We start from the raw sequence: 115,343 nt of genomic DNA on the forward strand, positions 1-115,343 counted from the left end.
CGGTGCCACGAAGGTCATGGGGCTGAGTGAACAGGACTACGGGTCCAAGGACTTCAGCGTCACCGACCCCGAAGGGGTGCTGTGGAGCTTCGGGACCTATCGGGGTGCGGGCGCAGATCAGGAGTGATCCCCGAGCACAGCGTCGGCCGCAACGTAGAGAGTCTGCTTCTCCAACTGCGAGAGTGAGTCCTCAGCAGGCAGAGCCCGTTCGAGGGCTATCCCATTGAGGACGGTGCATAGGAAGCGCGCAAGGCGTGGGATGTCGCCTCGGTCGGGGCCCACCCTCAGCAGCGAGCACACGCAGCCAATCCTCTGTTCTCCGTTGCCCATCACGCTGAATAGCGAGGTACGTCTCGCGTACCTGCTCGTTCTGGTCCGCGACGATGAAGGCAGTGCTGACCGCCGTCATCGCCTCGCGTGCTTCAGCTCCGGCTCTGGCCGTTGCCAGTACCTGAAGAAGGCACTCGACGAGCCGATCTCGGGCCGGAATCGTCGAGTTGTGGATGTCGGTGTCCGCCAGCATCCAGTCATAGGCGCGCCGCATGACTTCGTCCCGCAGCGCCTGCTGAGTGGGGAAGTGGTGACGCAGCGACCCTGTACTCACCCCGACTCGCGCAGCGATCGCACGCACACTCAGCTTTGCTGTCATGCCGTCTTCGGCGATGATGTCTGCAGCCGCGGCGAGTATTCGCTCACGGGTGTTCGAGTCCTCACGTTCACTCATTCACATACCGGCTTCTTCTCTGCGAATCCTCCAAACAACACACTGTGTTAGTGTACTGGTATTTCCACCAACACACTGTGTTGGTCCTGAGTATAGGGCCAGGGAGGGCACCCAGATGTTCAAGCAATGGCGCCGACAGCGAGCAGTCCGACGGATAGAGGCCGGAGACGGAAGACCCGTGAAGAGATTCCGTTGGTGGCAACTGCTGGGTCGATCACTGTTCCACCTGGACATCGCCGATTCGACTGGTCGCTGCAGTGAATACACAGTGGACGTGCGGCAGTGGAAGACGGACGAGAACGGCTACGTGAAGGTGTTTCTCTATCGCAATGGCCTGCAGTACGCAGTATCCCGGGCCCCCGCAGTCTTCCCGGTCGAGGGCGGAGCGATTGAAGTTGCCGCCAGCAATTTCGGATTGAAGCGCTGCCACTTCGTGTCCGATTCCGGAGTTGAACGGCAGATGCACCCCGATGTTCATTCCGCAGAAGGCCGCCGAGCCCGTCTCGACGAGCGCCGGCCACACCTGAGCCGGCTGATCGGAATAGTCTCAATTGTTGCGCTGCTGGTGGGCGTCGGCCTGCTGCTGCAGCAGATCGCCGTGCCGATCTTGAGAATTCCGCCGATTGCTGAACAGGTCGGGCCCGTCGAGCCGTTGATCCACCTTCCCCTATGGCTGTCGATCGGTCTGGGTCTCGTTGCCGCGCTCGCCAGCACGGAAAGAGCACTGCGCATGCGCTATCGGTGGTGGCTCGACGCGGCTGGTAACTGATCCTGCACGTGCTTTCTCACCTGCGGGTCATGCTGGACTACGCGCGTCTCGCGCTGACGCCCTCTGCCCAGCGATAAGGCTGAGTCGCAAGAAGCGCGCCGATCGAGCGGCGGAGGCGGGAGACTTCTGCACGCACCGTGACCAGGTGCTCGGCATCACCATAGAGCGTGCGGCTGAGATCGGCAGCGCTGATCCCAGATGGCCCCGCCGAGGTGATCGCGGCGAGGATCTGCGCACGCCGTGGCGTGAGCGGAACCCTGAGCGGATCACCACCGGAGTTGATCTCGAGCACCGCGGGTTGGCTTGTCTGTCGCAGCGTCACCGAGACCTGTGACTCGTCGACGGCCCCTGCCGGTCTCAGCAGCCACCCGCCGGTGATCTTCTCCGGCAGGCACAGGCCAGCGCCGGGGATGAGGATCGTGCGATCAGGTGCCGGCACTTCGATCCGGTCGCGGCTGCGCACACCCTGCTGGTAGGCGACCCAGCCATCGTCATCGACGACCAGCGCAGGACCGTGACTGCCGCTGAGGACTGTCGACATGCGATTGCGCAGGCTGCTCAGCTGCTCCTGCTGGATGAGCGAGAGCCTCGCCTGCGCCAGATGGACGGCAGTTGTGACCAGAGACTGCACGGCAGGATGGAGGGTGAGTGCTGGCCCGCTGATGTCGACGACGCCGAGCAGGCTGCCATCGATGGGATCGTGGATGGGAACCGCACTGCAATACCAGGGATGCTGCGACGTTTCGAAGTGCTCCGCGGAGAACAGCTGGACCGCGGCCTCCTCGGCCAGAGCAGTGCCGATGGCATTCGTGCCCACCCTGGACTCGGACCAGTGGGCGCCCTCGACGAATCCCAGCGAATCCGCCTGACGTCTGGCTGCGGTGGCGCCATCTCGCCACAGGATCACGCCCTCAGCATCGGCGACGACAAGGATGAAGCTGCCTGCATCTGGCATCCTCAGCAACACGGATTTCAGCTCCTCGACGATGAGGCGCAGCTTCGAACGGTGCCTTCGGGATTCCACATCCGCCTCGGCGGCGAAGATTCTGCGATTACTGCCCGCTGGGTCGAGGCCCAAGCGCAGCATTCGATCCCACGAGCGCGCAACGAGCGCTCGCGGCTGCTCCGGCGGCGATGCGCCGGTGATCACGGCATCGTGAATGCGTGTCAGATCTCTGGCGAGATGCGCCAGATCCGGCTGAGGCATATGACGAGTATAGGTGCGGTCGTCGGCACTGACCATGCAACTCGATGCAACTCTTCCGCGGCTGTTCTTGGCGGGATAGCTTGAGGACACACAGCTCAACGAAGAGGAGTGACATGACAACGACAATTGATCGCACGCAGCTCACCGCCGATGACATCGCGACCGAATGGCTCAACGAGTTCGAGTCCGCACTGCGGGCGCGTGACGTCGAAGCCGCAGTGGGACTGTTCGCCACTGCCAGCTACTGGAGGGATCTCGTGTCTTTCACGTGGAACCTCAATACGGTAGAGAACCATGACGGGGTCAGGGACCTGCTGACCGTGAACGCGGACCGGGTCGCACCATCAGATTTCGAGCTCAGCGATCCCGCCACCACCGCCGACGGAGTCACCGAAGCTTGGTTCACCTTCGCCACCTCTGTCGGCCGCGGCAAGGGTCTGGTTCGGCTCATCGACGAGGACGGGGCCAAGGCATGGACCATGCTCACCTCGTTGCAGGAACTGACAGGCTATGAAGAGCCTCGCGGAGACCGACGAGTCAAGGGGGCCGAGCATGGCGTCGATCCTGAGCGGAAGAGCTGGTCGGAGAAACTCGCGGAGGAGGACGCAGCCTGGGGAGACACCGCACAGCCGTACACTCTCGTCGTCGGCGGGGGACAGGGCGGCATTGCGCTCGGCGCTCGCCTGCGTCAGATGGGAGTCCCGGCGCTCGTCATCGACCGGTGGGAGAGGCCGGGAGACCAGTGGCGTTCACGGTACAAGTCACTGTGCCTGCACGACCCGGTCTGGTACGACCACCTGCCCTACCTCAAGTTCCCCGACAACTGGCCGGTTTTCGCACCCAAAGACAAGATCGCCGATTGGTTGGAGTTCTACACCAAGGTGATGGAGATTCCGTACTGGTCTTCGACAGCAGCCACCTCGGCGAGGTACGACGAAGAATCGCAGCAGTGGACGGTCGAGGTCGAGCGCAATGGTGAGAAGGTCACTCTGCACCCGACACAGCTCGTCATGGCCACGGGCATGTCCGGCAAGCCGAATGTCCCAACGTTCCGCGGTGCCGATATCTTCAAGGGCGAGCAACAGCACTCTTCGGAACACCGTGGACCAGACGCCTACACCGGTAAGAACGTCGTCGTCATCGGCAGCAACAACTCCGCCTTCGACATCTGCGGAGCGCTCTACGAACACGGTGCCGATGTCACGATGGTGCAGCGCTCGAGCACGCACATCGTCAAAAGCGACTCCCTCATGGAGATCGGGCTCGGCGACCTCTACTCGGAGAAGGCGCTGGCCAACGGCGTGACGACCGAGAAGGCCGACCTCATCTTCGCCTCCTTGCCGTATCGGATCATGCACGAATTCCAGATTCCGCTCTACGACCAGATGAAGGAACGCGACAAGGACTTCTACCAGCGCATGGAAGACGCCGGTTTCGATCTCGACTTCGGCGACGACGAGTCCGGGCTCTTCCTCAAATACCTGCGCCGCGGCTCGGGCTACTACATCGACGTCGGCTCGGCAGAACTCGTCGCCGACGGCAAGGTGAAGCTAGCCAAGGGAGACGTCGATCATCTGACCGAGGGCTCGGTGGTGCTTGCCGATGGGACCGAGCTGCCTGCCGACCTTGTCGTCTACGCCACCGGATACGGCTCGATGAATGGCTGGGTGGCCGATCTCGTGGATCAGGAGACTGCGGACAAGGTGGGCAAATGCTGGGGCCTCGGCTCCGATACCACCAAGGACCCTGGCCCGTGGGAGGGTGAGGAGCGGAACATGTGGAAACCCACTCAGCAGGAGAACCTCTGGTTCATGGGCGGCAACCTCCACCAGTCACGGCACTACTCGCTGTACTTGGGGCTCCAGCTCAAGGCGCGCTATGAGGGGTTGGATACCCCGGTGTACGGGTTGCAGGATGTGCACCACCTGAGCTGACCTCGTTGTGTGCCTGCCTAAAGTGGTCGAAATGGGCTGATTCCGATTGTCCGAATCAGCCCATTTCGACCACCTAAGAAGTTCTGCCCTGTCGTGACATTTCAACTCGGGGGCTGAGAGCGCTGCTGATGGCTGGCTCGAGATGCGAGATCGCGAGCCGTCTCATTTTGGACTGCCTCAATGCGAATCATGTCAAGCCCAGAAGGCGGCGGATCTTGGCCTGGAGCAGGCGATAATCGGTCCGGCGGGTCACCTTGAGCACTGTCCAACCTGCATCCCTCATCGCTTCATCGCGTTCGATGTCTCGAGCCCACTGGGTTGGAGATGACCTGTGGTGATCGCATTCGTACTCGAGCGCGAGACGTGCATTCTCGTAGCCGAGATCGGGCTCTATGTCGCCTCTGTCCAGGTCACTGCTGATCTTCGGGTGAACAGTCGGTTCGGGAAGTCCGACGGAGACGATCCATAGGCGCAGGTCGGTCTCAGTCGGGGAATCGACACCGGGCCGGATCAGATCAATCGCATCACGCAGGCGACGACGCGCCCTCAGCCTTTTGCGCTGCCCCACTCGATCAGTCAACGTGTCGACAGTCAGCTGAGGCGGCCCGTGCCACCGGCCGACAGCCGCATCCCCGACTTTCACCAGATCTCGGATCGTCAGGTCAGGCGCGATGGAGATGAAGACGTCGGCGGGAGCCAGTACAGGAAGATCGAGCCACCTTGCAGCGGTGATCTGCGCGGATCGACGAAGTGTGACGTTCGGCAGTCGGACCCGCAACGCCAAATCATCTGTGCACAGGCTGAGGCGGGGATCTGTCCTGAAGTTCGCCGGCATCGGCCAGCCGTAGATGCGGGCCGCTGTCGCATGATCGGCGAGCAACTGATCGAACTTCATTCGGGCCGCTCGTAGGCGTAAGGAGTCCCATTCCCAGCGGTCATCGGCCCACCGTGGTGTGCGGCGGCTCTCGAGAGTCTCCCGGTCCATGCGCACGCCTGGAAGTATGATCGGGCAGCGTTGTGTTCTGAACAGGTAGTGGCGGGTGATCCCCAGAGCCTCTGCCTCACTTGCTGCAAACAAGCGTGGATAGTCGCGCATCTCCCATCTGCTGTCGTTGAACATGATTGCTATCGTGCAGCATTCTCGCCCGGAAGGGGAGTGCTGTTTTATGCCCTGTGGACAGAGAATGGCTGTCCACAGGAATCTGCGCGCAAGTGACTGTCAAGAAGGTGGCCCCTGCTGCCGTAGAAATTGCTCAGCGTGGCCCTTAGGTGGTCAGAATGGACACGTTCTGGGCTGCGGAATCTGACCGTTTCGACCACCTAAGGCGCATGGCCACCTAAGGCGCATGGCTGCGTAAGGCGCATGGCCACTTAAGGCGCATGGCTGCGCGTGGAGGCTCCGCATGTGCGGACGAAGTTCGCCGAGGCTATCCCCTGTCCACGGGGTTCAGGGTTGCTGCACCGGTTTGTTGTCTACAGTCCCAACCGTGCCAGCACGTTCTTGACGTGTTTGAGAGCCTCGTCCTGGGAGAGGCTGAAATTCTGATTGAAGTACATGCCATCGCCGATGAGCTGAACCGTCATCGCCAGATCGGGATCACCGAGATGCTCATTAAGTGCGTCGAACCATGCTTCTCTGGTCTTCCGCAGTGAATCCTTCGCTTCGTCATTCTCCTGCGCCAGGCAGCTCGCCGCGATGAGGCTGCGGTCCAGGGGCGTACCGGTCTCGGCTGATGTCTCGAGATAGTACATGTGCAGGCGGTCACCGGCAGCCTTCATCGATGCAACGTCCTCGTCGACAAGTCGGTCGAGTCGTTCGAGGCTTCCCTTGATCAGCTCCGCCTTCGAACCGTAGTGGTAAAGCAGGCCTCCCTTGGACACGCCGGCCTTCGCCGCGACCGCATCCAGGGTTGCGCCGGAGATGCCCTGCTTGTCGAGGAGGATGTCGAAGGCGTCGAGAAGTCTCTCTTTGGTGTCGGAGGGGTTTCGTGCCATAGCGCTGAGCCTAGTCGAAGCCCGCAGGCCAATCATTGCTGCGGCTCTTCTTGCTGACTGTACCGTCCAGACGGTACAGTAGATTTCATGTTCACCACACAGGCACCACAAGTGCGCGCCGGCCGGCGCGAATGGGCTGGTCTGGCTGTGCTGATGATCCCTGTTCTGCTCATCTCGATCGACAACACCGTCTTGGGATTCGCGATACCGGCCATCAGCACCGGCCTCCATCCCACCGGCACCCAGCTCCTCTGGATCGTCGACATCTATGCACTCATGCTCGCGGGACTCCTCGTGGCTATGGGCAGCATCGGCGACCGGGTCGGCCGCCGCAAACTGCTCGTCATCGGCGCTATCGGCTTCGGGCTGGCCTCGTTGCTGGCGGCATTCTCCACCTCGGCGGAGATGCTCATCGCCTCCCGTGCATTGCTGGGAATCTTCGGAGCCACCCTCATGCCCTCGACGCTTTCGCTCATCCGCAACATCTTCCTCAACGCCAAGGACCGCCGAGTCGCTATCGCCACCTGGTCCGCCATGTTCTCAGGCGGCGCCGCACTCGGTCCTATTGTCGGCGGCATCCTGCTCGAGCACTTCCACTGGAGTGCGATCTTCTTCATCAACCTGCCGCTGATCGCGATCTTCATCCCGGCTGCCATCGTGTTGCTGCCGGAATCGCGTGACCCGAACCCGGGTCGAATCGACCCTCTGTCGATCGTGCTGTCCATGCTCATGCTGACCCCGCTCGTCTACGCCATCAAGCACGTCATGGCAGACGGAGCAGACCTGCTGTTCTGGGGCACCATGACTGTGACCGTGCTCGCGGGAACCGGGTTCGTCCTGCGCCAGCTGTATTCCTCGCGCCCGCTGCTCGATGTCAGGCTCTTCACCAACAAGGTCTTCACCTCGGCAGTGGCGTCCAACCTGCTCAGCGTCATGGGTCTGGCCGGGTTCCTCTACTTCGGCACCCAGCTGCTCCAGCTGGTCCTCGGGCTGTCCCCGGTCGAGGCGGCGCTCGTCCTCATCCCCGGCCTCATCGCCGCGATCATCTCCGGGTATGCGGCGGTGCCGATCATGGCGCGCTTGCAGCCGCGCGTGGTCGTTCCCTGCGCGCTTGTGCTCAATGCGTTCGGCCTCGGAATCGTGGCCTTCACTCCCGAGCATTCGGTCGCGGGCATGCTCATCTCCTTCCTCATCCTGGGCATCGGCATAGGTACGGCCGAGGTCATCACGAATGATCTGATCCTGTCCGCAGTGCCTGCGCACAAGGCCGGAGCCGCCTCGGCGATCTCTGAGACGGCCTACGAATTCGGATCGGTCATGGGAACTGCTGTCCTCGGCGGACTCTCGACGATGGTCTTCGGCTCCCACCTGCAATCCACGCTGGGCGCCAAGGCGAGTGGGCCAGAGTTCGAGACTCTCGGATCGTCACTCGAGCACGCGGGTGCTCAAGGCGGTCACCTCGGTGACCAGCTCGCCGAGGCGGCTGTGGCGTCCTTCGACCTCGGCGTCCAATGGGCGGCGGGAGCTGCGGTCGTGCTGGTGCTCATCGCTGCGGTCCTCACGTCCTTCGGCCTTAAGGGTGCGGGCCGGTCTCGAGACCTCAGCCGGAAGGTCGGGCCCCCGGTGGGGCGGAATGCGAACGTCTCTCCACAGTGAATGCGCCGGTGGCCCGGAGCGAAGGGGATTCTCCTTCGGTCCGGGCCACCGAACGCGTCTGGCGTCACATCCGCCACGTCGCCTCACATCATGAGCTGACCGATTCGCTGTCGTGCGATGCCGCGTCGACGGTCTTCTTCTGCCGTCTGCGTGCCAGCACACGACCGATGCCCGTGTAGAGCAGCGCACCGATGAGGATGACGTAGAGGACGATCGTGATCGGTGAGGACACGAGGACGGAGACATCGTTGCCCGACGCCAGCAGGGCATCGCGCAGGCTGGACTCGGCCAGCGGGCCGAGGACCATGCCGATCATCAGCGGCGCCAGCGGCACACCGTAGCGTTTGAGCACGAAGCTGATGATGCCGATTCCCAGCAGGATCATGAGCTCGAACTGCGACGCCGAGGTGGCATAGATGCCCAGCCCGCAGAACACGGCGATGCCGCCGTAGAGGTAGGGATCCGGGATCTTGAGCAGCTTCGCCCACAGGGGAGCGAAGGGCAGGTTGATGATCAGCAGCACGATCATGGCGATGAAGAAGCTCGCCAGCAGACCCCAGACGAGTTCCGGGGACCGGTCGAAGAGCAGCGGTCCCGGCTGCAGACCGTACTGACGGAATGCGGCGAGCATGATCGCAGCCGTCGCGGAAATCGGCAGCCCCAGTGCCAGCAGGGCACCCATGGCGATGCCGGTCGTGGCAGAACCTGCCGACTCGGGCCCGGCCAGGCCGCGGATGGCACCCTTGTCGCCGAACTGCGGATCCTTGCGCTTCGAGTCGAGTTTGCGTTCAAGGCCATAGGACATGAACGTCGGCACATCGGCACCGCCGACGGGGATCACGCCGAATGGGAGGCCGATCGCGGTGCCGCGCAGCCACGCGGGCAGCGCCTCACCGAACTCCTTGCGGGAGAGGAAGGGGCGACCCGATGAGTTGATCGTATTGTCGTTGACCTTGCGGCGGATCCGGGAGGCGATGAAGAAGACCTCGCCCAGGGCCAGCATCGCCACGGTCACCGTGACCAGTGAAACTCCGTCGAAGAGTTCGGGAACGCCCATTGTGAAACGTTCGGTGCCGGAGACCGAATCGATGCCGATGACCGAGAAGCCGATGCCGAGCACCAGAGCCATGAGGCCCTTGAGCACGGAGTCCGCGACGACCGAGGAGGTCGCCACGAAGGCGAAGAGGGCGAGTGCGAAGAACTCGGCGGGACCGAAGTTCGTCGAGAAGTCTGCCAGAGCTGGCGCAACGAAGACGACCAGGCAGCAGGAGATGAACCCGCCGATGAACGCACCGATCGCGGCCGTGGCCAGAGCCTGCGGCGCTCGCCCGTTGCGGGCCATCTTGTGGCCTTCGAACGTCGAGGCGATCGCCGATGCCTGGCCGGGGGTGTTCATGAGGATGGCCATGGTGGAGTCGCCGAAGAGACCGCCGAAGTAGACGCCGGCGAACATGATGAACGCGCCGGTCGGGTCGAGGGCGAAGGTCATCGGCAGCAGCAGAGCCACGGCCATCGATGAGCCCAGGCCCGGCAGGACGCCGACGGCTGTGCCGAGGAAGCAGCCGACGAGGACCCACAGCAGGTTCATCGGCGTCAATGCGTGTGTGAAACCTTCGAAGAGGGACATGAGAGCGTCCATATCAGAAGCCACCTCCCAGGATTCCCGAAGGAAGATTGAGCCCCAGCAGCACCGCGAACGCGATGTAGACCAGAGATGAGAATGTCAGCGCCATAGTGAGGTCGAACAGGGGTCGCTTTGAGCCCATCGACCTGGCCACGCACCAGAACAGGAGTGCCGCGGCGAGGATCCACCCGGCGAACTCGAGGATGAGGGCGAAGGCCGCGAATCCTCCGGCGCCCCAGGCCAGAGACACGAAGTCGCTGTGCGTGCGGTGGCGCGAATCAGCGGCCCGCGCCTCGGCGAGTGCCTTGCGATCCTGGGACGGCTCATCCTCTTCGTGCGGGTCGAGACGTGAGGCCGACACCGCGGACGTCACAGGTGTCGAGAACGCCTTCTGCTCCTCCACCTCGGCGGGGAGATCATCATCGACATCGACGGGTTCGGGATTGCGGATATATGCAATCGTCAGCAGGATCGTGAGCACGTAGCCGACGATCATGATGATCATCGGGAAGAACTGCGGCCCCGGCGGATCGGTGTCCTCGGCGATGTCCATCGTGATGATGCCGATGAGCAGGTAGGTCGAGAACCCTGCCATGATGAGGGGGACCAGGAGACCTGATCGACCCTGCCACCAGGTCCCGGCGCCGAGGTGGGCCGTCCTGGTTCTCTTCTTCGTTGACGTCTGAGCGCTCACAGTCCCAACTCCTTCAGCAGCTTCTCGATCCGGGAGGTGTCCTCTTTGATGAATTCTTTGAACTCATCACCGGTCAGCCACACGTCCGTCCATTTGTTGCGGTCGAGGGCATCTGCCCATTCCGCGCTGTCGCGAGTCTGCTTGAGAATGTCGACAAGCTGTGAGGCCTCGTCCTCGGTGATGTCTGGGGCGCCGAGCCAGCCGCGCCAGTTGGTCAGCGTCACCTTGTAGCCCTGTTCGGTCATCGTGGGGACTTCGTCGAAACCGGCGATGCGCTTCGGTGCGGCCACGCCGATTGCTTTGACGCGGCCGGCCTCGATCTGGTCAGAGACCTCGTTGAAGCCACAGGAGGCGAAGTCCGTGGTGCCCGAGAGCAGAGTCTGGATCGCTTCACCGCCGCCGGATTTGGGAATGTAGGTGATGCTCGAGGCGGGGATGTCGGCCAGCAGTGCCAGCTGGGCGATCGTGAGGTGATCGACTGAACCGGCGGAGCCGCCGGTCCAGACGAACCCTTCCGGGTCCTTCTTCCAGGCGCTGATGACGTCGTCGATCGTGTCGTAGGGGGAATCGGCGGCGGCGATGAGCACGTCGTAGTCCTCCGCGACCCTGGCGAGCAAGGTCGTGTCATCGAACCCGACGGGTGACTTGTTGAGTGCAATGCCGCCGACCATCGCGGTGCCTGTGGCCAGAATGGTGTCGGCCTGCCCGCCCATGGTGGAGAACTTGCCGAGACCGATGGTGCCACCGGCTCCGGGGATGTTGACGACTTGGGCGTTGTTGGCCAGCTTGTTCGCGCGCATGGCCTGCTGGGTCTCCCGAGCGAACCCGTCCCAACCGCCACCGGCACCGGCTGGTGCGATGAGCGTGAGGTTGGAGGAGAGATCACCCTTGGCTGTTGCGGCTCTGACCGAGTAAGTGGTGGCCGTCCCGATGGCTGCCACTGCGATTGCGCCGTAGGCGATTCGGCCGAACATGCGCCGAGTCGGATGGGGCGGCGCGGACCCTGGATCTGCGCCAGGATCTGAGGCGGATTGGTTCGTCATTGACCAAACTTTCATATCTGTTGTGAACTGCATGTGAGGCTCGTCATAGCTTAGATTGATGCAGGTCACATTACGCGCTTGTGCGCACTGATCGCGTTCTGCTCATTCTGCTCACTCGCCGGCCCGGTACTGGAACGTCGCGAGGGCATCCGGTCCCAGCGGTGTTTCAGGTGCTTCGTCATCCTGTACTGCGTCGTCGGCATCGAGGTAGCTAGGCTGGGACCATGAACGACACTGCCCCCAGCGCCCCCGTGGCCAAGAAGATCCCCCATGAGCGCACCCATCACGGCCACACCTTCGTCGACGACTATGAATGGATGCGCGAGAAGGAGTCCCCGGAGGTCATCGCCCACCTCGAGTCCGAGAACGAGTGGACGCAGTCCCAGACCTCCCACCTCGAGTCACTGCGGGAATCGATATTCACCGAGATCAAGACCCGCATCAAGGAAACCGACATGTCGGTGCCGACCAGGCGCGGCAGCTACTGGTACTTCTCCCGAACGAAGGCCGGGCTCGACTACGGGATCAGCGTTCGCGTGCCCATCGCGGATGTCGACGACTGGACTCCGCCCGAGGTCGGCGAGGAGGCGCTTCTCGGCGAAGAGGTCATCTTCGACTCGAACATCGCCGCCGAAGGCCAGGAATTCTTCTCGCTGGGCACCTTCTCGCTGACCGACGACGGCCGGTATCTGCTCTTCGGCGTGGATAATTCCGGCGACGAGCGGTACACACTGAGACTGCGCGACCTGAGCACAGGCGAGGATCTGCCCGACACCGTCGACGGCACATTCGCCGGAGCCTCGATCGACCCCACCGGCCGCTACGTCTTCTACACCACCGTCGACGAGGCTTGGCGACCAGAGAAGGTCTGGCGTCACAGTGTCGGCACCGACAGCAGCGACGATGTCTGCATCTTCCACGAGCCCGACGAGCGCTTCTTCGTCGGCTCGGGATTCTCCCGCTCGGGCAAGTACATGTTCATCGTCACCGGGTCCAAGACCACCACAGGCTTCTGGTCGCTTGAAGCTGATGACCTCGAATCCGCACCGAAGGTCGTCTGGCCCCGCGTCGAAGGGGTCGAATACTCTGTGGAGCACGCGATCATCGCCGGTGAGGATCGCTTCCTCATCACGCACAACCAGGAGCGCGAGGACTTCGACATCGTCGACGTGCCCGTCTCCGATCCAGCCGGTACAGCACGCGAAAGCGTCGATGCCGTCGACGAACCGGACATCGTCGCCGATCCGACCTCCATCGGTCGTGCGCTGCTCGCTGACGTCGACGGGCTGCGCATCGAAGATGTCGATGCCTTCGCGAGTTTCATCGTCGTCAGCTATCGCCGCGGCGGATTCGCTCGAGTCGGCATCATCGAGTTGGCCGCGCATGAACAGCCCACGGCCGGTGACACCGCGTCCCCCTTCGGCCCTTTGCAGGAACTGCCCTTCTCGCGAGAGACCGGAACCTTGGGATTCGCCGGCAATCCCGAGTTCACACAGACGAGCATCCGACTGCTCTTCACCTCCATGTCCACGCCCGCTGTGATCTATCAGCACAGCGTGGCAGACGGTACTGACACGGTCCTCAAGCGCCAGCCCGTCCTCGGCTCGGTCGACCTCGACCGCTACAGCGAATCCCTCGTCTGGGCCAGTGCCGAGGATGGAACGCAGGTTCCGATCTCCCTGGTCTATCGCACCGACCTCATCGCACTTGCCAACGGCACCACCACCTCAGCGACCACCACCTCGGCGAGGGAAACCGACGCCCACGAAGCAGCCCCCGTCGAGCCTGCACCGCTGGTGCTCTACGGGTACGGCTCCTATGAGATGAGCATGGACCCGTACTTCTCTGTGTCTCGGCTCTCCCTGCTCGACCGCGGGGTCGTCTTCGCCGTCGCCCACGTGCGCGGCGGCGGCGAGATGGGCCGCCATTGGTACGACCAGGGCAAAACCACAACGAAGAAGAACACTTTCACTGACTTCATCGCCGCCGGACGCCACCTCGTCGCCGAGGGGTGGACGAGTCCGGACAGGCTCGTTGCCACAGGGGGATCGGCCGGAGGCCTGCTGATGGGAGCGGTGACGAACATGGCACCGGATCTCTTCGCCGGGGTCAGCGCTCATGTGCCCTTCGTCGACGCACTGACCTCGATCCTCATGCCCGAACTTCCGCTGACCGTCATCGAATGGGAGGAATGGGGAGACCCACTCCATGACCAGGACGTCTATGAGTACATGCGCTCCTATTCTCCCTACGAGAACGTCGCCGAGGTGGCCCATCCGAAGATCTTGGCCGTGACCTCGCTCAACGACACCCGAGTCCTCTACGTCGAACCGGCCAAATGGGTCGCCCGACTGCGTGAGGTCGGAGCCGATGCTCTGCTTAAGACCGAAATGGTCGCCGGTCACGGGGGCGCGTCGGGACGTTATGACTCCTGGAAGGAAACCGCTTTCGACTTCGCGTGGATCCTTGATGTGCTGGGTCGATCGGACGTCGACATCGATGCCTGATCCTCTGGCACGGCATCCCCGCGGGAACGCCGTGCCAGGACGCTTGGGTGGCGGATGCGCGACGCCAGGGGACGTTTGTCGCGACAGATAACAATACTGGGACGATTGTCTCCAAAACCTTGTTTTGGTCGGTCGTGTCAGCGGCGCCCAATAGAGTGGTTGTCATCACAGTCGCACCCCTGACCGACTGCGGAATCAGAATGATCTGAGCTGCGTCGGTGCGTGGGGCGTCTGCAGTTCCACGTGCGGCCCACCGATGGGTCCGACCGGGGACAAGTGACAGGGTTCGTTCCGGTTCTGCGCAGGTGGACCGGTTTATTCAAAGGGGAGAAGAATGCGTCTCAGGCATCTGGCCACAGCGATTGTGGCGGTGAGTTCGGTTATTGCGGTGTCAGCATGTTCGGGCGGAGACGGCTCCAGCGGTGGCGGGGAAGGCGGCGATTCCTACTCGATCGGCATCTCCCAGCTGGTTCAGCACCCGGCACTCGACGCGGCCAGCGCAGGATTCAAGAAGTCCTTTGAAGACGCCGACGTCACCGTCGAATGGGACGAACAGAACGCTCAGGGCGAGCAGGCCAACGCGACTTCGATCGCGCAGACATTCGCCAACGAAGACCTCGACCTCGTCCTCGCAGTGGCCACCCCCGCAGCACAGGCAGCCGCACAGGCAATCACCAACGTTCCTGTGCTCTTCACTGCCGTCACCGACGCCCAAGAAGCCGGCCTCGTGAAGTCCGACGATGCACCGGGAGCCAACGTCACCGGCACCTCCGACCTCAACCCGGTCGCCGAACAGCTCCAACTGGTCAAGGATCTCAAGCCTGATGCCAAGAGTGTCGGCATCGTCTACAGCTCCGGCGAGGTCAACTCGGAGGTGCAGGTGGAGCTCGCGAAGAAGGCCGCGAAGGACATGGGCGTCGAGATCAAGGAAGCCACGATCGCCAACTCCAGTGAGCTGGCGCAGGCAGTGGACTCCCTCGGCAAGGTCGACGCCTACTATGTTCCGACCGACAACAACGTCGTCTCCGCCGTCACAACCATGGTCCAGGCAGCTGAGAAGAACAAGGCGCTCCTCGTCGGTTCTGAAGCAGGTCAGGTGGAACAGGGTGCGGCGATCACTCGCGGCATCGACTACACGAAGCTGGGCGAACAGACCGGCAAGATGGCACTGAAGATCCTCCAGGATGGTGAGAAGCCAGCCGACATGCCAGTGGAGACCAGCTCCGACCTTGAGCTCGTCGTCAACCCGAAGGCCGCCAAGGCCCAGGGTGTTGAGATCCCGAAGAAGATCATCGACGAAGCCGACAAGGTCATCGACTGATCGTCCCCCGTCGCCGGCCGAGTCACGGGACCGGTCGGCGACACCTACCCACGCCTCACATCACCACCTGATCGGAAACACATGTTCGGAGCACTGGAACTCGGGCTCATCTACGGAGCGATGGCGCTCGGGGTCTACCTGACCTTCAAGGTTCTCAACTTCCCCGACCTCACCGTCGACGGAAGCTTCACCACGGGTGGTGCCACCGCAGCCTCCTTGATCATCGCCGGGGTCAACCCCTTCCTGGCGACCCTGGCAGCCATCGGCGCAGGACTCATCGCCGGCTACATCACCGGACTCCTCCACACCAAGGGCGGCATCGACGGCCTGCTCGCCGGAATCCTGACGATGATCGGACTGTGGTCGATCAATCTGCGCATCATGGGCAAGGCGAACCTCCCGCTCCTGCGAGAGGACACCGTGTTCACCCCACTGCGGGAGAACATGCTGCTGGGCACCTGGGTCTCCATCGCCGTGCTGCTCGCCTTCACCCTCATCCTCAAGTTCGCCATCGACTGGTTCCTCACCACCGACCTGGGACTGGCGATCCAGGCCAACGGCAACAACCGACAGATGATCCGCAGCCTCGGCGTCAACACCGACAACACGACGATGCTCACGCTGGCGCTGTCCAACGGCTTCGTCGCACTCTGCGGCGCGCTCATCGCCCAATACCAGGGATTCTCCGACATCAGCATGGGCATCGGCCTCATCCTCGTCGGACTCGCCTCGGTCATCCTGGGGCAGGCGGTCTTCGGCAGCCGCAACATCTTCATGGCCAGCCTCGGAGCTCTCATGGGATCGGTCATCTACCGCCTCATCATCTTCCTGGCGCTGCGTGCTGGTCTCGACACCAACGACATGAAGCTGACAACCGCACTGCTCGTTGTGATTGCGCTCCTGCTGCCCAGATGGGGATTCCTCAAACGGATACCCTCGTTGAGATCCCGTGGCAATCGGGCCCCCGAGAAGGGTGTGGCCGCCGACGATCCTGCCAACGAAGCGGGCGCCCAGGTTCCTGCCGGCACGGTCGACATCTGTGAAGACACCACCGGCGTCACCGCGGGGTCGTCTGCGAAGGCCGCAGGCACAGCTGCCGGCTCAGAATCGAAGGAGGACTGAGACACATGCTCAAGATCGACACCATCTCGAAGACCTTCTTCCCCGGCACCGTCAACGAACGCAAGGCCCTGCAGAACCTGTCCCTCGAGCTCGAAGAGTCCGACTTCGTCACCGTCATCGGCTCCAACGGCGCGGGAAAGTCGACCCTGCTCAACACGATCTCGGGCCGACTTCCCATCGACTCCGGATCGATCACGATCGACGGCGCCGAGGTATCCCGGATGCCCGAGTACAAGCGAGCCAAGTATCTGGGTCGAGTATTCCAGGATCCGATGGCCGGCACCGCTCCGGACCTCACGATCGAACAGAACCTGTCTCTGGCGCTCAAGCGCGGCAAGACACGGGGGCTGGGGCGAGGGACCACCTCGGCGAGGCGGGACCTGTTCGGCGTTGAGCTGGCCACGTTGGAACTCGGCCTGGAGAACAGGTTGAAGACCAAGGTGGGTCTGCTCTCCGGCGGACAGCGCCAGGCGCTGAGTCTCCTCATGGCCGGGTTCACCCAGCCGCGCATCCTGCTGCTCGACGAGCACACCGCAGCACTCGACCCGCAGCGTGCGGCACTCGTGACGGATCTGACGCAGAAGATCGTGTCCAATGACGGGCTGACCACGCTCATGGTCACGCACAACATGGAACAGGCGATCGCGCTGGGCAACAGGCTCATCATGATGCACGAGGGCGAGATCATCTATCAGGCCTCGGCTGAAGAGAAGAAGTCGCTGACGGTGAAGACTCTGCTGGGTGAATTCTCCAAGCTCAAGGGCGCGACACTGGGGGACCGGGCACTGCTGAACTGACGGGGCCGCTAGTCAGGGGCGAGTGATGAAGTCCCCGATGTCGGCTGCGATCTCGTCGGGATATTCTCCGGTGAGGGCATGCGAGGCGTCGTCATAGACTTGGACTGCTTCGGTGCCCAGAGCTCGCCGTGCCGTTGCTGTGGCGGTTTCCGGGTCATGCATGACCGAGCGTCCCGCAATGATCGCGAGGACGGGCATCGATAGGTCGGTCAGCTCCGGTTCCGTGATCCGAGTCGGTTGGGGCTTCTTCATCGAGTAGTGGTGCATCCCGGCCTCGATCATGTCTGCCACCGGCACATCCTCGACCTCGATGCCTCCGGCCGTATACGAATTGAAGGCATCGCGTCCGGCCTTGGGAAACCACGGCACGGTGGCGGGGATCGCGCGCAGGATCGTCTCCACTGGTATGCCGTCGAAGGTCTGGACAGGATCGATGAGGGTCAGCGTCTTCACGTGCTGCGGGTGACGGATGGCGAGATTGGCCGCCGTCCAACCGCCCAACGAGAGCCCGATCAGGTTCACCGAGTCCTCTGGAAGCGCAGCGATCGCCTCGGCGAGCCATTCGGCTTCGTCCTCAGCATCGGAAATCGGAGATGCCTGGATGCTGCGGCCTGGTTCGCCGAGGAGATCGAGTGTGTAGACGTCGCCGAGCTTGAGCAGAGACGGCATGTTGTCCGCCCAGACCGGTGTCGACGAAGCGGTTCCCGGCAACAGCAGCATCGGTGAAGCGTCTCCGGTCCCGGCGAACCGGTAGACGCGGACAACGCCGAAGCTGGTGCGAACGTCCATCGTCTCCGCCGGCTCCGGCATACTTTCGAATGCCTGATCGTAGGCGGTGAAGAACTCGGCCTCGCCCTCGGCGTTGTTCCAATGGCCGACAGGCGATGGGGACCGGAGGAAGTATCCGCAGAGGGCCGCGATCGACAGGGCAGCGATCATCGGCACGAGCACCCGAGGACGCAGCAGCCACGGTCGGGTGCGTCGTTCATTGTCAGCGTCCATCAGATCCCCTCTAACGATCGGTCAGTACTTCTACCGTAAGGTAGAATCGCTGCATGACACAAGACTCTGCAGAGGCACGATCACGTGAACCGGCGTTGACCTTCACCCGGCGTGCCCGGCGCGTGCAGATCATCGACGTCACCATCGAGCTCCTCGCTGATCATGGGTATTCAGGTGTGTCGCTGTCACAGATCGCTGACCGCGCAGGAGTGACAAAGCCGACCGTCCTCTACCACTTCACCGACAAGTCCAATCTGGTCAGCAGTGTGTACCGGCATGTGCTCGACGCGGTAGTCGAATCGGTCGGTGGAGCGGTTGAGGCCGCCGAGGTGGAGGAGCGTCCCGCTGCATATGTGCGTTCCCTGGTGGCTCATTTCGTCAGGTATCCCAGCCACGCCCGCGTGAGCATCGAAGCGCTGATCCACGGAGGGGAGCGGGCGGAGAGCTCGGCACGGTGGAAGCCGGTGGCAGACCTTCTGGCAGCGGCGCGAAAGTCGCGCGGAGCAACGGATGAAGTCGAGCTGCGCACCGCCGCGCTCATCATCGGCGGAGCCATCGACGCGGTAGTCGCCGAGGCTGTCGAAGACCCGAAGTTCGATGCTGTGGCTGCCAGCGAAGAGATCGTGGAGCTGATCGAGGCGCGCTACCTGGCCGGCTGAGCCTTGCCCGCTGAGCGTGGCCGCTCAACACCGGGCGGTGACTGGTCTCACCCTGCCCACCCCTCGCGGACTTTACCAACCGGAAGGTAAAGTAAAGGCATGGTCAATGACACACGTGCGCGCATTCTGCAGGCTGCGAGGACGCTGGCTGAGAGCAATGACTCCATCCAAGGAGTCACCATCTCGCTCGAGTCCGTCGCTCAGGCCGCGGGCCTGACGAAGCCGGGACTGATGTATCACTTCCCGAACAAGGAAGCGCTCATGCTCGGCCTCGTCGATCACGCCGCACAGCAGTGGCATCAGCGACTGCACGACCATACCGGCAGCGAGCCCGTCGAGCTGTCTGCGTTCGACCGGCATCGCGCCTACGTTTCGGTCGCGACCACGGCCGAGGTGTCACGAGCCGACTACTGGATCTTCTCCGATGCGCTCTATCACCCCACGCTTGCCGCATCGTGGGATCGCTGCCTCAGCCCGTGGTTCGACATCTCAGGTCTCGGCGCAAGCGCTCGCGGCCTGCTGACGACGGCCCGATTCTGCGCCGACGGTGCCTGGATGTCAGAGGCCACCGGAGTGTTCCTGGCCGATGACCTCGCAGTCGTCCGGGGTCACGCGCTGGCACTCGTCGACAGCGCAGAGGCAGCACAGGAAGAGACAGAGCAGGAAAAGACAGCGCAGGAGGTGGACGCATGAAGAGGAAATGGGCGCTGCTGACCGGCGCTATCATCGCCGAAGTCGCTGGAACGCTGATGCTGCGAGCCACCATCGAGAATCCCCTCTGGATTCCCCTCGTCGTCATCTCCTACGCGCTGGCATTCACTCTCCTTGGGCTCACCCTTCGCTTGGGCCTGCCGATCGGAGTCGTCTACGGGACCTGGGCCGCCTTCGGCGTCGCTCTCGTCGCCGTTCTCGGAATGGTCGTCTTCGGTGACACCTTGAGCATCGGAGCCATGATCGGGATCGCGATCATCATCGTCGGCGTCGTCCTGATCGAAACCTCGACCAAGGAAAAACCGCTTGAAGCAGATGACGAGGTGAACGCATGAGCTGGTTCTGGCTGCTGCTGTCAATCGTCTGCGAAGTCGGTGCCACCCTGAGTCTGCAGGCCAGCGTCGGAATGCACCGGAAGCGCTGGCTCATTCCCGTGGGCGCGGGCTATGCCCTTGCGTTCTTCTTCCTCAGCCTCACCCTCGCCGCGGGGATGCCGCTCGGCGTCGCCTACGGTCTGTGGTCGGCCATCGGCGTCGTCCTGGTCTGCCTGCTCGGGCGCGTGATCTGGAAAGATCCGCTGACCCGACGGATGATGTTGGGGATCGGCTGCATCGTCGTCGGAGTCATCCTCGTCGAGCTCGGCTGAACTTCCTCTTCTGCGCCGGGTAGTGCCAGAATTCCTTTGAGAAGCTCACAGGAAGCTGTTAAGGTCCGAAAGTATGGCACAGGCGGGTATTTTCAGGGCAGACCTCTGTGCCCGGACCCTTTCTGCCACGCGCACAGCACCCCATCCCACCGCTGGTTACGCCAATGATTCATGGGAAGGCGCAGCAATCGGGTGGTGCGGTTCAGAGCCTTAGGCCACGCTGGCAACTTCTGATCTTCCGTTTCCTCGACGATTGAGAAAGGGCCATCGTTCAATGTCCGATGACTCCACGCCAGACACATCCCAACCCGCCGGAACAGATTCCGATACTGGTGCCAACGCACCGACTCTCGGCTCGGACGGTTCCGGGTCGTTGCGTCCCGAACGCCGAGCCTCACGCGATAAGCTCAAGGCCGACGCCAGGCGAGTGAGCCGCGAGACCGGCAAGAACCTGGGCAAGCTCGACTACAGTCGCCCCCGGCATCCGAGCGAAGACGAGCCGGAGAACAACACACAGTACCCGCACAACACCCACCCGATCCTTGTGCCGGGCATCGCGATCGACGAGCAGCGTCGCCGCTACTCCCTCGACAAGGTCATCTTCGCCGTCGCTGGCACACTCACCGTGGCCTTCGTCATCTGGGGCATCACCAGCCCCTCAAGCGTCGCCTCGGTGGCTCAGACCGCCTATGACTGGGCAACGATGAACGTCGGCTGGTTCTTCAACGTCGTCGCGATCATCATCCTCGTCGCCCTCCTCATCCTCGCGTTCTCCTCCTATGGCAAGATCCCGCTGGGCAAGGACGATGAGAAGGCGGAATTCAGCACTTTCTCCTGGGTGGCGATGCTCTTCGCCGCAGGAATCGGCATCGGCGTGCTGTTCTTCGGCCCGTCCGAACCGCTGACGTACTTCATCAGCCCACCACCGCTGACGAATGACCCAGAATCGACAGAGGCCCTGCACGGGGCCATGGCTCAGACCTACTTCCACTGGGGCTTCCACGCTTGGGCGATGTATGCCCTGGTCGGCGGCGCGATCGCCTATGCCGCCTACCGGCGCGGACGTTCGCTGCTGCTGTCTTCGATCTTCCAGACCCTCTTCGGCAAACGCCAGTCCGAGGGCTTCGCCGGCAAGCTCGTCGACATCTTCGCGATCGTGGCAACCCTGTTCGGAACCGCTGCCGCCTTGGGTATTGCCGCGATGCAGATCGGCACGGGCGTGAGCATCGTCAGCGGGGCGGGACCGATGACGAACAACATGCTCGTCGTCATCATCTGCGTCCTCACCGTGGGCTTCATCATCTCCGCGGTCTCCGGTGTCTCGAAGGGCATCCGCTACCTGTCGAGCATCAACATCATCCTCACTGTCGGCATCGTCGCTCTCGTCCTCTTCCTGGGTCCGACGCTGTTCCTGCTCAACCTGCTGCCCTCGGCGCTCATGGAGTACCTGGGCTCACTCTTCGACATGATGGGCAAGTCCCTGTCGTGGGGTGCTGAGACACAGGAATTCCAGTCCGTGTGGACCGTCTACTACTGGGCCTGGTGGATCTCCTGGTCCCCATTCGTCGGAACGTTCATCGCCCGCATCTCACGGGGCCGCAGCATCCGCCAGTTCATCCTCGGCACGATCTTCATCCCTTCGACCCTGCTCTTCGTCGCCTACGGCATCATGGGCGGAACTTCGATCTGGATGTACCGGGAGGGTGCGGCCGGGTTCTCCGACAGCATGGCTGCCCCCGAGGTGTTCTTCACCCTCATCGACAACCTCCCCTTCGTCGAATGGCTGCCCTTCGTCGCAATCGTCGTCCTCGCAATCTTCTTCATCACCTCTGCGGACTCCGCGTCGGTTGTGATGGGTATGCTGACAAGCCGCGGCGACCAGGAACCCAAGAAATGGGTCGTGGTCTTCTGGGGTCTCGTGATGTCGGGCATCGCCGTCGTCATGCTCCTCCTCGGCAATGCCAGTGCCTTGGAAGGATTGCAGCAGCTCGTCATCGTCACAGCGGTGCCGTTCGCCATCATCATGCTCTTCATCATCGTCGCGTGGTTCAAGGAGCTGCGCACCGATCCGCTCGCACTGCGGCGCGAGTACGCACAGAATGCCGTCGACAACGCGGTGGTCGCCGGTGCCGATCGCTACGGCGACGACTTCGCACTCCAGGTTGTGCAGACCGATCCGGGTGATGGCGCCAACGGCGGCATCGACTCCGAACACGAGGACTACACCGGCTGGTACCAACGCACGAATGCCGACGGGGAACCAGTCGGCTATGACTACGAGACCGGCGAATGGGCCGACGGGTGGACGCCTGAGACGACCGACGCCGAGGCGGACGGGGACGACGAACCCGAAGCCACCTCGGCGAGGTCAGAGGTCGATGGCCAACCGGAATCCCGTGTGACCGAGTGATGTGTCCGGTGTCGCGGCCGAGCGTGCCGAGGTTCGATACCTCCGGCAGTACGAGTCATGGCACATGTACGATCCGCCGCGCAGCACCGGTCGCCGGTCGTGGTCGCTGAAATGACTGCTCGTCCATTCCCAGACGTTCCCGGTCGTGTTGTGCAGGCCGAAGCCGTTGGGCGCGAACGCGTCGGCGGGAACGGTGCCCACCGGCATCGTCGGTGCGTCGGGGAAGACACCGGTGAAGGTGTTCATGTTGGCCAGTCCCTGGGGTTCGCGAACCGAACCCCAGGGGTAGGGCTGCTGTTCGAGACCGCCGCGGGAGGCGAACTCCCATTCGGTCTCAGTCGGCAGCCGGGCACCCACCCACTGCGCATACGCCTCGGCGTCGGCGTGGGAGACGTGGGTGACCGGATGCCTGGCCCAGTCGTTGAGACTCGCACCCTCGAGCGTCGATCCCGGAACACCGGGGACGCCGTTCAACCCGGGGCCGGAGGGCTGGAGCCAGGTGGCCCCTGTTACCGGACGCCACCAAGGGGTAGCCTGCACAGAGGGAGTGGTCTCGGCCAGCCCCTCGGCCAGCAGACCGGTGAAGACCAAGGAGTCACCATGAGTTTCGGCATCGGTGCGATGACCTGTCGCTGCGACGAACGCGGCGAATTGGGCGACCGTGACCGTCGTTGCCGCGATCGCGAAGCCGTTGACGCTGACCTCACGGACCGGGCCTTCCCCGTCACCGGGATAGGCCAGCGGGTCCTCGCTGCCCATGAGGAAGCTGCCGCCGGACAGGCCGATCATTGCCAGATCCTGCGGAGCCAGGGCCGCGAGCTCGGCCAGCAGCTGACTTTGGACAGCGGACGCAGCGGTCGATTCCCCGCCCGACATTCGCACCTCGGTGCGGGATTCTTCTCGCTCAACACCCACCTCGGCGGGCGAAGCCTCTTCTTGGCTCGCTCCGATGGGCGAGTTCCGTGCTGGGCCGCAGCATGAGGCCATCGATGCCACCTTCAATCCACATCTGAGAAACAGGTTCGTACGAACCTGATCCATCTTCACACCTGCGCAGTCTTCACCGCAGTTGACTTCGCAGACCATGCTTTCACAGAGAGCAGACCTGACGTTTTTGAGAAAGGACGTGACCAGCATATGCAACCGCCGAACATCGTAGTGATTCAGGCCGACCAGATGGCCGCTCAGGCACTGGGAGCCTACGGAGACACCGCAGCACTCACCCCGAACATGGATGCCCTGGCAGCCGACGGAGCGGTCTTCGATCGCGCCTACTGCAACACTCCGTTGTGCTCACCCTCGCGGGCGTCGATGATGACGGGCCGGATGCCCTCCGACATCGACTGCCTCGACAACGGTGATGACTTCGCCGCCTCGGTGCCGACGTTCGCCCACCGTCTGCGCAAGCTCGGCTACCACACCGCGCTCATCGGGCGGATGCACTTCATCGGCCCCGATCAGCACCACGGTTTCGAAGAGCGCCTGACCACCGACGTCTACCCGGCCGACCTCGACATGGTCCCCGACTGGCAGCGGCCATTGGATCAGAAGCTGCAGTGGTACCACGAGGCCGATCCGGTCTTCACCGCCGGTGCCGCGAAGGCCAACGTCCAGCAGGACTTCGATGACGAGGTGATCTTCCGGACCCTGCGTCACCTCAACGGACGGGTGCGGGCCAACCAGGCCGCCGGCGATGACCAGCCGTTCCTCATGGTCACCTCGTTCATCCACCCGCACGACCCGTACGAGCCGCCGCGCGAGCACTGGGACAGGTTCGCCGAGGTGGAGATCCCCGACCCAGCCCACCCCGAGGTTCCCGACATCGCCGAGGATCCGCACAGCCACCGGCTGCGCACGATGAGCGGACTGGACAAGAAGGAGCCGGGCACCGAGGACATCCGTCGGGCACGTCGGGCCTACTATGCGGCAGTGAGCTACATCGATGATCACATCGGCAAGATCCGTCAGCGCCTGCGTGAACTCGAGCTCGAGGACAACACGGTCATCATCGTCACCAGCGACCACGGAGACATGCTGGGGGAGAAGGGGCTGTGGTACAAAATGTCCCCGTACGAGCAGTCATCTCGTGTCCCGATCATCATCAACGGCCCCGCCGAGGCGGTCACGCCGGGTCGGTATGCCAACCCCGTGAGCCTCGTCGACCTGATGCCGACGTTGTTGGAGCTGGCAGGTACCTCGGACCCTGCTGCGACTGGCGTCTCCCTGTTCGAGTCCGCCCGGCAGGAGGCAGCGGGGGAGACCGGACCCGCTGACCGCGACGTCATCATCGAATACTTCGCCGAAGGCACGTACCGGCCGCAGGTCACACTCATCCGCGGACAGTACAAGCTCACGATCTGCCCGGGCGATCCCGAGCTGCTCTTCGACCTCGAATCCGATCCCGACGAGCTGGTCAATCGGGCCGGCGATGCCGCATATGCCGAACTCGTGGCCACGATGCGCGCAGAGCTCGACTCGCGCTATGACCTCGAGCATCTCGAAGAGCATGTGCTCGGCAGCCAGTCGAGTCGGCAGCTCGTCGCCGATGCGCTCAAGATCGGCACGGTCCGGCACTGGGATTACGATCCGGAACCCGAGAACGGCTACGTGCGCGGAGACTTCTGGACCGCTTTCAGGTTCGGAAAGATCCCCGACACCACCGCCTGAGGGCGCGGGCTGCGCTGGCTAGCCGCGAAGTCGTCGAGAGCCGACCGCATCATCGAAAGGTGAGTCCCTGCGGTCGGCTCTCCGCGCTCCGGTCGGCTCTCGACGGTGAGGCGTGCGCTCGACGACTCCGCGATCATTGCGCCGCTCACACCCGGGTCGTTGTACGGTGGAAGTGCGGTCGACCGAGACAAGCTGAGTTGCTTGTCGGCGCGGACGAACATGGCCGGGAGGACAGGCATGCTCACTGACAAACCCTCGAGACGATACCTGGCGTGGCCTGTCGTGATCGGTGCCGCAGCGGCGATCACCGCATGCAGTATGGGCGAGGCCAGCACGGATGACCGTTCGGCGAAGACAGAGAACACACCGCAGGTGAGTGTCCAAGCGGAGCCAGTCTGCGGTCTTGTCGACGAGGCCGTAGTCGAGGAGGTGCTCGGCACGACCGATGTGAGCACGACCGGTACCGCGGCTCGGGCGCAGGACGAAGGAGTCGGAGTGGACTCGGAGGCAACCGACTGCATCATCACACCCCGAGATGCGAAGCACCCAGCGATCACCGTCGAGGTCGAACAGGTCAGCGACGAAGACGAGACCCGCACGAGAGTGCAGGACGAATCCAGTGGGCCCGACTGCGACTGGCTCGCTGATCCCGACTACGAGGGGTATATCTGCGATGTGGCAACAGCAGGTCATGGGCACGATGTGGGAATCAAAGCGGTCAGGGACGGCACCCTGATCCACGTGAGCATCAGCGGATGGTCGGACTCGAATTCGGATAGACGAACGGCATTGACACAAGTAGCCACCAGCAGTGTGTTCTTCTCCTTTGCACCGGAGGAACGGTGACCCTGACCCGGCCCCCACCTCGGCGGGGATAATTCACTCAGCATTGGGCGAGTTGCAGGTCACACTCTCAGACTCCGGTGGCATCATCTGGAGTAGGAGGGATGTCATGACCAATTTCGAGTGGACATCTGAAGTCCCGCTCGCCGCCGAGACAACCTATCTCTGGCACGCACAGCCCGGAGCACTGACTCGGCTGTCCCCGCACTGGGCCCAGGAGATCGTCGAGGAGAGCTACCCTCCGCTCGCACCCGGGTCGGTGGCCCAGGTCAGAACGAGTGTGCCCGGCAGCTACGGCCTCGTCCGGCGACCATTCAGCTCCATCCATTCCGAGGGACCGTCCCGGTTCTCCTTCGTCGATGAACTCAAGAAGGGCCCACTGAGTCAGTGGAAGCACACCCACGAGTTCACCTCGGTCGCCGGGGGAACCAAGATCGATGACCACATCGACTTCTCGATGGCCCCGGCAGGCTTCGATGCGATCGACCGCAGCCTCATCCACAACTTGGAAGCGACCTTCGAGGCCAGACAGCGGCGCATGCTCATGGACATCGAGTTTCTCGAGCGCATGAACGCACCGCTGCTGACGCACAAGAAGGGCAAACGCATCCTCATCGCCGGTGGCAGCGGACTCGTCGGCCGGCAGGTCGCGGCACTCTTCTCCACCGCAGGACATTTCGTGCGTCTGCTCGTGCGTCGGACTCCGAAGGTCGAATACGAATCGCACTGGAATCCCGAACTGGGAATCATCAACCCGCGCGACCTGGCCTGGGCGGATGCGGTCGTTCACTTGGGCGGGCGTACCATCGCCACCCGGTTCACGAAGAAGGCGAAAGAGGAGATCCGCTCCTCACGCATCGACTCGACGACCCTGTTGGCAGTGACGATGCGCACCCTGCCCGAGGCGAAACGTCCCGAGGTCTTCGTCTGCGCTTCCGCCGTCGGGATCTACGGCTCCCATGCTGAGGTGCCGGTGGACGAGACCGCTCCTGCCGGGGAGGGCTTCCTCGCTGACGTGTGTCAGGAATGGGAAGCCGCAGCCGCCAGCGTCGAGGAGGCGGGCATCCGTCGGGTCTCGATCCGTTCGGGTATTGCACTGACCTCGTTGAGCGGATTCCTCAAGCTCCAGACACCTTTGTACTTGGCCGGTGCCGGAGGCCGATTGGGCAGCGGTGAACAGGGACTGGCCTGGGTCTCCCTTGACGATCTGGCCAGATCATATGTGCACGCGGTGCTCACCGACTATGTGCATGGACCCGTCAATGCCGTGGCCCCGGACATGGTGTCGCAGGGGGAGTTCGCCGAGGCGCTCGCCGCCCATCTGCATCGACCGGCTCGAATCCCAACGCCTGGTTTCGTCACGGAACTGGTGCTCGGCGCCGACGGAGCCAAGGAGCTTGCCCTGGCCGATCAGAAGGTGCGCCCGGAGAGGCTCGAAGAGACCGGATACCAGTTCGCCCACCCCACGCTGTCTGACTGCCTCGAGGAGGAACTCGGCAGTGGAGCGTGAAGTGGGCGAAACGCTCAGAGACGCTTTCCGGCGATCTCGGCACCGGCGGTCAGTGACTGCAGCTTCGCAATGGCGATCTCAGGGTGGACGCGTCCGCCCAGACCGCAGTCCGTTGAGGCCATGACATTGTCGGGACCGACGAGCTTCGCGAAGCGTTCGATGCGATCGGCGACGAGTTCAGGATGCTCGACGACGTTGGTGGAGTGGGAGACGATGCCCGGGATGAGGTACTTGCCCTCGGGCAGCTTCGTGTCTTCCCAGATCCGCCATTCGTGTTCGTGGCGGACGTTGGCTGCTTCGAAGGTGATGCCCGCGGCATTGAGCGTGAGCACCTGATCGACGATCTCCTTGAACGGCAGATCCGTCACGTGCGGTCCGTGCCAGGAGCCCCAGCAGGTGTGGATGCGCACCTGAGCCGGATCGATGCCGCGCAGTGCGTGGTTGAGGGCATCGATGCGGACCTGGATGAACGAGCGGTAGTCGGCGAAGGACGGTTCCGGGTTGATCTGGTCGAAGTTCTCGGCCAGGGAAGGGTCGTCGATCTGAACTGTCAGACCCGCCTCGGTGATGGCGAGGTATTCCTCACGCAGCACATCGGCCCACGCCCAGATGAACTCCTCATCGGTCTTGTAGAACTCATTGGCGATGCGCGACGCCGAGCCGGGGGACAGGGCGTTGATGTAGCCGTCGCGTTCACCGTAGCCGGCGGCCGCGAGACCGGCTTTGAGGTTGGCGATGTCGCTGGCGACCTGGTCCTGGCCCACGTAGCTGATGGCGCTGGTGGCCTTGGGGAACTGCGGCTGGTCACCGGTGTCGGTGCCGGCGTTGGCGTCGCCGTAGACGCCGGGGAAGAGGTTGCGGTCACGGCGGTCACCGAAGCTGGTCAGTACCGGCTTGCCCGGTTCTGAGCGCACGGCCGGTGCATCCCACTTGTCGACATTGTCGAGTTCGAGTCCGCCGGTGCGGGCGAAGGAGTAGTGCCACCAGGCGCCGTAGTCGAAGTCCGCGGCCATCGAATGACCGTACTCCCCGTCGTTGGGGTTCGTGATGCCCAGGTCCTTCTGGCGTTTGACGAGGTCGGCCACGCTGGCGGCGAGGAGCTCGTCGAATTCCTGTGTCGCAGCCTCGGAGACGGTTTCGCCGGCGAGGCGGGCGTGGTTCTGAGCCTGCTTGACCTTGTTGGCTTCGATGAGTTCGGGGGTGCGGGGTAAGGATCCTGCGTGCGAGGTGCGGATCGTGGCCATGTGTGACTCCTCTGGTTGTGAAGCGGCATTTCAGGCGAATCGTTCACCCTTAGGCAATCACATAAGCCGGTCCGCATGCGAGGGCGTTGTCATGATGAGTCACGTGGTGGGGCTGCCTGCTGGGGAAGTGGGTGCGGTCCTCGCTCCACGGACCTACAGTGATGACATGAGTCAGCAGGCTTCCTCCGGAAGGCCCGAACGGGCGGCCGGTCCCGGGTGGACGGCGCGAATCCTGCTTTGGGCGGCCTTGGTCATCGGCTCGCTGCCGGAATTGGTGATGATGCCGATGATGTTCGACGGGGTGGTTCACGAATTCTTTACCCTGTACTCGGCCCTGACCGTCGTCGTGGCGATCCTCCAGATCGTCCTCGGGATCGGCGCACTTCTCGTTGTGAAGGCCAGCCCGATGAGGATGCGACTGTTCGGGATGGGACTGTTCTTGGCCGTCAGCATCTATGCATTCGCCCTGCCGCATCTGATGCCGATCATTGTGAATCGTGTTGTCGGCAGCCTCAACGGCTTCGGGAGCTTCGGCGGCTTCGAACTGGCGATGACCATCCAGAGCATCATCTGGACCTTCCACGGCGGACTAGTGCTGGCCGGAACACTTATCGCCTGGAATCTCGCGCGCAACAGAGTTTGGTGGACTCATCTCGTGGCTGCTGGCTATGCGCTGCTGATGGGACTTGTGATCGCCTTTGTCGAATGGGCTTTGAACTCACTTGGTTCCTCATTCGCAACATCGGTCATGCTCACACAGCTTGTGAGTCTGGGTCTGACCCTCGCCGGTTTCATGCTCCTGCACCTGCTCGGGGCGAGGCCGGACTGGTCAGTGCGTCCGCTGGCCTCCGCACGCTTTCCCGCCGGGTACTGAATGCGCTCAGATTATCGCCGTCGCCTGCTTTGGTCCCGACGTCGTCCGCTTTCTCGACCGGAAGTTCGCCCGACGCTTTTCGGAATCACCCAAGGACGAAGCTACCCAGCCAGCTCAACGATGGGCGCTGAACGATTGGTATCGCTGTCTGCTGGCCTCGTCGATCACCGGCGCACTCTTGGTCGTGGGCATTTTCGTGGCTGGCTGGGCTGACTCGTTCTGGTTGCTGTACTGGCTCATCGTCGTCGTATTCACCGCTGCCGTCTGGGCCGTCCTCGGCCCTGTCCGTGAGAGTCGACGAAAGCGTCGAGCCCACATGTCCGGCAGGAAGAGTGGAGGAAGCGAGCCTGATTCAGGCGACTCGTAGGCAGATCAACAGAGGGGACCGCCTGTCCGTAGACAGACGATCCCCTCGCTGAAGCTAAGCTCAGCCGACAGCTCAGCCGAAGTGCTTCGGCAGCGTCCCCTCGTGGGTCTCGCGCAGCTCGTCAAGACCGATTTCGAAGTGATCGACGACCTCGAGGACCGGTGCCTCGTCGCCGGTGTCGGTCATGCCGATGCGGATGAACGGGAAGTGCCTGGCGGTGCACATGTCCTTGAAACGGACTTCTTCGGAGCGAGGCACGGCCACGATCGCACGCGCGGTGGACTCGGAGAACAGAGCGGTGAACACGTCGATGTCGTCGCGTTCGCACACCTCGTCGAGCCAGATGCGGGCACCGGTGCCATAGCGCAGGCAGGACTCGATGAGCGCCTGCGACAGACCGCCTTCGGACAGGTCGTGCGCGGAATCGATCATGCCATCACGGGAGGAGTTGATGAGGATCTCACCGAGCTCCTTCTCCGTACCCGGCTTGTACTGCGGTGGCACGCCGCCGAGGTGGCCGGCAGTCACGTCGGCCCACGCCGAACCGTCGAGTTCGGCTTCGGTCGTACCGAGCAGGTAGATGGTCTGGCCCGGTTCCTTCCAGCCACTCGGGGTGGCGCGGGTGACATCGTCGAAGACGCCGAGGACACCGACGACCGGGGTCGGGTGGATGGCCACGCCACCGGTCTGGTTGTAGAGGGAGACGTTGCCGCCGGTCACGGGAATTCCCATGTCCTGGCACGCCTCGGCGAGGCCTTCGACGGCGGCCGCGAACTGCCACATGATCTCCGGGTCCTCGGGGGAGCCGAAGTTGAGGCAGTCGGTGACCGCGCGAGGGATAGCCCCGGCGGTGGTGACGTTGCGGTAGGCCTCGGCCAGCGCCAGCGCCGACCCGCGAGCCGGATCGAGGTAGCAGTAGCGGCCGTTGGCGTCGGTGGCGATGGCGACGCCGAGCCCGGACTCCTCGTCGACACGGATGACTCCGGCATCGTCAGGGAAAGCCTGGGCGGTGTTGCCCTGCACGTACTTGTCGTACTGGGAGGTGATCCAGTCCTTCGACGCCAGGTTCGGTGCTCCGGCCAGCTGCAGCACGGTCGAGCGCAGCTCGTCGTTGCTCTCAGGCTTGACCAGGCCAGCGGCCTCCACGGTGTTCGCGGACACCTCGGCGGTCCATGACGGCTCGGCCATCGGACGTTCGTAGACCGGTCCGTCGTGTGCGACTGAGCGTGGGGGAACATCGACGATGACGTCGCCGTGCCATTCGATGACGAGGCGTTCGGAGTCGGTGACCTCGCCGAGGACGGAGGTCTCGACGTCCCATTTGCCCACGATCGCCAGGAAGTCATCAAGTCGTTCGGGGGTGACCACGGCCATCATGCGCTCCTGCGACTCCGACATGAGGATCTCCTCAGGTGTCAGGGTCTCATCGCGCAGCAGCACGTCGTCGAGTGCGATGTGCATGCCGCCGTCACCGTTGGATGCCAGTTCCGAGGTCGCGCAGCTGATGCCGGCGGCTCCGAGGTCCTGGATGCCTTCGACGACTCCGGCGTGGAAGAGTTCGAGGCAGCATTCGATGAGGACCTTCTCGGCGAAGGGGTCGCCGACCTGCACGGCCGGACGCTTCGAGGGCTTCGTGTCGTCGAAGGACTCAGAGGCGAGGATCGAGGCTCCGCCGATGCCGTCGCCACCGGTGCGGGCACCGAAGAGGATGACCTTATTGCCCTTGCCTGAAGCATTGGCCAGGCGAATGTCCTCGTGGCGCATGACACCGACGGCGAGGGCGTTGACCAGGGGGTTTCCCTGGTAGACGGAGTCGAAGACGGTCTCCCCGCCGATGTTGGGCAGGCCCAGGGAGTTGCCGTAGTTGCTGATTCCGGACACGACTCCGTGCAGCACGCGGGAGGTGTCGGGGTGGTCGATGGCACCGAAGCGCAGCTGATCCATCACGGCCACGGGGCGGGCGCCCATCGAGATGATGTCGCGCACGATTCCGCCCACACCGGTGGCGGCACCCTGGTGGGGTTCGACGTAGCTGGGGTGGTTGTGGGACTCGACCTTGAAGGTCACGGCCCAGCCGTCGCCGATGTCGACGACGCCGGCGTTCTCACCGATGCCCACGAGCAGGTGCTTCTTCATGTCCTCGGTGACCTTGTCACCGAACTTCGACAGGTGGACCTTGGAAGACTTGTAGGAGCAGTGCTCGGACCACATGACCGAGTACATCGCCAGCTCCGCCGAGGTGGGGCGACGTCCCAGGATCTCGCGGATCTGCGCGTATTCGTCGGCCTTCAACCCGAGGTCGGCGTAGGGCTGATCCACGTCGGGATTGGCAGCAGCGAACTCGACGGTCTCCTTCACCTTTTTGGAAGTGGCCTGATCGGTTTCGACCTGCTGGGATTCGACCTGCGTGGAATTCGCAGAGTTGAGGTTACTCGACATGTCCTCTTAATGGCCCTTTCATACGACACGGCATCAGAGCCAATCTTAGCCGTGGTGCGGGGGAGGAGGGGAAGCCGGTCTCATCGATGAGCGGATTATGTGATCGAACCGACCAGTAGTCTGCGCCACATGCGGGTATCGCCCAGGGTCTCGCCAATTAGAATATGGGCCATGGCAACTCCCAAGATCGTCCTGTTCTACGTATTCACCCCTCTTGCCGACCCGGAAGCGGTCAAGCTGTGGCAGCACACGCTGGCCGAGAGTCTCGGTCTCAAGGGGCGCGTGATCGTGTCGAAGGACGGCATCAATGCCACCATCGGCGGAGACATCTTCGACGTCAAGAAGTATGTGCGAGCCACACGGTCCTACGAGCCGTTCAAGAAGGCCGACATCAAATGGTCCAACGGCGAAGGCGATGACTTCCCACGGCTGAGCGTCAAGGTGAGGCCCGAGCTCGTGACCTTCGGCACCGATGATGAGATCACGGTGACCGAAGCCGGAGTCGAGGGCGGCGGTGAGCACCTCAAACCCGGTGCGCTGCACAAACTCCTCGACGAACGCGGCGACGAGGTCGTCTTCTTCGACGGACGCAACGCGATGGAGGCCCAGATCGGGAAGTTCCGCGACGCGATCGTGCCGGAGACGGACACCACCAGAGACTTCATCGACGAGATCGAATCAGGCAAGTACGACGATCTCAAGGGCAAACCGGTCGTCACCTACTGCACCGGCGGCATCCGTTGCGAGGTCCTGTCCGTGCTCATGAAGAACCGCGGCTTCGAAGAGGTCTACCAGCTCGATGGCGGAATCGTCCGCTATGGAGAGACCTTCGGCAACACGGGATACTGGGACGGGTCCCTCTACGTCTTCGACAAGCGCATGCATGTGGAATTCGGCGACGGTGCTGAATCGATCGGCCACTGCGTCGCGTGTGAGAAGCCGACCCCGAACTTCGTCAACTGCGCGAATCTGGACTGCCGGCAACAGTACTTGCGCTGCGAGGACTGCACCGAGAAGAACCGTCAGCCCTACTGTTCGGACTGTGTGCAGGCAGGCATCCCAGCCGAGGTGACCGCTGGCTGATCTGCCGGTGCAGTTGCTCGGGTGATCACTGCAGTCGCTCGGAAGATCAGCGCAGCAGGCTCTTCGTCGCGGCCCCGATATCGGTCCACCTGAACTCGAACCCTGCTTCTTCCAACCGCTTCGGGTAGGCCCACCTGCTTTTGAGCACCAGTTCCGATTCCTGGCGCAACACCATCATTCCCAGCTCCAACAGCCAGCGCGGTGCCGGAATGCCGATCGGCATTCGCACGGCACGTCGCAGGGCCGCCATCAGTGTGGTGTTGTCCGAGATGCCTGGGCTCGAGACGTTGAGTGCCCCGGTCATCTCCTCATGGTCGTCGATGAACCGGATGGCACGCACTACATCATCGATATGCACCCAGCTGAACCGCTGCCTGCCATGGCTGAGTTCGTGTCTGCGCCACACACGAGGGCCTGAGGCGTTCGGGCCGATGCCGCGGTATCTCGTGTGCCCGAACCACCGCCCCTCCAGCTGAGGGCCGCCGACACCGAATCTGGCTGCGGTGGCGAGCATATTCAGAGCCGCACCATCGCCGAGCACGATCGCCATGCGCAAGGCCACCCGTCTGGTACCGGGCAGGTCACCGCGGAAGAATTCGTGTTCCCACCCTTTGGCCACATCAACGGAGAAGCCCTCACCGATGTCACCGTCGTCTTCTGTCTGCGGTCGGTCCATGGCGTGGCGGTAGATCGTGGCCGTGCTCGAGTTGATCCACAGCCGAGGTGGCGCCGAGGCGGCCCTGACCGCATCGTTGAGCGTGCGTGTGGTCAGCACCCGGGAGTCCCAGATGTCGCGTCGGTTGGAATCGGTGTACCTGCAGCCCACGCTGCGGCCGGCGAAGTTGATGAGCAGGTCGGCACCATCGATGGCGGCGGCAATCGCCTGCGGATCGTCCCATGAGACATGTGCGCCCGACGTTGGAGCCCGGCCGATGGTCCGAACTTGATAACCCCAGGACTCAAGGGGCGCAAGGAGTGAAGTGCCGATGAAGCCGGAGGCGCCGGCGATGACGGCCGTGGGTCGGAGGGAGGTCTCTTCCGCAGTCATAAAGCGACCGTAACACCGCCGGACGCGAGCAATAGCGCGGGTTCTGCCGGGACCAATCGGGGGTCGTGAGGTGCATGTGGTGGGCGTCACGATCAGATTTCCGGTTTCGAGTTGCACGGGACGCGTGGCCTGGTCTAGAGTTGTATCTCGTTGCCCCGCAGAAAACGAACTCTTCGAGAACAGTTTTCACCGGGTGTGACCAGCACAAACACAGTTTGTCTGGTCCACACGGAAAATGTTGGTGGCAGCCAACAATTGAAACTGACACCCCCAGTGAACACGCCCCAATAATTGGGTCTGTGGTGATGGGTGAGTGTTTGTGGTTTGAGAATCCAATAGCGTGTTTGTTTGAACAAATAGTGATGCCAGAAACATTAAGTATTTCTGGTAAGACAATCACATGTTCACACATTTGTGGCCTCCCCTCGCCGGGTGGTCACGCCAGCATGTGTGGACATGATTAATTGGTCAGCCTCGGTCACCCCGTGATCGTTGGTTGGCTGTCTTGCTGGGATTCATTCGTAACATAATTTTTTTATGGAGAGTTTGATCCTGGCTCAGGACGAACGCTGGCTGCGTGCTTAACACATGCAAGTCGAACGCTGAAGCCCTGGTGCTTGCACCGGGGTGGATGAGTGGCGAACGGGTGAGTAACACGTGAGTAACCTGCCCCCGACTTCGGGATAAGCCCGGGAAACTGGGTCTAATACCGGATATGACCATGACTCGCATGTGTGATGGTGGAAAGTTTTTTCGGTTGGGGATGGGCTCGCGGCCTATCAGTTTGTTGGTGAGGTAATGGCTCACCAAGACGACGACGGGTAGCCGGCCTGAGAGGGCGACCGGCCACACTGGGACTGAGACACGGCCCAGACTCCTACGGGAGGCAGCAGTGGGGAATATTGCACAATGGGGGAAACCCTGATGCAGCGACGCAGCGTGCGGGATGACGGCCTTCGGGTTGTAAACCGCTTTCAGCAGGGAAGAAGCCTTTCGGGGTGACGGTACCTGCAGAAGAAGTACCGGCTAACTACGTGCCAGCAGCCGCGGTAATACGTAGGGTACAAGCGTTGTCCGGAATTATTGGGCGTAAAGAGCTCGTAGGTGGTTGGTCACGTCTGCTGTGGAAACGCAACGCTTAACGTTGCGCGTGCAGTGGGTACGGGCTGACTAGAGTGCAGTAGGGGAGTCTGGAATTCCTGGTGTAGCGGTGAAATGCGCAGATATCAGGAGGAACACCGGTGGCGAAGGCGGGACTCTGGGCTGTAACTGACACTGAGGAGCGAAAGCATGGGGAGCGAACAGGATTAGATACCCTGGTAGTCCATGCCGTAAACGTTGGGCACTAGGTGTGGGGGACATTCCACGTTCTCCGCGCCGTAGCTAACGCATTAAGTGCCCCGCCTGGGGAGTACGGTCGCAAGGCTAAAACTCAAAGGAATTGACGGGGGCCCGCACAAGCGGCGGAGCATGCGGATTAATTCGATGCAACGCGAAGAACCTTACCAAGGCTTGACATACACCAGACCGTTCTGGAAACAGTTCCTCCCCTTTGGGGTTGGTGTACAGGTGGTGCATGGTTGTCGTCAGCTCGTGTCGTGAGATGTTGGGTTAAGTCCCGCAACGAGCGCAACCCTCGTTCTATGTTGCCAGCACGTGATGGTGGGAACTCATAGGAGACTGCCGGGGTCAACTCGGAGGAAGGTGGGGATGACGTCAAATCATCATGCCCTTTATGTCTTGGGCTTCACGCATGCTACAATGGCTGGTACAGAGAGATGCGAGACCGCGAGGTTTTAGCGAATCCCTTAAAGCCAGTCTCAGTTCGGATCGTAGTCTGCAATTCGACTACGTGAAGTCGGAGTCGCTAGTAATCGCAGATCAGCAACGCTGCGGTGAATACGTTCCCGGGCCTTGTACACACCGCCCGTCAAGTCACGAAAGTCGGTAACACCCGAAGCCGGTGGCCCAACCCTTGTGGAGGGGGCCGTCTAAGGTGGGACTGGTGATTGGGACTAAGTCGTAACAAGGTAGCCGTACCGGAAGGTGCGGCTGGATCACCTCCTTTCTAAGGAGCACACATAAGAACCCCAACGTGTCACCCGTACGTGGTGCCGGTTGGGAGCTCAAGGGTGGAACATCATTATTTTCGCTCAACCCGCACAGCGTCGTTAAGGTTCATGCCTTGTCGACGGTGTGATGATGGTGGGCTAGAACGAACACGTTATTGGGTCCTGGAATCACAAACCAACCAGCAATGGTTGGGTGTGGTTTCAACCAACAGGACCAACCCGTCCAGACCAGCAGCCTTCGGTTGTGTGGGTGTGGGTGGTGTTTGGTAGTGGTTTGAGAATCGTATAGTGGACGCGAGCATCAACAGCCCGAACTTTGTTTGGGTTGTTATGTAATGTGATTTTTCTTGTGAAATCTTAGTGTGAAATTTTCGCACACACATTTTGCAACCAAATTTTTTGGGTGTGATGAGTGTGTAAGAGCGCATGGTGGATGCCTTGGCATCAGGAGCCGATGAAGGACGTGGAAATCTGCGATAAGCCTCGGGGAGCCGATAAACGGGCTGTGATCCGAGGGTGTCCGAATGGGGAAACCCCGCCACATGAGAGTGTGGTGACCCGCATCTGAATATATAGGGTGTGTGGAGGGAACGCGGGGAAGTGAAACATCTCAGTACCCGTAGGAAGAGAAAATAAAACATGATTCCGGGAGTAGTGGCGAGCGAAACTGGATCAGCCTAAACCGTGTGCGTGTCAAACGTGCTGGTGTTGCGTATGCGGTGTTGTGGGGAATGCGTGTTCGGTCCAGCATGACCGAGTCGTTGATGTGTGCTGCGTGTAGTCGAAGCTGGTGGGAAACAGTACCGGAGTGGGTGAGAGTCCCGTAGACGAAACATGTGGCCCCGACGATATGTGTTTGCCCGAGTAGCACGATACTCGTGGAATGTCGTGTGAATCTGCCAGGACCACCTGGTAAGGCTAAATACTTCCTGATGACCGATAGCGGATAGTACCGTGAGGGAATGGTGAAAAGTACCCCGGGAGGGGAGTGAAATAGTACCTGAAACCATGTGCTTACAATCCGTCAGAGCCTCCTTGTTGGGGTGATGGCGTGCCTTTTGAAGAATGAGCCTGCGAGTTAGCGGTGCGTGGCGAGGTTAACCCGAGAGGGGTAGTCGTAGCGAAAGCGAGTCCGAATAGGGCGTTTGAGTCGCGTGTCCTAGACCCGAAGCGGAGTGATCTAGCCATGGGCAGGGTGAAGCGTGTGTAAGAGCGCGTGGAGGCCCGCACCCACTTCAGTTGAAAATGGAGGGGATGACCTGTGGTTAGGGGTGAAAGGCCAATCAAACTCTGTGATAGCTGGTTCTCCCCGAAATGCATTTAGGTGCAGCGTTGCGTGGTTCTTGCCGGAGGTAGAGCTACTGGATGGCTGATGGGCCCCACCGGGTTACTGACGTCAACTAAACTCCGAATGCCGGTAAGGTTCAGCGTGGCAGTGAGACAGTGGGGGATAAGCTTCATTGTCGAGAGGGAAACAGCCCAGACCATCAACTAAGGCCCCTAAGCGTGTGCTAAGTGGGAAAGGATGTTCAGTTGCGAAGACAACCAGGAGGTTGGCTTAGAAGCAGCCATCCTTGAAAGAGTGCGTAATAGCTCACTGGTCAAGTGATTGAGCGCCGATAATGTAGCGGGGCTAAGTACACCGCCGAAGTTGTGGCAGCACCCCTTATAGCCGTAATGGTGGGGTGTTGGGTAGGGGAGCGTCGTGCTGGCAGTGAAGTCGCCGTGTGAACGAGTGGTGGAGCCGGTACGAGTGAGAATGCAGGCATGAGTAGCGAAAGACGGGTGAGAAACCCGTCCACCGGATGACCAAGGGTTCCAGGGCTAGGCTAATCCGCCCTGGGTAAGTCGGGACCTAAGGCGAGGCCGACAGGCGTAGTCGATGGACAACCAGTTGATATTCTGGTACCGACGCATAACCGTCAATACCAAAACACACGATACTAACCTCGGTGTTCTTCCGTGATGCCTTCGGGTGTCTGGTTGAAGGATTCTGTGGGACCTGAGTGTGGAGTCGGTAAGCGCGAGGTGTGACGCAGGAAGGTAGCCAGGCCACGCGATGGTAGTCGTGGTCTAAGGTCGTAGCATGTGGGGGTAGGTAAATCCGTCCCCACTCATAGTGTGAGAGCTGATGGGCGCCCCACTTGTGGTGGGGTGATCTGGTGATCCTATGCTGCCGAGAAAAGCATCGGCGTGAGGTTGTGTGTTGCCCGTACCCTATAACCGACACAGGTGGTCAGGTAGAGAATACTAAGGTGATCGAGAGAATCGTGGTTAAGGAACTCGGCAAAATGCCCCCGTAACTTCGGGAGAAGGGGGACCATCCTGGTGAAGCCAACTTGCTTGGTGATGTGCTGGTGGTGGTCGCAGAGGCCAGAGAGAAGCGACTGTTTATTAAAAACACAGGTCCGTGCGAAGATGTAAGTCGATGTATACGGACTGACGCCTGCCCGGTGCTGGAAGGTTAAGAGGACTCGTTAACCCCGTTAGGGGTGAAGCGGAGAATTTAAGCCCCAGTAAACGGCGGTGGTAACTATAACCATCCTAAGGTAGCGAAATTCCTTGTCGGGTAAGTTCCGACCTGCACGAATGGCGTAACGACTTCTCTGCTGTCTCAACCACGAACTCGGCGAAATTGCATTACGAGTAAAGATGCTCGTTACGCGCAGCAGGACGGAAAGACCCCGAGACCTTCACTATAGTTTGGTATTGGGATTCGGTGTGGTTTGTGTAGGATAGGTGGGAGACTGTGAAACTATCACGCTAGTGGTGGTGGAGTCGTCAAGTGAAATACCACTCTGACTATTCTGGATTTCTTAACTTCGGACCCTGATCGGGTTCAGGGACAGTGCCTGATGGGTAGTTTAACTGGGGCGGTTGCCTCCTAAAGAGTAACGGAGGCGCCCAAAGGTTCCCTCAGCCTGGTTGGCAATCAGGTGTCGAGTGTAAGTGCACAAGGGAGCTTGACTGTGAGACGGACGTGTCGAGCAGGAGCGAAAGCTGGGACTAGTGACCCGGCCATGGCTTGTGGAAGCGTGGTCGCTCAACGGATAAAAGGTACCTCGGGGATAACAGGCTGATCTTGCCCAAGAGTCCATATCGACGGCATGGTTTGGCACCTCGATGTCGGCTCGTCGCATCCTGGGGCTGTAGTCGGTCCCAAGGGTTGGGCTGTTCGCCCATTAAAGCGGTACGCGAGCTGGGTTTAGAACGTCGTGAGACAGTTCGGTCCCTATCCGCTGCGTGCGTAGGAAATTTGTGGAGGCCTGTCCTTAGTACGAGAGGACCGGGACGGACGAACCTCTGGTGTGCCAGTTGTACCGCCAGGTGCATGGCTGGTTGGCTACGTTCGGGAAGGATAACCGCTGAAAGCATCTAAGCGGGAAGCCTGCTTCGAGATGAGATTTCCAACCCATTAAGTTGGGGTGAGGTGTCCTATAGATTATGGGTTTGATAGGCCGGGTATGGAAGCACTGTGAGGTGTGGAGTTGACTGGTACTAATACGCCGATCACTCATCAACCCATTTGTTTGGTTGGTGTGTGCGTGTTTCACGCTATGGGTTTTACGAGATATTAACGAGTCACATTGTGTGTGGTGTTCGCGTTCGCTGTACGGTTCTTGGACCGCTACTACACTCTTGAGTCTTTTTGATTCGGGTGGTGGTGGTTTGTTGGTTTTGCGGTGGTGATAGTGGTGGGGAAACGCCCGGTTAACCGTTCCGATCCCGGTAGCTAAGCCCATTCGCGCTGATGGTACTGCAACTTGGTGGTTGTGGGAGAGTAGGTGACTGCCGCAATATTCTTTGAGTGAGGGGTCATTCCACTTCGGTGGGATGGCCCCTTACTTGCATTCACAGACGAATGCATGGACCGAGGGCACGAGCGATCACTGGTCGGATCCTGTGGGCCGGGCCGTCTACGCTGACTCTGCGAACGTGCAGGTCCTCGTAGGCCTTGCCGGAGTCGCCGCCGCTGCCTTCTCCCTGTTGCGACGCAGAGCGTGGCTGTGCACCCTTCTGGCCGCTCTCGACATGACCGTCGTGTTCGTGCTCAACTTGGCCTTCGACCTGCCCGTCAAGCAGCTCTCAGACGTCATGACGTTGGTAGGCAGCATCCTTCTGATCCCCAACGTGCTCTGACTCTTCCGGTCCCTCGTGGGTAAACCGACGAGCTCCTCCTTGGCACGGCGAATATCGACCCACTGCTTATTCAGAGCGGTCACACCATCGACGGGGCCTCTGCTCGTATTCACAATGTTGCCTGGCTCCGGGGGCGCGCTGGGCATGACGAGTGACTGGGGGCGACTCGATGAGCCGAGCGAGATCGCTGGTGTCTACAGGGTGTCTTGCGACTTCAGCTGGGAACCGCGAGTGCCCATCAACCGTTGATGGGCACCCACCGTCCACGAATCAACGTCCGAAGAGCTTCGAGAACAGACCCTTCTTCTTTTTCGGCTCCTCAGCCTTGGTCTCTGCCTCTTGTGGCTGGCGATCGTCTTCCTGCGCCTCGTCTGCAGCGGAGGCGGCAGGCTGTGACTCGGGAGCCGTCGGCTGCGCCGATTCGGTGTCAGGTGTGGGACGAGCGGAAGCCGAGTCGCGCTCGTCACCGGCACCCGCCTCGGCAGGCGATGGGGTTGGGGCAGTCTCACGAGGCGCTTCGGTGGGAGACTCCGCCGGCGCCGGTGCAGAGGCGGCATCCGCCGATGTGGAAGCGGCTGTGCTCGTGTCAGCAGCAGCCGGTTCAGAGACCGGGCTCGACTCTGCAGGAACCGGCTGTGCAGCTGGCTCCCCGACAGGAGTTCCGGCAGCCTCGGAATCTGTCGTGGACTTTCCGGTGGCCTGCGCGTACTGCTGCGCGGCCTCACCTTCGAGAGGTGCGCCCATCTCGCAATTGGAGATGCGGCGTTCCTCGTCGAAGGTCAGATCGGCCGACCCGTCGGCGAAGAGCAGACGCAGACCGCCCTCGGGCAGTTCCGCGGTGGGAATGCCGCGCTTGCTGACATACGCCACGAGCGCGGCGCGATGATCAGTCACCGTTGTCTGCGTCAGGCCCTGCATGAGGGCACGCACAGTGGTCTTGACCTGAGGCTCGGGCAAGGTCAGCTCCGGAGCATCAACGAGGAGCCAGACCGTCGTGCCGGCACCTGCTGCGGCCGGATAGTGCGCCCACTTTCCGGTGGCTTCCTTCGCCGCCAGAGTCAGGCGCAGCGCCAACTCCTCGTCGAGGGGGAGCTCTTCCGTGATCAGCTCGGCCACATCCTCGGCGGCACCGAACTTGCGCACCTCATGGGCGAGACTGACGACGGGCTCGGGGAACTCGTTGACGTTCTCCCAACCCCACAGCCACGTGCTCTGCGCGCTTGACTCCGAGCCGAGCAGATGCGGGCGACCTCGCAGGACGGTTCCCTCAGCGGAGGTGAAGTTCAGATGCGGATTAGAGGTGAAGTCGACCTCCCATTCGGCATCGGCGATGAGGGCGCCGAAGTGCGTCTGCATCTCGGTGGAGAAGAAGACGGCGCGATTGACGAGGTCCTGCAAAGTTGTGCTCATAATTTCAAGACTAGAGGTGTCCGTGCGATTAGCGAGGAGGCACGCCCAGCCACCGGTGAGGTCGGACCTGGTTTCACCCGCTCGTGTCAGTGCCGCATGGTGAACTGTCAGCACAGAAGAAGCAGGCCAGATCTATTGCTCGGGAGGGGAGCGCATGTAAGATGGTCTGTTGCGCTTTTGAAATTCTCAACGCCTTTTCGCGAACCACTCATATCACTGGACTTCCATCGTGGCCCTATTACGCCTGTCCCTGAAATACGCTCGATCCTATTGGCTCTACATCGTCTTCGTCGTCATCCTGCAGCTGGCCGCGACCATCGCAGCCCTGTTCCTGCCGAGCCTGAATGCACAGATCATCGACCAGGGTGTTGCCAAGGGAGATACTGACTTCATCTGGTCGACCGGCATGACGATGATCATCGTCTGCCTCGTCCAGGTCGTCACCGCCGTCACCGCCATCTTCTTCGGTGCCCGCACCGGCATGGGAGTGGGTCGGGATCTGCGCCGGGCCATCTACAGCAAGGTCGATGAACTCTCGACGCTGGAGGTGGGCAAGTTCGGCAGCGCCACCCTCATCACCCGCAACACCAACGACGTCCAGCAGGTCCAGATGCTGGTGCTCATGACCCTGAACTTCATGGTCTCCACTCCGATCATGTGCATCGGCGGAATCATCATGGCCCTTCGCGAGGACGTGGGACTGTCCTGGCTGGTGTGGGTGTCCGTGCCGGCGCTGTTCATCGTCGTCGGCATCCTCGTCTACCTGCTCATGCCGCTGTTCCGGCGGATGCAGGAACAGGTCGATGACATCAACGGAGTCCTCCGTGAACAGATCACCGGCATCAGGGTCGTGCGTGCGTTCGTGCGCGAACCCTTCGAAGCCGACCGCTACGCCGACGCCAACCGGGCACTGACGCTGACCTCGGTCAAGGTCGGCAACCTCTTCGTGCTCATGTTCCCCGCGATCATGATGATCCTCCACTTGGCCACAGCCGCCGTGCTGTGGTTCGGCGGCCACCGCGTCGACGCAGGCCAGATGGAAGTCGGTTCACTCACAGCCTTCCTGCAGTACCTCCTGCAGATCCTCGTGGCCGTGATGATGGGTGTGTTCATGATGATGATGATTCCCCGCGCCGTGGTCTGCGCTGAGCGCATCTCCGAGGTCCTCGATTCCACCTCGTCCATGATCATCCCGAAGGGCGTCGACGAACTCCCTCGCCGAGGTGAGCTCGAGTTCCGCAATGTCACCTTCGGTTATCCCGGGGCTGAGGTTCCCGTTCTCGAGAACCTCAGCTTCACCGCACAGCCGGGAACGACGACTGCGATCATCGGTGCCACAGGTGCCGGCAAGTCCACCATCGTCAACCTCATTCCTCGTCTGCTCGATCCGCAGTCAGGCGAGGTGCTCATCGATGGTGTCCCCGTCAGCGCATTCAACCGTCACCAGCTGGCACAGCTGGTCGGTCTGGTGCCGCAGAAGCCGTATCTGTTCTCCGGCACGATCGCCTCCAACCTCCGGTTCGGAAACGAGTTCGCCGATGATTCGGAACTGTGGGAGGCACTGACCACGGCCCAAGCCGAAGACTTCGTCACCGACAAGACCGATCAGCTTGAGGCGAGCGTCGCCCAGGGCGGCACGAACTTCTCCGGCGGACAGCGGCAGCGGCTCTGCATCGCCAGAGCGCTGGCGGCCAAGCCGAAGATCTTCGTCTTCGACGACTCGTTCTCTGCCCTCGACGTCGCCACCGACGCCCGACTGCGCAGCGCCCTAGACGACACCACCGGTGATTCGACGGTGGTGGTCGTGGCCCAACGCGTCTCAACGATTCGAGACGCCGACCAGATCATCGTCCTCGACGAAGGCAAGATCGTCGGTCGGGGAACGCACGAGGAACTCGTCGACGCGAACGAGACCTACCAGGAGATCGTCGAATCCCAGCTAGCCACCGAAGGGGTGAACTGACATGGCGAACAACGAAACCACCACCTCGGCTACATCATCCACCTCGGCGGCGACAGTCGAACCCGATACGACGCAGAGCAGCGAAGAGGAGTACCTTCCCCAGGGTGATGAAGGGGACATGTTCAGCGACACCCCGGCCCGGAAGGCCAAGCACTTCTGGCCCTCGGTCAAACGACTCTTCGGGCTGATGGCGACGGAGAAGCTCGGCCTCATCAACGTCGTGGCGCTCGTCATCGGCTCGGTCATCCTCACCGTCATCGCCCCGAAGGTGCTGGGCAAGGCCATGGACATCGTCTATTCCGGTGTCATCGGGTCACAGCTGCCGGCGGGAGCCGACATCGACGACATCATCGCCGGTGCCCGCGCCGAAGGCAGAGACGACTTCGCCAATATGCTCGCCACGGCAGAAGTCGTTCCCGGACAGGGCATCGACTTCAACGCCCTGGGCCAGATCATCATCATCGTCCTCCTCATGTACCTCGTGGCCTCGATGCTCATGTGGGCGCAGGGCTACATCCTCAACGCCCTCGTCATGCGGGTCGTCTACCGGCTGCGCGAAGACATCGAACGCACCATCAACAAACTCCCGCTGCGATACTTCGACACCAGGCAGCGCGGCGACGTGATGTCGCGGGTGACCAACGACGTCGACAACATCCAGCAGGCGCTGCAACAGGCCTTCTCTCAGCTCGTCCAATCGGCTCTGACCATTCTGGGAATCGGCGTGATGATGTTCATCGTGTCCTGGCAGCTGGCGCTTCTGGCACTCATTGCGCTTCCGTTGTCCGCGGTCATCGCCGGAGTCATCGGCACCCGGTCGCAGAAGATGTTCAAAGCACAGTGGAAACACACCGGTGAAGTCAACGGACACGTCGAAGAATCGTTCTCCGGCCTCGACGTGGTCCGCGCCTTCGGCCGCGACGAGATCATGCTCGAAGAGTTCGACCGTCGCAACGAGTCCTTGTACCAAGCCTCGGCAGGTGCGCAGTTCGTGTCGGGCATGATCATGCCCGCAATGCAGTTCGTGTCCTACCTCAGCTACGTCCTCATCGCCGTCGCGGGTGGTCTGAAGGTGGCCTCGGGGCAGATGACATTGGGTGATGCGACCGCGTTCATCCAGTACTCCCGCGAGTTCTCCCAGCCGATCTCCGAGATGGCAGGCGTGGCGAACATGCTGCAGTCCGGCGTCGCCTCGGCGGAGCGGACCTTCGAACTCCTTGATGCCGAGGAAGAAGAGCCCGATGATGCCCAGGAGACGCTGCCGCAGCGCACACCGGGCCGGGTCGAGTTCTCCGAGGTCAGCTTCCGCTACACCGAGGACACCCCACTCATCGAGAAGGTCTCGTTCACCGCCGAGCCCGGTCACACGGTGGCCATCGTCGGACCGACGGGGGCGGGTAAGACCACCCTGGTCAACCTGGTGATGCGCTTCTATGAGATCACCGGTGGTCACATCTACCTCGATGGCATCGATACCCAGGGTCTGACTCGAGCAGACCTGCGTTCCCATGTGGGCATGGTGCTCCAGGACGCGTGGCTGTTCGAGGGTACCATCCGAGAGAACATTCGGTACGGCAGGCTCGACGCCACCGATGACGAGGTCATGGCCGCGGCCCAGGCGACCATGGTCGATCGCTTCGTGCGACAGCTGCCCGAGGGCTATGACACGGTCATCGACTCCGACGGTGGCAGCGTCTCCGCCGGTGAACGCCAGCTCATCACCATTGCGCGCGCGTTCCTCGCCGACCCGTCGCTGCTCATCCTCGATGAGGCGACCTCCTCGGTCGACACCCGCACCGAGGTGCTTGTCCAGCAGGCCATGGCAGCGCTGCGAACGGACCGGACATCGTTCGTCATCGCCCACCGCCTCTCGACGATCCGCGACGCCCACACCATCCTGGTGATGGAGGACGGAGCCATCGTCGAACACGGCAACCATGAACAGCTGCTGGCTGCAGAGGGTGCGTACTACCGCCTCTACATGTCGCAGTTCCGCGGCGAAGATGCGGAGGAGCAATTCACCGTCGAGGTGCTTGCCGAGACCGACACCGGAATCGTCGTCGACGATCACACCGATACTGATGATGCTGATGACACGGCTGAGGCTGATGACACCGGTGACGGGGACGGTGCGGCCACCGAAACCTGAACCGATTGCGAATGATGAATTGATCGCATCTGGTGACTCGGCCCCTGCAGCTTCGGCTGTGGGGGCCGAAATCTATTCACTTCGGAGGTAACGATTTTCGGCCCCAGACGACCATCTCTGCACAATCGTGACATGGACTCGACTCCGCTCATGCGCAGTCTCCGGCGCTGTTTTGGGAGTGAAAGACATGGTGGCGGGGGAGCCGGATCCGAAAGACGCAGGGCCGATCGCACCCCGGAATATCGCGAGGTCTCAAAGAGATAAACATTCTGAAATATCTCAATCACATTTCCGTCATGAACTAAAAGACCAAAAGTCGCACCCCGCTAACTACGTACGTATGGTCCTTTCCATAACCGAACATGGCAGCCACCCAGGTCTCTGGAAGGAACATCATGAAACGGCTGGCACTTGCAGCAAGCATCGCCCTGGCAGTCTCCACTATGGGAGTCGGTCCGGCGGTCGCAAACACAACGACGACAACCCAAGCCTCGGCCGCGCAAGAAGGCGCAGAGGCTCCCAGCGAAGCCTCAGCCGATCCCGGCGAAGGCGACGACACCGGCGTCGACGCAGCCGACCCGGGCACAGGCACCACTGAAGCGGAGGGTGACGCTGAGGCCAACGACCCACCTACGGACGAGGCAGCCGATCCGAACGCAGCTGACGACGGCGCAGCTGACGACGGCGCCAACGACGGCGCAGAGGAATCCGCGGCTATCGAAGCCGGCTTCTCGCTTGAGAAGACAGAGATGACGGCCGAAGAGATCGGTGACCCCAACCAGGGCATCCGATACACCGTCGATCCTCTCAAAGCTGGGGACGTTGTCACCGCTGAACCGGGTGAGGCCACGTCGACGACTGTTGAGAGTGACGGTGCCTTCACCGGAACGATCCTCGGCAATACCGAGCTCAAGACGGGTGACACGCTCAGTGTCACGGTCACTGTCGCCCGCGCCGGTGAGGAGTCGAAGACCTTCAGCGGCAGCGTCACCGTCGTCGCACCCGATGATGAGGATGCGGAGGCTGACCTCACGGTCTCGCCGAATACTCAGAGCCTGGATGACTTCATGAACGATGGTGTCAAAATCACCCTCGTCAACTGCGTGGTGGATGAAGAGGTCAATTTCCGCATCACTCGCCAGGGCGACCCCGACACCACTATCTGGGAAGACTCGCAGATGGCCGGTGAGGATGCGGCCGGATTCACCACCTTCATCCCCGGTACAGGCGGTGACGGCTGGGTCGGTGACTTCGTGGTCACGGCTTCGTGCGGGGACAAGAGCGCGGAGTCGACCTTCACCGTGACCGAAGGCGAAGGCGACGGCGACGGCGATGAATCGAACGCGGATCTCACCGTGACACCCAAGACTCAGGGGCTGCAGAAGTTCCTCGAGAACGGAGTCCACCTGACGTTCGTCAACTGCCATGTTGACGACGAGGTGAACTTCCGAGTGAGCACAAAGCGTGATCCTGACACCACTGTGTGGGAGGAATCGCAGGAAGCAGGTGAGGACGCCGCAGGGTCCGCGAACTTCGTCCCCGACGGTGATGGCGGTACAGGGTGGGTCGGCGACTTCCTCGTCATGGCCACCTGCGGAGACCGCAGCGCGGAGACCACGTTCACCGTGACCGATGATGGCAGCGTCGTCGACCCCAAGCTCGCCATCGACCCGAAAGAGATCTCCGGCGAGGACTTCGTCAACCGGGACAAAGGCGTGACGATGACAGTGACCGAGTGCGAGCCCGGCAGTGACATTCTGTTCGAGGTCTGGGGATTCGAACCCAGCGAGAAGCTCTATGACAGGACGGTCGAAGCCAACGAGAACGGTGCGGCCTCGGTCCAGGTCTACGGCCTCGAGAGCAGCCCCGCAGCCTATGTCGGTACCTACATGGTGAAGGCGAACTGTATGGACCGGGGCCTGAGCGGTGAATTCGTGGTCACCGGCACGGGTGGCGATGCCGGCAACGGTGGCGATTCCGGCGAAGGCGATGATCCCGGAAATGCCGGCTCGATGCCTCGCACCGGTGCTGAGATCACCGGACTCGCTGCGGGTGCCGCTCTGATTCTGGGAGGCGCGGTGACGATCCTCTTCGCTCGCCGCAAAGCTCAGTCCGGGCGGTGATCGATGACCCGGCGGGTTGGTGAACGCTCCCGGCCCGTCGGCGCGAATCGATTCTGACCCAAGGGCATTCGGCCCCGGTACACCGACTCATCGAATCTGATGATGAGTCGGTGTACCGGGGCCGAACTGCGTGCCACGAACCAAGCAGCGAAACTGTGACGGCAGCATCTCGCAGGCACGCCGCCTGGGCAGCATCGGACCTGTGCCGTGAGAGGAGCAGCGGCTCGAAAATGCCCATAACGATTGGATCGCGCGCGACGCGCGAAGTCATCAGCGTGTGACTCCGAAACTGAGCACCACCTGTGCCCAGATCAGGGACATCGCCACGCAGAAACGCAGCTCCCTCTCGCAGACATGGCTGCCGCAACGCCCTGAGCAGGAGCGACGTTCCGATTCGGGGGCATGGGCCAGCCGGCTCAGCTTCCGCAGTCTCAGTCTCGACTCAGCCTCAGCTCAGCTCGACGATGAGCAAGTCTCATTGTCATCACAGAGTGACAGATCCGTCATGACAGCCCTGTCATGACCACAATGAACACAATCCACAACCCCTGTCCTTCGCTCGTATCGTCGGTGGCATAACCGAATACGGCAACACATCTTGATCTGACCCAACGATGCGAACGAAGGATGATCACAATGAAGAAGCTTGCACTCGCAGCCACTGTCGCCCTCGGCCTGACCGCGTTCGGAGCCGGACCGGCGACCGCAGTTGAACTCGGAGCCACTCCCACTGACACCGCGCCCGAGGAGGCGAACCAGACGTCTGCGCACTCTGCCGCCGGCGATGATGATTCGGAGGGTAGTGCGACATCAACAGATCATGCTCTGGCTTTGAAATACGCTGTGATGACACCACTGGAAGTGACTCAGGGAAAGGGCATCGAATACACAATCGACGGACTCAAAGCCGGGGACGTCGTCACTCCGATCCTGAACGCTGAGGAGAGGGAGGAGGTGACGGTGAAGAAAGACGGAGCTTTCGACGGATCGGTCGTGGCGGACGAGAAACCCGAGGCGCGGGGAAACATCTCCTTCTTGGTTAATGTCGAACGAGATGGCAAGTCGCTGAACGAATATCAGACAGACATCGGAATCATCGAGGGTGACCGGGGCGAATACAATGATGGCACTTTGTTGGTGGATCCGGAGCCGGAGACGAACGACACGGTGCTCAGCACTGACGGAATCAATCTCACCATGGTCAACTGCTCGGCCGACGATGACGTTCGGTTCCGAGCATTCAAGAAGAACAAAAATGGTCAGACGAAGGTCTGGGAAAAGAGCCAACTTACCGGTAAGGATAAGTCCGCATCAGTCCGATTTGTGGCGGATTCGAGCAAGGACCTGTGGGGCAAGTACGTCATCACTGCAGAATGCGGCGACCTCGATGACTCGGTGCCGCTGACGGTGTACATCGATAACTAAGGGGCCGTGATCTCATCAGCTGGAAACAGGATGGAAATGACACCAGGTCCCGACGCCCGGAATATTGCCGTGGAGTCGGGACCTGGTGCCGTCAGCGTGCTTGTGTCACCGCCGTCAGGCGGAGAGGTCAGCCCTTGACCAGAGTGCGCACGGCCGAGGAGAAGAATCCCTGACCGTCGATGCCGCCGCCGTCTTCGGGGCCGAAACCGGCCTCGACAGCGTGTTCGGGGTGAGGCATGAGTCCGACGACGTTTCCGGCCTCATTCGTGATGCCGGCGATGTTGCGCAGAGAACCGTTGGGGTTGAGCCCCTGGTAGCGGAAGACCACACGACCAGTGCCTTCGAGTTCGTCGAGGACCTCATCGGTGGCGACGAATCCGCCTTCACCGTTCTTCAGTGGAATCCGAATGGTCTGGCCCTGTGTGTAGTCACCGGTCCAGGCGGTCTTCGTGTTCTCCACGACCAGTTCCTGGTCACGGCAGATGAAATGCTGGTGGTCGTTGCGGATGAGGGCACCGGGCAGCAGATGCGATTCGCACAGGATCTGGAATCCGTTGCAGATGCCCAGGACCGGCATTCCGGCGTTCGCGGCCGAGACCACGGCCTCCATGATCGGAGCGAAGCCCGCGATCGCACCGCAGCGCAGGTAGTCCCCGTAGGAGAACCCACCGGGCAGAATGACACCGTCGACACCGGCAAGCGTGGAATCGGCATGCCAGAGATTGACCGGCTTCGCACCGGCAAGACGAACGGCACGTGCGGCATCACGATCATCGAGCGTCCCGGGGAACGTCACAACACCGATCGAGACTCCGGACTCAGCACCCGCCTCGGCGATGGTGGGGTCGGTGGCGACTGCGGTCATCAGGCTTCCTCGACGGCGCGAACGGCCACGACGTTCTCGATGACCGGGTTCGACAGGAGCTTCTCTGCGGCCTCGCGAGCCTGTGCGAGAACCTCCTCGGTGACCTCACCCTCGACTTCGAGTTCGAAGCGCTTTCCCTGTCGAACCTCACCGAAACCGGTGAAGCCGAGTCGGGACATTCCACCGGAGATCGCCTTACCCTGAGGGTCAAGAATCTCGGGTTTGGGCATCACCTCAACGACGACACGTGCCATGCGTGTTCTGCTCCTTCAAGAAAGTGTTCGGGAGTTCCTCCCGCGCTCGTTCAAAGTCTATCAAGCACGGAGGGAACTCCCGCCTTCGGTCCGAGCCGCGGACCCCACAGTCAGCCTCAGGAGTCGAAGCCCATGCCCACTGCGTCGAGGGCCTTGAGCAGCGGACCGCGCCGACCCTCGTTGCCGTCGGCCTTGATGAGGGCATTCGTCGTCATCTGGATGCCCAACCAGGCCACCGGCTCAGGTGGGAAGGGCAGAGGGAGCTTGCGCACCATCTCCAACTGGGTCAGCTCGGTGTCCTGCCCAGACAGCAGGTCGAGCATGACGGTGCCCGCGAAGCGCGAGGCGCCCACGCCGAGTCCGGTGAAACCGGCGGCCATGGCGACCTTCTTGCCGTAGGCCGTGGTGAAGAAGGAGAAGAACCGCGAACAGGTGTCGATGGGCCCACCCCATTTGTGGGTGAACTTCACTGACTGAAGCTGGGGGAACGTCTCGTAGAAGTGCGCGGCCAAGGTCTCGAAGGTCTCAGCCCGCTGATCGTACTTCCACGACACCTGCCGCCCGTAGTGGTAGACAGCGTCCCACCCGCCGAAGAGAATCCGGTTGTCTGCCGACAGTCGGTAGTAGTGGAATCGGTTCGCACAGTCACCGATGCCCTGCCTGCCGTCCCAGCCGATCGATGTCAGCTCCTCATCGCTCAGCGGCTCGGTCATCAGGGCGTAGTCGTAGACCGGGACCGTGTGCAGGCTGACGCGTTTGAGCAGCGAGGGGAAGACGTTCGTCGCCAGGGCCACCCGCTTGGCGGTGATGATGCTGCACGGAGCGCTTGCACAGTCCTCCAGCGCCTGGGACGTCACCAGGGTTGTGATCTGCACGTTCGTCTTCCGGTCACTGACATCGGTGACCTTCGTGCCTTCGAAGACCTCGACGCCGAGTTCCCGGATGACCCGCAGCAGCTCCCAGCACAGTTTGGCCGGGTTGACCATCGCAACCTCGCGAGAGTCCCAGAGTGCACCCTTGTACGTCGGCGACTTCACGATCTGCGCCAATTCCTGCTGATCGTAGAAGATGAAGCCGGCCTCGGGATCATGAGCCTCTCGCAGCTCGGGAACCTGGTAGTCCTCGGTGGCGACGTCGAGCTCACCGGTGCGTTCGAACTCGACGTCCATGCCGTACCGGGTCACAGCCGCTTCGATCTCGTTGAGGTTGTCCAACCCCAGCTGCGCCAGACGCTCGTTCTCAGCGGGAAGATGGGACTCACCGTTGTCATAACCGTGGGTGAGGCTGGCGGCGCAGAACCCTCCATTGCGCCCCGAGGCGGCCCACCCGATCGAATTCGCCTCCACCAGGACGACGTGGCGCCCGGGATCGCGTTCCTTCGCCTGCAGCGCCGTCCACAGACCGGTGAAACCACCTCCGACGATGACGAGGTCGGCCTCGAGGTCACGAGTCAGCGGCGGGAGGGGCTCGGGACGCTGATCGGAATCGAGCCAGAACGGCACGGTGGATGCGTCGGCCAATGCGGCGGTGACGTCCATGTCATTTCTCCTTCTGCCCGGCGGCGTTCATCAGGCCAGGCGACAATCTTCGCAGTGTGAGCGTGTCACAGAATTCGGGTGATGGTGAAGTGAGACGAACCGAACCGGAGTGCGGAACCGGGCCCCACCTCGGCGAGGGTGCCGGGGATCAGCCGGCCATCGTCTTGATGATCTCTGTCGAACTTCCACCCGCCTTGCGCAGCACGAAGCCGACGAAGGCCAGGGCCAAAAGGGTGAGGAGGAACATCAGGGTCGAGATCGCTGCGACCTCGGGGCGCAGGGCCACCTTCACCGCAGAGAAGATGTAGACCGGCCACGGGGTGTAGCCGGGCTGCTGCACGAAGCTCGAGAGGATCGTGTTGTCGAGGCTGACGGTGAACGACATCAGCGCACCGGCGAGGATGCCGGGAGCAGCGATGGGCAAGGTGATGTCCTTGAACCGATTCCACGGGGTGGCCCCCAGGTCCGCGGCCGCATCCTCGAGCTGCGTGTCCATGCCCGCCAGGCGAGCCCGGACGATGAACGTCACGATCGCCATGGAGAACATCGAGTGGGAGATGATGAGCCTGACCAGACCGTTGTTCAACGGTGTGATGCCCCAATCGACACCGACGGTGACGAACCACGGCAGGAACGCGATGCCGTCGACGATCTCGGGTGTGACCAGGGTGAGCCCGAGGATTGCGGTCAGACCCAGGGCCCACCATGCGCCCTTCGGGGCGCGGGCCAGAGCGACACCGCCGAGGGTGCCGAAGATCGTTGACACGAGCGCCGCGCCCACCGCGGCCTGGAGGCTGGTGACGACCGAGGAGATGATGACGTCGTTGTTGATCCCGGAGATGTAGGCGTCGAGGCCGAAGCCGCGGAAGTTCGCCAGCACCTTGCCGGTGTTGAACGAGTACGCGATGATCACCGCGATCGGGATGAACAGGTAGGCGAAGACCAGGATTCCCCACACGTGGAGGCCGATGTCCGTCGGGGTGCGACGAGCGAACGTATTCTTCTTCGACATCTCAGGCCCTCCCATCTTTCAGCGGCACACTGCCCAGCTTCGCAGCGATCGCCTGCCCCAACTTGAGCAGACCGAAGCCGACCCCGACGACCACCAGGGTGGCAAGAATGAGGATCACCGCCATCGCCGCGCCGACCGCCCAGTTCTGGGCCGTATTGAATTGGTTGGCGATGAGCTGACCGACCATCGACCCGCTCGCCCCACCGAGGACGGTGGCCGTGACGTAGTCACCATTGAGCGGGATGAACACGAGCAGACACCCGGAGACGACACCGGGCATCGCCATCGGCAGGGTCACGCGCAAAAACGTCGTGACCTTACCCGCGCCGAGGTCGTAGCTGGCTTCTCGCAGCTTCTGACCTGCGGAGTCGATGGCTACGAAGAGCGGCAGGATCATCAGCGGCAGATAGTTGTAGACGACACCGATCTGCACCGCCGTGCGTGTGTAGAGAATGTCGAGAGGCCCATCGAGCATCCCCAGGCCCTGCATCCAATTGGACAGGAAACCGTCGGGGGAGAGCATGATCTGCCACCCCAGGGTGCGGACCAGGAAGTTCGTCCAGAACGGCACCATGACCAAGGCCAGAGCCAGTGACCGCCTGGCCGGTGAGACCTTGATGGCCAGCCAGTAGGCGAACGGCAGAGCGATGATCAGGCACAGGATCGTGCCGACGATCGAGATCCGCAGGGTCGCGAAGAACGTGGACACGAAGCTGGCGGACATGGCATCGGGATACCGGCCGAAGGAGAGCTTGTCCGTGGCCACGGCCGTGAACTCGTCGGGTTTGTAGCCGAAGCTGTAGAAGATGACGAGAGCGACGGGAATGATGAAGAAGAAGAGCGCATACGCCCAGGTCGGGAACGACAGGGCCGAGGCGCCGAAGAACTTCGCCGACATTCCACCCGGCTTGGTCGGTCGTTGAGTTTTTCGACTCGGCCGTTGCGTGGTCGAATCCTTCTCGTTGGGTGTGGCTGCCTGCGTGCTCATGCTCCGCTCCTTGCCTGCGCATCGGCGTAGATCTTCGTGCGGATTTGATCGGCCGGGGTCTGCTTGCTGGGTTCGAGTCGGTCGAGGACCTTCTGGGCGGGGAAGATGAGCTCCTGCTGATCGAGGTCCGCTTCCTTTGCCTGCTCGGCCAACCCTTTCGTACCGATGGGGTAGCCGATGTAGTCGAGCTGTTCGACCGCGGTCTCCGGCGAGATCATCTGGTTGATGAACGCGTGTGCGGAATCGGGGTGTGGGGCGCCGGTGGCAATGGCCCAGCAGTCCGTCCACAGGTTCGCAGACGGTGTCGGGAACACGAACTTCCAGTTCTCGGGATCAGACACCTCGCCCAGTCCCTGCCTGGCATCACCGTTGAACGCCTGCAGCAGTGAGAAGCTGCCCTGGATCATGCCCGTGGCCGCGTTGCCGATATAGGCCTTCGTGTTCGGTGCCAGCTGGTCGAGGATGATCGTGCGTGCCTTCTCGAGTTCCTTCTCGTCCTGGGTGTTGAGGCTGTATCCCTGCGCCGCGAGTGCGATGGCCGAGACCTCCCACGGGTCCTCGAGCAGTGACGTGGTCCCGGCGGCTTCCTTCTGCGCGACATCGATGAAGTCCTGCCAGCTGCTCATGTCCCGGGAGATCTTCTTCGTGTTGTAGACGAATCCGGTGGTGCCCCAGGCCTTGCAGATCGAGTACTTGTTGTCGGGATCGAAGTACTGGTTCGTGAAGTTCGGATCCATGTGCTCGAAGTTGGGGATCATGTCGAGGTTGATCTCCTGGAGCAGATCGTGTTTGAGCATCTGCGGAATATTCGATCCGGTCGGCACCACAACGTCATAGCCCGACGTTCCACGCGAGGTTGAGAGCTTCGCGATGAGCTCCTCGTTCGAACCGAAGGAGTCGACCTGCACGAGGACATCGTGCTCGTTCTTGAACGCGTCGATGAGGTCCGGGTTGTCGTAGTCGCCCCAGGAGTACATGTTGAGCTTCGACTCGAGCTCGCCGTCGGTGGGAGGTGACTTCGCCATCGTCGTGTTCCGGCCACAAGCACTCAGCGCGCCCAGACCGACAACACCGAATCCGGCCAGGAGCGCTCGCCTGCTCAGCCTCGCCGAGGCGGCCCGGGGTGCCAGGAAGCGCACGTCGGGAATTCTGCCTGCCATCTCAGACACCGCCCTCGTAGTCGTAGACGGCCACGTCGTCGGCATTCCAACTCAGGTCCACCTCGGCGTCGGCGGCCAGCAGCTCATTGCCGGCCGCCGGCACCCGGGCCAGGAGCTCATCGTTGTCCCCGGCCACGAGCATGTACTGGATGACGTCGCCGAGGAAGGACACCGACAGGATGCGACCGCGAGCAGAGTTCGCGACCAAGTCCCCGGTCCCGGCGGGAGCCACGCGCATGCGTTCGGGTCGGATGGCGGCACGCACCTTGTCCCCGACGCTCAACGTCGAAGCAGTCCCCGTCGCCGAGGCGGGGCGGATGTCGAGGGTGGGTGTTTCCATGACAGCGTTCGCCGTTCTCAACGTCGCGGTGGAACCGTGGATCTCGGTCACCTCGGCGGGGACGAAGTTCTGCTTGCCGATGAACCCGGCCACGAAGCCGTTGGCCGGGTTGGCGTAGATGTCCTCACCGGTCCCGATCTGCTGGATCACGCCGTTGTACATGACCACGATGCGATCGCTCATCGCCAGCGCCTCGTCCTGGTCGTGGGTGACGAAGACGAAGGTCGTGTCCAGGCGGGTGTGGAGGCGTTTGAGTTCGAGCTGCATCTCCTCACGCAGCTTCCGGTCCAGAGCCGACATCGGTTCGTCGAGGAGGAGAACCTGGGGACGGTTGACCAGAGCACGGGCCAGGGCGATGCGCTGCTGCTGACCGCCGGAGAGCTGTTCGGGTTTGCGCCCGGCGAAGTCCTCCATCTGCACCAGGGCCAAAACCTCACGGACCCTGTCGGCGATCTCCGACTTCGGGGTCTTGGACTGTTTGAGACCGTAGGCGATGTTGTCGGCGATGTTCATGTGCGGGAACAGCAGGTAGGACTGGAACACCGTGTTCACGGGGCGCTTGTGCGGTGGGAGGCTGACGATGTCCTTGCCCGAGAGCAGGATCGCCCCATCGGTGGGAGCCTCGAAACCGGCGATCATGCGCAGCAGGGTCGTCTTGCCGCAGCCCGAGGGGCCCAGCAGGGAGAGGAACTCGCCCTTGCGCACCGACAGGTCGAGCCGTTCGATCGCGGTGTTGTCACCGAAGACCTTCTTCACCCCCTGAACTTCCAAGTGCTGAAGCTGTGTGGGCGCCGTTGCATCGGGAGTGGCTGTCGTGGTCATGATTGCCTTTCAGCGGTGGTGGCGTCGTGGACGATGCGGCCGCCTGCGATCGTCATTTCGTTGTGCACCTCGGCCAGTCTCTGCGGCTCGAGGTCGAAGGGGTCGGCGCTGGCCAGCGCGAGGTTCGCGATCTGCCCGGTGCGAATTCTGCCGTTGACCTCCGAACGCAGCAGGTGCGCGGACCCGGAGGTGTAGGCACGCAGCGCGGTGGTCAAATCGATGGCCTGCTCGGGAAGGAGCGGGGCCGGGTCGCCGGCATCGGGATGTGAGCGGTTCACGGCGACGTGGATCGCCTCCCAGGGGTTCGGTGTCGACACCGGCCAGTCCGAGCCCATGGCCAGGTGGGTGCCGGCATCGGCGAAGGACCTGAACGGGTAGAGCCAGGTGCTGCGTTCGGCCCCGAGGTAGGGAAGATTGAGGTCAAGCAGCTGCTGGTCGTGGCATGCCCACAGAGCCTGCAGGTTCGCGGTGATCCCGAGCTGGGCGAAGCGGGGAATGTCGACGGGGTCGACGACCTGGACATGGGCGATGTGGTGACGGCGATCGCTGGTCCCAGGCTCGGCGCTGTCCGGGCTGGTCCCGATGGCGGCGAATGCGTCGAGGGCCGCCTTATTGGCCGCGTCTCCGATCGCGTGGCAGTGGATGTCGAAGCCGGCCGCGTCGAGGGCGGCGAAGGATGCGTGCAGGTGCTCGCGGGTGAAGTAACTGGTGCCGAAGCCACCGCAGGGGCAGGCGTACTCGCTGCTCATGGCGGCCGTGCGAGATTCGACGATGCCGTCGAGCATGAACTTCACCGAGGTGGTGCGGAACTGTCCCTGTTCTCGCCGATTCCTGACCAGGGCTGCGACCTGGGCGTCGATGTCCTCGACGTCACGAGGCCACCACAGACTCCCGACCACCTCGGCGGTCAGTTCGCCTGTGTCCTCTGCTTCGAGGTAGGCGTCGAAGGGGGAGCGGTGCCCGGAGTAGTCGCCGACGATGGCGTCCATCCACGCGGTGATGCCGAAGGCATGGAGGGAGGACTGCCCGGCGAGGAGCCCGGCGCGGATCTCAGCATCGCTGGCGTCGGGGACGTGGACCGAGACGAGGTCCATGGCAGATTCGTGCAGGCACCCGGTCGGGGTCCCGGATTCGTCCTTCTCGATGACGCCGCCGGGCGGAGTGGGAGTGGAGGCGTCGAGTCCGGCGAGGTCCATGGCCTTCGAGTTCACCCAGGCCGAATGGTGGTCGGCGCTGAGGAGGATGATGGGGCGCTCGGGACTCAGCTCGTCAAGGATCGCAGCACTCGGTGCCCCGCCGGGGAAGTCGGACATCGACCATCCGCCGCCGGTGACCCAGGAGCCGGGCGCGGCAGACTCGGCCGTCGCGGCCAAGTAGCTGCGGATGACGTCGAGTGAGGCCTGCAGACCCTGGGCTTCGCTGAGGTCACAGGCCAGGGACTCCTGCCCGCCGAAGGTCGTGTGCACGTGGGCGTCGACGAACCCGGGGGTGATGAGCTTGCCCGTGGCCGTGATCGTGTGGTCGGCCGGGTCCGCAGCGGTTCCGGTGCTGATCTCGGTGATGATTCCGTCGCGGATGCTGATGCGGTCCGCAGGCAGGACGGAGTCCCCGTCGAAGATGCTGACGTCGAGAACGTCGAGGTTCATGGTCCTCCCGACTTCCTTGTCGAAGGTGAGGCGGGCGCGCCGTACGCGCCCGCCTGGCTGTCATTGTATGTGCACCAGTGCTCAGGACGTGAAGATCGTGTCCTGCCATTCGTGGTGCGGGTCCTCGTGCTGGTCGATGAACACGTGCTTGACCTGCGTGTACTCATCGAATGAGTACTGGCTCATATCTTTGCCGAATCCGGAGGCCTTGTACCCGCCGTGTGGCATGTCGGAGACGATCGGAATGTGCTCGTTGATCCACACGCATCCGGCTTCGATGTCGGCCGCGGCACGCATCGTCCGGTTTGTGGTCGTCGTCCATGCGCTCGCCGCCAAGCCGTAGGGGGTGTCGTTGGCCAGTTCGATGGCCTCATCGTCGGTGTCGAAGGCGAGAGCGACGAGGACGGGACCGAAGATCTCCTCACGCCACACCTCGGCGTCGGTGTCGATTCCGCTGATGAGCGTGGGCGCGTAGTAGGCCGTTGACTCGGTGTTACCGGGCAGAGCCTCGCCGAGGTGGTTCGTCGTCGGGATCGCTCCGCCGCAGTGGATTCGGGCCCCGGATTCGCGGGCACGGTCGACGACCTCGGCGACCCGTGAGCGGTGGGTCAGGGAGATGAGGGAGCCCATGTCGGTGGCGGGGTCGGTCGGGTTGCCCACGCGCACGCCGGTCATGAGTTCGGTGACGCGGTCGGTGAAGGCGGTGAAGTGCTCGCGGGCGACGATGGCGCGGGTGGCCGCGGTGCAGTCCTGTCCGGAGTTGATGAGCGACCCGGCCACGGCACCGCGTGCGGCGGCTTCGATGTCGGCGTCGTCGAAGACCACGAACGGAGCCTTGCCACCGAGCTCAAGGTGGACGCGGGACCCCTTGGCCGCGGCGAGTTCCATGATGCGCCGACCGACCTTCGTCGACCCGGTGAAGGAGGACATGACGACGTCGGGGTGGGTGATGAGCGCTTCTCCGGCTTCGAGCCCGTCACCGGCGATGACGTTGATGACACCGGGGGCGAAGCCTGCCGCGGTGGCGGCCTCGGCGAGGATGAGTGAGGTTCCGGGAGTCATCTCCGAGGTCTTGAGCACGATCGTGTTGCCGGCAGCCACGGCGGGGAAGATCTTCCACGCGGCCATCTGCAGCGGGTAGTTCCAGGGGGCGATCGAACCGACGACGCCGAGGGGTTCGCGCCGGGTCATCGACGTCGACTTCTCCCAATAAGTGCCGGCGGCCAGACCGGTGAGCTGACGGGCGGCCCCGGCGAAGAACTTCGCATTGTCGATGGAGCCGGGCACGTCGAATTCCTTGGCCAGGCGGATGGACTTGCCCGTCTGCATGGACTCGAGTTCGGCGAGTTCGTCTGCGCGCGCCTCGAGCTGGGTGGCGAGACCGAGCATCAGCTCCGCACGTTCGCCTGGAGTCAGTGCCTTGAATGCGGGGTAGGCGGCCTTCGCCGAGGCGACGGCTTCGTTGACGTCGGCAGTGTTCGCGAGTGTGTACTCTCCGGTCGTCTCACCGGTGGCGGGGTTGACGAGGGTGAAGGGTCTGCCGCTGCCTTCGTGATAGCTGCCATTCCAATAATGCATATCGTCACTTCCAACCGTGTTGCACGTCTGCGTATGTGGGGGCCTGTGTGAGGCCGTTTGTCTCAGCGGGGCCGTGTGGCCCTGGTCACACAGAGTAGCGGAACCGGTGGGGTGAATCCACCGATTCCGTTGTATGAGACGGATTCGAGTTGAAAACAATGACCAGTCAGCATATTTCCCTGCTGAATCAGTGGTCACGTCTGCGATATTCGCGCGATGTCGTTGAGTGGGGTCGGGGGCAGAGTTGGGGTCAGACCGGCCTACGAAACAACGCCGCACCGCCGAAGCCACTGCGTGGGCAGCGGTGTATCGGCGGTGCGGCGTTGTTTCGGTATGAGCGTTGTTGTGGCTGTGCCAGTTGGCTGAGCTCAGCCTCAGGCGGGGAACTTCTGGCCGGTGAGCTTCTCGAAGGCCTCGATGTAGCGGGCACGGGTCTTCTCGACCACTTCGGCGGGCAGCGCCGGCGGGGGAGTGTCCGAGGACTTGTCCCAGCCGGACTCCTTGGTCAGCCAGTCGCGGACGAACTGCTTGTCGAAGCTCGCCTGCGCTTGGCCTGCCTCGTAGCTCTCGGCATCCCAGAAACGTGAGGAATCCGGGGTGAGCACCTCGTCGCCGAGGACCATCGTCCCGTCGGGCAGGGTCCCGAACTCGAACTTCGTGTCGGCGAGGATGATGCCGCGCTCGTGGGCGATGGCCTCCGCGCGCTGGTAGATCTCGATCGTCAGGTCACGGGCCTGCTCGGCAGCCTCGGCGCCGATGGTCTCTGTGATCTGAGCGAAGCTGACGTTCTCGTCATGGTCGCCGAGTTCCGCCTTGGTCGCCGGAGTGAAGATCGCGGGCTCCAGACGGTCGGCCTCGATGAGACCTGCCGGCAGCTGGATTCCGCACACGGACCCGGTGGCCTTGTAGTCGGCCATGCCGGAGCCGGTGAGGTAGCCACGGGCCACGCATTCGATGGGCAGCATCGACAGATTCTTCACGATGAGGCCGCGGCCGGCTACGGCCTGGGGGACATCGGAGCTGATGACGTGGTTGCCGATGACATCGGAGAGCTGGTCGAACCACCACAGGCTCAAGCCGGTGAGCACCCTGCCCTTGTCGGGGATCTCTGAGTCGAGGACCCAGTCATAGGCGGAGATGCGATCCGAGGCGACCATGAGCAGCTGCTCGGCAGAGGCGGCATCGGCGGCCGTATCGGGGATGTAGAGGTCGCGGACCTTGCCCGAGTAGACATGCGTCCAGCCCGGAAGCTCGGGTGCCTGGGAGCCGAGTCCAGTCGCTGTGGGGGCTGCCTCTGCGGGGGCCGGGTAGATGTCGGCCACGGCGATCTGCCCGCGGGCGGCCACCTCGGCGATGTCGGTGCGGTGCTGTTCGCCGTCCCATTTGACCTCGTCCACGGCGGCATAGGCCTTGGCCCGTGCCTCGTCGAGGCCGTCGCCGAGCGAGACGACGGAGAGCACGCGGCCACCTGCGGTGACGATGTCTCCGGTCTCGGCGACGTCTTCGGAGATGACAGTGTCCTCGGGAGCGAACCCGGCGCCGGTATCGGTGGCGCGGGCGGTCCCGGCATGGAGGATGTGCACGTCGTCGAGGTCATCGGCCGTGTTGAGGCCGCGGATGATGTCGCCCGTGCGGGGTGTGCTCGGGTAGTTCTCGGCGGCCATGACCACGGTCACCGAGGTGCGCGGATCCCAGTCGAGGTCACCGACCTCGTCGAGGCGACCCTCGGCGGCGGCGAGCATGGTCTGTCCCAGCGGGCTGCGCAGGCGGGCGAGCACGGACTGGGTCTCGGGGTCACCGAAGCGCACGTTGAACTCCACGACTCGCATGCCCTTCGAAGTCAGGGCGAGTCCGCAGTAGAGGAGGCCGACGAACGGGGTGCCGCGGCGGGTCATCTCATCGACGACAGGCTGAGCGACGGTGGTGACGATGTCGTCGACGGTGCCGGCCGGGATCCACGGCAGCGGTGAGTAGGCGCCCATGCCGCCGGTGTTGGGTCCGGTGTCACCGTCGCCGATGCGTTTGAAGTCCTGGGCCGGAGCCAGCGGCAGCGTGTGCTGGCCGTCGCAGAGGACGAAGAGGGAGACCTCGGGACCGTCGAGGTAGTCCTCGATGACGACCCGGTCGGAGACCTCGAGGCAGGAGCTGGCGTGGGTCAGAGCCTCGGCGCGATCCGAGGTCACGACGACGCCCTTGCCCGCTGCCAGGCCATCGGCCTTGACCACGTAGGGGGCGCCGAATTCGTCGAGGGCAGCGGCCGCCTCGTCAGGGGTGTAGGCGACCACGGCACGTGCTGTGGGCACGTTCGCGGACTCCATGATCTCCTTCGCAAACGCCTTCGATCCTTCGAGGACCGCGGCCTCGGAGCTGGGCCCGAAGACCGGGAACGAGGACTCACGCAGGGCGTCGGCGACCCCGGCGACCAGTGGTGCCTCGGGGCCGATGACGACGAGGTCGACGTCTAGCGTCTCCGCCAGAGCGGTGACTGCCGCAGCGTCGTTCATATCGACAGCTTCGGTGTGCGCGATCGCAGCGATTCCCGGGTTGCCGGGTGCGGCGATGACGGCGTCGACCTGAGGGTCGCGACTGAGAGCAAGGACGAGGGCGTGTTCGCGGGAGCCCGAACCGATGACAAGAACCTTCACCCCACCAGACTATAAGGTCGTAGGCTTGAGTGCGTGACTCGTTCCACTTTCGTTTCCGCCGACGCCGCCGAGTTGGCCTTCGTCGAGCGCAGCGGGTTCGTCGAATCCCGCCACATCGGTTCCGCCGTCGTCCTCGACCCGGATGGCTCACCCCTGATCAGCCTCGGCGCACCGGAGGCTCCCGTGTTCACCCGATCGAGCCTCAAGCCGCTGCAGGCGATTGCCGCGATGAGTCTCACAGAGCAGGTGACCGGCACCTGGGCGGCACTGGCGACCGCGTCCCACAAATGCGAGGCCGGCCACGCCGAGGCGGTTGCCGGGATGCTCGAATCCGCTGGCCTGAGCGTGGATGACCTCCGCTGTCCGTCGGCGCATCCCGCCGACGGTGCTTTCCGTCGCAGCCTGCAGGAAGCCGGCACCGGCGACCCGACATCGCGCCTGTATTTCAACTGTTCCGGCAAACATGCGGCGTTCCTCATGGCCGCCACCGCCCTCGGTGCCGAGACCGCGACCTACCTTGAACCTGCCCATCCGGTGCAGGCGAGGATCGCCGAGGTGGTCGAGGCCTTCGCCGGCGAAACTCCGGCCGCGCTCGGCACCGACGGCTGCGGGGCTCCTGTCTTCGCCCTCAGCCTCACCGGCCTGGCTCGGGGGATCGGCCGCGTGGTGCGCCTGGGCTGCACCGATGCAGACGCAGACCCGACGGGAGACGCAGACCCGGGGACCACCTCGGCGACGGAACCCTTTGCCTCCTTTACGCCCGCGGCCCGCACCCTCATGGGCGCCGTCTTCGCCGAACCCTGGGCGATCGAGGGCCACGGCAGACCGAATTCCACGGTCATCGACCGCCTTGGCATCTTCGCCAAGGGCGGGGCCGAGGGCGTGATCGTCATGTCCACGAAAGCCGGGTACTCGGTGGCCCTGAAGTGCCTCGACGGGTCCTCCCGGGCTACGGGGCTCGTGGCTCTGACCCTGCTGCGCAAGGCCGGAGCGATTCCAGACATCAGCGACGATCTCCTCGGCGAGGTCATCGCAGAGATCACCGAGTCCGTCACCGGCGGAATCGATTCCGAGGGGCGGACGGCAGTTGTCGGGCAGATCAACGTGGGTGAAGATATAGCGAGGATCAGGTAAGAGGGAGAGTCACTGATGGCGATTCGCAGAAGAATAGACCCCGACGAGGGCCGCAACGCCCTCGAGATGTGGGTGGCCCATTCTGAGGCCGACGCGACAACGGCAGACCGGTCGACTTTGGCCACCGCGGTGCGTTTCACACTCGAGGAGCTCGCATCACGGGCGGAGGGCAACAGCGTCGAGGTCCGCGTCCCACCCTTCGGCGTCACCCAGTGCATTCCCGGCCCCCGCCACACCCGCGGGACACCGCCCAACGTCGTCGAAACCTCGGCGCAGGTGTGGTTGGAGATCGTGACCGGCAAGACAGAATTCTCCGCCGCACTGGCCGAAGGCGCCGTCGACGCCTCGGGCACCCGCGCGGACATCAGTGACTTCGTCCCGCTGTACACATCGGCAGAATTGGAAGGCCGGCGATGAACGCCCAGATCACCCAGACCACCTCATTCATCGGTGGACGCCACGTCCCCTCGCTGACCACCTACGCCAACGTCGACCCGGCTACGGGCGAACACCTCGGCGATGTCTCCCGAGGCGGAGCCGACGAAGTCGACCGGGCGGTCAAGGCCGCGGCCCGGGCACAGCAGGAATGGAAGCGCTCGAGCACCGAGCAGCGGTCGAAGCTGCTGGTCGCCACCGCCGAAGTGATCCGGGCCAACCGCGATGAGATGGCCAGCCTCGAATCCGAGGACACGGGCAAACCCCTGACCCAGGCCTACGCCGACGTCGACGTCTGCGCCCGCTACTTCGAGTTCTACGGTCACACCATCGAGTCCTACTACGGGCACTCGATCCCCATGTCCGAGGACATGCACGTCTACACCCGCCGCGAGCCGTACGGCGTGACCGGACACATCGTGGCCTGGAACTATCCGCTCCAGCTCATCGGCCGTGCCGCCGCGACCTCGCTGGCCACCGGCAACTGCGCCGTGGCCAAACCCGCCGACGAAACCCCACGCTCCACGGTCCGCCTGGCCGAACTCATCCACTCTGTGGGCTTCCCCGCCGGTGCGTTCAACGTGGTCACAGGCCTGGGCGCCGAGGCGGGGGCGGCGTTGGCCGCGCATCCGGGCATCGCCCACTTAGGCTTCGTCGGCTCGACCCAGACCGGTTCGCAGATCGCCCATGCCGCTGCCGATCGGGTCATCCCGACGGTGCTCGAGCTCGGTGGAAAGTCCGCGAACATCGTCTTCTCCGACGCCGATGTCGACGCTGCCATCCCGTCGTTGGTGCGCTCGATCATCCAGAACGCCGGTCAGACCTGCTCGGCCGGGTCCCGGCTCATCGTCGCTCAGGACATCCAGGCCGAGGTGATCGAGAAGATGGCGGCCGCCATGGAGAAGGTCACCATCGGGTACGGCTCCGATGATCCGATGCTCGGGCCCCTGATCTCGACGAAGCAGCAGGCCCGCGTCGAAGGGTTCCTCTCCGACATCGGCAGCGCCCAGATCGTCACCGGCGGCACCCGCCCCGAGGGGCTCGCCGCCGACCTCGCCGGGGGCGCCTTCATCAGGCCGACGATCGTGGACAATGTGTCCCCGGGGTCGAAGATCGCACAGGAAGAGGTCTTCGGACCCGTCGTCGTGGCCATGACCTTCGGCGATGAGGCAGAGGCGATCTCCCTGGCCAACGGCACCGACTACGGTCTGGTCTCGGCGCTGTGGACGCAGAACATCTCCCGGGCGCACCGGGTCGCCGCCGAGGTGGAGGCCGGGCAGATCTTCGTCAACACCTATGGTGCCGGCGGGGGAGTCGAACTGCCCTTCGGCGGGTTCAAGAAGTCCGGCTACGGCCGTGAGAAGTCCATAGAAGCCTTCGACGAGTACACGCAGACGAAGACCGTCGTCGTGAAGCTGTGAGGTCCTGACACTGTGACGCGGTCTGGTCACGGTCCTCGATGACCCCTACCGTCCTCGGGCTGGTGCTCTTCGCCTCGGTGGCCCATGCCCTGTGGAACATCGCCGCGAAGTCCGTCTCCGGCAAGGGCTACGCCTTCGTGCTGGCCTATCACGGACTCTCAGCGATCCTCCTAGCCCCGATCGCGATCTGGCTGCTCGCCTCAGGGACACATGAGTTCAGCCCGAGCCTGCTGGGAGCCGCCGCACTCAGCGCGATCTTCCACATCGCCTACTCGGTGTCCCTGCAGTCCGGCTATGACCATGCACCCCTGGGCGTCGTCTACCCCACAGCGCGTGGGGTAGGCCCGATCATCACGATCATCATCGCCGTGCTGTTCCTGGGGGAGCGGCCCAGCGCACCGGAGACCATCGGCGCCTTCGTCGTCATCGCCGGAATCGCAGTCGTGACCGTGCGCCCGAAGGGAGCCGGTGGAGGTCACGCAACAAGCAGCCACGGCATCGGACGGGGTCTGGCCTGGGGCGGGCTGATCGGAACCTTCATCGCCTCGTACACGCTCTGGGATGACTTCTCCGTCAACCACATCACCGACTCACCGCTGCTCTACTTCGCCGTCTCCGAGGCCTGCGTCGCCATCATCATGGCCCTTGGCATCGTGACGATCCCCGGCGGTCCGTCACGGCGCGCGGATTTCACGTCGATCGTGTCCGGACACAAACGAGCCTTGTTCACCGTCGCCATCCTCTCCCCGCTGGCGTACCTGCTCGTCCTCTTCGCCATGCAGCAGGCACCGGTGTCCCTCGTCGCCCCTGTGCGGGAGACCTCGATCATCGTCGGCACACTGCTGGCCTGGTGGTTCTTCGGGGAGAAGAACATCGCCATGAAGCTCACCGGTGCCGTGGTCGTCGTCGCCGGAATCGGCCTCATCGCCCTCGGCTGAGTTCTCCTCGTGGAGGGTCAGCGCTTTCTCCCACCCTTTCGGCGGAGCACGCGCACGACTCGGGTGGGGCAGGCCGAGTGTGAGAGGACTGCCTGCGAGGTTGAACCGAGAATGGTGGACGCGAAGCCGCCGCGGCCCCGGGAGCCGATGATCATGAGCTCGGCGGTGTAGGTGGCACTGATGAGCACCTCGGTGGCGGGGGCATCGAAGATCGACCAGCGGACCTCAACCTCGGGGAATTCCTCCGCCAGAGATTTCGCCGCCTCTTCACGCGAGGTCACGGCCTCGTCGTACATCTTCTCCAGGTGTGTTTCGCTGGGCATCCACTCCGGCGAGAGCACATGGGCGGCGGTGATGCCGATCAGGTGCAGGGGCAGACCGTAGATCCGAGCCTGCACTGCCGCCTCTCGCAGGACAGGGCCGTCGCTTTCGAAGGGGTCGATCGCGGCGACGATCTCACCGGTGAAGTCCGGGCGCCTGTCCCCGGACTCGGCGGCGGACGTCTGCGCGGAGGAGGAACGCACGGGCAGATCGATCGGCAGCGGCCTCTCCGGCAGCGGGCGCTCTGGCCACGTGCTGGGGATGACCACGGTGGGGCAGTGTGCGTGGGCGGGCATCGCCAAGGCCACGGACCCGAGCAGGCGACCGGCGAAACCGCCGCGACCGCGGGCGCCGATGACGGCGAGGTCGGCGTTCTTCGAGTTGTCGACCAGCGCACCTGAGGCATCCCCGGGGGAGACCACGGTCGAGACCGGCACCGAGGCATCGGTGACGGTTCTGGCGCTGTCGTCGATGAGCTGCTGCACCGATCGTTTGATCGCAACGTCGAAATCGGCCGGGTAGACGATGTCGGCCTGGCTCATGTTGACGCCGGGAACGGTGTAGGCCGCGACGAGGCGAATCTCGGAGGAGGTCAGCTGTGCATGCTTGATCGCCCACTGCAGCGCACATTGACTGTTGGCGGAGCCGTCAACTCCGACGATGATCGTATGAGACATGTCCACCCCTATGTGAGAAGTCCTACTGTGCCTGCCTCTACCTTATGGGATCGGTCGGATAACTGCCTGGGAATCGACGGAGGTGATCTCGACTAGACTGTCCGCGACGTGAAATGCGGGCGCCTCTGACCCGCCACTGACACCGATGCCCGAGGAGATCATGAAGGACCAGATCGACGTCGCCGTTCGTCGCAGCCCCAAGTATTCGGTATTCATGGGACTCGGTGCGATTCTCGGCGTTCTCGTCGCGGGTGCGCTCACCCTCTTCGTCGATCCCGAAGCGATCCCCACCGGCTACACCGTGGGCAAGGGAGCCGGGCTGCTGCTGCTCATCCTCGGCGTCGGCGGGCTGTTCCTCGGCGGACTGCTGGCACTGATCCTCGACTGGTCGGGCCGGCGGAAAGCACGCAAGTACCGCGTCGGTGCAGAGATCGACATGGTCGATGATCCGAAGGAGATCGCGCGCCGTCGCATCGCCGAAGCCAATGGTGAGGATCCCGATGCCGGCGCCGAGGCAGCACCGGAGGCCGGCGCTGAGACGTCACCCGATACCACCGCAGAGACGTCGCCCGACCCCGTCGCCGAGGCGGAGGGCAGTGTCGATGACGAGCCCCGGAACGGGTCGCCGAGTACCGGAGTCTGAACATCCTGTGAAGGTGGGCTCAGTCATGTGAGACAATCTTTCACGTGGCAAGAGGAGACGGGCAACTAACGCACGAAATTGACCCCCTGGACCGCGGACCTCAGGATGCTTGCGGAGTATTCGGAGTCTGGGCGCCAGGCGAGGAAATCGCCAAACTCACCTACTTCGGGCTCTACGCTCTGCAGCACCGTGGACAGGAGTCCGCGGGTATAGCTGCCAGCAACGGCAAGCAGATCCTGATCTACCGCGACATGGGCCTGGTCTCGCAGGTCTTCCACGAGCGGGATCTCGAACTTCTGCAGGGGCACATCGCGCTCGGGCATACGCGCTACTCGACGACGGGCTCGCCCTCGTTCGAGAACGCACAGCCGACGTTGGGACCCACCCCGTTCGGGACAGTGGCATTGGCGCACAACGGCAACCTGACGAACTTCGATGAGCTCGAGGCGATGGCCGATGGTCGTCGTGATGACGCCGATCAGGTCGTCAAGGACGCGACGAAGAAGGTCAGCCGCACCCGACCCTTCCGCGACTCCTCCAATGACACCTCTTTGGTCACCGAGCTCTTCGCCACCGAAGAGGGTGAGAACCTCACCGAGGCTGCTCTCAATCTTCTGCCCAAGGTCGAAGGTGCGTTCTCGCTGGCCTTCATGGACGAGAACACCCTCTATGCCGCCCGTGATCGTCACGGTGTGCGGCCGCTGTCGCTGGGTCGGATGGAGAATGGCTGGGTCGTTGCCTCCGAGACCTCGGCTCTCGACATCGTCGGCGCCTCCTTCGTCCGCGATGTCGAACCCGGCGAACTCATCGCCATCGACGAGGACGGTCTGCGTTCCTTCCGCTTCGCCGAACAGGACCAGGCCCGCTGCGTCTTCGAATACGTGTACCTGGCGCGGCCCGACAGCGTGCTCAACGGCAAGACCGTGCACGCGGCCCGGACGCAGATGGGCCGTCAGTTGGCCGACGAGTACCCCGTCGATGCCGACCTCGTCATCGCCACCCCGGAATCGGGAACACCGGCGGCCGTCGGCTATGCCGAACAGTCCGGCATCCCCTTCGGGCAGGGGCTGATGAAGAACGCCTACGTCGGTCGCACCTTCATCCAACCCTCGGACACCCTGCGTCAGCGCGGCATCCGACTCAAACTCAATCCGCTGCGTGAGAACATCGAGGGCAAACGCCTCGTCGTCGTCGATGACTCGATCGTGCGCGGCAACACTCAGCGTGCCCTCGTCCGGATGCTCCGTGAAGCCGGAGCGAAGGAGATCCACGTGCGCATCTCCTCGCCGCCGGTCAAGTGGCCCTGCTTCTACGGCATCGATTTCGCGACCCGCGCCGAGCTCATCGCCAACGGTCTGAACATGGACGAGATCCGCGACAACCTCGGCGCCGACTCCCTGGGATACATCTCCCTCGACGGCATGGTCGAGGCCACACAGCAGGAGCGCAGCCAGCTGTGCACCGCCTGCTTCTCGGGCGAATACCCGATTCCTGTCAACAACACCCCCGCCGAAAAAGGATGTTGAGTTGAGCACCGATCCAGCTAAGTCCACCACCTATGCCGCTGCCGGCGTCGACGTCGAGGCCGGTGACCGCGCCGTCGAAATGATGAAGTCCGCGGTTGCGGCCACGCACAACGCGAATGTCGTCGGAGAGGTGGGTGGTTTCGCCGGACTCTTCGACGTCTCCGTGCTCAAGGACTACGAGCGCCCGCTGTTGGCCTCGTCGACCGACGGCGTGGGCACGAAGGTAGCCATCGCGCAGGCTCTCGACAAGCACGACACCATCGGATACGACCTGGTGGGAATGGTCGTCGATGACATCATCGTGTGCGGTGCCAAGCCGTTGTTCATGACCGACTACATCGCCTGCGGCAAGGTCGTGGCCGAGCGTATCGCCGATATCGTCCGGGGCATCGCCGAGGCGTGTGCCAGTGCCGATGTCGCCCTCGTCGGGGGAGAGACCGCAGAGCACCCGGGGCTGCTCGGCGTCGACGAATACGATGTCGCCGGTGCCGCCACCGGTGTCGTCGATGCGTCCAAGCTGCTGGGGCCGGAGAAGGTCTCAGCCGGTGACGTGCTCATCGGACTGCCGTCCTCGGGCATCCATTCCAACGGCTACTCCCTGGTCAGGCACATCATCGTCGAGGCGGGCTGGGGTCTTGATCGCAATGTCCCCGAATTCGGTCGCACCCTGGGTGAGGAACTCCTCGTTCCCACTCATGTCTACACCGGTGAGCTCAATGCCCTGTTCTCGGCTCTGCCCGATGCTGTGCATGCGGTCTCGCATGTCACCGGCGGGGGACTCTCGGCCAATGTGGCGCGCGTGCTGCCCAAGGGCCTCGTGGCGAAGATGTCGCGGTCCTCATGGGAGATCCCGCCTGTATTCTCGACCCTCGGTGATCTCGGCGGAGTCCCGCAGGATGACCGCGAGCGGACCTGGAACCTCGGCGTCGGAATGGTCCTCGTGACCTCTGCTGACTCCGTCGACAGTGTGCTCGCCGCCAGCCCGGGCTCGTGGGTCCTCGGCGACGTCAGCGTCGACGACGGTGCACTGGCCTCGGAACTCGACTACGTTCAGGGCGCCAAGGGCGTCGACGGCGGAGCCGCCATCCTCGGCTGAGGCTGGCGGACGAAAGCGTTCGGGCAAAGCAGAAGGCGGAGACCGAAGTCTCCGCCTTCTTGCTTGAGCGAATCCGATGCTCAGGTTCTCTGAGCGTCGATCACATCAGTGCTGATCGGTCAAGATTCGCGCTGTGTATAGTCGTCTTCTTCGTCGTCATCGTCGACGTTGTACTTGTCGGCGTAATCCGAATAGTCCGGCTCGTTGTCGTACGGATCTGACGAACCGGACGCCTGCGACTCGGAACCCAGTTCCTGCTGGAGTCTATTCAGGTCGGTGTCCGGGCTGTAATATTTCAGCTTCCGGGCAACCTTGATCTGCTTTGCCTTTGCGCGGCCGCGACCCACTGGCGTGACCCCCTCCGTCGTCATGTGGGGCGAAGCGCCCCGGACTAGATCTCTGCTATGCGCTTAAATCCTACCTGTTCGTAGTGGGAAGTTCCATTTTGAAGCCCGACCTTGGATAGGCTGAAGGCATGTCCTACAGTCGCGATTATGTCGTCACTCTGCGAATCTTCGAACCCACCGTGGTTCATTCCGCATTGCAAGACGACCAGGTGGAAGACAACCGTGCCCGGGTCGAGGAGCTGGTCTCTGCCGACGCGGATCAACGCTTGATCTCACTGCCGCCGAGCCCTGTAGCCGAATCGTTTCGCAATACTCCGATCTTCCTTCCGGCGTCTCAGACTTCGGACGGAGTGGACCGCTACTGCCCCGCTCAAGAGGACATTCGCGGGTGGGAAGCGCTCGAGTCGCTGAGCGAGCACACCTCGAAGGCGACGCTGGACATCATCGCTCCGAAGTCCGTGCGCAGGCGTGCGGCCAGTCGTCGCGCTGAGTGGCTCCAGGATGCCAAGGACACCCGAGTCTTCACTCGGGTTTCGGCCTGGGATGTGCCGCCGTCATGGTGGCTGTTCTTCTCTCTGAGTGAAGACCAGATCATCACGAACGAAACCGATGCCGGGCTGAGAGTCCTCATCCGTACGGACATTCTGGCCGCCTCGGCGAGGATGGAATGGGCGGCGGAGACCGTGGCCGACAAGTCCAAGGTCGTGGACATGGTCGAACAGACCTCGATCTTGGCGCAGTGGGTCGACGGCTTCGATATGAACTCCGTGCTCGAACTCGACCTTGGTGGGATGAGCGATGTGCTCTGGCCCAATGAGGCACCGGAGCTCGTCGATTCGTGGGTGACCGCGCTGTCTAATGACGACCCCGAAACCGCGGTCGCCTCCTTCCAGAAGTACGCGGCGATGTGGGAGCAGCTCAATCTCTACGCCCGCAGCTCCTGAGCTGAGCCGTTCAACTCCTGAGTCGCCGGTACGTGAGTGGCCGCTACGATAGTCTGCGTACCCGCGGCGTCGAGAGAATGAACCACACAGCGCATGGATGAGAAGAAGCGTCGACTCCTGACGAACAGGAAGCCGCCATCGGACACGGCCGGTGAGCCAGGGCCTGCAGACAGGGCAGCGACCGCCACGAAGCCGAAGCCGATGTCGACCTGGTCGATCACCTGGCGCCTCGGCGCGACCGCGGTGGCCCTGATCATCCTCACCTGCGGACAGTTCCTCAACACCAACGACTTCTTCCCGCTCGGGTCACTCACCCAGTACGCGACCGCCAAGGACCTCAACGGCACCGTGAACTCGACCTGTATCGAAGCGCAGTTCCCCGGCGAGGACGAACCACGCCGGCTCGGCTTCAACACGGACACCGTCGGGATCGAACGCGGCGACATCGAATCCCAGCTCGACCGGGTCATCGCCAACCCCGAGCTGATGCAGACCATGGCCGACTCCTTTGAACGCCTGCACCCGAATGAGCCGAAGCCGGAGGAGATGATCCTCTGCCGCACCGTGACTCAGCTGGAGAACGGCCGCAGCGTCGGCGAACCCGAACACAAGATCCTGGCGACCTGGGAGGTGCAGTGAGCAATTCCACCACCGCCGAGGTGAAAGCCGGCAACCGTGTCATCGCCTGGTTCACGCCCCAGCTCCCGCTGGCTCGGGTCGCGGTATTCCGCGTCATCGTCTACATCTTCGTCATCATCGACGTGCTCACCATCTCCGCCGACGTCATCCCGCACGGCTGGACTCCCGAGCTCTATCAGCCCCTGTGGCTGGCCAGATTCCTCCACATCCCACCCGTCAGCGTCCTCGGCGCACAGATTCTGTTGGCCGCGATCATCGTCTTCTCACTGCTGGCGGCCGCCGGAATCCTCCAACGCATCAGCGGCTGGGCCGTGGCGACCACCTTCGGGCTGTGGATGTTCTACACGCAGGGCTACGGCTACGTCGCCCACGACCACATGGCACTCGTCATCGCCGTCGTGGTGCTGCCGACGGTCGGAATCGCACGGTTCCGCGATGTGGGAGCCACCTCGGCGAAGGCAGGGTGGGCACTGCGGGTCGTGCAGATCTCCGTCGTCCTCACCTACTTCTACTCGGTGGTGATGAAGTGGATCGCCTCGGGCAACATCACCCACTGGGCCAACGGGGCTGTGATCATCTGGGCGCTGATGCGCCGCGGTGCCGAATGGTCGAAGCCGTTCCTCGAGATGCCGGGTCTTCTCATCGCCGGGCAGTGGGCAACTCTCGTCTTCGAGTTCCTCTCGCCGATCGTGCTGTTCTTCAAGGGCAAGTGGCTCTACGGTACCGTCATCTTCTTCATGCTCTTCCACCTCATGACCTACATCGCCCTGGGCATCCACTTCCTCCCGACCGTCATCTGCTGGGCGGCGTTCCTGCCCCTGGAGAAGCTCGTGCCGAAGCGGTTCGCAGCGACTCGCTGACCGGTCCCCAGTGACGCGCTAAGTGTCTTGCCGCAGGGCGTCGAGGACACGTTTGACGGCTGCGCGTTCGGCGGTGTCGGGGGCCATGACCGCCACAACCCACCGCGTGGTCGCTACCCCCTTCAACGGGAGAAGCGTGAGCCCGGCGCCCTTCGGGGTCGTGAATCGCGGCAGCAGGGCGACTTGGTCACTCGAGGACACGATCGCCTCGATGAGTCGGTTGTCCCGGATGCGCTGAGTGACCTCGAGCTCGCGTCCGGTGACATGTTCTATCGACGTCAGAATCGTGGCGAAGGGGAAACCGTGGGGCACACTGATCCACTGAACGTCGACGAGGTCAGCAGGCGTGAGCTCATCCCGACCTGCCAGTGGGTGGGAATCTGCGACCGCGACGTCGATGGGTTCGGTCGCCAGGGACTCGACGCTCAGCCCGTTGGTCCCCGCGGGTCGTTCGGAGATGAGGCTGTGGGCGACGACGATGTCGACGTCGGAGGTCAGGCCCGCGAACTCGTGTTCGGCCAGGTCCACGTCGACGGTGCGCAGGGTGATCTTCGGGCTCGTCTCTCGCAGCTGCCGGAGCGCAGGGGGCACCAAGTAGGTCAGTGCGCTGGGCAATCCGGCAATCCGGACTTCTCCGGAGGCCTCGCCGAGGTAGTCCTCCCAGTCCGCTTCCACGCGGGCAAGTGCCGAGGCCACGTCCTGCCCTCCGGCAGCCAGGAGTCGCCCGGCAGGCGTGAGTTTGAGACTGCGACCGGCAGGTTCGACGAGACGATGTCCGACCTCCCTGGTTGCCTGCTTGAGCTGCTGGGACACCGCTGAAGGCGTGCGAAACGTGGCTTCGGCGACAGCCGTGACGCTTCCGCGTTCGGCGAGTTGGCGCAGCAGCTCGAGGTGCCGGGGATCCATGCGCCCATGCTACAAGAATGAAGTTCAGCTACAAGGTTGGTGAAGAATAATTCGATTGTGTTAACTGTCAGTGCGCAGAACAATGGAGTCATGTCGTTCAAGCACTGTCTTCTCGCCGCCTCGGTGGCTGTCATGTGGGGACTGAATTTCCTCGCAATCGATCTCTCCCTCGATCAGTTCCCGCCCTTCTTCCTCGTCGCCCTGCGCTTCGCCGTGCTCGCGCTACCCGCTCTGCTCTTCATCCCGAAGCCTGACGTGAAGTTCCGGTGGATCGTAGGCTATGGACTCGGATTCGGCCTCCTGCAGTTCCTCTTCCTCTATTGGGCGATGGCGGCGGGTATGCCGGCAGGACTTGCTTCCCTCGTGCTTCAGGCCTCGGGGCCGTTCACGGTGCTGCTGGGAATGACGTTCCTGCGCGAGCGGGTCCGGGGATCGCAGATGGCATTCCTCATCGTGGCCATGGCCGGTCTGGGTGTCGTCGGCTGGCAGCGCCTCGATTCGAGCGCGAGCTTCCTACCGTTCCTCCTCACCCTCGCCGGTGGCCTGGGCTGGGCGATCGGCAACATCTGCAACCGACAGGCCCACTCGGTCGAGCCGGTGAAATTCACGATGTGGATGTCCGTCATCCCGCCGGTGCCGATGCTCATCCTCTCCCTCTTCGTCGAGGGCCCGAGCACGATCAGCCACTCTCTGACGACGCTGCTGACCCCGACCGGTTGGTTGGGCATCGCTGGCCTCGTCTACACGGTTGTCATCGCCACAATCCTCGGTTCCGGCATCTGGTCATGGTTGATGTCGCGCAATCCTGCCGGAGTCGTTGCTCCGTTCTCGATGCTGGTGCCGATCGTGGGCATGAGTGCCGCCTGGTTCTTCCTCGGCGAGACAGTGTCGTTCGGTGAGCTGTGCGGGGCGGCGCTCGTCATCATCGGCGTCCTCGGCGCGGGGATGCGGGCTGCGAAGGGACCGAAGATTCTCGCCGAAGTGGTTCCTGCAGACGCCGAAGACGTGGCCGACGTCGACGAGCCCAGCCCCGACGTCCCCGCGGGGACGTGCTGACCGGTGAACCGCCAAACGGACACCGTTCACCGTGCGAATGTTTCGGCGCTACGATCACCTCACCACCACCTGTGAGTCGCGGGAGCCAATCACGACGACCGGATGCTCGCAGTCAGTTCTCAAGGGAGAAGAAGTGTCACCGAAGTTCGCCGATCGCATCGCTCGGGTCCAGCCGTCCGCCATCCGTGAGCTGCTGAAATACGGTGATGACCCTGCGATCACGTCATTCGGCGGTGGCTACCCGGATCCGAGTCTGTTCCCCGTCGCAGAACTCCAGCAGGTCTTCGCCGACGTCCTCGCAAACGAAGGCGCGACGGCTCTCCAATACACCGCCTCTGTGGGGCTGCCTGGACTGCGCGCGCAGATCGCCAAGCGCATGTCGAACCAGGGTGCGGCAACCGATGCCGACGACGTGCTCGTCCTGCAGGGAGCCCAGCAGGGGCTCGACCTCGTGGCGAAACTCCTCATCAATCCCGGCGACGTCATCGTCACGGAGAACCCGACGTTCCTCGGTGCCCTCATCGCCTTTAACCCCTGCCAGCCCGAGTACGCCGCCGTCGACATGGACTCCGAAGGCATGGACGTCGACGCCCTCGAAGCAACATTGCGGTCAACGGAGAACGTCAAGTTCATCTACGTCATCCCCGACTTCCAGAATCCGACGGGAGTCACGCTCAGCCTCGAGCGGCGCCGACGCCTGATCGAGCTAGCCAACGAATACGACGTCCTCATCCTCGAGGATTCGCCCTACCGCGAACTCCGGTTCGAAGGTCAGCAGCTGCCGACGCTGCGCTCGCTGGACACGGAGAACCGGGTCATCCACCTCGGCAGTTTCTCCAAGATCCTCGCCCCAGGCGTGCGCCTGGGGTGGGTGAGCGCGGCACCGGAGATCCTCGACAAACTGGGCCTGCTCAAGCTCGCTGCCGACACGCAGTCGTCGACCCTGAACATGACCGCCACGACCAGGTTCTTAGAGTCCTTCGACATCGACGCCCACATTGAACGCGCCCGTGCCGTCTACCGCGCCAAGCGCGATCTCATGCTCTCGTCGATGGCCGAGCATTTCCCCGCCGAGGTGGCTGTGACCACTCCTGAAGGCGGGCTTTTCACCTGGGTGACCTTCCCCGAAGGCTTCGATGCGGAGGCGTTCATGGCCGAACATGCCCTGCCCGAAGCCGGAGTCGCCTACGTGCCCGGAGGATCGTTCTTCCCGGCCGAACAACGCAGCAACTATGCCCGGTTCAGTTACTCGGGTCAGTCTGACGAGGAGATGGTCGATGCCCTCACCCGGCTGGGCGGGATACTCCGCGACCACATCTGAGCGAGATCATCAACGATCGTCACCGAGCCGGACCGGGGGCGAACGCGGGTAGCCGACGAAACGCGGCTGAGGTAGTGCCAAATCGCAGCCGCGGGCATACGGTCAGCATATGACCGTCAAACCCAGGGTCGCTCCAGCGCCGGAGGCACCCACAGCACTCGCCGCTTCGGCGGTGCTCGCGGGTGCGCTGTGCCTGTCGATCTCAGCGATCCTAGTCAAGCTCGCGGGCGTGGATGCGGCGACGACCGCCGTGCTGCGGTGCGCGATCGCCGTCATTGCACTCATCCCGTTGGCGCTTCTTGAACGTCGGCGTCACGGCGGTCTTTCGCGATCGGGCATCCTCTGGGCGATTGCGGCCGGAGTTGCGCTGGGCATCGACTACATTGCGTGGACGGCGTCGATCTACCTCGTGGGTGCCGGCGTTGCGACCGTGCTCGTCAACGTCCAGGTCATCGTTCTCCCGCTGCTGGCTCTGATCATCGACCGTGAGCGTGTGAGTGTTCGGTTCCTCATCTCCCTGCCGTTGATGCTCATCGGCGTCGGCCTGGTGGGCGGGATCGTGACCCTGGCCGAGGTGGGGGACAACGCCGTACTCGGCACAGTTCTCGCCCTCATCGCCGGGATCGGATACGGCGTGTACATGTTCCTCACCCGACGAGGGACGAGGCGCAAGGCCGAGGGAACGATTCAGCCGCTAGCCTGGGCGACCGCCTCGGCGGCGGTGACATCGGCGGTCATCGCCCAGTTCACCGGCGGCCTCCATCTCACCGGGATCGGCCCAAGCGCGTGGATGTACCTCATCGCTCTGGCCCTGCTGGGGCAGGTGGTGGCCTGGCTGCTCATCAATCGGGGAAGCGTCCGGCTGGTGCCGTCGATGACGGCGAGCCTGCTGCTCATCCAACCCGTGCTCGCCCTCGTCCTCGCGGCGCTGATCCTCGGCGAGCAGCTCACCGTGGGCCAGGCACTTGGTGCCGGCCTCGTCGTCGTGGCGGTCGCTGTGGCCAATGGTGTGTGGCGGAGGCATTCGCGCCGCCGACGGCAGATCCTCAGGGAGCCAGGCTCGGGGCCTCGGTGATGCCGAACTGCGTCTTCAGCGCTCGCTGAGCCGCGAACCAGCCGTTCATGCCGTGCACGCCGGGTGCGGGTGGGGTCGCGGCCGAACACAGGTAGGCACCGGGGACGCCGAGGCCGTAGTTGTCCCAGCTGGTGCGTGGGCGGGCCATCATCCGGTAGAAGGAGACGAGCCCGGTGGCGATGTCGCCGCCGATGTAGTTCTGGTTGTGCCCGGCCATCTCTGATGCGGGAATCGAGTTGTACGTGACGATGGTGTCGCGGAAACCGGGGGCGAAGCGTTCGATCTGATCGATGATGTACTGGGCCGGATCGAGAGGGCAGTCGAAGGGGACATGAGCATACGTCCACAATGGGCGCAGGCCGCCCACCTCGCGCGATGGGTCGAACACAGTGGGGTCGGAGACCAGGCTGACCGGGTGAGCGGGCATGCGTCCGGCGATCACGTCCGCCTCGGCGGCGGCCATCTGCGCCCGGGTACCACCGACGTGGATGGTGCCGGCCCGGTTGATGTTGGGATCGGCCCAGGGCACGGGTCCGTTTAGGACGAAGTCGACCTTGGCCGCGGCGTTGCCCTGCTTGAAGCTGCGCAGCGACCTGTCGACCTTGGCCGGGATGAGACCGGAGAAGATCTGTGCGGCATTGAGCGCCGAGGTGTCGAGGAGGTACGCGCGAGCCGCCGGCATATCGGAGACGTGATCGATGCGCGCATTCGTCGTCACCGAACCGCCGTGTGCTTCGAGGTCGGCGACCATGGCATCGATGATCGCCTGCGAACCGCCGACAGGGGAGGGCCAGCCGCCGGCGTGGGCAATGGTCGAGAGCATTGTGGCCGTGGCGGCTGTGCCCATGGATGGCAGCCCGCCGATCGCGTGGGCGGCGACACCGGTGAACAGGGATTGAGACGTCTCATGGGACAGCGGAATGTTCCAGGCCGGGCTGGCCTGGGTCAGCAGCCGCAGCCCGAACTTCACCACATTGGCGATGCCGGGAACGTCGCGCAGCGTCTCCGGGATGGAGCGCTTGTCGCCCAGCGACAGCCAGATCGCATCATCGACGCGCTCGAGCAGTGGGGCGAAGAAACGCCGCCATTCGGGACCGGCCGCGCCGAGGTGGTCGACCGTGGTCTCGAGATCGTGGAAGGCCAGCGCGGCTGGCTGATTGTCGAGCGGTTGAGCGTAGGAGACCTCGGGGGTGGTGAACTCGAGACCCCGGGCGCGCAGGTCGAAGTCGACGAAGAACGGGCTCGAGATCGCCAGCGGGTGCACGGCCGAGCAGATGTCATGGGTGATGCCGGGGGCCAGTCCCAGGTCAAGGGTGCGGGCGCCGCCGCCGATGGTCGACTGGGCCTCATACACCTGCACGGACAGGCCCGCCCGAGCCATGGTGACCGCGGCGGCCATGCCATTGGGCCCGGATCCGACGACAACGGCATCTACCTCAGCATTGCTCATGGGCTCAGTCTAGGGGAGGGGACTGACACGCTTTGGTTGGCTGTCTCCTAGTCCTCGGCAACTGTGTTCTCGGTCCTTGGGTTCCCCGCTGACTCCTCAGAGAGTCGCCGCAGGGTGGGGAGCTCGAGATCTTCGTTGTCGAAAATCCACGTTGCCGACCTCCACGGCGAGCATTCTGCGAGATAGAGACGCTGGCCGCCGACATAACGATGGTTGGACTGTGACTCGGGGTCCGAATCATATGTGCCGGGGATTCGTTCGTTTCCCCGGGGTACTGAGACCGTAAAAGGAACCTGCACCCACACGCTCGCATCCCACAGATCGCGAAGTTCGGGCCGGTGGAGAAAGATCCCATCCACGAGGAGGACACAGTTCTGCGGCAGGTCGAGCTGTGCGGGTAAAACGGTCACGTCGGCATCAACATCCCAGAACGATGGAACCACCGATGCTCCCTGTCTGAACGGAATGACGACGGATCGGATGAAGGCTTCGTAGTCATAAGAGTCCCGGTAGAAGGAATCGGGCCCACGACCATTGGTGTATCTGACCGAGCGGGGATGGTGGAATCCGTCGATGCTCAGCGACGCAACCGGGCGAAGCCCGTCCTGGGCTGCCAGTTGGACCAATTCCTCGGCGAGGACGCTCTTGCCCGCTCCATCGAGCCCGTCAATGGCCACGAGGCTGCGCCCACCGGCAGCGGACTCTCGCACTTGCGAGAGCAGTCGGCAGAGCACTGCGGCGCGAGTGCCGTCTCCGTTGGTGTTCGGCATCTCACCCCTGCACATACGCCTCATCGAAGAAGGCCAACTCCAATTCGACCGCTCGGTGCCAGATGCGCGACAACCTGTCTCGCACCGCGGCGGATTCCGCGTCCTCGCCAGTGGGGAAGACTCGCTCGAGTTCGTCGATGAGGAACTGCACCCACGCCCGGAAATCCTCACCACGGTGCAATTCGATCCACCCGGAATGGACTCGGCGTACAGGCATCGGTTCCGAGCGCTCGCCCCAATCGAGGTAGAGCCATTCGGCGATGACGAGCACGACCAGCAGGTCCGCGTAGGACGCCGAGTCGACGGCTTCGTACATGAGGTCACGGAAGCCCTCAGTCGGCCCAGTCAGCTGGGGGTCAGCGTAGTCGGTGGCAGGGACACCCACCTCGGCGAAGGCCGTGAGGAAATACGAATCCTCGTCGGCTTCGAGGAACCCGAGCTGTTTGGCAAACCGCAGCTTCGGCCCTACGGCATCGCCATAGGCAACGCATGCGCCGAGCATCGAGAGAAACGATTCGAAGAACTGGTAATCCTGGATCAGGTACTTCCTCATCACGGAGTCGTCGACCGTGCCGGCAAACAGTTCGGTGACGAATCTATGCCCGACCGCGGCCTCCCAAGCGGAAGACGCCTCCGCTCTCAGCGCCGCAACAGGCCCTCCTGGGGTCAGCCGAATGCTGCTGATCGTGTGTTTCGTGTCGACATCGCTCATCGGTGTCACTCCTCACTTCCTCCGCCGGTGCTTACCGGATCAGGTTCGAAGGGTCTGCTTGCGCACTCTCAGCGTCAGTCTTCTGGCGCTCCCCTGTGGTGTTTCGAGCCTAGCATCGGCGGCGCGTAGACTCACGACCATGGCTATCGCAAAGCAGCCCGTCATCGTCATCGATGCTCCCGACGCCGGTGAACTCGCGGAATTCTACGGAAAACTCCTCGACTGGCAGGTCAGAGTCGATGACGATGGCACCTGGGCAGAGATCACATCCGAATCCTGGCCCCCGATCTGCTTCCAGCAGGTTGAGGACTACCACGCACCCAGCTGGCCGGGGCAGTCCCACCCGCAGCAGATGCACATCGATGTCGTCGTCGATGACCTCGACGTCGCCGAGGCTGCCGTGGTCGAACTCGGTGCAGGGAAAGCCGTCGACCAGCCGGGGGACACCTTCCGCGTCTTCCTCGACCCGGCAGGCCATCCGTTCTGTCTCGTCCTGAACTGACGTTCTCACCAGCAGCCTCGAGCTGAGTCGAGACTAGAGTGATCACATGCACGTGATCACCTCTTTCGACGACCTCGAACCGGTTCCGTGGGCCAATGGGGCAGGGGAGACGACCGAGCTCGTCTCACTCATCCAGTCCCAGGCTCTGACCCCGAACCTTCGACGCTGGCGCCTGAGTATTGCGCGATTGGACCGTCCTGCTGCGTTCTCGCCGCTGCCGGGCTTGGCGCGGACCTTCCTCCCCATCGGCGCCGAGGTGGCCCTTGAGATCGATGGACAGGTGCACTCAGTGACGCCGGCAGCGCCGGTGAAATTCCGTGGGGAGCAGAACGTCTCCCTCAGCAGTCTGGAAGAGCCGTGCTTCGCGCTCAACCTCATGGTCGAGACGGATGACCAGGCCACCTCGGAGCAAAATGCCCTACAGATGACGACACAATTCACCGGTTCGGCGCTGTTCGCAGTCACCTTGGAATCGGGCCCCGGATACCCGAAATTCCAGCTGCTGGAACTCGAGCAGACGAACGTACTTCCGGGCCACCTCGGCGTGGCCATTCTGCACTGAAAAACGGGGCGTCGTGGGCGCCCGTTTTGGACCTGCGAATATCCTGCAAAGCGCCTGTCCTGTGCGTCACACAGGTCGGTATCATCGCAGGTCAGCGACCACAGAGTGGCCGTCTTCTCACAGCGTTGTCCCAGCCTTCGAAGAGGAGGGTCAGGAACCCCGAAAACAGCCAGCCGATACTGGACTCAGAGACCAGTCATCGGAGGTATTTTGGTGTCGAATCAGCATGAGTCATGCAGACTGAATGAGCAAGAATGCACAGCGGCCGCGCAGGCGTCTCAGACCCTGCCTCTGATCACCGAAGAACTCGCCGCCACACATGCCAGAAACACCCAGTCGGCACCGACGGCGACCTCGCTTGTGACCACACCGGTGATGCCACCGAATCCGATCCGACGCGAAGAAGCGCCGGTGCCAACTACGTCGACCGAGTCGGCGACTCGGATGATGCAGGAGAACACCACAGCCGTCGACGAATCGACTGCGAAGGACGAAGTCGTTGAGAAGGAAAAGAAGGAGAAGAGCGCCAACAGGGTTTCAGCGACTCAGCTCCTTGCCGGTGCTGCCGCCGCAGCCACCTCATCGGTCATCGGCGGACAACTGGGTGTCGCCGGAACGGTCGTCGGCGCAGGCGTTGCCAGCATCATCACCGGCCTCGCGGTGACTCTCTATACGAGCAGCCTCGACAAAGGCAAAGAGAAGATCAAAGAAGTCGGCACGAAGCTCGCTCCGGCCGTCAAAGCGAAATCACTCGGCGCCAAGACGCAGCGAGCGGCCGCGGTCGCAGAGCCCAAGGCGGACGCATCATCGAACGCCACCAGCACGTTCGGGAACCTGAGCGACCAGGCAGCCGACGATGCGAGCGCCGACACCAGAGGCGAGGAACCGAAGTCGTGGTGGCAGAAGCTGCGCCGCAAACGAGTCCTCTACCCGGTGACCATCGGGGTGGCGACCTTCGGGATCGGGCTGGGGGCCGTGGTCATGGCCGAGTCATTCACCGATGCCGATATCTCGCCCGGAACCTCACAGATCTCACGGTCCGTCTCCGGAGACTCCGGCACCGAGGACGAAACCGGCACCTCACAGGACAGCGGCGCCGACTCCGAATCCGGTGCAGACGGTGCGGGAAGTCAACCCAATCAGAACTCGAACCCGGGCACCACTGACAACGGTTCGACCGCGAGCCAGGGACAGTCCACCTCGGCGAACGAGGGCAGCTCCACCACCTCCACGGCGTCCGATCAGACAGGGACCGACCAGGGCACCGAATCCACCTCCTCCACGGCCACCGGCGAGGAGAGCAGCGGGGCTGGCAGTGACTCAACTTCATCCGGCAGCACCGGGGCAGACACCTCCGGCGGCTCGGCAGGCTCCTCCGACTCAGGTGCCAGTTCCGGTTCCCAAGATGGAACGGGAAGCTCCGGAGCCGGCAGCGCAGGCTCAAGCGGTTCTGGATCGAGTGGCGCAGGAAGCGGGTCCGGATCGGGGTCGGTCGGAAGCGGAAGCGGCGCGACGGCCGAAGGCTGAGGACCAGGAATATTTCCAGGGGCCGTCTCGGTTGAACCAGATAGGGAACCTGGATAGTGTGAAATTTGGCTGCGACAGTCTTCTGCACGCTGCCAGGAACTCGATATCAGGGGAGTCACGGTCGACCCTTCGCTTCAGCACATGTTGAGGCGTGCTGCTCGTCCTATGATGGATGAAGTGGACCGGGAAGATGACTCCCTGTCGCTCAATCGGTTGAAGGAGAAGCAATGACTAAACACGCTGATCATGAACATCCAGGATTCGACGGCACGAAGCCCTCGACGACCGAATCAGGTGCCCCACGAGAGTCCGACGCGCACTCGCTGAGTGTCGGAGCAGACGGCCCGCTCCTCCTCCACGATGTTGCACTCGTTGAGAAGCTGGCTCGGTTCGACCGCGAACGCGTTCCCGAGCGCAGCCCCCATGCCAAGGGATCCGGCGCCTTCGGCGAACTCGAGATCACTGCAGACGTCTCCGCCTACACCCGGGCGAAGTTCCTGCAGAAGGGCACGAAGACACCGATGCTCGCACGGTTCTCCACCGTCGCCGGTGAGCTGGGCTCACCCGACTCCTGGCGCGACGTGCGCGGATTCGCACTCAAGTTCTACACCGAAGACGGAAACTTCGACATGGTGGGCAACAACACCCCCGTGTTCTTCGTCCGCGACCCGATGAAGTTCCCCGACTTCATCCACTCCCAGAAGCGCACACCCGATTCGGGGCTGCGCAGCAACAACATGCAGTGGGACTTCTGGTCGCTCTCGCCTGAATCGGCGCACCAGGTCACCTATCTCATGGGACCGCGTGGTCTGCCCAAGACCTGGCGGAACATGAACGGCTACTCTTCCCACACCTACATGTGGGCCAACGAAGCCGGAGAACGGTTCTGGGTTCAGTACCACTTCCACACCGATCAGGGCGTGGAGAACATGAGCAACGAAGAGGCCGGCAAGCTCGCCGGTGAGGACGCGGACATCCATCGCCGCGACCTGTTCGATGCGATCGAGCGCGGCGACTACCCATCCTGGACCGTCAGCGTCCAGATCATGCCCTACGAAGAGGCCAAGACCTACCGCTTCAACCCCTTCGACCTCACCAAGACCTGGTCGAAGAAGGACTACCCGCTCATGGAGATCGGCAAGTTCACGCTCAATAAGAACCCGTCGAACCACTTCGCCCAGATCGAGCAGGCTGCATTCAGCCCCTCGAACACCGTGCCGGGCACCGGAATCTCGCCCGACAAGATGCTCATGGGCCGTGTCTTCTCCTACCCGGACGCGCAGCGCAATCGCATCGGCACGAACTTCAACCAGCTGCCGGTCAACGCTCCCGTCACGAAGACCAATTCCTATGACAAGGAAGGTCAGATGGAGTTCCACCATTCAGGTGATGCTCCGAACTATGCCCCGAACTCCTATGGCCGGTCCTACCAGGCCGAGGAGACTCAGGTCGAGGCACGGTGGGAATCCGATGGTGAGCTGGTCCGCAGTGCCGCCACTCTGCACGCAGAGGACGACGACTTCGGTCAGGCACACACACTGATCCGCGAGGTCTACTCCGAAGAGGAGCGTCAGGGTCTCATCGAAACCGTCGTCGGTGCACTCAAGGACGGCGTGGAAGAGCCCGTGCTCTCCAACGTCTTCCAGTACTGGCGCAACATCGATGAAGAGGTCGGCCGCGCCATCGAGGACAAGTACAAGTCCGAGACTAAGTGAGTCGGCTGGCGGAGTGAACTCCGCCGTCTGAACACACAGCAACCCTCCGGGAGCTGAGCCACTTTTAGCGAAGTGGCTCAGCGACCGGAGGGTTGCTGGCGTCTGTGCGAGCTCAGTCGTCGATCTCGTCGAGCAGCTTCTTCTCGTCGATGGCCAGCTGCTCCTTGTCGAGGTGCTGCATGAAGTGCTTCTTGCCCCTGGCGTACCAGAGCACAACGCTGATGATGAGCACCGCGAGGACCGCGATGGGGGAGTAGTTGAACGTCGAGATGGTGATCGGCAGCGTGGGCGGCAGGACGAACAGGATGCAGATCAGGATCACCCAGACGACTGCGACCCACCCGATGACCGCGCTCCAGCGGCCTAAGTTCCACGGACCCGGCTTGAACGAGTCGCCTTTGAGTCTGCGCAGCAGCACAGGTGCAACATAGGCGATGTAGAGCCCGATCACCGCCACGCTCGTCACCGCCAAGTAGGCGGTCTCATTGAACAGCGCAGGCACCGTCAGCACCGAGGACAGCACGATGCACAGCCAGATCGAGTTCGTGGGAGTTCCGGTGCGTGGGTTGACCTTCTTCCAGTACTTGGACCCGGGAATCGCGTCATCGCGGGAGAACGCGTAGCTCATCCGCGAGTTCGCCGTCACTGATGCCATGCCGCAGAAGAACTGGGCGCCGCAGACGATGAAGAGCAGGAACTTCGCCATCGTCGGATTGTTCAGAGCATCGAGGAACACCTGCGCAGGCGGCAGTCCCGTGGCGGTGGCGTTGAGCGCGGTCAGCCCTGCCTCGGAACCGTCTTGGATGGCGGCAGTGATCGAATACAGCAGGATCCAACCGCCGATGATCGAGATCAGCACGCTCATGACGATGCCCTTAGGCGCTGCGGTCGAGGCGTTCTTCGTCTCCTCGGCCACGTGGGCCGAAGCGTCATAGCCGGTGTATGTGTACTGGGCCATCAGCAGGCCCATGAGGAAGACGAAGGGCATGAACGTGAACCCGGTTTCGTTGTGCCAGGCCGTCATGGTCCAACTGAACGACTGGTGCTTCGTGGGCATGATCCACAGGGCAGCGACGATGATGAGCACACCGACGATATGCCACCAGGCAGAGACGCCCGAGAGCAGGTTGACCAGGTTGACCCCAAAGGTGTTGAGCAGACCGTGCAGAGTGATGATGACGAGGAACAGGATGAAAGTGTTGAGTGCGGTGGGCACGACACCGAAGGTCAGCGCCGCGAAGGCCATCATGGTCGTGGCCGCGCCGTAGTCGATGGCCGCAGTCACGGCCACCTCGCCGAGGAAGTTGAACCATCCGACGTACCAGGCCCAATGCCGTTTGTTGCGTTTGGCTAAGCGACCGGCCCAGAAATAGAGCCCACCGGCCGTTGGGTACTTCGAGCAGACCTCGGCCATGGCCAGCGCCACGCAGAGGACGAAGACGCCGACCAAGGGCCAGCCGATCGTGATCGCAGCCGGACCGCCCGACCCCAGCGCGATGCTGTAGGAGGTGATACAGCCGGCGAGGATCGAGATGATGGAGAAGGAGACGGCGAAATTGCCGAAACCCGACATCCCGCGCTTGAGTTCCTGTTTGTACCCGAGCTCGGCAAGACTGGCCTCATCGGCGCTGAGGGCTGGACCTGGTGTCGGGTCATTGGGTGGTGCGGCTTCATTGCTCATGGAGAACACCGTTCTTCTCGAAATGATTGTTTCCAGAGGGCTCGGTCCGCGGTTCCGAAGTGGTCGTCGCTGACCGATCGGCATCGTCGGGATCAGGCCCGCCGTCGGCGCAGGCCCCGAAACCGGCGCATGCGGAAGTCACGAAATTAGTGCGTGACGCAGTTCACAACTCTGTTCTGTCGTTGAGCTTCTCACCGCGGAAATGGTTTGTCAATAGGTATTTGCGCAGACCTAAAAACAGAACTGTCCTCAATTTATCCGGGACTATTGCGTATCAATGGTTCGGTGGCATACCTTAAATGTGAGAGTCTTCCCAAGCCACCACTGCAGCGAAGCGTGATCACCGCAGGAATGCAGAGCGTCGCAAAGATGCGCACGCGTCACCTGGGCGTGCTACCGAAAAGAGGAACCATGAGCGTGACTTCATCAGACCTGACCCTGGAACAGCTGCAGGCAGAGATCGCCGCCGGCCGCGTCGATACCGTGCTCGTCGCCGCCACAGACATGCAGGGCAGGCTCCAGGGCAAAAGGATCACCGGACGGTTCTTCATCGACGAGGTGATGGACAACGGCACCGAAGGCTGCAACTACCTCATGGCCGCCGACGTGGAGATGAACACCGTCGACGGCTACGAACTCACCTCCTGGGAACGCGGCTACGGCGACCTCAAGTTCGTCCCCGACTACTCGACCCTGCGCCGCATCCCCTGGCACCCGGCGACCGTGATGGTCCAATGCGACCTGGCCTTCCTCGACGGATCACCGCTGAGCGTCTCACCACGACAGGTGCTCAAGGCTCAGCTGGAGCGCCTCTCGACGCTCGGCTACGCACCCATCGGCGCCACAGAACTCGAATTCGCCCTCTACAACACCGGCTACCGCGAGGCGATGGGCAACGACTACCGGAACCTCGAAGCCGCCAGCACCTACAACATCGACTACTCGCTCTTCGGCACCGGCCAGGTCGAAGGCTACCTGCGACGCCTGCGCAATGAGATGGACGGCGCTGGCCTCTACACCGAAAGCGCGAAGGGCGAATGCAACCTCGGTCAGCTCGAGGTCGGCTTCCGCTACACCGACATGCTCACCACGTGCGACAACCACGTCGTCTACAAACTCGGCGCCAAGGAGATCGCGGACCAGGAGGGTAAGTCGGTGACCTTCATGGCCAAGCCCAACGACCGCGAAGGCAGCTCCTGCCACATCCACATGAGCCTCAGCGACACCAACGGAACACCGGTCTTTCCTGCAGGCCATGGCACCGAGATGTCCGAGACGATGAAGCACTTCGTTGCCGGCGTCGTCGCCACTCAGCACGACTTCACCTACCTCTACGCTCCGAACATCAACTCCTACAAACGCTTCGCCGACGGCTCCTTCGCCCCCACCGCCGTCGGCTGGGGATGGGACAACCGCACCTGTGCCGTGCGCATCGTCGGCCACGGCCCGGCACTGCGCTTCGAACAGCGCGTCCCCGGTGCCGACGCCAACCCCTACATCGCGACTGCGGCTCTCATCGCGGCCGGAATCCACGGAATCGAGAACAAACTCGAACTGCCCGAGGCCCTCGAGGGCAATGCCTACACACAGGACGTGCGGAGCATTCCGCGTCGCCTCCACGACTCCGTGGCCGCCTTCGGATCCTCCGACATCGCCCGCAGCGCCTTCGGCGACGAGGTCGTGGACCACTACACCCACGCCGGCAAAGTGGAGATGGCGGCCTTCGACGCAGCGGTCACCGATTGGGAGGTCCGGCGTGGCTTCGAACGACTCTGATCAGAACCCAGCCGCTGACCCGGGGCCCCACCGCCCACTCATCGGCCTGCCCACCTACTACGGCCGCGGCCAATTCGGAGTCTGGGACAGGGACGCGGCGTTCCTGCCCAGCGTCTACGTCACCGCCGTGACCAGGGCCGGTGGCCGCGTCGTCCTCCTGCCACCGGAAGATCCGTGGACGCTTGCCGAGGTGGCCGAACTCGACGGCATCATCCTCACCGGAGGCGATGACGTCGACCCCGCCCTCTACGATGCTCAGGCCCATCCCCGCACCCAGGCGCCCAATGTGCGTCGCGATTCCTTCGAGATCACCCTGTACCGTCACGCCCGCACCGCGAAGGTGCCGGTGTTCGCGATCTGCCGCGGCGCCCAGATCGTCAACACCGTCCACGGCGGAACCTTGCACCAGCACGTGCCCGACCTTGCGGACTTCGGCGCTCACGAGGCAGAGAAGAAGGACGAATTCGCCGAGGTGGCCGTGACGACTGCGCCCGACACCGCCGTAGCCGGCCTGATCGGAACCGGTGCCACAGTCAGGTGCCATCATCACCAGGCCATCGACCGCCTCGGCGATGGACTGATCGTCAGCGCACACGCCGCCGACGGGTGCATCGAAGCACTGGAAACCCCGGACGGGTCGATGCTCGCGGTGCAGTGGCACCCTGAAGAGACACTCGAAGATCTGCGCCTGTTCACCGGACTCGTCGAGGCCGCGGCACGACGCGCACAGAAGACGAAACCCGCACCACCACTGAACGCCACACCACCACAGACGAAGGCGGAGGCCCACCGATGACCGAAGTGATCAACCCCGCGACCGAGGAGCTCATCACCTCGGTCGAATCGCACAGCGCCGAGGCGACGAAGGATGCGATCGGCCGGGCCGCCGACGCCTTCACCCGGTGGCGGACCACGGCACCAGCCGAGCGAGCCGAACTGCTGCGCGCCTTCGCCCGCGCTGTCGACGCCGATATCGACAACCTCGCGGCACTCGAAGTCGCCGAGGCCGGACACACCATCGGCAACGCCCGGGGCGAGGCCGGCAACGTCCGCGACGTCCTCAACTACTTCGCCGGGGGAGTAGAACGCCACCTCGGCGATCAGATACCAGTGGCCGGGGGCGTCAATGTCACCTTCAACGAACCACTCGGAGTCGTTGGCATCATCGTGCCATGGAACTTCCCGATGCCGATCGCCGGCTGGGGGTTCTCACCGGCACTCGCCGCGGGCAACACCGTGGTCCTCAAACCCGCCGAGCTGACCCCGCTGACGGCGATCCGCCTCGGCGAACTGGCCCTGCAGGCCGGAATCCCCGACGGAGTCTTCCAGGTCATCCCCGGCAAGGGCTCGGTCGTCGGACAGACGTTCACCGACGATTCCAGGGTCGCGAAGATCGTGTTCACCGGATCGAGCGCGGTGGGCGAGAAGATCATGGCCGACGCGGCCAAGACGATGAAGCGCACGACACTGGAACTCGGCGGCAAGTCCGCGAACATCGTCTTCGACGACGCCGACCTCGAACTCGCCGCAGCCACCGCACCCTACGGAGTCTTCGACAACGCCGGCCAGGACTGCTGCGCGCGCTCGCGCATCCTCGTCCACGACTCCGTCTTCGACCGATTCATGGAACTCCTCGAACCCGCAGTCTCCGGAGTCGTCGTCACCGACCCCAGCCGCGAAGAGGCAGAGATGGGTCCACTCATTTCCGCCAGCCACCACGAGAGCGTGGCCGGCTTCCTCGACGGCGTCGACATCGCCTTCACCGGCAGCGCCCCCAGCGGAGCCGGCTACTGGATGGCGCCGACGGTCGTGCTTCCGAAGTCACCGAATGATCGCATCGTCACCGAGGAGGTGTTCGGACCCGTCGTGACCGTCCAACGCTTTCGTGACGAAGCCGAGGCGATCACCATGGCCAACGATTCGCCCTACGGACTCTCGGGCTCGATCTGGACCCGCGATGTCGGCCGCGGACTGCGCGTCGCCCGGGGCGTCGACTCCGGCGCTCTGTCGCTGAACTCCCATTCCGCGGTGCGCTACTCGACCCCGTTCGGCGGGTTCAAACGCTCCGGCATCGGCCGCGAACTCGGCCCCCACGCGATGGACTCATTCACGGAGACGAAGAACCTCTTCATCGCCACGGACTGAGCCGTCTCAATCTCCCCACGAACACCACCACCAGGCAAAGGACACACCATGAACGACACAGCAGGCGGGGACAACCAGATCATCTGCCGGCGCCTCCCGGGACGCACCGCCGTCGTCACCGGGGGCGCCAGCGGCATCGGGCTTGCCACCGCGAAACGCCTCGCCTCCGAAGGCGCGAACATCGTCATCGCCGACACCAACGCAGACTCAGGGACAGCCGCCGCCGAGGCGGTCGGGGGCCTCTTCGTGTCCACCGACGTCACCGACGCGGACCAGGTGGAGAACCTGTTCCAGACGGCCTTCGACACCCACGGCAGCGTGGACGTCGCCTTCAATAACGCAGGTGTCTCCCCACCGGCGGACGCCTCGATCACGGAGACCAGCCTCGACGTGTGGCGCAAGGTCCAGGACATCAACCTCACCTCGGTCTACCTGTGCTCGAAGGCGGCGCTCAAACACATGCGCAAACAGGGCCGTGGCTCGATCATCAACACGGCCTCGTTCGTCGCGCTCATGGGATCGGCGACCTCCCAGATCTCCTACACCGCGTCGAAGGGCGGAGTGCTGGCCATGTCACGGGAACTCGGTGTGGAGTTCGCGAAGGAAGGCATCCGCGTCAACGCACTGTGCCCGGGACCGGTGAACACCGAGCTGCTGCGCGAACTCTTCGCCAAGGACCCGGAGATGGCGGCCAGACGTCTGGTGCATGTGCCGATGGGACGCTTCGCCGAGGCGTCCGAGATGGCTGCGGCCGTGGCCTTCCTGGCCAGCGACGATGCCTCATTCGTCACCGCCCAGTCGTTCACCGTCGATGGAGGGCTGACCAACGCCTACACGACCCCGCTGTGAGCAGGGATAGCATGATGTCGAGTGATGCAGCATTGACATGAGACGACGGGAACGCGAGTGACTCAGGCAGATGAAGCGCAGGCCTCCGGCAGCCAGGTGACGGCGCTGCGGGCCATCGCCCCTGCGCGCTCGGGCAACATCTTCGAAGAGACGATCGAGTGTCTGCTCCAGATCATCCGCCTCGGGATCATCCCGCCGGGTCAGCGCTTCCCACCCGAACGCGAACTCGCCGAGCAGCTGCGGGTCTCCCGCGCAACCCTGCGTGAGGCGATCTCGGAACTCCAGACCGCCGGCTGGGTCAATGTTCGCCGAGGTCGCGGCGGCGGAACGTTCGTCTCCAGCACTCCCGCAGGCGGCTGGGCTCCCGCCTCCGCCTCCGACGCCGGTGCGAACATCGGTGCCGAATTCTCTGCGGTGGAGGTCGAGGACACCCTGACCTGGCGTCGTGTCATCGAGATGGGCGTCGCCGAGGTGGCCGCTGGGCAGGATCTCACCGCCCCCCAGCGGGGTCAGCTGGCTGCGGCGATGGACACGAGCCGGCAGTCGAGTCTGGCCGAATACCGGCGCCTGGACTCCCAGCTGCATCTGACCTGGGCGCAGGTCACGGGATCGCCAAGCCTGGTGCGCTCCATGGTTGAGAGCAGGACCCGGGCGAACAAACTGCTTGAGCGGATTCCGATGATCGAGCCCAACCTCGTCCATTCCCACGAACAGCATCAGCGGATCCACAATGCGATCCTCGCCGGCGACGCGGCCGCGGCCCGCACAGCCATGGCCGAGCATCTCGACGGCACCGCCGCACTGCTGCGCGGCTTCCTCGCCGAACCCTGATCACGAGAGGGCCCCGGATCACGAGCAGCCTCGAAGCCCGCCTCAGCTCTTCCGGTCTGCCTCCTGCTGGGCACGCTGGGCGATGCGGCCACCGGCGAGGACCATGTCGATCTGCCGAGGTGAGAGCGTATGACGGAATTCGAACGACCGTCCACCCACCTCGGCGCTGATCGTCTCACCGGCACCGAGCTGATCGCGCAGGCCACGGAACTCAAGGACATCGCCCTGGGACAGGGTCTCGTAGTCGTCCTCGGTCGCGAACTCGAGTGCCAGGACACCGAAGTTCGCGAGGTTCTGCCAGTGGATACGGGCCAGAGACTTGGCGATGACGATGCGCAGACCCAGGTAGCGCGGGGCGATCACGGCATGTTCACGCGAGGATCCCTGACCGTAGTTCTCACCGCCGACGATGGCATGACCGCCATCGTGCGCCGCGGCACGCGTGGCATAGGTGTCGTCGACCTGGATGTAGACGAACTCGGAGATCTTGGGAATGTTGCTGCGATAGGGCAGAACACGGGAGCCGGCGGGCATGATCTCGTCGGTGGAGACGTTGTCGCCGACTTTGAGCAGGATCTCGAGGTCGATGTCCTCGGGCAGCGGTTCGAAGTCCGGCAGCGAGGAGATGTTCGAACCCTTGACCAGTTCGACCTCGCGGGCCTCCTCCACAGGAAGCGGCGGCACCAGCATGGACCTGTTGGCGGAGAATTTCTCCGGCAGCCGCACCTGTGGGTAGTCCATGTCGAGGTCCCGGGGGTCGGTGATGCGCCCGGTCAGAGCCGCAGCCGCCGCCGTCTCCGGCGAGCACAGCCAGACCGCGTCCTCGTCGGTGCCGGAGCGTCCGGGGAAGTTCCGGGGCATGGTCCGCAGACTGTTGCGACCCACAGCCGGGGCCTGGCCCATGCCGATGCAGCCCATGCAGCCGGACTGGTGGATGCGCGCACCGGATCCGACGAGCGACGTCAGCCAGCCGCCGGCGATGAGATCGGCGAGGATCTCCCGCGAGGTCGGGTTGACATCGAGGGACACCTGCCCGTGGACTTGGCGGCCCTCGAGGATCTGGGAGACGACGGCGAAGTCACGCAGTCCCGGATTCGCCGAGGAGCCGATGACGACCTGGAAGACCTCCTCATCGGTGCACTCGCGCACGGGACGGACATTGCCCGGCGAGGACGGTGCTGCGATGAGGGGTTCGAGCGCTGAGAGGTCGATCGAGTCGGTGAGATCGTATTCGGCGCCCTCATCGGCGACGATGCGGGTGAAGTCCTCACCTCGATCGCTGGCTTCGAGGAACTCCCTGACCGCGTCATCGGCAGGAAAGACGGTTGCGGTGGCACCGAGTTCGGCACCCATATTGGCGATGACATGGCGGTCCATGGCACTCAGTCCCCGCAGCCCCTCGCCGTGGTATTCGATGATCTTCCCGACCCCGCCCTTGACCCCATGGCGGCGCAGCATCTCCAAGATCACGTCCTTGGCAGAGACCCAGGGTGGAAGCTCGCCGGTGAGTTCGACGCCCATGACCTGCGGTGCCGCGATATAGAGAGGGTCGCCGGCCATGGCCATGGCGACTTCGAGCCCGCCGACGCCGATGGCGAGCATCCCCAGAGCACCTGCGGCGCAGGTGTGGGAGTCGGAGCCGATGAGAGTGGCACCCGGTTTGCCGAACCGTGACTGGTGCACGGGGTGGGAGACGCCGTTGCCGGCAGGGGAGAACCAGAGGCCGAAGCGCTGCGCGGCAGAGCGGAGGAACATGTGGTCCTCCGGGTTCTTCTCATCCGTCTGGAGCAGGTTGTGATCGACGTACTGCACAGAGGTGTCCGTGCGGATCCGGTCCAACCCCAGGGCCTCGAGCTCGAGAGCGACGAGGGTTCCCGTCGCATCCTGTGTCAGCGTCTGATCGATACGGACCCCGATCTCGTTTCCGGGCGCCATCGTCCCGGATTCCAGATGTGAGCCGATGAGCTTCTGGGCGAAATTCTCAGCCATCGTCAACCTCCTTGCGGTGGTGGCAGTGCACGCACTCACGTGGTCTGTCCACGTTAGCCCTCGGACTGCGGCCCGACAAGAGTAGTGTGCCGCCATCGCCAAGAAGCGCATACTGGTCCTATGCCGGAACTGCCCGAGGTCGACGCACTGGTGACATTCCTGCGCCCACGCATCGTCGGGGAGTTCGTCACCCGAACCGACATCGGCGAGCTCAGCATCCTCAAGACCGCAGACCCGCCGCTCGAAGCTCTCAACGGTCTCGAGATCACCGGAGTCTCCAGGGTCGGCAAGTCCCTCATCGTCGCCTTCGACGGGCTCGAGCTGGTGTGCCGCTTCGCCCGCGCCGGGTGGCTGGTCTGGCATGAATTGGTGCCCACGGGCCCGGTCAGGATGGGCAAAGGTCCCTTGGCTCTGCGCCTCCACCTGGCTTCCGGTGCTGGGTTCGACATCAGCGAAGCGGGCACGAAGAAGAACGCCGCGGCCTCCCTCGTGGCCGATCGCAGCGAGGTGCCGGCCATCGCGAACGCGGGACCCGATGCGCTGTCCATCGACGCCGCTGAGTTCACAGCGACGCTGGCCGGATCGACTGCACGGATCAAGACCGTGCTCGAAGACCAGTCGCTCATCTCAGGCATCGGCAATGCCTACTCCGACGAGATCCTCCACACCGCCCAGCTCTCGCCCTTCGCCACGGCCAACGGCGTCGATGCGCCGAGCCTTCTCGACACGATCCGCGAGGTCCTCGGCCACGCCCGCGTGGCTCTCATCGATCTGCCGCCGGCGAAGGTCAAGGCGGCGAAGAAGCGCGGATTCCGCGTTCATGGACGCACAGGGAAGACCTGCCCGGTGTGCGGTTCGACCATCGCAGAGGTCTCCTATTCCGATAAGTCGCTGCAGTACTGCCCCGGCTGTCAGACCGGCGGAAGGAAGCTCAGCGATCGCCGCATGGACCGGCTCCTCAAATAGCCAGTTCCGTGCTTGACCGAGTGTGCTGACAAGGGAATTTATGCGCCCGGGGCCGTCGTTGCACGAGGTGAGTGAGAACGCGCGGTACAGCGCGTGAATTGCCCACCGACACCTCGAGGACACAGGAGCATCATGACGCAGCAGATTCAGATCCCGGGCACAGACCTGAGCATCTTCCCCATCAACCTGGGCACCAACACCTTCGGCTGGACCGCCGACGAGGCCACATCCCATGCCGTCCTCGATGCGTTCGTCGCCGCCGGCGCAACTTCCTCGACACCGCCGAGTCCTACCCGGCGTGGGTGCCCGGCAACACCGGCCGGGAGTCAGAGACGATCATCGGCACCTGGCTCGCTGCCCGCGGCAACCGCGACAAGGTCGTCATCGCCACGAAGGTCGGTGACCACCCCGAGCACCAGACGCAGGACCCCTCCTATATCCGCACCGCCATCGATGCCTCCCTGCAGCGTCTCCAGACCGACTACGTCGACCTCTACTACGCCCACCGCGATGATGAGGTGACCCCCATCGCCGAGGTGGCCCGGGTCTTCGATGAGATCGTGCGTGCCGGTAAGGCCAAGCACATCGCCGTGTCCAACTATTCCAAGGACCGTCTGACCGAGTGGCTGGCCGTGGCAGAGGCGGAGAACCTGGCCAAGCCGGTGGCGATTCAGCCCCAGTACAGCCTCGTCTTCCGTCGTGACTACGAGACGGAACTGGCTCCGCTGGCACGCGAGCACAACCTCGGCGTCTTCACCTACTTCAGCCTTGCCGCAGGATTCCTCACCGGTAAGTACCGCACCGAGACCGATCTCGAGGGTGCCAGCCGCGGCGGCATGGTGCAGGGCTACTTCAACGCCGATGGGCTCACTGTCGTCGACGAGATGGTCACTATCGCCGAAGCCCACGACGTGGCACCGGCGACTGTGGCGCTCGCCTGGCTGCTGGCCAAGGGGATGACCGCTCCGATCGTATCTGCCCGTACTCCTGAACAGCTCGATGACCTGATGGCTGCCCCGGAGCTGACTCTCAGCGAGGACGAGGTCACTCGTCTGGATCGGTCCTCGGCGCCCTTCGCCTGATCAGCAGCGGCCGCATCGCGATCAGACCGAGGACCGGCCCCGGCAGCAGCAGCCATACGGCGCTCACTCCGATCGTTGCGATGAGGCTCTGCAGAATGACGATGCTGATGACGCTGACGGCGAAGCCGAGGGAATTCATCGCCGTCAGCCCCGTTCCCGTCAGTTCTGCGGGAGCATGGCGGGCGGCGAGTTCCGAGAACTGCGGAGAGTCGGCGATGACGAGGAGGCCCCAGAGTGCCAGGGCCGCGATGAGGAGCGGGCCGACTTCGGGCAGCAGCGGGTAGATCAGACACATCAGTCCGGACCCGGCGAGTGCTGTTGCGGCGACCTTGGCACTGCCGGTTCGGCGACTGATGATTCCACCGGCCACGCATCCGAGGACGCCGGAGGCGATGACGAGGAAGCTCGTCGTCGCCAGGGCGGTGGGGCTGCCTGGGTGAGACAGGGCCGCAATGACAAGTGTGGGCACGACTGCCCAGAAGGCGTAGAGCTCCCACATATGGCCCACGTATCCGAAGACGGCGGCGCGAAACATCCGTTCGCTGAACAGTCGGCGCAGGGCCGGGCCCTCGGCGACAGCTGGCGACGCGGGACGTGTCGACTCGGGACGTGGCGGCGCAGTCGCGTCCGCCGGCTTCTTCTCGCGGCCGGAGGTCGCTGTCCCGCGATGAGAGATCGCTGCGATGAGTCCGGCTCCCAGGACGGCCAGAGCAGATGAACCCCACATGATCGACTGCCAGGGGAGGGCTGCGCCGACTGCCGACAGGAACTGCGGCATCGCGGTGCCCAGGGTGAGCATGGCCACGAGCCAGGCCAGAGCCTGCGCGGATTTCGCCTGGGCCCGCTTGACGATCATCTTCATCCCCATCGGATAGATGCCTGCGAGGCTCATTCCGACGGCGAAGCGGGAGATCCAGACGAGAACGAGGTCCGAAGGGCCGAGCGTCCACACGAAATTCAGTGCAGCACCGACGAGGCTGGAGACGATGAAGATGCGTTCGGGCGGGAAACGGTCGGCAATCCCGGTCGCCGCGCTCAGCAGCGTTCCGGCGATGAAGCCGATCTGAGTTGCCGCAATCAGCCAACCGAACTGTGCCGGTGTCGAACCGAGCCAGGCAGAGAGGCCGTCGACGGCACCACTGGGGCTGAACCACAGAGACGTGCCGAACCACTGTGCCACGACGATGGCCAGGACAGCGGCTCCTGTGCCCCGTCCCGCCCACGACTTACCGACAGCCATTGTCTCTCCTGCGCGACGATGCGTTTCCAGATCGCTGACAGGCCAATCGTGTCATGCGCCAGCGCTGGGGGACACCCCATGGGCGCGCATGGCCACCTTGGCGATGCCGGTGAGGAAGTCATCAGTCGACGAGCGCTGAGCAACCGGGGTGTGTACGCGTTGGACCAGGGCCTCGGTGATCCCGCCGACGATGATGAGACTGGTCAGGCCGCCGTCGTCTGGTCGCAGCGAGGACGTCGAGCCGGGCAGGGTGAAGACGGACAGCACGCTTTCGAATGCCGAATCGACCGCGGCGGCGAGCATGCGCATCGTCGCTCTGCGTCTGGCTTCGAGGGACTCACTGACTCCGACGGCCTCGACCTCGAGGACGCGGGCCTTGCGCTCGTCGCTGAGCATCGGCATCAGGGCGGTGGAGACGATGCGGATGGTGGCCTCGAGGAGGCTGGTCCCGGCCGGAATCGTCAGCGTCGTCAGGGCTTGCCCGATCTCCTCGTTGAGGATGATGTAGAGCTCTTCGAGCAGCGATTCCTGTGCCGTCAGCGACTCCTGCCCGGCGTCTGATCTGCGGGCGGGGAAGAGGTCGTAGAAGGAGCGGCTCGAGACCCCTGATTCCTGACACAGTGCCTGGATCGACGTCGCGCGAAAGCCGCGTGTTCCATACAGTTCGAGGGCTGCGGCGAGGAGCCTGTCGCGTCGGGCCCCGTCGCGGTCTGTCCGGGACGTCCCACGCCACAATCCCGCCGAGTCGGTGTCGGCGGAATTGTCGGGAGCAGGAATATTCATTCCCCCAGTATAGTGAAAAGTCTGATTTTCAATGGCAGTATTGTGACATGCCTTACAACGTCAGACAGAAACATCGAGCCCCAGCGATCACCGAGGAGATCCGACCAGACCCCGCACTGCCGCGGGTCTGCGTCATCGGCGCCGGAGCCTCGGGCCTCGCCGCCGCCAAGGCCCTCTACACCGCAGGTGTGCCCTTAGACTGCTTCGAGAAGGGCAGCGAATTCGGCGGCAACTGGCTCTTTGACAACCCCAACGGCGTCAGCGCCTGCTACGAGACCCTGCAGATCAACACCTCCTGCCCGCGCATGGCCTTCTCAGACTTCCCGATGCCCGCGGAATACCCGCACTACGCCAGCCACGATCAGGTCTATGCCTACTTCCGGGACTACGTCGACCACTTCGGCTTCGGCCACACGATCACCTTCAACACCGAAGTGACCCACGTCCGCCGAGGTGAGCGCGGCGGTTGGGATGTCGACATCCGTTCCACCACCGGCTCGTCCCACGACCACGCCGGGCGCCAGTCAGCAGTGACGGAGACCCGCCATTACGATGCCGTGATGGTCGCCAACGGCCACCACTGGGATACCCGTTGGCCCGACCCCGGCTACCCGGGCCAGTTCGACGGAGAGCAGATCCACGCCCACGACTACCGCAGCGGAGACCAGCTCGAGGGCCGCAATGTTGTGGTCGTCGGCGCTGGCAACTCCGCGATGGACATCGCCGTCGAGGGCTCTCATCGGGCGCGCTCCGTCAATCTCTCCATCCGCCGCGGCCAATGGGTGATGAAGAAGACCCTCTTCGGTCTCGCTGCCGACCAGATTGCCCTGCCCGGCTGGGCTCCGTGGTGGGTGACATCGGCACGACTGCGCATCGCCGCACTGCTCTCCGGGGGACTGCGCCGATACGGTCTGCCCACTCCGCCCCACACACCCGGCCAATCGCATCCGGTGCAGTCGGATGCCATCAGGGACCGCCTCGGCGCCGGTGCGATTACGGTGAAACCGGGCATCGAACGACTCGACGGGGACCGGGTGGTGTTCACCGACGGGAGCCAGGCTCCGGCAGATCTCATCGTCTGGGCCACCGGCTACCGGGTGAAATTTCCGTTCTTCGATCCGGACCTGATCTCTGCCGAGGGCAACGATCTGCCGCTGTTCAAACGCATGGTCCATCCCGACCGGCCGGGCCTGTTCTTCATCGGTCTCCTGCAGCCCGTCGGGGCCGTGATGCCGCTGGCCGAAGCCCAGTCCAGGCTGGCCGTCAAGTCGCTCACCGGGGAATACGTGCTGCCGGACCGGCAGGAGATGGTGCGGCGGATGCATGAGGACGATCGCCGCAACAAGCGACAGTTCTACGATTCGCCCCGGCATACGATGCAGGTCGACTTCGACCACTATCTGCGGGAACTTGATCGTGAGACGCGAACGGGGCAGCAACGCGCCCCTCGCAAGGGAAAGGTGGCGGCATGAGTGAGAAGCGTTCCCTGAACGGACAGGTTGTGGCCATCACCGGCGGTGCCAAAGGTATCGGTCGGGAGATCGCCGCCGAATTCACAGCCGCCGGGGCGAAGGTGGCCATCGGCGACATCGACCTCGACGCAGCCCAGGAGACAGCCGCGCAATTGGGTGTGAGTGCCCACCGGCTCGACGTCTCAGACCCGGAATGCCTCAACGCGTTCCTCACCGAGGTCACCCACGAGCTCGGGCCCATCGACATCTTCGTCAGCAACGCAGGGATCATGTGGGTCGGTCCCTTCGCCGAGGAATCGAACGCAGTGGCCCGGGCACAGATCGAGGTCAACCTGCTCGGCGTGATCAATGGGATCAAAGCCGCAGCACCGGCCATGGTCGCTCGTGGTGGGGGCCACCTCATCACCGTGGCCTCGGCGGGTTCCATTCTGCCCACCCCGGGGGAGGCGACCTATGCGGCCACGAAGCACGGCGTGCTCGGCTACCTCAAAGCCATTCGCGCGGAACTGCGCGGCAAGGGCGTGCGGATCACCTCGATCATGCCCGGGGTCGTCGATACGGCACTGGCGGCAGGGACCTCGAGTGGTGCGGCGAAGCTGCTCACCCCCGCCGAGGTGGCCCGCAGTGTAGTCAAATCCGCACTCCGACCCCGGTTCGAGATCACCGTGCCCGGTTTCATCGGCCCGGCCGTCAAGGTGGCCAATCTGCTGCCGCTGGCGATCCGCGACCGACTCTTCGGGGCGATGGTGCCTAACCAGCTGCTGGCGCGCAAGAATCAGCGGCAGGACTATGAGGCTTCGTTCACCGCAACTCGGCGGTGAGGAGTCTCAGGCGACGATCTCGTCCTTGGGTTCGACGGTGTGGGCGACGGCTGCGCCGATGACCGTGCCGATGGCGATCGAGAAGAACGTTGCGCCCGCCGCAAGCATGCTGCCCGCGACTCCGCTGCCGTCACCGAACTCGAGCTGAGAGGCGTTGAGCAGGCCGAATGAGCCGGGGGCGACGATGAGGAAGGCGGGGACGTAGCTGATGCGCCAGATCGGCCCTCGCGGCAGGCGGGAGAGGATGACGGCCACGAGTGAGGCGGCCAAGGCTCCGGCGAGACCGCCCACGGCGGCCCCGAACTCGGCACCGATGCCCAGCTGCGCCGTCGCGGCGGCCGCGATCGTGACGAGGATCGGCACCGTGTGCTCGAGCGGGGTGTAGAGGTAGAGCATCAATCCGATCGTGGCGCAGAGGACTCCGAGGGCCGATAGCTGCCAGGCCGAGTCAGCGAGTTGGGAGTTCCGCAGCGCCTCGGCGCCGCTGCCCGTGATCGCGGCCGCACCGGCGACTCCGGCGATGAACATCGCCAGCTGCACCGAAGCCGAGACGAGCCGTGAACTGCCGGCCGAGAGCGCTCCCGCGGAGATCTCCGTCAGCCCGGTGACCACGGCGCTGCCCGGAAGCAGCAGCGCCAGTGTCGCGACGATCGTGCGCAGGGGACTCTCAAGCCAGTCGAGCCGGTAGCCGATGAGGACGATGACGGAGACGATGAACGCCGAGCTCACCGGCAGCAGCGGATTGAGATTGGGCCAGCGGCCGTTGATGGCGAGGACACCGGCGACGATGAGTGAGCCGAAGGCCGCGAAGGCCAGGTTGACCAGGCCGGGCTCGAGCAGCAGACACAGCCCGATGCCGATGGGTACGGCGCCGAGGTTGGAGAGCCACCCGGGCCAGCGCGGCGGCGCCGCGTGGACCTCGGTTTCGATCTTTAGTTTGGCGGATTCGATCGTGAGTCGCCGGGCCCGCAGCGCATCGACGATGTCGAGAAGTTTCGCGGTCTGATCAAAGCGCAGATCAGGACCGATGCGTTCGAACTTCGTCGAATCCCCGGACCCGGAGGTGAGGAACAGACCGCGAGGAAGAGCGGCGACGCGAAGTTTTCTGATGCCCATGGTGCGGGCAAGGCCGGTCAGGGCGTCCTCGACGTCGACGGAGGAGATCCCACCCGCAAGCAGCCCGGCCCCGATGGTGACCAGCAGCTCCTGGGCGGCAGCAGGTGAATCGGTTTCCTCGGTCACTGTCACACCCCTCTCATTCGCAGTCCGGCCGACGAGATCGAAGACTACCAGCAGGGGCCTCAGTGGTGGGCGGGCGTCACTGCCCCGGAGCGGTGATCCCCTCGACTGTGGAGCCGACGAGCACGGCTGCCGCGCGTTCGGCGATCATGATCGTCGGCGCATTCGTGTTGCCCGTGGGCACCTGCGGCATGATCGAGGCGTCGGCGATGCGCAGGCCGCTCAGCCCGTGAACCTTGAACGACTGCGGGTCGACGACGGCGGTGTCGTCCTGTCCCATCCGGCAGGTGCCGACCTGGTGGTGGTAGGTCACCACAGATCCACGGACATAGTCCTCGAGATCCTCATCGGCCACCTCGGCGCCGGGGAAGATCTCCGTGGGCTGCCACGATGCCAGAACATCGGCGCGACCGATCTCCCGGCACTGCTTCACCGAGGCCACGAGGGCGTCGACGTCGGCCTGTTCGGACAGGACGTTCGGGTTGACCAGCGTCGGATCCTGCGGATTCGGGCCGCTGAGCGTGACCTCGCCACGGGACTCGGGACGAACGATTCCGCCCTGCAGGGTGAAGCCGTTGTCGGGTCCGGTCTGCACGTTCGGTGCGGAATCCTGGGCGTACATCGGCACGGAGAAGAACAGTGGTTGGGTGTCGGGCACCGGAAGGTCGGGGTTCGATTTCCAGAACAGATGCACCTCGGCCGGCGCCACCTCACCCATCGGCACGGGCTCGGATCCGGTGGTGAAGATGACGGGGGAGAGCCAATGATCCTGGAGATTCTTGCCCACCCCGGGCAGGTCGTGGATAGGATCGACTTCGACCTCGCGCAGCTCCTCGGCGGGTCCGATGCCCGAACGCAGGAGCAGCTCCGGTGAGGCCAGCGCGCCCGTGGTGAGGACGACCTCGTCGGCGGTGACCGTGCCCACGCGACCGCGGAAGTCCACCTCAAGACCGGTGACCGTCTTGTCCTCGATGAGAAGCCGACGAGCATGCGTCGAGGTGAGGATCGTGAGATTCCCATCGCCGAGGCGGGGCTTGAGATAGGCGCGCCAGGTGTTCAATCGTTTGCCGTCGCGGACGTTGAGTTGGATCCGGGAGATGCCTTCGACGCTGCCGGAGTTGTAGTCCTGGTTGTAGTCCAGGCCGGTCTGCTGCCCGGCGGCGACCATGTCCTCCTGGATGGGGTTGCGTGGATAGTCGATGCGCACGTCCATGGGGCCGTCGGTTCCGCGGGCCTCGGTGCTCTCGCCGTCATAGTTCTCGATGGCCTTGAACACGGGCAGCACTTCGTCCCAGGACCAGCCGGGGCAGCCGGACTCGACCCACTGCTCGTAGTCCCAGGCGTCTCCGCGGACCCAGATCACGGCGTTGAGGGCGTTCGAGCCGCCGAGGACCTTGCCGCGAGGCAGGTGGATCTTGCGGTTCATCGCGGCCGGCTGCGGAGTCGTGTAATAGTCCCAGTCCTGCTTCGAATGCCAGATCAGGCCCAGGGTGTTGAGGTGATCGATGTTCGGGTTCGTCTCGTCCCCGCCAGCCTCGATGAGGCAGACCTTCTTACCTGCGTCGATGAGCCTGCGGGTGATCACACACCCTGCAGATCCGGCACCGACGACGACATAGTCGAAGTGCTCGTTGGGAAGGTCGGTCGGGCTGACTGCGCTGTCTGCGGTGGTGGCGTTCATGACGCCAGGCTAGTGAGCGGGTTCATGCGGCAACAGGGGGCGAAGCGGAACTCTGCACGAACAGACAAGTTTGGAGGCTGTCGGTGCGTGGAGGGTCAATGATGAGTCGTCGCACACGAGGTTGCACAGCTCTCACATTGAGTTCAAGGCCGAAGGGTGCTCTTATGCAGGTTTTCTGCCGCCTGTCTGGCCAGCTGCGCGAAAGAAGACAATAGAAGAGGTGGCGTCGCGCTGGTTCCCAGTGTGGAAGTTCGCCACGCGACGCCAAGCCCGATTGTGACCTGTTCAGTCAGAGTGCGAACTGCAATGGTGTCGTGCAGGGGCAACGCTGCCGAAGCTGGGGCCAGTGCCACGCCGAGGCCAGCGCCAGCCATGGCGATCAGTGTCGACGTCTCGGTGGCCTCCTGGACAATACGCGGTCGGAATCCAGCCTGTCGACACAGTTCCCAGACCGCTGAGGCGACCGAGGAAGTGCGGGGATAGCTGACCAAATCAATACCCGCCAGTGAGGCTATTGGCAGCGACTCGTCTGGGTTCGTGCTCAACGCCAGGTGATGATTGAGCGGAAGGACAACGGCGAGTGGAGTCTGTTCGATCTCGTCGATTGAAATTTCTGTCGACTGCACAGGTGGTCTGAGGATCGCGACGTCGAGCCGGTTCTCCAACAGTGCGGTCTCCATCTGTGGGGTCAGCATCTCGCCGGAGATCTGCAGCCGCACATTAGGCAGTTCGGACTTTGCGAGGCGGAGAATCTCCGGCATGAGTCGATAGGTAGCGGTGCCTGAGAATCCGACGCGGAGCACCCCCGCAGCGCCTCGACCCACTTCTGCTACGTCGAACTCGGCGGCCTCGAGATCGGCAAGGATTTGGCGGGCGCGTTCCATCAGCAGCCTGCCCGCATCGGTGAGTTCGACCTTGCGGGTCGTGCGTTCGAACAGCTTGGTGTTCAGAGCAGACTCGAGCTGCTTGATTTGGCTGGACAATGGGGGCTGGGCCATATGCAGCCGCGCGGCTGCCCGGCCGAAGTGCTTCTCCTCAGCGACGGCGAGGAAGTAGCGCAGGTGCCTCAGCTCGATGTTCATGATGATCACTCCCAATTCATACTTCAATCATATTAAACACTGAGAAATACGTACTTCTGTATCTTGATACGCCCCTCTACAGTGAATGAGGTCGTGCTCACCTTCTGTGGTGCGCGCACATCTTGATTCGAAGGGGAAACAATGGCGGCACACGAAGCGCAGCAGATGGAGACGGATTCTGAGGCTGTGGCCGGAACCTCTGGCGATTCCCTGGACGAAGGCGGCAAACGCAATTGGTGGCTGGTCGCTCTTGGTCCTGTGGCCGGGGCTCTGCTGACATGGGTGCTGCCGGAGTCACTGGCTTTTGAAGGTAGAGCCGTCGCAGGCTGTGCCCTGTGGATGGCGATCTGGTGGATGACAGAGGCCGCGCCGATCCCAGTCACCTCGCTGCTGCCCTTGGTGCTGTTCCCGCTGTTCGGCATGGGCACGATGCAGGAAGTCGCAGCACCTTACGCGGGTTCGGTGATCTTCTTGGTGATGGGCGGCGTCATCCTCGGGTTGGCGACCGAGAAGTCCAACCTTCATCTGCGTATCGCTCTGCTGACGATTCGTCTGGTCGGCACCAAGCCGTCTCAGATCGTACTGGGGCTGATGATTGCGTCGGCGTTCATCTCTGCCTGGGTGTCGAATACCGCAACCGCTGTCATCATGGTTCCCATTGCCGTCTCGATTCTCAATCTGGTGCGGTCCATCGACAAGGCCGCTGCAGGTAAGAAGTTCGCAGCCTCCTTGCTGCTGGGAGTGGCATACGGTGTGACGATCGGGTCGACGGCGACCCTCATCGGTCAGCCACCGATGGCGCTGATGAAGGGGTACCTCAAAGAGTCTCAGGGCCTCGATATGCAGTTCGGAACGTGGATGCTTATCGGTGTTCCATGGGCAGTCGTCATGCTTGTCATCGCCTGGGTGGTGCTGACCAAGATCGTCTACCGTCCAGAGGTCAACCAGCTGCCCGGCGGTGAAGAGCTGATCCGTGATGAGTTGGCCAAACTGGGGAAGATGACCACACCCGAGCGCAGAGTCGCGTGGATCTTCGCTGCAGCGATCTTCTTCTGGGTTTTCGTTCCATTCATCGCCATGATCCCGTGGCTGGCCGAAACCGCTCCGTTCCTTGGCACCATTGACGATGCCCAAGTCGCGATGGCCGCGGCAATCGCCTGCTTCTTGGTACCTGCCCGCCGTCGTCGGGAAGATCCCACCAGTACCCCACTTCTGCGCTGGTCTGCAGCAAAGGAAATTCCCTGGGGCCTGCTGCTGCTCTTCGGCGGCGGTCTGTCACTGTCAGCGATGTTCACTGCCACCGGATTCTCGGAGTGGATCGGCAACCAGGTATCAGGCCTCTCCGGCATGCCGTCTTGGGTGATCATCGTGGCCGTCATCGTTGTCGGGCTTGTACTCACCGAGATGACGTCGAACACAGCGACAGCGGCGGCGTTTCTGCCGATCTTCGGCGCAGTCGCCATCGGAGTCGGCATCGACCCGCTCTTTATGACTATTGCGGTCACTTTGGCAGTCTGCTCGGCTTATATGCTTCCGGTGGCCACACCCTCCAACGCGGTGGCCTTCGGATCCGGCGAGATCACCATCAAACAGATGACTCGTGCCGGACTATGGCTCAACCTGATCTCCTTGGGGCTGATCATGCTCGTCATGTACACACTGGTTCCGCTGGTGTTCGGAGTCTCACTCTGAGCAGCTGACATTTGCCCATGGTCGGAATGGGCCTAAGGTGACAATCCAAAGAAACTCTCACCCACTACAGGAGGCGAAATGCTGTTCGTTGCACGCATGGATGTCGTATTTCCAGAATCGATGACCGATGAGACCAAGGCCGAGTTCCAGGTCAAGGAGAAGGCCTATTCCGCCGATCTCCAGGAGCGGGGAATCATGAAGGGCATCTGGCGCATCGTCGGCGAGTACTCCAATATCTCGATCTACGATGTCGATGACCTCGACTTCCTGCACGCGACCTTCCAGGGCTTCCCGATGTTCGCCTACATGAACGTCAAGGTCACGCCCCTGGCCAAGCACCCCAACGCGACCACGGACGACTTCTTCCGCCAGCGCTGAATCAGCCTCTGAGGTTGCATCCCCGCAGAATTCTCAGGCTCAGGCCCGAGATCAGGGTCGGCGTCGAGCCCGCGCATCGATATAGCTGAGCACTAGGACGACTAGGCTCAGTCCAGCCAGGGCTGCCGCGGCGGCGCCGACCGCTGTTCCCAGTGTGCTGGCGGTGGCGAGTGCGCCCATGCCGATCGCGATGGCGGCCTGCAGGATATAGGCGATGAGGTAGAGCAGGGACAGAGTCGAACCACGATGGCGCACCGGCGCGGCCTGGTTGATCACGCCCAGGCCGCCCGTGAAGGCAAATGAGTAGGCGGCTCCACCGACGAGGCACCAGGCAAAGAACATGCCGAGCGAGCCGAATGCCGCCGCCGCGGCCATCAGGGCCAGGCCCATAAGCGTCAGGAGCGTTCCGACCAGCAGAGCAACGTGCGGTCGAACTCGGGCGAGGAACAGCCCAGTGAATCCAATCGTTGCCGATGAGCATCCCAGCAGCGCTCCCACCAGTGCTGTGTCCGAAGTACCGGCGAACTGTCCGATCATGTGTGCGCCCAGCGAGAGGAAGATCGCCCCCGCACAGTAGGCCAGTGACACCGACAGAGTCGCCAGCGAGAAGCTCAGGCGCAGTTCGGGGAGAAGGCGCATCGCTCGAGGCCGCCACTTGTGCGTCTGGACGGGGCGATCGTTCGGGGTGAGGACGAGTGCGATCACGGCACAGACGGTCAGCGCCAGGAGGAGAATGTAGCTCCAGAACAGAGGCATGGGCGCGAAGCGGGCGAATACTCCGCTGAGCACGAGTGCCACGGTGAGCCCGGCCGCGGTGGAGACAGTCGCCAGAGAACTGGCGAATCTGGCATTGCCCGTCGTGTTGTTCTCGACCAAGGACGCTGTCGCGGCACCGATCGCCAATCCTGAACCGGCGCCCTGGAGCACACGTCCCAGGAACAGGAACGAGACGTTCGGGGCGATGGCGAAGGCGATGGCCGATGCCGCGATCAGCCCCACGCCCCAGATCATCACGAGACGGCGACCGAACTGATCGGAGAGGTTGCCGAACAGAGGGAGAACGACGATCAGCGCAAGCTGGTAGGAGGCGAACACCAGCGTGACGATCGCCGAACTCAGCCCCCACTTCTGTGCATAGATCGGGTAGAGGACGCTCGGCGCCCCACTCGACCACAGCACCAGAGCCAGCACCGAGGCGGAGGCCCAGAACGCACCCCTCCTGCCCAGCCTGCCCACGGACGGCATCAGCTATCGGCTCTGAGACGCGAGCACAACGCAAGTCCATGCATGTCAGAGGGAAGGGGCGTCATCTCAGTGCTCCTGATCAGGCTGGGTGATTGCAGTCTGCTCCCAGTTGTATCAGGACTCCTGCCGCAGCCCGGTTGGCACTCACGCTTCGTAGACCAGATTTCCCTCGAAGTAGGTCTTAAGCACCGCAGTCTCATGCAGCCGAGCAGGATCGGCGGCGAACAGGTCCCGGTCGAGGATGATGAAGTCGGCAGACATTCCTGCACGCAGCATTCCGGTGACTTCTCCCAACCCCATCGCTTGGGCTGGGTTGGAGGTGAACGTCGCGATCGCCTGCTCGACGGTCAGCGCCTCGCTGGCATTGAGCTGACCAGGAACCGCCGGGTCCGGATTCGCTCGGGTGATGAGCGTCGCCAGACCCGTCCACGGATCCGGGGTGGGCGCGGCACAGGGCCAGTCGGAACCGCAGGAGACCAGCGCTCCGGACTCGAGGAGTCGCCGCAGGGGCCAGGACCGTGCGAAGGTCTCGGCAGACACCTGCTTGGCCATCGATTCCTGCATCACCGAGGGGAACCACAGATACGGTGAGGCGTCGGGAACAACCTGCAGCTGCGCGAATCGAGCCAGATCATCGTCATGGACGTATTCGACGTGCGCAATATGGAACTTAGAATCCCAGCCCCGTTCGCGTCGCACCGTTTCCACGGCGTCGAGGATCATCCGCACCGCACCGTCGCCGGTGGCATGCAGCTTCGCATTGAGCCCGCGATCAGCCAGGGCAAGCAGTGACGCTTCGAGCTCGTCACTGTCCCACAGTGCCTCACCCGAAAAGTTCGGATCATCGTCGTGGTGGTGGCACTGGTACGGCGTGAGCAGTGCCGAAGTCCTCGTCATCGGCACTCCATCGAGCACGTATTTGGCGAAGGTCGGATGCAGATGAGTCGAATGGTTCTCGTCTCCCACCCGGTACAGCTCTTCACCGGTGATGCCCTCTTCGAGGAATGGCTTCGAGGGCATCGACGCGACCACGTGGGCGGTCAACTCTCCGGCCTCATCGAGGTCGTGCAGCGTCCGCACGGCGTAGTCCATCGTTGCGGATTCCTGGACAGCAGTGACTCCGTAGGAGTTCAACGTCTGCACTGCGGTGCCGATGGCCTTGGCGTGGAAGCCAGCGACATCGTCGATCGACTCCAGCACGGCAGCTTCGGCTGCGCTGCAGGCCAGCTCGGTGAGGACGCCATTGTGCAGACCGTTCCCATCTCGGACGAACGTTCCGCCCTCCGGGTCGGGGGATTCCTCGCTGATGCCGAGGATCTCGAACGCGGCAGAGTTCACCCACCGGTTGTGCATCGTGTCATCGCGCAGCAGCACGGGATGACCCGCTGCCGCATCGTCGAGTGTCCGCAGATCGTCATGGGTGAGATCATCCATCACGGTTGAGCCGACGATTCCGCCGACGACCCATTGGCCAGGCTCCAATCCCGCCTGCCACTGACTGACCTTCGCCGCGATCGCGGCGACATCATCAGTGGGCAGGACCGGGAGTTCGAAGGCGAGCTGACGCCCTCCGAGACCGAGATGCGCATGCACATCGACAAGCCCGGGCATGGCGAACCGACCGTCGAGGTCAACCACCTCGGCGTCGGCGGACACAGCAGCCCGGACTTCTTCGAGACTGCCGACCGCGGCGATCTTGCCCTCAGTCACAGCAAGGGAATCGGCCCAAGGACGATCGGGGTCGCTCGTGAAGATGCGCCCGTTGGTGACAATCAGATCGCTCATCACTCACCCCTCGCAGCAGTCGCCGTCGGAGTCACCGCAGTGTCCGCCCGAGGCTGGTGCGGGGACATCGAGAACGGGGGAGCGGTCGAAGAAGCCTTCGGGGCGCAGCTTGAACCCGACTGTGTCCACCGGCATGATCGGCCAGTCCTCGATCCGGGGGAAGTGGGTAAGGCCGAAGCTGTGCCACAGCACGATGTCCTCGCCGTCGACATTGCGATCCGCGGCGGTCCATCCGGGCAGGCCCGAGTGTCCGGGATGCTGATTCGGGAAATCGCCCGTCGGGTAGCGTTCGTCCTCGTGATACTGCGAGACCCACAGCGCCTTCGACGCAAACGTCGCCCGCCGGTGGATCGAGGAGCCCTCGGCCGCGAGCAGCGTCGGCAGGCCCGTGGGATGGAGCTTGTAGCCGACAGGTTCGCCGAGGCGGTTGGTCGACGCCGGGTTCGTCACCACCCAGGTCCGAGCCTTTGACTGGTCCGCATCCCTCTGAGCTGCCAGTTCAGTACCGAGTACGGTGCGTTTGCGGCTGAAGGCATTGCCGCGCGGGTTCGTCTCCGAGGTCGGCAGACGCACCACGTCCTCCTCCTCGACCCGGCACTTGCCGCCGTCGAGAGCGAAGTCGAGACGTGCCCCGAAGAGGTGCTGGTGGAACGGGGCACCCAAGCCGGGTGCGATTTCGGAGGCGAAGTCCGTTGACCCGTTCGGCAGGGCCGAGGTGAAGACGACGCCGGTGGCCTTGGCCTCGAACTCGATCGTGCCGTCGAGGTAGAGGTACCAGTAGAACCCGTAGTCGTAGTTGCCGACCGTGGTGAAGAAGGAGACGACGAACCGCCGGTTGCGCCTGGTGTAGTCCACACCCGACCACAGATCCGAGTGCTTGGCCAGGATCGAGGCATCCTCCTCGTGCATGCAGATGCCGTTCTTGATCTGCCGGGGCTCGCCGAGGTTGTTCACCACCCACGGAGACAGGTACGTGATGTCGCCCAGGCAGTCACACCCCAACTCGAGCGAGTTCGCCCACTGACCGACGAGGTATTCGCCCGTGTCGAAGTAGTTCTGCCATGACCGCACCGGTGAGGGATCGCCGTAGGGCACGACCATCTCAGCGATCGCGGCCCGGTCGAGGATCGTGCGGGCGGTCTCGCCGTCGGTGAAGGCGATGTTGTGCAGGATGAGACCTTCACGCATGTCGAAGCCGACGTCGAAGGACCATTTCTCCCACTCGATGTGGTTGCCCTCGGTCAGCGTGAAGCTCGGACCCTCCGGCTGCGTGATCTCAATCGGCTTCTGCGTGGTGCGCAGCGGACCGGTGAGCTCGGGATCGGTGTAGTTTCCGTGCTCGGTGGGCACCGGAACATCCTCGAGGTCGAGGATCTTATCGACGCTCCGGTTGGTCACATCGACATACGCGACGAGGCCGTCGATCGGGTGCGCCCAGGCCGAATCGGTCTCGTTCGGCTGAAGGAAGGCCAGGCCACGCAGGATGCGTCGGCCCGATTCCTCCGGGTATTCGAAGACGCCGGCCGACAGGGGAGCGACACGGACCTGCTCGACGGGCAGGCCACGTCGGGCGAGGATGGACTGCCACGTCGGATCTGCGGCGAGGACCTCCTCGACGATCTCGAACTCCTCTTCCATGACCGGGAACTCGCCCTCGGACGTCGAGTCCACCTCCGCGACTGAGTCGACCCGGGCATGCGTTGCGGACACGATGATGTCGCGGGATGTGCCGGCGGACTTGTCGATGACGAGGGCACGGAAACGACGGTCCACCTCGGCGGTGGTGCGCTTCTGACCGCGCACGGGATCGAGCAGGCCGACGTAGGCCATGCGCGCCTCGGCGGGGAAGTGCCCGGCCTCGCGCAGCACCGAGGTCACGCTCGCGATCTCGTCCTGACTCGGCAGTGAGAACGGGGTGAGTTCGGTCCGGGAGGATGGTTCAGCGGGAGTGGAATGGCAGGACATGTGTGCACCTTTGCAACGTGGTATATGTGTGCTGACTCACGTAATAATCTACACTTGTAGAAATTAAAGTCAAGAGTGTTGCACCGGAGGAAGCATGCCCAAGATCGTCGATCACGACCAGCGTCGGCGCGACCTCGTCGAGGCCACCCTGCGGATCATCCTCAGGCAGGGGCTGGCCGGAGCGACGATGCGCGATATCGCCACCGAGGCGGGATTCGCCAACGGTGCGATGAAGTCGTATTTCGCCTCCAAATCCGACCTGCTCGCGGCCACCTACCTCTTCGTCTTCGAGGCCACGAACCGCCGCGTCGAGTTCTCGACCTCGCACCTGCGCGGCATCGCCGCACTGCGCGCCTTCGCCTCCGAGGTCCTGCCGATCACACCCGAACTCCACGACGAGGCCAGGATCGTCCTGTCCTTCTTCGCCGAGGTGGCCCAGAGTCCCGATCATGCCCGCACTACGCGCAAGACCATGACGCAGTGGCGAGCGTGGATCGTGGAGTGGCTCGACCAGGCCCGCACGGACGGAGAATTGGCCGCCGAGGTGGTTCTTGAGCCTGCGACCGATGTCCTCCTGACCTATCTGCTCGGTGCGCAGACGACCGCGATGATCGGCGCCGAGAACACCGATTTCGCAGGCTTCCGCACCCAACTCGACTATGTCATCGACCGCATGACGGTCAATGTTCCGAACTCGTGACCAATTGGTCGGTAATTCCAGACCGGCTCGTGACTCCCTGCTCAGTTGGGGATAGAGTGAGCGCCAAGTGATCGCCGACGCAGAGGTCGACGATCGGTCGTTTCTGCAGAGGACGAAGATGTTACTAGAGAGCACAGCGTCTGATTTCGACGGGTGGAAGTCCCTCGTCTCGGACTCATTCGTGCCGCTGGACACGGAACCCCAGCGCCGAGGCGGTTTCCAAGGGACCATCAGCGCCCGCGACTACGATTCCGTCGTCATGTCCCACATCAGTGCGAACCCCCACGCAGTGCTGCGCACACCGAGTCTCATCTCCCGCGAGACGGCAGGGCTGGCCGACGGCACTGCCGCGGCGGCCAATAACTACTACAAGGTCTCCCTCCAGCTCAAGGGCCACGGACTGCTCATCCAGGACGGGCGGGAAGTGTCCCTGGCGCCGGGCTCGCTCGCAATCTATGACACCTCGCGGCCGTACACGCTGAGCTTCGACTGCGACTTCTCCTCCTACGTGATGATGTTTCCAAAGTCGCGGGTGAACCTGCCCACTGACACCGTAGGTCAGCTCACGGCCACCTCGATCGGCGCCGATCATCAGCTCGGCGCCGTTGCCACGCAGATCATCACGCAAGCGGGAGCCATGCTGCCGACGCTGAGCCGATCGATCGGCATTCGCTTGGCCGGCAACGTCGTGGATCTGCTCACCACCGTCATGGCCGATGAACTCGCCGAGGCGGAGGTACCGGGGGAGCGGCAGCGGCTGTGGGTGCAGATCACCGCCTATATCGATGCGAACCTGGCCGATCCGCAGCTCTCACCGTCGACGATTGCCGCCGCGCATTTCATGTCCGTGAGAGCCCTTCACCAGGTCTTCGAAGGCAGCGGTGAGACGGTGTCGAGCGAGATTCGTCGTCGCCGGATCGCTCGCTGTCGGCAGGATCTGGCCGATCCGGGACAGGTGCAGGTGCCGGTTGCCGCCATCGGTGCCCGCTGGGGCTTGGGCGACCCGGCCCATTTCTCGCGACTCTTCCGCAGCGTCGTCGGTCGGCCACCGGCCCAGTACCGCCGCAGCTCGCTGACCTGACTGCGCCGAAAGTCAAGAGTCGTGCCCCCAGAGCCAAGACGCAGCGGTAGTCGATGGGAGAACCTGACGATACAGCCACTATCGCAAGGGGGATCACATGGGCGTGAATCTCAGCACTGGAAGCGAACCTGACAGCGCATCCGACCAGCCAACCACCACGGGTCTCGATGCCCGCCGCATCGGCACCGTCGCGCTCGTCTTCATGATCATTGCCGCCTCGGCGCCGTTGACCGTGGTCGCCGGCGGCGTCCCGAGCAACTTCGCGGTCACCGGTCTCCTGGGCATTCCACTGTCATTTGTCGTTTTGGGCATCGTTCTCGTCCTCTTCGCCATCGGCTATGCGGCGATGAGCCGGCACGTGCACAATGCCGGTGCCTTCTTCGCCTACATCTCCAAGGGCCTGGGCAAGCCCGTCGGGATGGGCGCGGCCGTCACCGCGCTCGTCGCCTACAACTCGATGCAGATCGGCATCGCCGGAATGTTCGGCTTCGTCTTCTCCTCCTTCCTCGATTCGATCTTCGGCCTGCAGGTCTCCTGGTGGGTCTGTGCACTCATCGCCTGGGTCATCGTCGGAATCATGGGTGTCCTGCGGGTCGACTTCTCCGCGAAGGTCCTCGGGATCATCGTCGGCACCGAATTCCTCGTCGTCATCATCTACGACATCATCGGTCTCAGCCACAGCCCCGAGGGCGTCACCGCCGGTGGCATGCTTCCCGACCAACTCTTCGCACCCGGAGTCGGCGCGGCCCTGGCGTTCTCGATCGCGGCGTTCATGGGCTTCGAATCGGGTGCCATCTACAACGAAGAGGTCAAGGACCCCAAGCGCACGGCAGGACGGGCGACTATCATCGCGGTGAGCATCATCGCCGTCTTCTACGCATTCTCCGCCTGGGCGATGACCGTGGCCGAAGGAACCTCGAACGTCGTCGGGCGATCGCAGGAGTTCGGCCCCGACCTCATGTTCGTCTTCCTCGGCGAACATGCCCCGATCTGGTTCGTCGACCTCGCGAACCTGCTCTTCCTCACCTCTCTCCTGGCCGCACTCGTGGCCTTCCACAACATCGTGGCCCGCTACTTCTTCGCCCTCGGGCGTGATCGGGTGCTGCCGAGCGTTCTCGCCAGGACCTCGCGTCGTACGGGTGCCCCGATTGCCGGATCTCTGACCCAGTCAGGGCTGGCACTCGTCGTCATCCTCGTCTTCGCCATTGCCGGTGCGGGCAGTGAGGACCCGCTGTTTCCCGTCGTCACCCTCTTCAC

The 115,343-nt window shown here is 63.3% G+C and carries 93 protein-coding genes, 3 rRNA genes and 1 riboswitch (2 of these 97 only partly in view); of the genes, 57 read left to right on the forward strand and 39 right to left on the reverse strand.

Features of this window, described 5'->3' with window-relative positions:
• On the forward strand, positions 1 to 127 hold the 3' portion of the coding sequence (locus PGC08_RS03460) for a VOC family protein (protein ID WP_101557510.1). Its footprint begins 293 nt before the window's first position; 127 of the gene's 420 nt are visible here — the last part of the coding sequence; its start codon lies off the left edge, out of view; the stop codon is at positions 125 to 127.
• Positions 128 to 190: 63 nt separating this feature from the next.
• Here the strand turns inward: PGC08_RS03460 and PGC08_RS03465 are convergent, their stop codons facing one another.
• Positions 191 to 724, reverse strand: a complete 534-nt coding sequence (locus tag PGC08_RS03465) for a TetR/AcrR family transcriptional regulator (protein WP_271709529.1) — start codon at positions 722 to 724, stop codon at positions 191 to 193.
• Between the two features lie 178 nt (positions 725 to 902).
• Here PGC08_RS03465 and PGC08_RS03470 point away from each other — a divergent pair, with 178 nt between their 5' ends.
• The gene (locus PGC08_RS03470; protein ID WP_271709530.1) at positions 903 to 1,493 is read left to right on the forward strand and encodes a hypothetical protein; all 591 of its coding nucleotides are present in this window, start codon (positions 903 to 905) and stop codon (positions 1,491 to 1,493) included.
• A gap of 37 nt (positions 1,494 to 1,530) precedes the next feature.
• On the opposite strand, the gene PGC08_RS03475 is transcribed toward PGC08_RS03470, so the two are convergent.
• Complete coding sequence (locus tag PGC08_RS03475; protein ID WP_271709531.1) at positions 1,531 to 2,700, reverse strand: GAF domain-containing protein; 1,170 nt, start codon at positions 2,698 to 2,700, stop codon at positions 1,531 to 1,533.
• A 113-nt stretch (positions 2,701 to 2,813) separates the two neighbouring features.
• Here PGC08_RS03475 and PGC08_RS03480 point away from each other — a divergent pair, with 113 nt between their 5' ends.
• Positions 2,814 to 4,634, forward strand: coding sequence for a flavin-containing monooxygenase (locus PGC08_RS03480; protein WP_009884348.1), 1,821 nt, complete (start codon positions 2,814 to 2,816; stop codon positions 4,632 to 4,634).
• A gap of 187 nt (positions 4,635 to 4,821) precedes the next feature.
• On the opposite strand, the gene PGC08_RS03485 is transcribed toward PGC08_RS03480, so the two are convergent.
• Positions 4,822 to 5,754 carry a hypothetical protein gene (locus tag PGC08_RS03485; RefSeq protein WP_226829831.1) on the reverse strand — a complete coding sequence of 311 codons (933 nt, stop codon included), beginning with the start codon at positions 5,752 to 5,754 and terminating at the stop codon, positions 4,822 to 4,824.
• A 353-nt stretch (positions 5,755 to 6,107) separates the two neighbouring features.
• On the reverse strand, positions 6,108 to 6,629 hold the full coding sequence (locus tag PGC08_RS03490; RefSeq protein WP_009884350.1) for a TetR/AcrR family transcriptional regulator: 522 nt from the start codon (positions 6,627 to 6,629) through the stop codon (positions 6,108 to 6,110).
• An 87-nt stretch (positions 6,630 to 6,716) separates the two neighbouring features.
• On the opposite strand from PGC08_RS03490, the gene PGC08_RS03495 reads away from it, so the two are divergent.
• On the forward strand, positions 6,717 to 8,285 hold the full coding sequence (locus tag PGC08_RS03495) for an MFS transporter (protein WP_101598772.1): 1,569 nt from the start codon (positions 6,717 to 6,719) through the stop codon (positions 8,283 to 8,285).
• An 88-nt stretch (positions 8,286 to 8,373) separates the two neighbouring features.
• Here the strand turns inward: PGC08_RS03495 and PGC08_RS03500 are convergent, their stop codons facing one another.
• Genes PGC08_RS03500 through PGC08_RS03510 form a run of 3 tightly spaced genes read right to left on the reverse strand, consistent with a single transcriptional unit; the run spans position 8,374 to position 11,646 of the window.
• On the reverse strand, positions 8,374 to 9,924 hold the full coding sequence (locus PGC08_RS03500; protein WP_193084549.1) for a tripartite tricarboxylate transporter permease: 1,551 nt from the start codon (positions 9,922 to 9,924) through the stop codon (positions 8,374 to 8,376).
• Between the two features lies 1 nt (position 9,925).
• Entirely contained in the window at positions 9,926 to 10,603 is a 678-nt protein-coding gene (locus PGC08_RS03505) for a tripartite tricarboxylate transporter TctB family protein (RefSeq protein ID WP_096168639.1), read from the reverse strand.
• Positions 10,600 to 11,646 (reverse strand): Bug family tripartite tricarboxylate transporter substrate binding protein, encoded by a 1,047-nt coding sequence (locus tag PGC08_RS03510; RefSeq protein ID WP_125187728.1) that lies wholly within the window; start codon positions 11,644 to 11,646, stop codon positions 10,600 to 10,602. The genes PGC08_RS03505 and PGC08_RS03510 overlap by 4 nt, the downstream gene beginning before the upstream one ends.
• A 224-nt stretch (positions 11,647 to 11,870) precedes the next feature.
• Here PGC08_RS03510 and PGC08_RS03515 point away from each other — a divergent pair, with 224 nt between their 5' ends.
• The 4 genes from PGC08_RS03515 to PGC08_RS03530 all read left to right on the forward strand — a co-directional run bounded on the left by PGC08_RS03515 (position 11,871) and on the right by PGC08_RS03530 (position 17,393).
• Positions 11,871 to 14,153 carry a S9 family peptidase gene (locus tag PGC08_RS03515; protein ID WP_271709532.1) on the forward strand — a complete coding sequence of 761 codons (2,283 nt, stop codon included), beginning with the start codon at positions 11,871 to 11,873 and terminating at the stop codon, positions 14,151 to 14,153.
• A 334-nt stretch (positions 14,154 to 14,487) separates the two neighbouring features.
• Positions 14,488 to 15,474, forward strand: coding sequence for an ABC transporter substrate-binding protein (locus tag PGC08_RS03520; RefSeq protein ID WP_125240405.1), 987 nt, complete (start codon positions 14,488 to 14,490; stop codon positions 15,472 to 15,474).
• Positions 15,475 to 15,555: 81 nt separating this feature from the next.
• The gene (locus tag PGC08_RS03525; RefSeq protein WP_193078779.1) at positions 15,556 to 16,596 is read left to right on the forward strand and encodes an ABC transporter permease; all 1,041 of its coding nucleotides are present in this window, start codon (positions 15,556 to 15,558) and stop codon (positions 16,594 to 16,596) included.
• 5 nt (positions 16,597 to 16,601) lie between these two features.
• Entirely contained in the window at positions 16,602 to 17,393 is a 792-nt protein-coding gene (locus PGC08_RS03530; RefSeq protein ID WP_271709533.1) for an ABC transporter ATP-binding protein, read from the forward strand.
• A gap of 12 nt (positions 17,394 to 17,405) precedes the next feature.
• Here PGC08_RS03530 and PGC08_RS03535 read toward each other — a convergent pair whose 3' ends face one another.
• Complete coding sequence (locus tag PGC08_RS03535; RefSeq protein ID WP_114385159.1) at positions 17,406 to 18,395, reverse strand: alpha/beta fold hydrolase; 990 nt, start codon at positions 18,393 to 18,395, stop codon at positions 17,406 to 17,408.
• Positions 18,396 to 18,448: 53 nt separating this feature from the next.
• Here PGC08_RS03535 and PGC08_RS03540 point away from each other — a divergent pair, with 53 nt between their 5' ends.
• The 5 genes from PGC08_RS03540 (at position 18,449) to PGC08_RS03560 (ending at position 22,821) form a co-directional block, all read left to right on the forward strand.
• On the forward strand, positions 18,449 to 19,054 hold the full coding sequence (locus tag PGC08_RS03540) for a TetR/AcrR family transcriptional regulator (RefSeq protein ID WP_009884360.1): 606 nt from the start codon (positions 18,449 to 18,451) through the stop codon (positions 19,052 to 19,054).
• Positions 19,055 to 19,153: 99 nt separating this feature from the next.
• Positions 19,154 to 19,747, forward strand: coding sequence for a TetR/AcrR family transcriptional regulator (locus PGC08_RS03545; RefSeq protein WP_271709534.1), 594 nt, complete (start codon positions 19,154 to 19,156; stop codon positions 19,745 to 19,747).
• Positions 19,744 to 20,100, forward strand: coding sequence for a DMT family transporter (locus tag PGC08_RS03550; RefSeq protein ID WP_127362770.1), 357 nt, complete (start codon positions 19,744 to 19,746; stop codon positions 20,098 to 20,100). Before PGC08_RS03545 ends, PGC08_RS03550 begins: the two co-directional genes overlap by 4 nt.
• Positions 20,097 to 20,411 (forward strand): DMT family transporter, encoded by a 315-nt coding sequence (locus tag PGC08_RS03555; protein WP_101557522.1) that lies wholly within the window; start codon positions 20,097 to 20,099, stop codon positions 20,409 to 20,411. Before PGC08_RS03550 ends, PGC08_RS03555 begins: the two co-directional genes overlap by 4 nt.
• A gap of 274 nt (positions 20,412 to 20,685) precedes the next feature.
• Positions 20,686 to 22,821 carry a BCCT family transporter gene (locus PGC08_RS03560; RefSeq protein ID WP_114319943.1) on the forward strand — a complete coding sequence of 712 codons (2,136 nt, stop codon included), beginning with the start codon at positions 20,686 to 20,688 and terminating at the stop codon, positions 22,819 to 22,821.
• Here the strand turns inward: PGC08_RS03560 and PGC08_RS03565 are convergent.
• Entirely contained in the window at positions 22,780 to 23,808 is a 1,029-nt protein-coding gene (locus PGC08_RS03565; protein WP_271709535.1) for an SUMF1/EgtB/PvdO family nonheme iron enzyme, read from the reverse strand. The genes PGC08_RS03560 and PGC08_RS03565 overlap by 42 nt on opposite strands.
• 150 nt (positions 23,809 to 23,958) lie before the next feature.
• Here PGC08_RS03565 and betC point away from each other — a divergent pair, with 150 nt between their 5' ends.
• The 3 genes from betC (at position 23,959) to PGC08_RS03580 (ending at position 27,841) form a co-directional block, all read left to right on the forward strand.
• Positions 23,959 to 25,488: a choline-sulfatase gene (gene betC, locus PGC08_RS03570; RefSeq protein WP_271709536.1), complete on the forward strand. Its 1,530-nt coding sequence runs from the start codon at positions 23,959 to 23,961 to the stop codon at positions 25,486 to 25,488.
• A 237-nt stretch (positions 25,489 to 25,725) separates the two neighbouring features.
• Complete coding sequence (locus tag PGC08_RS03575) at positions 25,726 to 26,334, forward strand: hypothetical protein (protein ID WP_096158210.1); 609 nt, start codon at positions 25,726 to 25,728, stop codon at positions 26,332 to 26,334.
• 106 nt (positions 26,335 to 26,440) lie between these two features.
• The gene (locus tag PGC08_RS03580; RefSeq protein WP_096161328.1) at positions 26,441 to 27,841 is read left to right on the forward strand and encodes a TIGR01777 family oxidoreductase; all 1,401 of its coding nucleotides are present in this window, start codon (positions 26,441 to 26,443) and stop codon (positions 27,839 to 27,841) included.
• A 14-nt stretch (positions 27,842 to 27,855) separates the two neighbouring features.
• Here the strand turns inward: PGC08_RS03580 and PGC08_RS03585 are convergent, their stop codons facing one another.
• Positions 27,856 to 29,085 (reverse strand): cobalamin-independent methionine synthase II family protein, encoded by a 1,230-nt coding sequence (locus tag PGC08_RS03585; protein WP_069599479.1) that lies wholly within the window; start codon positions 29,083 to 29,085, stop codon positions 27,856 to 27,858.
• 166 nt (positions 29,086 to 29,251) lie between these two features.
• Here PGC08_RS03585 and PGC08_RS03590 point away from each other — a divergent pair, with 166 nt between their 5' ends.
• Entirely contained in the window at positions 29,252 to 29,959 is a 708-nt protein-coding gene (locus tag PGC08_RS03590; protein WP_125187738.1) for a hypothetical protein, read from the forward strand.
• Between the two features lie 439 nt (positions 29,960 to 30,398).
• On the opposite strand, the gene purL is transcribed toward PGC08_RS03590, so the two are convergent.
• Positions 30,399 to 32,765, reverse strand: coding sequence for a phosphoribosylformylglycinamidine synthase subunit PurL (gene purL, locus PGC08_RS03595; RefSeq protein WP_271709537.1), 2,367 nt, complete (start codon positions 32,763 to 32,765; stop codon positions 30,399 to 30,401).
• Positions 32,766 to 32,936: 171 nt separating this feature from the next.
• On the opposite strand from purL, the gene trhO reads away from it, so the two are divergent.
• Positions 32,937 to 33,848: an oxygen-dependent tRNA uridine(34) hydroxylase TrhO gene (gene trhO / locus PGC08_RS03600; protein WP_009884372.1), complete on the forward strand. Its 912-nt coding sequence runs from the start codon at positions 32,937 to 32,939 to the stop codon at positions 33,846 to 33,848.
• 46 nt (positions 33,849 to 33,894) lie between these two features.
• On the opposite strand, the gene PGC08_RS03605 is transcribed toward trhO, so the two are convergent.
• Complete coding sequence (locus PGC08_RS03605; protein ID WP_271709538.1) at positions 33,895 to 34,896, reverse strand: epimerase; 1,002 nt, start codon at positions 34,894 to 34,896, stop codon at positions 33,895 to 33,897.
• A gap of 534 nt (positions 34,897 to 35,430) precedes the next feature.
• Here PGC08_RS03605 and PGC08_RS03610 point away from each other — a divergent pair.
• The 4 genes from PGC08_RS03610 (at position 35,431) to PGC08_RS03625 (ending at position 41,108) form a co-directional block, all read left to right on the forward strand.
• Positions 35,431 to 36,964, forward strand: a 16S ribosomal RNA gene (locus PGC08_RS03610).
• 410 nt (positions 36,965 to 37,374) lie between these two features.
• Positions 37,375 to 40,490: ribosomal RNA gene (locus PGC08_RS03615) — 23S ribosomal RNA — on the forward strand.
• Between the two features lie 157 nt (positions 40,491 to 40,647).
• Positions 40,648 to 40,766 (forward strand): 5S ribosomal RNA (gene rrf / locus PGC08_RS03620).
• The 16S, 23S and 5S rRNA genes sit together here, the layout of an rRNA operon.
• Positions 40,767 to 40,802: 36 nt before the next feature.
• Positions 40,803 to 41,108, forward strand: a complete 306-nt coding sequence (locus PGC08_RS03625) for a hypothetical protein (RefSeq protein ID WP_271709539.1) — start codon at positions 40,803 to 40,805, stop codon at positions 41,106 to 41,108.
• 270 nt (positions 41,109 to 41,378) lie between these two features.
• Here PGC08_RS03625 and PGC08_RS03630 read toward each other — a convergent pair whose 3' ends face one another.
• The gene (locus tag PGC08_RS03630) at positions 41,379 to 42,518 is read right to left on the reverse strand and encodes a DUF6882 domain-containing protein (RefSeq protein WP_240513743.1); all 1,140 of its coding nucleotides are present in this window, start codon (positions 42,516 to 42,518) and stop codon (positions 41,379 to 41,381) included.
• Positions 42,519 to 42,747: 229 nt separating this feature from the next.
• Between PGC08_RS03630 and PGC08_RS03635 the strand changes: the two genes are divergently transcribed.
• From PGC08_RS03635 to PGC08_RS03650, 4 genes are all read left to right on the forward strand, one after another.
• Positions 42,748 to 44,481: an ABC transporter ATP-binding protein gene (locus PGC08_RS03635; RefSeq protein WP_271709540.1), complete on the forward strand. Its 1,734-nt coding sequence runs from the start codon at positions 42,748 to 42,750 to the stop codon at positions 44,479 to 44,481.
• 1 nt (position 44,482) lies between these two features.
• Positions 44,483 to 46,630 (forward strand): ABC transporter ATP-binding protein, encoded by a 2,148-nt coding sequence (locus tag PGC08_RS03640; RefSeq protein ID WP_271709541.1) that lies wholly within the window; start codon positions 44,483 to 44,485, stop codon positions 46,628 to 46,630.
• A 395-nt stretch (positions 46,631 to 47,025) separates the two neighbouring features.
• The gene (locus PGC08_RS03645; protein ID WP_271709542.1) at positions 47,026 to 48,753 is read left to right on the forward strand and encodes a hypothetical protein; all 1,728 of its coding nucleotides are present in this window, start codon (positions 47,026 to 47,028) and stop codon (positions 48,751 to 48,753) included.
• Between the two features lie 636 nt (positions 48,754 to 49,389).
• Positions 49,390 to 50,178 (forward strand): hypothetical protein, encoded by a 789-nt coding sequence (locus PGC08_RS03650; protein ID WP_271709543.1) that lies wholly within the window; start codon positions 49,390 to 49,392, stop codon positions 50,176 to 50,178.
• A gap of 127 nt (positions 50,179 to 50,305) precedes the next feature.
• On the opposite strand, the gene purQ is transcribed toward PGC08_RS03650, so the two are convergent.
• The 10 genes from purQ to purD all read right to left on the reverse strand — a co-directional run bounded on the left by purQ (position 50,306) and on the right by purD (position 63,026).
• Entirely contained in the window at positions 50,306 to 51,043 is a 738-nt protein-coding gene (purQ, locus tag PGC08_RS03655; RefSeq protein WP_096160391.1) for a phosphoribosylformylglycinamidine synthase subunit PurQ, read from the reverse strand.
• Positions 51,043 to 51,297 carry a phosphoribosylformylglycinamidine synthase subunit PurS gene (purS, locus tag PGC08_RS03660; RefSeq protein WP_009881520.1) on the reverse strand — a complete coding sequence of 85 codons (255 nt, stop codon included), beginning with the start codon at positions 51,295 to 51,297 and terminating at the stop codon, positions 51,043 to 51,045. Before purS ends, purQ begins: the two co-directional genes overlap by 1 nt.
• 116 nt (positions 51,298 to 51,413) lie before the next feature.
• Positions 51,414 to 52,835, reverse strand: a complete 1,422-nt coding sequence (locus PGC08_RS03665; protein ID WP_271709544.1) for an NAD(P)/FAD-dependent oxidoreductase — start codon at positions 52,833 to 52,835, stop codon at positions 51,414 to 51,416.
• Between the two features lie 148 nt (positions 52,836 to 52,983).
• Entirely contained in the window at positions 52,984 to 53,847 is an 864-nt protein-coding gene (locus PGC08_RS03670; protein WP_009881522.1) for an ABC transporter permease, read from the reverse strand.
• A gap of 1 nt (position 53,848) precedes the next feature.
• Positions 53,849 to 54,835 (reverse strand): ABC transporter permease, encoded by a 987-nt coding sequence (locus PGC08_RS03675; protein ID WP_009881523.1) that lies wholly within the window; start codon positions 54,833 to 54,835, stop codon positions 53,849 to 53,851.
• Positions 54,832 to 55,995, reverse strand: a complete 1,164-nt coding sequence (locus tag PGC08_RS03680) for a polyamine ABC transporter substrate-binding protein (RefSeq protein WP_029416528.1) — start codon at positions 55,993 to 55,995, stop codon at positions 54,832 to 54,834. Before PGC08_RS03680 ends, PGC08_RS03675 begins: the two co-directional genes overlap by 4 nt.
• 1 nt (position 55,996) lies before the next feature.
• The gene (locus PGC08_RS03685) at positions 55,997 to 57,157 is read right to left on the reverse strand and encodes an ABC transporter ATP-binding protein (protein ID WP_009881525.1); all 1,161 of its coding nucleotides are present in this window, start codon (positions 57,155 to 57,157) and stop codon (positions 55,997 to 55,999) included.
• Positions 57,154 to 58,803, reverse strand: coding sequence for an amidohydrolase (locus PGC08_RS03690; RefSeq protein WP_271709545.1), 1,650 nt, complete (start codon positions 58,801 to 58,803; stop codon positions 57,154 to 57,156). Before PGC08_RS03690 ends, PGC08_RS03685 begins: the two co-directional genes overlap by 4 nt.
• A gap of 81 nt (positions 58,804 to 58,884) precedes the next feature.
• A complete protein-coding gene (locus PGC08_RS03695) occupies positions 58,885 to 60,381 on the reverse strand; it encodes an aminobutyraldehyde dehydrogenase (RefSeq protein WP_114320287.1) in 1,497 nt (498 codons plus the stop codon).
• 374 nt (positions 60,382 to 60,755) lie between these two features.
• Positions 60,756 to 63,026 carry a phosphoribosylamine--glycine ligase gene (purD, locus tag PGC08_RS03700; protein WP_271709546.1) on the reverse strand — a complete coding sequence of 757 codons (2,271 nt, stop codon included), beginning with the start codon at positions 63,024 to 63,026 and terminating at the stop codon, positions 60,756 to 60,758.
• Between the two features lie 33 nt (positions 63,027 to 63,059).
• Between purD and PGC08_RS03705 the strand changes: the two genes are divergently transcribed.
• From PGC08_RS03705 to PGC08_RS03720, 4 genes are read left to right on the forward strand one after another with little or no spacing between them, the layout of a single operon-like run.
• Positions 63,060 to 64,160 carry an asparaginase gene (locus PGC08_RS03705; RefSeq protein WP_271709547.1) on the forward strand — a complete coding sequence of 367 codons (1,101 nt, stop codon included), beginning with the start codon at positions 63,060 to 63,062 and terminating at the stop codon, positions 64,158 to 64,160.
• 15 nt (positions 64,161 to 64,175) lie between these two features.
• Positions 64,176 to 64,577: a sterol carrier family protein gene (locus PGC08_RS03710; RefSeq protein WP_009881530.1), complete on the forward strand. Its 402-nt coding sequence runs from the start codon at positions 64,176 to 64,178 to the stop codon at positions 64,575 to 64,577.
• On the forward strand, positions 64,574 to 66,016 hold the full coding sequence (locus PGC08_RS03715; protein WP_271709548.1) for an aldehyde dehydrogenase family protein: 1,443 nt from the start codon (positions 64,574 to 64,576) through the stop codon (positions 66,014 to 66,016). Before PGC08_RS03710 ends, PGC08_RS03715 begins: the two co-directional genes overlap by 4 nt.
• A gap of 38 nt (positions 66,017 to 66,054) precedes the next feature.
• Entirely contained in the window at positions 66,055 to 66,954 is a 900-nt protein-coding gene (locus PGC08_RS03720; RefSeq protein ID WP_271709549.1) for a DMT family transporter, read from the forward strand.
• Between the two features lie 17 nt (positions 66,955 to 66,971).
• On the opposite strand, the gene PGC08_RS03725 is transcribed toward PGC08_RS03720, so the two are convergent.
• Positions 66,972 to 67,952, reverse strand: coding sequence for a universal stress protein (locus tag PGC08_RS03725; RefSeq protein ID WP_271709550.1), 981 nt, complete (start codon positions 67,950 to 67,952; stop codon positions 66,972 to 66,974).
• 160 nt (positions 67,953 to 68,112) lie between these two features.
• Between PGC08_RS03725 and PGC08_RS03730 the strand changes: the two genes are divergently transcribed.
• Genes PGC08_RS03730 through purM form a run of 3 tightly spaced genes read left to right on the forward strand, consistent with a single transcriptional unit; the run spans position 68,113 to position 71,217 of the window.
• Positions 68,113 to 68,595 (forward strand): hypothetical protein, encoded by a 483-nt coding sequence (locus tag PGC08_RS03730; RefSeq protein WP_226829594.1) that lies wholly within the window; start codon positions 68,113 to 68,115, stop codon positions 68,593 to 68,595.
• A 44-nt stretch (positions 68,596 to 68,639) separates the two neighbouring features.
• Positions 68,640 to 70,121 carry an amidophosphoribosyltransferase gene (gene purF / locus PGC08_RS03735; protein ID WP_096160380.1) on the forward strand — a complete coding sequence of 494 codons (1,482 nt, stop codon included), beginning with the start codon at positions 68,640 to 68,642 and terminating at the stop codon, positions 70,119 to 70,121.
• 1 nt (position 70,122) lies between these two features.
• Positions 70,123 to 71,217 carry a phosphoribosylformylglycinamidine cyclo-ligase gene (gene purM, locus PGC08_RS03740; protein ID WP_096168569.1) on the forward strand — a complete coding sequence of 365 codons (1,095 nt, stop codon included), beginning with the start codon at positions 70,123 to 70,125 and terminating at the stop codon, positions 71,215 to 71,217.
• Positions 71,218 to 71,336: 119 nt separating this feature from the next.
• On the opposite strand, the gene PGC08_RS03745 is transcribed toward purM, so the two are convergent.
• Complete coding sequence (locus PGC08_RS03745; RefSeq protein ID WP_009881540.1) at positions 71,337 to 71,564, reverse strand: DUF3073 domain-containing protein; 228 nt, start codon at positions 71,562 to 71,564, stop codon at positions 71,337 to 71,339.
• Positions 71,565 to 71,692: 128 nt separating this feature from the next.
• On the opposite strand from PGC08_RS03745, the gene PGC08_RS03750 reads away from it, so the two are divergent.
• The 3 genes from PGC08_RS03750 (at position 71,693) to PGC08_RS03760 (ending at position 74,007) form a co-directional block, all read left to right on the forward strand.
• Positions 71,693 to 72,508 carry a hypothetical protein gene (locus PGC08_RS03750; RefSeq protein ID WP_009881541.1) on the forward strand — a complete coding sequence of 272 codons (816 nt, stop codon included), beginning with the start codon at positions 71,693 to 71,695 and terminating at the stop codon, positions 72,506 to 72,508.
• A 93-nt stretch (positions 72,509 to 72,601) separates the two neighbouring features.
• The gene (locus tag PGC08_RS03755; RefSeq protein ID WP_009881542.1) at positions 72,602 to 73,147 is read left to right on the forward strand and encodes a hypothetical protein; all 546 of its coding nucleotides are present in this window, start codon (positions 72,602 to 72,604) and stop codon (positions 73,145 to 73,147) included.
• Positions 73,144 to 74,007, forward strand: a complete 864-nt coding sequence (locus PGC08_RS03760) for a hypothetical protein (RefSeq protein ID WP_271709551.1) — start codon at positions 73,144 to 73,146, stop codon at positions 74,005 to 74,007. Before PGC08_RS03755 ends, PGC08_RS03760 begins: the two co-directional genes overlap by 4 nt.
• 18 nt (positions 74,008 to 74,025) lie before the next feature.
• Here PGC08_RS03760 and PGC08_RS03765 read toward each other — a convergent pair whose 3' ends face one another.
• A complete protein-coding gene (locus tag PGC08_RS03765) occupies positions 74,026 to 74,913 on the reverse strand; it encodes a LysR family transcriptional regulator (RefSeq protein WP_271709552.1) in 888 nt (295 codons plus the stop codon).
• Between the two features lie 90 nt (positions 74,914 to 75,003).
• On the opposite strand from PGC08_RS03765, the gene PGC08_RS03770 reads away from it, so the two are divergent.
• The 3 genes from PGC08_RS03770 to PGC08_RS03780 all read left to right on the forward strand — a co-directional run bounded on the left by PGC08_RS03770 (position 75,004) and on the right by PGC08_RS03780 (position 78,365).
• Positions 75,004 to 75,969: an EamA family transporter gene (locus PGC08_RS03770; RefSeq protein WP_127362775.1), complete on the forward strand. Its 966-nt coding sequence runs from the start codon at positions 75,004 to 75,006 to the stop codon at positions 75,967 to 75,969.
• A gap of 133 nt (positions 75,970 to 76,102) precedes the next feature.
• The gene (locus PGC08_RS03775) at positions 76,103 to 77,290 is read left to right on the forward strand and encodes an aminotransferase-like domain-containing protein (RefSeq protein WP_271709553.1); all 1,188 of its coding nucleotides are present in this window, start codon (positions 76,103 to 76,105) and stop codon (positions 77,288 to 77,290) included.
• Between the two features lie 109 nt (positions 77,291 to 77,399).
• Positions 77,400 to 78,365, forward strand: coding sequence for a DMT family transporter (locus tag PGC08_RS03780; RefSeq protein ID WP_083248653.1), 966 nt, complete (start codon positions 77,400 to 77,402; stop codon positions 78,363 to 78,365).
• On the opposite strand, the gene PGC08_RS03785 is transcribed toward PGC08_RS03780, so the two are convergent.
• From PGC08_RS03785 to PGC08_RS03795, 3 genes are all read right to left on the reverse strand, one after another.
• Positions 78,337 to 79,815, reverse strand: a complete 1,479-nt coding sequence (locus PGC08_RS03785; protein ID WP_009881549.1) for a phytoene desaturase family protein — start codon at positions 79,813 to 79,815, stop codon at positions 78,337 to 78,339. The two genes, PGC08_RS03780 and PGC08_RS03785, sit on opposite strands and share 29 nt — an antisense overlap.
• 47 nt (positions 79,816 to 79,862) lie before the next feature.
• Positions 79,863 to 80,585 (reverse strand): uridine kinase, encoded by a 723-nt coding sequence (locus tag PGC08_RS03790; RefSeq protein ID WP_271709554.1) that lies wholly within the window; start codon positions 80,583 to 80,585, stop codon positions 79,863 to 79,865.
• A gap of 1 nt (position 80,586) precedes the next feature.
• Entirely contained in the window at positions 80,587 to 81,297 is a 711-nt protein-coding gene (locus tag PGC08_RS03795) for a TenA family protein (RefSeq protein WP_009881552.1), read from the reverse strand.
• Positions 81,297 to 81,402, reverse strand: a riboswitch (TPP riboswitch). It overlaps the preceding gene by 1 nt.
• Positions 81,403 to 81,436: 34 nt before the next feature.
• On the opposite strand from PGC08_RS03795, the gene PGC08_RS03800 reads away from it, so the two are divergent.
• From PGC08_RS03800 to PGC08_RS03815, 4 genes are all read left to right on the forward strand, one after another.
• The gene (locus PGC08_RS03800) at positions 81,437 to 81,799 is read left to right on the forward strand and encodes a VOC family protein (protein WP_009881553.1); all 363 of its coding nucleotides are present in this window, start codon (positions 81,437 to 81,439) and stop codon (positions 81,797 to 81,799) included.
• Between the two features lie 46 nt (positions 81,800 to 81,845).
• Positions 81,846 to 82,361, forward strand: coding sequence for a HutD family protein (locus PGC08_RS03805; protein ID WP_009881554.1), 516 nt, complete (start codon positions 81,846 to 81,848; stop codon positions 82,359 to 82,361).
• A gap of 411 nt (positions 82,362 to 82,772) precedes the next feature.
• Positions 82,773 to 83,888: a hypothetical protein gene (locus PGC08_RS03810; protein ID WP_271709555.1), complete on the forward strand. Its 1,116-nt coding sequence runs from the start codon at positions 82,773 to 82,775 to the stop codon at positions 83,886 to 83,888.
• A gap of 227 nt (positions 83,889 to 84,115) precedes the next feature.
• On the forward strand, positions 84,116 to 85,603 hold the full coding sequence (locus PGC08_RS03815) for a catalase (protein ID WP_096158241.1): 1,488 nt from the start codon (positions 84,116 to 84,118) through the stop codon (positions 85,601 to 85,603).
• 112 nt (positions 85,604 to 85,715) lie between these two features.
• Here the strand turns inward: PGC08_RS03815 and PGC08_RS03820 are convergent, their stop codons facing one another.
• Positions 85,716 to 87,284, reverse strand: coding sequence for an amino acid permease (locus tag PGC08_RS03820; protein WP_096146507.1), 1,569 nt, complete (start codon positions 87,282 to 87,284; stop codon positions 85,716 to 85,718).
• 411 nt (positions 87,285 to 87,695) lie between these two features.
• Here PGC08_RS03820 and PGC08_RS03825 point away from each other — a divergent pair, with 411 nt between their 5' ends.
• The 5 genes from PGC08_RS03825 to PGC08_RS03845 are packed head-to-tail and all read left to right on the forward strand — an operon-like array spanning position 87,696 to position 92,885.
• Positions 87,696 to 89,060, forward strand: coding sequence for a glutamine synthetase family protein (locus PGC08_RS03825; protein ID WP_096162264.1), 1,365 nt, complete (start codon positions 87,696 to 87,698; stop codon positions 89,058 to 89,060).
• Positions 89,041 to 89,856: a gamma-glutamyl-gamma-aminobutyrate hydrolase family protein gene (locus PGC08_RS03830; protein WP_240689311.1), complete on the forward strand. Its 816-nt coding sequence runs from the start codon at positions 89,041 to 89,043 to the stop codon at positions 89,854 to 89,856. The genes PGC08_RS03825 and PGC08_RS03830 overlap by 20 nt, the downstream gene beginning before the upstream one ends.
• Positions 89,853 to 91,205: an aldehyde dehydrogenase family protein gene (locus PGC08_RS03835; RefSeq protein ID WP_271709556.1), complete on the forward strand. Its 1,353-nt coding sequence runs from the start codon at positions 89,853 to 89,855 to the stop codon at positions 91,203 to 91,205. Before PGC08_RS03830 ends, PGC08_RS03835 begins: the two co-directional genes overlap by 4 nt.
• Before the next feature lie 48 nt (positions 91,206 to 91,253).
• The gene (locus PGC08_RS03840) at positions 91,254 to 92,054 is read left to right on the forward strand and encodes a 3-oxoacyl-ACP reductase (protein WP_271709557.1); all 801 of its coding nucleotides are present in this window, start codon (positions 91,254 to 91,256) and stop codon (positions 92,052 to 92,054) included.
• Positions 92,055 to 92,111: 57 nt separating this feature from the next.
• Complete coding sequence (locus tag PGC08_RS03845; RefSeq protein WP_271709558.1) at positions 92,112 to 92,885, forward strand: FadR/GntR family transcriptional regulator; 774 nt, start codon at positions 92,112 to 92,114, stop codon at positions 92,883 to 92,885.
• A gap of 42 nt (positions 92,886 to 92,927) precedes the next feature.
• On the opposite strand, the gene PGC08_RS03850 is transcribed toward PGC08_RS03845, so the two are convergent.
• Complete coding sequence (locus tag PGC08_RS03850) at positions 92,928 to 94,874, reverse strand: aconitate hydratase (protein WP_271709559.1); 1,947 nt, start codon at positions 94,872 to 94,874, stop codon at positions 92,928 to 92,930.
• Positions 94,875 to 94,994: 120 nt separating this feature from the next.
• Here PGC08_RS03850 and PGC08_RS03855 point away from each other — a divergent pair, with 120 nt between their 5' ends.
• Positions 94,995 to 95,840 (forward strand): DNA-formamidopyrimidine glycosylase family protein, encoded by an 846-nt coding sequence (locus PGC08_RS03855; RefSeq protein ID WP_271709560.1) that lies wholly within the window; start codon positions 94,995 to 94,997, stop codon positions 95,838 to 95,840.
• Between the two features lie 302 nt (positions 95,841 to 96,142).
• Positions 96,143 to 96,922 carry an aldo/keto reductase gene (locus PGC08_RS03860; protein WP_333937570.1) on the forward strand — a complete coding sequence of 260 codons (780 nt, stop codon included), beginning with the start codon at positions 96,143 to 96,145 and terminating at the stop codon, positions 96,920 to 96,922.
• On the opposite strand, the gene PGC08_RS03865 is transcribed toward PGC08_RS03860, so the two are convergent.
• Complete coding sequence (locus PGC08_RS03865; protein WP_271709561.1) at positions 96,885 to 98,162, reverse strand: MFS transporter; 1,278 nt, start codon at positions 98,160 to 98,162, stop codon at positions 96,885 to 96,887. The genes PGC08_RS03860 and PGC08_RS03865 overlap by 38 nt on opposite strands.
• Before the next feature lie 51 nt (positions 98,163 to 98,213).
• A complete protein-coding gene (locus PGC08_RS03870) occupies positions 98,214 to 98,945 on the reverse strand; it encodes a TetR/AcrR family transcriptional regulator (protein ID WP_096160363.1) in 732 nt (243 codons plus the stop codon).
• A 47-nt stretch (positions 98,946 to 98,992) separates the two neighbouring features.
• Here PGC08_RS03870 and PGC08_RS03875 point away from each other — a divergent pair, with 47 nt between their 5' ends.
• Both PGC08_RS03875 and PGC08_RS03880 read left to right on the forward strand, forming a co-directional pair.
• The gene (locus PGC08_RS03875) at positions 98,993 to 100,417 is read left to right on the forward strand and encodes a flavin-containing monooxygenase (RefSeq protein WP_135448117.1); all 1,425 of its coding nucleotides are present in this window, start codon (positions 98,993 to 98,995) and stop codon (positions 100,415 to 100,417) included.
• Positions 100,414 to 101,238, forward strand: coding sequence for an SDR family oxidoreductase (locus tag PGC08_RS03880; RefSeq protein ID WP_125187760.1), 825 nt, complete (start codon positions 100,414 to 100,416; stop codon positions 101,236 to 101,238). Before PGC08_RS03875 ends, PGC08_RS03880 begins: the two co-directional genes overlap by 4 nt.
• A gap of 6 nt (positions 101,239 to 101,244) precedes the next feature.
• On the opposite strand, the gene PGC08_RS03885 is transcribed toward PGC08_RS03880, so the two are convergent.
• The 3 genes from PGC08_RS03885 to PGC08_RS03895 all read right to left on the reverse strand — a co-directional run bounded on the left by PGC08_RS03885 (position 101,245) and on the right by PGC08_RS03895 (position 105,240).
• Positions 101,245 to 102,486: a threonine/serine ThrE exporter family protein gene (locus PGC08_RS03885; RefSeq protein WP_271709562.1), complete on the reverse strand. Its 1,242-nt coding sequence runs from the start codon at positions 102,484 to 102,486 to the stop codon at positions 101,245 to 101,247.
• Between the two features lie 70 nt (positions 102,487 to 102,556).
• Positions 102,557 to 104,158 carry a GMC family oxidoreductase gene (locus tag PGC08_RS03890; protein WP_101557053.1) on the reverse strand — a complete coding sequence of 534 codons (1,602 nt, stop codon included), beginning with the start codon at positions 104,156 to 104,158 and terminating at the stop codon, positions 102,557 to 102,559.
• A 143-nt stretch (positions 104,159 to 104,301) separates the two neighbouring features.
• A complete protein-coding gene (locus PGC08_RS03895; RefSeq protein ID WP_271709563.1) occupies positions 104,302 to 105,240 on the reverse strand; it encodes a LysR substrate-binding domain-containing protein in 939 nt (312 codons plus the stop codon).
• Between the two features lie 141 nt (positions 105,241 to 105,381).
• Here PGC08_RS03895 and PGC08_RS03900 point away from each other — a divergent pair, with 141 nt between their 5' ends.
• Both PGC08_RS03900 and PGC08_RS03905 read left to right on the forward strand, forming a co-directional pair.
• Entirely contained in the window at positions 105,382 to 106,932 is a 1,551-nt protein-coding gene (locus PGC08_RS03900) for an SLC13 family permease (protein WP_271709564.1), read from the forward strand.
• Between the two features lie 78 nt (positions 106,933 to 107,010).
• On the forward strand, positions 107,011 to 107,310 hold the full coding sequence (locus PGC08_RS03905; protein ID WP_271709565.1) for a muconolactone Delta-isomerase: 300 nt from the start codon (positions 107,011 to 107,013) through the stop codon (positions 107,308 to 107,310).
• A 51-nt stretch (positions 107,311 to 107,361) separates the two neighbouring features.
• Here the strand turns inward: PGC08_RS03905 and PGC08_RS03910 are convergent, their stop codons facing one another.
• The 3 genes from PGC08_RS03910 to PGC08_RS03920 all read right to left on the reverse strand — a co-directional run bounded on the left by PGC08_RS03910 (position 107,362) and on the right by PGC08_RS03920 (position 112,305).
• Entirely contained in the window at positions 107,362 to 108,555 is a 1,194-nt protein-coding gene (locus PGC08_RS03910) for an MFS transporter (protein WP_442868152.1), read from the reverse strand.
• A gap of 144 nt (positions 108,556 to 108,699) precedes the next feature.
• Entirely contained in the window at positions 108,700 to 110,340 is a 1,641-nt protein-coding gene (locus PGC08_RS03915; RefSeq protein WP_271709567.1) for an amidohydrolase, read from the reverse strand.
• A 3-nt stretch (positions 110,341 to 110,343) separates the two neighbouring features.
• A complete protein-coding gene (locus PGC08_RS03920; RefSeq protein WP_271709568.1) occupies positions 110,344 to 112,305 on the reverse strand; it encodes a primary-amine oxidase in 1,962 nt (653 codons plus the stop codon).
• 94 nt (positions 112,306 to 112,399) lie between these two features.
• Between PGC08_RS03920 and PGC08_RS03925 the strand changes: the two genes are divergently transcribed.
• The 3 genes from PGC08_RS03925 to PGC08_RS03935 all read left to right on the forward strand — a co-directional run.
• Positions 112,400 to 113,005: a TetR/AcrR family transcriptional regulator gene (locus PGC08_RS03925; protein ID WP_271709569.1), complete on the forward strand. Its 606-nt coding sequence runs from the start codon at positions 112,400 to 112,402 to the stop codon at positions 113,003 to 113,005.
• A gap of 118 nt (positions 113,006 to 113,123) precedes the next feature.
• On the forward strand, positions 113,124 to 114,086 hold the full coding sequence (locus PGC08_RS03930; RefSeq protein ID WP_069599526.1) for a helix-turn-helix domain-containing protein: 963 nt from the start codon (positions 113,124 to 113,126) through the stop codon (positions 114,084 to 114,086).
• A gap of 97 nt (positions 114,087 to 114,183) precedes the next feature.
• A protein-coding gene (locus PGC08_RS03935; protein ID WP_271709570.1) for an APC family permease crosses the window boundary here: on the forward strand, positions 114,184 to 115,343 show its 5' portion. Its footprint extends 337 nt past the window's final position; only the first 1,160 of its 1,497 coding nucleotides appear in the window; it begins with the start codon at positions 114,184 to 114,186; the stop codon falls past the right edge of the window.

This window comes from Brevibacterium sp. BDJS002 (assembly GCF_028201555.1).
Taxonomy (GTDB): domain Bacteria; phylum Actinomycetota; class Actinomycetes; order Actinomycetales; family Brevibacteriaceae; genus Brevibacterium; species Brevibacterium aurantiacum.

Coding starts and splice junctions, on each gene's coding strand:
- PGC08_RS03920 (WP_271709568.1), bottom strand. CDS start 112,305: ATGTCCTGCCATTCCACTCCCGCTGAACCATCCTCCCGGACCGAACTC.
- PGC08_RS03710 (WP_009881530.1), top strand. CDS start 64,176: ATGGCGATTCGCAGAAGAATAGACCCCGACGAGGGCCGCAACGCCCTC.
- PGC08_RS03690 (WP_271709545.1), bottom strand. CDS start 58,803: ATGAACCTCGACGTTCTCGACGTCAGCATCTTCGACGGGGACTCCGTC.
- PGC08_RS03545 (WP_271709534.1), top strand. CDS start 19,154: ATGGTCAATGACACACGTGCGCGCATTCTGCAGGCTGCGAGGACGCTG.
- PGC08_RS03855 (WP_271709560.1), top strand. CDS start 94,995: ATGCCGGAACTGCCCGAGGTCGACGCACTGGTGACATTCCTGCGCCCA.
- PGC08_RS03750 (WP_009881541.1), top strand. CDS start 71,693: ATGTCCTACAGTCGCGATTATGTCGTCACTCTGCGAATCTTCGAACCC.
- PGC08_RS03800 (WP_009881553.1), top strand. CDS start 81,437: ATGGCTATCGCAAAGCAGCCCGTCATCGTCATCGATGCTCCCGACGCC.
- PGC08_RS03550 (WP_127362770.1), top strand. CDS start 19,744: ATGAAGAGGAAATGGGCGCTGCTGACCGGCGCTATCATCGCCGAAGTC.
- PGC08_RS03685 (WP_009881525.1), bottom strand. CDS start 57,157: ATGACCACGACAGCCACTCCCGATGCAACGGCGCCCACACAGCTTCAG.
- PGC08_RS03795 (WP_009881552.1), bottom strand. CDS start 81,297: ATGAGCGATGTCGACACGAAACACACGATCAGCAGCATTCGGCTGACC.
- PGC08_RS03925 (WP_271709569.1), top strand. CDS start 112,400: ATGCCCAAGATCGTCGATCACGACCAGCGTCGGCGCGACCTCGTCGAG.
- PGC08_RS03895 (WP_271709563.1), bottom strand. CDS start 105,240: ATGAACATCGAGCTGAGGCACCTGCGCTACTTCCTCGCCGTCGCTGAG.
- PGC08_RS03930 (WP_069599526.1), top strand. CDS start 113,124: ATGTTACTAGAGAGCACAGCGTCTGATTTCGACGGGTGGAAGTCCCTC.
- PGC08_RS03665 (WP_271709544.1), bottom strand. CDS start 52,835: ATGGACGTCACCGCCGCATTGGCCGACGCATCCACCGTGCCGTTCTGG.
- PGC08_RS03870 (WP_096160363.1), bottom strand. CDS start 98,945: ATGAATATTCCTGCTCCCGACAATTCCGCCGACACCGACTCGGCGGGA.
- PGC08_RS03510 (WP_125187728.1), bottom strand. CDS start 11,646: ATGACGAACCAATCCGCCTCAGATCCTGGCGCAGATCCAGGGTCCGCG.
- PGC08_RS03465 (WP_271709529.1), bottom strand. CDS start 724: ATGAGTGAACGTGAGGACTCGAACACCCGTGAGCGAATACTCGCCGCG.
- PGC08_RS03695 (WP_114320287.1), bottom strand. CDS start 60,381: ATGCATTATTGGAATGGCAGCTATCACGAAGGCAGCGGCAGACCCTTC.
- PGC08_RS03580 (WP_096161328.1), top strand. CDS start 26,441: ATGACCAATTTCGAGTGGACATCTGAAGTCCCGCTCGCCGCCGAGACA.
- PGC08_RS03605 (WP_271709538.1), bottom strand. CDS start 34,896: ATGACTGCGGAAGAGACCTCCCTCCGACCCACGGCCGTCATCGCCGGC.
- PGC08_RS03905 (WP_271709565.1), top strand. CDS start 107,011: ATGCTGTTCGTTGCACGCATGGATGTCGTATTTCCAGAATCGATGACC.
- purS (WP_009881520.1), bottom strand. CDS start 51,297: ATGGCACGTGTCGTCGTTGAGGTGATGCCCAAACCCGAGATTCTTGAC.
- PGC08_RS03490 (WP_009884350.1), bottom strand. CDS start 6,629: ATGGCACGAAACCCCTCCGACACCAAAGAGAGACTTCTCGACGCCTTC.
- PGC08_RS03765 (WP_271709552.1), bottom strand. CDS start 74,913: ATGGATCCCCGGCACCTCGAGCTGCTGCGCCAACTCGCCGAACGCGGA.
- PGC08_RS03585 (WP_069599479.1), bottom strand. CDS start 29,085: ATGGCCACGATCCGCACCTCGCACGCAGGATCCTTACCCCGCACCCCC.
- PGC08_RS03530 (WP_271709533.1), top strand. CDS start 16,602: ATGCTCAAGATCGACACCATCTCGAAGACCTTCTTCCCCGGCACCGTC.
- PGC08_RS03900 (WP_271709564.1), top strand. CDS start 105,382: ATGGCGGCACACGAAGCGCAGCAGATGGAGACGGATTCTGAGGCTGTG.
- PGC08_RS03525 (WP_193078779.1), top strand. CDS start 15,556: ATGTTCGGAGCACTGGAACTCGGGCTCATCTACGGAGCGATGGCGCTC.
- PGC08_RS03475 (WP_271709531.1), bottom strand. CDS start 2,700: ATGCCTCAGCCGGATCTGGCGCATCTCGCCAGAGATCTGACACGCATT.
- PGC08_RS03835 (WP_271709556.1), top strand. CDS start 89,853: ATGACCGAAGTGATCAACCCCGCGACCGAGGAGCTCATCACCTCGGTC.
- PGC08_RS03500 (WP_193084549.1), bottom strand. CDS start 9,924: ATGGACGCTCTCATGTCCCTCTTCGAAGGTTTCACACACGCATTGACG.
- PGC08_RS03730 (WP_226829594.1), top strand. CDS start 68,113: ATGAAGGACCAGATCGACGTCGCCGTTCGTCGCAGCCCCAAGTATTCG.
- PGC08_RS03875 (WP_135448117.1), top strand. CDS start 98,993: ATGCCTTACAACGTCAGACAGAAACATCGAGCCCCAGCGATCACCGAG.
- PGC08_RS03535 (WP_114385159.1), bottom strand. CDS start 18,395: ATGGACGCTGACAATGAACGACGCACCCGACCGTGGCTGCTGCGTCCT.
- purL (WP_271709537.1), bottom strand. CDS start 32,765: ATGTCGAGTAACCTCAACTCTGCGAATTCCACGCAGGTCGAATCCCAG.
- betC (WP_271709536.1), top strand. CDS start 23,959: ATGCAACCGCCGAACATCGTAGTGATTCAGGCCGACCAGATGGCCGCT.
- PGC08_RS03520 (WP_125240405.1), top strand. CDS start 14,488: ATGCGTCTCAGGCATCTGGCCACAGCGATTGTGGCGGTGAGTTCGGTT.
- PGC08_RS03480 (WP_009884348.1), top strand. CDS start 2,814: ATGACAACGACAATTGATCGCACGCAGCTCACCGCCGATGACATCGCG.
- PGC08_RS03715 (WP_271709548.1), top strand. CDS start 64,574: ATGAACGCCCAGATCACCCAGACCACCTCATTCATCGGTGGACGCCAC.
- PGC08_RS03880 (WP_125187760.1), top strand. CDS start 100,414: ATGAGTGAGAAGCGTTCCCTGAACGGACAGGTTGTGGCCATCACCGGC.
- purQ (WP_096160391.1), bottom strand. CDS start 51,043: ATGACCGCAGTCGCCACCGACCCCACCATCGCCGAGGCGGGTGCTGAG.
- PGC08_RS03555 (WP_101557522.1), top strand. CDS start 20,097: ATGAGCTGGTTCTGGCTGCTGCTGTCAATCGTCTGCGAAGTCGGTGCC.
- PGC08_RS03485 (WP_226829831.1), bottom strand. CDS start 5,754: ATGTTCAACGACAGCAGATGGGAGATGCGCGACTATCCACGCTTGTTT.
- PGC08_RS03725 (WP_271709550.1), bottom strand. CDS start 67,952: ATGTCTCATACGATCATCGTCGGAGTTGACGGCTCCGCCAACAGTCAA.
- trhO (WP_009884372.1), top strand. CDS start 32,937: ATGGCAACTCCCAAGATCGTCCTGTTCTACGTATTCACCCCTCTTGCC.
- PGC08_RS03890 (WP_101557053.1), bottom strand. CDS start 104,158: ATGAACGCCACCACCGCAGACAGCGCAGTCAGCCCGACCGACCTTCCC.
- PGC08_RS03820 (WP_096146507.1), bottom strand. CDS start 87,284: ATGAGCAATGAAGCCGCACCACCCAATGACCCGACACCAGGTCCAGCC.
- PGC08_RS03645 (WP_271709542.1), top strand. CDS start 47,026: ATGAAACGGCTGGCACTTGCAGCAAGCATCGCCCTGGCAGTCTCCACT.
- PGC08_RS03790 (WP_271709554.1), bottom strand. CDS start 80,585: ATGCCGAACACCAACGGAGACGGCACTCGCGCCGCAGTGCTCTGCCGA.
- PGC08_RS03640 (WP_271709541.1), top strand. CDS start 44,483: ATGGCGAACAACGAAACCACCACCTCGGCTACATCATCCACCTCGGCG.
- PGC08_RS03850 (WP_271709559.1), bottom strand. CDS start 94,874: ATGGCTGAGAATTTCGCCCAGAAGCTCATCGGCTCACATCTGGAATCC.
- PGC08_RS03815 (WP_096158241.1), top strand. CDS start 84,116: ATGACTAAACACGCTGATCATGAACATCCAGGATTCGACGGCACGAAG.
- PGC08_RS03540 (WP_009884360.1), top strand. CDS start 18,449: ATGACACAAGACTCTGCAGAGGCACGATCACGTGAACCGGCGTTGACC.
- PGC08_RS03515 (WP_271709532.1), top strand. CDS start 11,871: ATGAACGACACTGCCCCCAGCGCCCCCGTGGCCAAGAAGATCCCCCAT.
- PGC08_RS03670 (WP_009881522.1), bottom strand. CDS start 53,847: ATGTCGAAGAAGAATACGTTCGCTCGTCGCACCCCGACGGACATCGGC.
- PGC08_RS03675 (WP_009881523.1), bottom strand. CDS start 54,835: ATGAGCACGCAGGCAGCCACACCCAACGAGAAGGATTCGACCACGCAA.
- PGC08_RS03825 (WP_096162264.1), top strand. CDS start 87,696: ATGAGCGTGACTTCATCAGACCTGACCCTGGAACAGCTGCAGGCAGAG.
- PGC08_RS03575 (WP_096158210.1), top strand. CDS start 25,726: ATGCTCACTGACAAACCCTCGAGACGATACCTGGCGTGGCCTGTCGTG.
- PGC08_RS03495 (WP_101598772.1), top strand. CDS start 6,717: ATGTTCACCACACAGGCACCACAAGTGCGCGCCGGCCGGCGCGAATGG.
- PGC08_RS03565 (WP_271709535.1), bottom strand. CDS start 23,808: ATGGCCTCATGCTGCGGCCCAGCACGGAACTCGCCCATCGGAGCGAGC.
- PGC08_RS03650 (WP_271709543.1), top strand. CDS start 49,390: ATGAAGAAGCTTGCACTCGCAGCCACTGTCGCCCTCGGCCTGACCGCG.
- PGC08_RS03915 (WP_271709567.1), bottom strand. CDS start 110,340: ATGAGCGATCTGATTGTCACCAACGGGCGCATCTTCACGAGCGACCCC.
- PGC08_RS03720 (WP_271709549.1), top strand. CDS start 66,055: ATGACCCCTACCGTCCTCGGGCTGGTGCTCTTCGCCTCGGTGGCCCAT.
- PGC08_RS03625 (WP_271709539.1), top strand. CDS start 40,803: ATGGCCCCTTACTTGCATTCACAGACGAATGCATGGACCGAGGGCACG.
- PGC08_RS03590 (WP_125187738.1), top strand. CDS start 29,252: ATGAGTCAGCAGGCTTCCTCCGGAAGGCCCGAACGGGCGGCCGGTCCC.
- PGC08_RS03865 (WP_271709561.1), bottom strand. CDS start 98,162: ATGGCTGTCGGTAAGTCGTGGGCGGGACGGGGCACAGGAGCCGCTGTC.
- PGC08_RS03910 (WP_442868152.1), bottom strand. CDS start 108,555: ATGCCGTCCGTGGGCAGGCTGGGCAGGAGGGGTGCGTTCTGGGCCTCC.
- PGC08_RS03680 (WP_029416528.1), bottom strand. CDS start 55,995: ATGGCAGGCAGAATTCCCGACGTGCGCTTCCTGGCACCCCGGGCCGCC.
- PGC08_RS03840 (WP_271709557.1), top strand. CDS start 91,254: ATGAACGACACAGCAGGCGGGGACAACCAGATCATCTGCCGGCGCCTC.
- PGC08_RS03630 (WP_240513743.1), bottom strand. CDS start 42,518: ATGAGCACAACTTTGCAGGACCTCGTCAATCGCGCCGTCTTCTTCTCC.
- PGC08_RS03805 (WP_009881554.1), top strand. CDS start 81,846: ATGCACGTGATCACCTCTTTCGACGACCTCGAACCGGTTCCGTGGGCC.
- PGC08_RS03560 (WP_114319943.1), top strand. CDS start 20,686: ATGTCCGATGACTCCACGCCAGACACATCCCAACCCGCCGGAACAGAT.
- PGC08_RS03780 (WP_083248653.1), top strand. CDS start 77,400: ATGACCGTCAAACCCAGGGTCGCTCCAGCGCCGGAGGCACCCACAGCA.
- PGC08_RS03755 (WP_009881542.1), top strand. CDS start 72,602: ATGGATGAGAAGAAGCGTCGACTCCTGACGAACAGGAAGCCGCCATCG.
- PGC08_RS03770 (WP_127362775.1), top strand. CDS start 75,004: ATGTCGTTCAAGCACTGTCTTCTCGCCGCCTCGGTGGCTGTCATGTGG.
- PGC08_RS03785 (WP_009881549.1), bottom strand. CDS start 79,815: ATGAGCAATGCTGAGGTAGATGCCGTTGTCGTCGGATCCGGGCCCAAT.